This window comes from Sphingomonas tagetis, from assembly GCF_024211275.1.
GTDB lineage: Bacteria > Pseudomonadota > Alphaproteobacteria > Sphingomonadales > Sphingomonadaceae > Sphingomonas > Sphingomonas tagetis.
The window spans coordinates 109,628-224,970 of record NZ_JAMLDX010000002.1 but is presented as its reverse complement, the minus strand read 5'-3'; the positions used below and the strand labels follow the sequence as shown (position 1 = coordinate 224,970).

Here is a 115,343-nt window from a genome sequence, read left to right as displayed (position 1 = left end):
CGCTGGCCGGCCTCTATATCCCGACGCTGATCGTGCAGGCGCGCGCGGACCGTCGCCGGGACCAGATGGTGCGCGACTTCCCCGACACGCTCGATCTCATGCTCGTCTGTGTCGAAGCGGGGCTGGGGCTCGAGGCGGCGTTCGACCGCGTCGGGCGCGAGATGATGCACTCGCACCCGCTGGTCGCCAAGCTGCTCGCCGGCGTGGTGCTCGAATTGCGTGCGGGCCGCAGCCGCGAGGACGCGCTGCACCGCATGGGCGAGCGCGCGCGGGTCGATCAGATCCGCTCGTTCGTCATGCTGATGATCCAGTCCGACCGGCTCGGCTCCAGCATCGGCAAGACGCTGCGCGTCTATGCCGCGGAGATGCGCGAGCAACGCAAGCTGGCGGCGCAGGAAAAGGCGCACCGGCTGCCGGTGCTGCTGTCGATCCCGCTGGTGACGTGCATGTTGCCGGTGATGATCGGCGTACTGATGCTGCCCGCTGCGATCCGCGTGGTGCGTGACATGTTTCCGGCTTTGGCAGGAGGGGGATGATGCGGTCCTTGATCAATCGGTTCGCGGCTGGCCTGAGTGGCCTGTTCATACTCAGCAGTTGCGCGACGACGAACGGCGGCATTTCCGGCATCCGTCCGGTGGGTGGTCTCGCGGTCGGGGAGACCAGCGTGGCGGCCGGCAACGAACTGGTCTCGCGCGGCCAATATGGCCTCGCCATCGCCGCCTATCGCCGTGTGCTGCGGCTGGACCCGGCGAGCAGCGCCGCGCGCGAGGGGCTGGCAATCAGCTATGAGTTGCTCGGGCGGCTCGATCTGTCCGACCGCTATTATCAGGAGGCGCTAGCGCTCGCGCCGCGCAATCCGCGCATCTACGAGAATTTCGCGGCGTCGCTGCGTGCGCAGGGGCGGCAGGGCGATGCCGACCGGCTGATGGCCGACATGCGCATCGCGCTGCCCGGCGAACCGGTCCAGACGGCGGTCGCGGCGGTGCCGGTGCAGGATTCGGCCAAGACCGCGGCGGTAGCTGAGGTCCAGACCGTGCAGGCCGTGCCGTCCGCCGAGCCGGACGTCCGCACGATCCAAATCTCGGACCGCTCGAGCCTCGTCCTGACGATGCCGCGCCAGCCCGTAGCGGCGCCAGTTGTGGCCAAAGCGGCGCGCGCGGTGCGTGTGATCAACGCGGTGGGGCGTCAGGGTATCGCGCGTCAGACCGTGGCGCTGCTGGCGAAGCGCGGGATCGGGGGGCTCGAAGTCGGCGACGCCACGTTCAAGCTCAAGCGCAGCCGTATCCTGGTCCCCCAGCGCCAGCGTGCGCAGGGCGAGCAATTGTCGCGCAACCTGCCGTTCGCCGTGCGGATCGAGGAGAGCGCGGTCGCGGGCCGCGTGCAGTTGCTCGTCGGCGAGGATGCACTGCCGGCGCTGCGGCGCGCACGCCGCGCGTGACGCGGGGCACGGGTCTCAGCATGCCGCTGGCCGCGCTGGTGCTGGCGCTGGCGCTTCCGGCGCAAGCGTCGGGCACCGGCGACTTACCGATCATCACCGCCGCGATCCGCTCGGGCCGCCTGATCCAGGCGGAGCTGATGCTGTCGCGGCTGCCCATGCCGGCCGATGCGGTCGAGGCCGAAGCGATGGACGGCGTGCGCGGCGAGTTCGCGCTCGCCAGCGGCGCGACCGAACAGGCGCTGGGCATCTTCTCGCGGTTGCGCGGGGTCGATCCGGTGCGCTGCGACTATCAGCGCGACTTCGGCATTGCCGCCGCGCGGCTCGGTGACGGACGCGCGCTCGATGCGCTGCGCGGCGCGGCGGCGAGTTGCGCGACGTGGCAGAGCAGCCAGTTGCTCGGCGTGGTGCTCGCCCAGCGCAAGGACTGGGGCGGGAGCGAGGACGCCTTTGCCCAGTCGCTGCGCCTCGATCCGGGCAACGCCGTCACGCTCAACAACCGCGCCTTCGCGCGGATCGAGCAGGGCCGCTATGCCGACGCGCTCGATGATCTGCGTCTCGCGTTGCGGACCGCGCCTGGCGACCGCCGTATCGGAAGCAATATCGACCTTGCCGAAGGTGCGCTGGGCAATCCGCCGCGGCGGCGCCCCGGCGTCGACGACGACCGCGGCTGGGCGTTGCGCCTCACCGTTGCCGCCAAGGGCGCGCTGCGGACGGGGCGGACCGAGCTGGCGGCCACGCTGCTGACTCAGGCGGTGGAGGTCGACCCGCGATATGGCCGCGAGGCGAGCACGCTGCTCGACACGCTGCGCGCTGCGAGAGGCGGCATGCGATGATCGCAACCGGGCTGCTGGCCATCCTGATCCTGCTGCTGCTCGCCGCCGCGCTGCAGGACATCTATCAATTGCGCATCGCCAATTTCTTCGCGGTGGCGATCGTTCTGTTGTTTCCGGTCTATGCGGCCGTCAAGGGTCCCGACTGGTCGCTGTGGCAGAACCTCGTGGTGTTTGCCGGCGTGTTCGCGCTCGGCATGGCGGCGTTCGCCGCACGCTGGCTGGGCGGCGGCGACGTCAAGCTGCTGGCGGCGACGGCCTTGTGGTTCGACATCGCCGGCGCGGGGTGGCTGATCGGCGCGGTCGCGCTCGCCGGCGGTATCGTCGCGCTGCTGTTCATGCTGCTCCGGCGAATCATTCCGGAATCGCTGCTGTTCCGCACGCATATGGTCGCGCTCAAGCCGCGCGGTCCCGTTCCCTATGGCATCGGCATCGCGGCGGGCGCAATCAGCGCCATTGCGCTGGGGCATGTCAGCCCCTGAGGGCGTTGCTGCGGGTCGTGCGCGTGGGCTTTCATTATGATCGGACCGCGCTAGATGCGCTCCAGGCGCGCGTCGCCGCCGGCAAAGGATATCTTCGATGAGTTTCACCCCTGCAGTTTCCGAGCAGCGCTTCGTCCTCGATCATGTGGTGGGGCTTGGCGAGCTGGGCGTGGACGGCGATCTGACCGATGCGGTGCTGGAGGGCGCGGGCGCGTTCGCGGCGGGGGAGTGGGCGCCGCTCGACCGGGCGGGCGATATCGTCGGTGCGAAGTGGACCGCCGACGGCGTGGTGATGCCGCAGGGTTATGCGCAGGCCTACAAGGCCTATGTCGAGGGCGGCTGGGGCACGATCGGCTCGCCCGAGGCCTATGGCGGGCAGGGGCTGCCGGTGAGCCTCGCGACCGCGGTGCTGGAGACGCTGGGCAGTGCCAATACCGGGTTCGCGCTGTGCCCGACGCTGACCGTCGGCGCGATCGAGGCGCTGGTGCATCACGGTACGCCCGAGCAGCAGGCGGCTTATCTGCCGCATCTGTCGTCGGGCGCATGGACCGGCACGATGAACCTGACCGAGCCGCAGGCGGGCTCGGATGTCGGCGCGCTCAAGGCGATGGCGAAGCCGCTTGGCGACGGGAGCTGGTCGATCACCGGCACCAAGATCTTCATCAGCTTCGGCGATCACGACCTGGCTGATAATATCGTCCATCTCGTCCTCGCGCGCACGCCCGATGCGCCAGCCGGGACGCGCGGCATCTCGCTGTTCCTGGTGCCCAAATACCGGCTCAACGCCGACGGCACGCCGGGCGCGTTCAACGATGTCCGCACCGTGTCGATCGAGCACAAGATGGGGCTGCACGCCTCGCCGACCTGCGTGCTCAGCTTTGGCGACAACAACGACTGTATCGGCGAGCTGATCGGCGCCGAGCATGGCGGCATGCGCGCGATGTTCACGATGATGAACAACGCCCGGCTCAATGTCGGGCTGCAGGGCGTTCAGATCGCCGAGCGTGCGACGCAGCGCGCGGTCGCCTATGCCCGCGAGCGCGTGCAGAGCGCGCGTGCCGGATCGCCGAGCCGCGAGAGCGTGGCGATCATCGAGCATCCCGATGTGCGGCGCATGCTCCTGCGGATGAAGGCGCAGACGTTTGCCGCGCGGGCGCTGGTCTATCTGGCGTTCGGCCAGCTCGACCGCGCCAATGCCGGTGACGCCCAGGCCAGGGCGCGGCTCGAGCTGCTGACCCCGCTGGCCAAGGCGCACGGCACCGATCTTGGCAACGAGGTGGCGAGCCTTGGCGTGCAGGTCCATGGCGGGATGGGCTATATCGAGGAGACGGGCGCTGCCCAGCATTTCCGCGACGCGCGCATCACGCCGATCTATGAGGGCACCAATGGCATTCAGGCGGCCGACCTGGTCGGGCGCAAGCTGACCGGCGACGGCGGCGCGGCGCTGTTCGCGCTGACCGGCGAGATCCGTGGGCAGACGCAGGACGCGAACCTGATCGCGCTGACCGACGCGTGCGACGAGGTGGCAAGGCATCTGATCAGCGCTGAAACCGACGACCGGCTGGCGGCGTCCTATCCGTTCCTGACGATGCTGTCGGTCGCGGTATGCGGCTGGTTGATGGAGAAGCAGGGCCGCATTGCCGCGAGCGCCGAGGGCGATCCCGCATTCCTCGCGATGAAGCAGGCCGCCGCCGCCTTCTACACCGCGCAGATCGTCCCCGAAGCGCTCGGCCTCAAGGCCGCCGCAACCGCCAGCGCTGAGGTGCTGTACAGAGTTACGGTGGACGGGTTCGCAAGCTGAACTAGGGCAGGACTCGCTCGATCGGGTCGCCGGGTGCTCGGGCGCCCGGCCGCATCCGAAGGCTTGCGCGATCTGATCGCCGGCAATGTCTGAGTTGAACCCGATCGGGTTGTGCAGCGGCGCCGAAGCACCCCCTGGGGGGATTTTCTAGCCGATCTATTCAAGAAATTGGTGCGGTCGAGAAGACTCGAACTTCCACGGGCTTTCGCCCACAACGACCTCAACGTTGCGCGTCTACCAGTTCCGCCACGACCGCACTGATTTCTCTCCGCCGGTGACCCGGCGGCTGGTAAGGCAGCGGCCCCTAGCAAAGGGTAAGGGGGCTGGCAACACCGATCCGCAGCTTTCTTCTGTCATCGCCCGCCGCTACACCCGCCGGCCCATGACGTTGCCAGCCGATACCCGCGCCGAGATGCGCCGCATCCTCGCGCTGGCGTGGCCGGTGATCCTTACCAGCCTCAACTGGACGATCCTGCATGTCACCGATGTGGTGGTGGTCGGGCTGGTCAGCACGCACGAGGTGGCGGCACTGGGCGCGAGCCGCACGCTGACCTTTATCGGCATCGTCATGGCGCTGGGCTGGCTCACCGGCATCCTCGTCTTCGCCTCGCGCGCCGATGGGGCGGGGGACCTGGGCGCGACCGGCGCGGTGCTGCGGCAAGGGCTGGTGCTCGGCCTGATCCTCGGCCTGGTCAGCGGCGGCGCACTGTTCGTCTTCGCGCTGCCGATGCTGCTCGGCGTCGGCGTCGACCCCGGCATCGCGCCCGATGCGGCCAAGGTCGTGCGCACGATGGCGCTGGCCTATCCGTTTCAGCTGATCATCGTCGCGGCGAGCTTCTTCCTCGAAGGCGTCAGCCGCCCGCGCCGGGTGATGGTGGTCAACCTCGCGATCCTGCCGCTCAACGCGGTGCTTGCCTGGGTGCTTGCTACCGGGCAGTTCGGGCTGCCGCAGATGGGCGCAGTGGGTGCGGCGGCGGCGACGGTGGTTGCGGTGGTGATCGGCGCGGTCGCTATGATCGGCGCGGCGCTCACCCTGCCGCGCGCCGCCGAGCGTAAGGTGCGCGATTGGCGCGATTTCGGTACGCCCGCGATGTGGCGCGGCGTGTGGACTTTGCTGACCTTCGGCCTCGTCCCGGCCATCGCGTCGGGCCTCGAGCTTGCGGGCTTTTCGATCCTGATCGCACTGTCCACGCAATTGGGCGAGACGGTGACTCACGCCTTCCAGATCGTCTTCTCGGTCCACAACGTGACTTTCTCCTTCGCGCTCGGTCTCGGCTCGGCGGCGGGGGTGCGCGCGGGCAATGCGGTGGGCGAGGGGGTGCCGGCCGAGGCGGGCTCGCGCACCGCGATCGCCGCGGGACTGGCGGCGCTGATCCTCGGGCTGCTGGCAATCCCGTTGACCTTCGCGCCGATGCTTGCGGTCGGCGGTTTTCCGGCCAGTCCCGAAGTGGCGGTGATCGCGGCGATGATGCTCGCGGTGTGGGCGCCATTCATCCTGTTCGACGGACTTCAGGTCGTGTTCGTCTATGCGCTGCGCTCGCTCGGCGATCAGGTGATCGCGGGCGTCAACGGGATCGCCTCGTTCTTCGTGCTGACCGGCGCGCTCGGACTATGGACGGTGCATGCCGGCTGGGGGCCGATGGGGCTGGTCTGGGCGTCAGGGGCGGGGATGGTCGCTGCAGCGTTGCTCAACGGCATGCGGTTGTGGTGGGTTACTCGCCGGCTTCGCCCGAAAAGCTGAACTGGATCGACTTGCCGGTCGGCGGCACGTCGAGCTTGCCGCTGTTGAACTCGAGGCTCCCGCCCGGCGGTAGCGAGCGCGGCTCGGGCGTGATCGTCCAGTTGTAGACGATCGAATTATTGCCGTCGCGCAGTTCGGCCAGGATGTTGGGGACGCGCTGGCGTTCCTTGGTCGGATTCATCACCTGCCCGCTCACCACGAACAACTCGCCGCCATTGAGCCTTGGTTTGCGCTCGACCGACTGCGCGGTGAAAATCAGCGGCGTGCGCACGTCGCCGACCGGCAGCCCAAGCTGCGCGGCAAGTCCCGGCGCGCCGCTATAGACGATCGCGCCAGCACCCAGCAGCATCGACACGCCGGCGATGATCGCGGCGGCGGTCCAGCGCCGCTCAGGATTCCTGCGCGGCTTGAACGGCGGCTCATGCGCGAACGGGTCGTAATCGCGCGGCTGCGGCGCTGCGGTGGGCGCCGGCGGCGGTGGTGGCGAATAGGCGTCGGCGCGGATCACGTCGGCCGCCGGCCTTGCGATCATGCCCGCGGGTTCCTGATGCCAGCTGTGCCGGCAGCTCGCGCACCGCACCGTCCGCCCCTCCGCGCCGATCGCGGCGTCGGGGACAAGGTAACGGGTACGGCACTCAGGACATTCGAGGATCATCGCAAACTCGGCACGGGACGATGATGTCGCCGATCCCGAATCTAAACACTTGCCGCGACCACTTGGCAAGCACCGAGTGGCCGCGCTTGAGCCAGCCCGATGGCTGTGCGATGGCTTGGCACTCGGGGGTTGGGTTTTTCAGGAGCGGCCGGGCGCCGGCACATGGCCAATATCGTCCAGTTCGAGAATGTGGGGCTGCGCTACGGCACTGGCGCGGAGACGCTGAGTGACGTCAGCTTCACGCTGAGCGCGGGCAGCTTCTATTTCGTCACCGGCGCATCGGGTGCGGGCAAGACCTCGCTGCTCAAATTGCTCTATCTCGCCCAGCGTCCGACGCGCGGCATCGTGCGGCTGTTCGGCGAGGATGCCGGGGCGCTGCCGCGCAACCGGCTGCCCGGTTTCCGCCGCCGCATCGGCGTGGTGTTCCAGGACTTCCGTCTCGTCCCGCATCTGTCGGCGTTCGACAATATCGCGCTGCCGCTGCGTGTCGCGGGGATGCCCGAAAGCGAGATCGAGGGACCCGTGCGCGAGATGCTGGCCTGGGTGAACCTAAAGGACCGCGGCAACGCCAAGCCGCCGACGCTGTCGGGCGGGGAGCAGCAGCGTATCGCCATCGCCCGCGCGGTGATCAACCGGCCCGAAGTGCTGGTCGCGGACGAGCCGACCGGCAACGTCGATCCCGACATGGCCGAGCGGTTGCTGCATCTGTTCGATTCGCTCAACCGGCTCGGCACCACCGTCGTCGTCGCGACCCATGATTTCCAGCTGATCAACCGCATCCCCGATGCGCGCATGATGCGGATCGAGCGCGGGCGGCTGAGCGATCCAACCGGGGCGCTGCGCCACCCGCCTGGAAGCCCGCAAGGCCAGGCGCCCGCATGAGCTGGCTGACCTCCGACAATCCCGAACACCGCCTGCTCGACGAAAGCCGGAGCACGCGGTCGATGCTGTGGATCATGGCGATCATGCTGTTCCTGACGACGCTGGCGGCGGCGCTGGGCCTGAGCATGGCGAGCGCCAGCGCCGCGCTCGACCGGCAGCTCGCGGGACGGCTGACGATCCAGCTGGTCGAGGCCGATGCCGCCCGCCGCGACGCCGCCGCGCGCACCATCGTCCAGCGTGTAAAGGCGCTGGGCCAGGTGAGCCGGGTCGCGGAAGTTGATCGCACACGCCTGGCCGAACTGCTCCAGCCCTGGCTCGGCGATGCGGGACTCGATGCCGAGCTGCCGATGCCGGCGATGATCGACGTCGATCTCACCTCGGGCGATCCGGCGGCGGTTGCCGCAGTGACTCGCGCGGCACAGGCGGTTGCGCCCGCCGCGCGCGTTGATCGCCATGCGCAATGGCTCTCGCCGGTCGCCGTTTTCCTGACGACGATCACGCTGTTCGCCGCGGCGCTCGTGCTGCTGATGGCGCTGGCGACCACCGCGGTGGTGCTGCTGGCGGCGCGCGCCGGGCTGGACATGCATCGCGATACCATCGCCGTGCTGCACATGCTCGGCTCGACCGACCGGCAGGTCGCGCGGCTGTTCCAGCGGCGTATCGCGCTCGACACCTTTCTCGGCGGCGCGCTGGGCACTGCGGTGGCGCTCGGGATCGTATGGCTGCTGGGGCGGCAGGCCGGCACGCTGGGGTCCGAGCTGTTGAGCGGTGTCGCGCTGGATCGATCGGACTGGTCCATGCTTGGGGCGATTCCGCTCATCTTCGCACTGATGGCGATGATTTCCGCACGCGCCGGGGTGTTGCGCGCCTTGGGACAGACGCTGTGATCCTGCGCATCGTCTCGCTCGTCGCGCTGGCCTGGGCGCTCGGTTTCGCGCTGTTCATGCTCACGCTCGGCAAGCCGCTCGATCCGGGCGTGAAGACCGACGCGATCGTCGTGCCGACCGGCGGCGCGGGGCGGATCGATCGCGGCATCGCGGTGCTGAGCGCCAAGTCGGCCAGGCGCATGCTGATCACCGGCACCGATCCCACCGTGCGTCCGATCGAGCTGGCAGTGCAGTACAAGACGCCGCCGCGCCTGTTCCGCTGCTGCATCGACCTTGGCCATGACGCGGTCGATACGCGCTCGAACGCCGACGAGACTGCCGCCTGGGTGCGTCAGCGCGGCTACAAGTCGGTGCGGCTGGTCACCGCCGACTGGCATATGGCGCGCGCACGGCTCGAACTCAGCAACGCGCTCGGCGGCGAGGTCGAGGTGATGGGCGATGGTGTGCCGACTCAGCCGCGTTTCGCGATGCTGCTGCGGGAATATCACAAATATCTGGTGCGGCGGGTCGTGCTGCTGACGGGAATCGGCAATGGCTGACTGGCTGCGCAACATCGTTTTCGGGCTGGTATTCTACGGGGTGTCGGTGCCGATCGTGCTGGGCGCGCCGGTGGCGGCGCTGTTCGGGACGCCGTTTCTGCGGCGTTATTGCATGGGCTGGACCGGCTATGGCGTGTGGTGCGCCCGCGTGATCCTGGGCATCCACATTCGGGTCGAGGGCGAGATGGTGGCCGGTCCCGCGCTCTACGCCGCCAAGCATGAATCGATGTTCGAGACGATGGCGCTCGCCAACTATCTCGGCACGCCGGCGGTGGTGATGAAACAGGAGCTGGGCCAGATCCCGGCATGGGGCTGGGCTGCGCGCGGTTATGGCGCGGTGATCGTCAATCGCGAAGCTTCGGCCAAGGCGTTGCGGCGAATGATGACCGAAGCGCAGGGCGCGCTGGCCGAGGGGCGTTCGATCCTGATCTTCCCCGAGGGCACGCGGGTGGGCGTGGGCGAGACTCCGCCGCTGCGCTCGGGCTTTGCCGGGCTCTACCGCGTGCTCAAGCTGCCGGTGGTGCCGGTCGCGCTCGACAGCGGCCGGGTGTGGCCGCGCAAGGGGCTGAAACGGCCCGGTGTGGTCACGATGCGTTTCTTTCCACCGATCCCGCCCGGCCTGCCGCGCGAGCAGGTCGAAGACGACACCCACGCCGCGATCAACGCGCTGCAGAACCCCGAAGCTTAGCGCCATCGCCCGCGCTCGCGTCGTCCGCGGCGAGGCTCTCTGCCAGCAGGCCATTGGCTTCGGCGATGAACTGCTGCGTGATCTCCCGCGCGAACGGATTGAGGTTCTGGATCGCGAAGAACAGCTCCTTGCTGTCGTCGCGGATCAGCGCGCACAGCTCGAGTAGATGCTGGTAGCTGCTGGTCTTCAGATCCTCGTCGGGGATGCGGATATTGTCGAGCGTGCGGCCGATCAGGTGGGTGAGCGCCTGGACATAGGCCATTTCGCGGTCATGTTCCTCGGCGGTTGTGACCGAGACCTTGAGCCCCAGGCTGCGGCCGAACGCGGCGACGGCGAGGTGCCGATCGCCGCGCACCGGACACACCACCAGCGGCTGGCCGGCCAGCCCGTTGCGCGCGCTCTGCGGCCCGAACAGCGGGTGGGTGGCGACGATATCGACGCCTTCGGGTAGCGCGTCGGCCATCCAGCGCGCGGGCAGCAGCTTCACCGACGCCACGTCGAGCACCAGCGCGCCGGGCTGCACGATCGGCGCGACCCGTGCAATCACGTCCGCCATTGCCTGCACCGGTACGGCGAGCATGATCACGTCGCACGCCGCGGCCTCGGCCAGCGTGCCGGTGCGGACGCCCAGTTCGTCCGCCGCGGCAGCGATGTCACCGGTGTCGGCGGCGATCACGTCGAAATGCTCGCGCAGATGGCGCGCGGCGAGCTGGCCGAACCGGCCAAAGCCGATGATGCCGAAGCGCCTCATCGCGCGGCGGTCGTCCGCGCGTCGGCGATCAGCCGCTGGAGGATCGCGACCACTGCCTTCGTCTCGTCCTCGGTGCCGATCGTGATGCGCAGTCCGTGCGGCAGACCCTGGCCCGGCAGCCAGCGGACGATGTAACCGGCGTCCATCAGCCCCTTATACGCGGCCTCGGCGGTCAGCTCGCCCTCGAACAGCACCAGCACGAAATTGGCCTGACTAGGCACCGCGCGCAACCCGGCATTGCCGAGTTTCGCGATCTCGTCGTTGAACCAGCGGCGCCAGGCCGCATTATGGGTACGGGTATGCTCGACGAAGTCGGTGTCGTTGAGCGCCGCGATCGCGGCCGCCGTGCCGGCGATGGTGATGCTGAACGGCAGGCGGATGCGGTGCATCGCCTCGATGATCTCGGCCGAGGCATAGCCCCAGCCGATCCGCTCCGCGGCGAGGCCGTAGAGCTTGGAGAAGGTGCGCGTCACGAGCACATTGGGTGCGCTCTTCGCCAGATCCCACCCGCCGTCATCGATCTCGCCCTCGATATATTCGGCATAGGCGTGGTCGAGCACCAGCAGGATGTCGGACCGGAGGCCGGCATGCAGCCGTGCGATCTCCTCGCGCGTGGCATAGGTGCCGGTCGGGTTGTTGGGGTTGGCGATGAAGACCACCTTGGTCTTCTCGGTCACGCAGGCGAGAATAGCGTCCACATCGGTCGCGTAATCGCTGTCCGGCGCCACCACCGGCACCGCGCCGACCCGCCGCGTCGCGATCGGATAGACCGAGAAGCCGTAATTGACATAGATGATCTCGTCGCCCGGTCCGGCGAACGCCCCGGCGGCGAGGTGCAGCACTTCGTCCGATCCGTTGCCATAGATGATCCGCGCCGGATCGAGATCATATTTCGACGCCAGCGCCTCGCGCAGCTCGACCGCGCTGGCATCGGGATAGCGTTCGAGATTGCCGGCGGCGGCGGCGAAGGCCGCGCGTGCGGCCGGCGAGGTGCCGAGCGGATTTTCGTTAGATGACAGCTTCACCGCTTTGCGGCCATCATCGGTCCTGGACTTGCCCGGGATATAGGGGGCGATGTCCATGATCCACGGCTTGGGTACGGGTGCGTTCATGGCCCGCGCCTGTGCCCCGGAAGCGGATAATGTGCAAGGTTTGAGGCCGCGCGGCTTGTGCTAAGCAATGCGCGAAACAGGGGGACTGCAATGCGGGGCAACGAGACGATTTGGCGGGCGCTGCAGCTGGCGCGGCGGCAGGATCTGGCGGCGCGTGGCAAGGCGCCGGCCCGGCCCGGTCCCTCCGGGATCGGCCGGCGCGCGCTGCTTCAGGGCATGGCGGCGGGCGGTGCCGCGGCCGGATTGCCCGCGCTTCCCGCGGCGGCGCTGCCCGCATCAGGTCGGGTCGCGATCGTCGGCGGTGGGATTGCGGGGCTGTCGGCGCTGCATCACCTGAGCCAGGCCGGCGTCGATGCGCGGCTGTACGAGGCGCGCAATCGCCTCGGCGGGCGCATGTACACGCAGCGCACCGCCGAGGGGCAATATTTCGAAGCGGGCGGTCAGCTGGTCAATTCGGACCATGACGACATCCACGCGCTCGCCAAGACGTTCGGCGTGCCGCTGGTCGATCGCAAGGCCGGGCCGCACCACTCGGTGGTGCTGGTCGATGGCCAGCTGGTGCCGCAGGCCGAGCTGGTCAAGCTGCTCACCCCGCTCGCCGCGCGGATCGCCCGCGATTCCGAGGCGGTCGATGCCAGTTCGCGCGCCGCGGCGGTGATCGATAATCTGTCAGTGAAGCAATATCTCGACCGCCATGCCGCGCTGCTGCCCGATCCGCGCATCCGGCGGCTGATCGAAGCGAGCATCCGCACCGAATATGGCGCCGAACCCGATGAGGCGTCGGCGCTCCAGCTGATCTTCAACCTGCCGACCGTGAAGGGCGAGCATATCGAGGTGCTGGCGGGCAGCGACGAGCGCTACGTCATTTCCGGCGGCAGCGGCCACCTCGCCGCCGTCATCGCCGACAAATATCGCAACCGGATCGAGACCGGGCGGCGGCTGCGCTCGATCCGCGAGACGGGCCGGGGCGTTGCGCTGTCGTTCATCGACGGCACCGCGGCTGAGGCCGATATCGTGATCGTCGCCACCCCGGCGCCGATCCTGCGCCAGATCGACTTTGCGGTGTCGCTGCCGGCGCGCTGGCGGGCGTTCATCGCCGAAGCCGATCTTGGCCGCAACGAGAAGGTCCAGACCACCGCCAACGCCACCCCCTGGGCGGGCGTGCTGGGATCGGGCGGCGAGCTGTGGGACGCATCGTCGGGCTATTCGCTCGGCTGGGACGGCACGCTGCAAGGTGTGGAAGCGGGCGGCAAGCCGATCTGGAACTGGTTCCTGGGCGGCGATCAGGTCGCGGCCGCCAGCGCAAAGCCCGATGCGCTCGCCGCGGCGCTGGCGCAGCAGGCCGAACCCGCCGTGCCCGGCCTGTCGCAAGCCATCGCGGGCGGTACGGTCCGCCGCACCAACTGGTGCAACGAGGCGCTGACGCTGGGTGCCTACACCAACAGCGCGCCGGGGCAGCTCACGCGTTTCGGCTCGCTCTTCTGGATCGAATCCGACACGCCCGCCGAGCGCCAGCAGGCGGTGGCAGGCCGCGTGATTTTCGCCGGTGAGCATGTGTCGGACGCCTGGGTCGGCTTCATGAACGGCGGCGCGCAGACCGGGCGGCTCGCGGCGGAAGCGGTCGTCGCCGCGCGGAGGCGGCGCCGCGCCGCTTGAACGCGCCAACGCTCGGCCCTAACAACCCGCCCATGTCAAACGACGAGCGGTTCGGCCTCGCACGCCATGTCACGCTGCCGGGGCCGCTGCGCCTCGACGGCGGCGCGCTGCTGTCGCCGGTCGAGATCGCGTATGAAACCTATGGCACGCTCGCGGAGGATGGCGGCAACGCGATCCTGATCTGCCATGCGCTGACCGGCGACCATCACGTCGCCTCGCCGCATCCGGTGACCGGCAAGCCGGGCTGGTGGACGCGCATGGTCGGACCCGGCAAGCCGATCGACCCCGAGCGCCACTTCATCGTCTGCGCCAATGTGCTGGGCAGCTGCATGGGTACGTCGGGTCCGGCGACGGTCAATCCCGCGACCGGCCAGCCTTGGGGCATGAGTTTCCCGGTCATCACCATCCGCGACATGGTGCGCGCGCAGGCGATGCTGCTCGACCATCTCGGCGTCGGGCGGCTGAAGGCGGTGGTCGGCGGGTCGATGGGCGGGATGCAGGCGCTGAGCTGGCCCGCGACCTTTCCCGATCGGGTCGAGGCGGCGGTCGTCATCGCAGCGACCGCGCGGCATTCGGCGCAGAACATCGCTTTCCATGAGGTCGGGCGGCAGGCGGTAATGGCCGATCCGGCATGGCAGGGCGGCGCCTATTATGGCGGCGAACCGCCCGCCGCCGGCCTCGCCGTCGCGCGCATGGCGGCGCACATCACCTATCTTTCCGAAGCCGGGCTGACCGAGAAGTTCGGTCGGAAGCTGCAGGCGCGTGAGGCCAAGACGTTCGGCTTCGACGCGGACTTTCAGGTGGAGAGCTATCTGCGCCATCAGGGCCTGTCGTTCGTCGACCGGTTCGACGCCAATGCCTATCTCTACATCACGCGCGCGATGGACTATTTCGACCTGGCTGAAGAGCATGGCGGCATTCTCGCCAACGCTTTCCGCGAGACCCGCGCGCGCTTCTGCCTCGTCAGTTTCGACACCGACTGGCTCTATCCGACGCGGGAGTCGCGCGCGATCGTCCACGCGCTCAACGCTGCGGGTGCACCGGTCAGCTTCGTCGAGCTGTCATCGCCTTACGGTCACGACGCCTTCCTGCTCGAAGCACCCGAGTTGAACCGCGTCGTCGATGGCTTCCTCAAGGCGGGCCGATGACAGCGCTCCGCCCCGACCTCGCGATCATCGCCGCCAATGTCCGCCCGGGCAGCCGCGTGCTCGATGTCGGCTGTGGCGATGGTGCGCTGATGGCGGCGCTGCGTGACGAGCGCGGCTGCGACGCGCGCGGGCTGGAGCTCGATCCGGTCGATGTCGCCTCGGCGGTCGGGCGCGGGTTGTCGGTGATTCAGGGGGATGCCGACACCGATCTTGCCGACTATCCCGACGCCAGCTTCGATTACGCGATCCTCAGCCAGACGCTGCAGACGACGATGCGCCCGCACGTCGTGCTCGATCATCTGCTGCGGATCGGCGAGCGCGCAGTCGTGTCCTTCCCCAATTTCGCGCATTGGCGCGTGCGCGTGTCGCTGTTGTGGGGCGGGCGGATGCCGGTGACGCGGCTGTTGCCGGTGGCGTGGTACGAGACGCCCAACATCCACCATGTCACCATCGACGATTTCCGCGCCTATGTCCGCGAACGCGGGATCACGGTCGAGCAGGCGTGGTTCCTCTCCGGCGATCAGCTCACCAGCGCCGCCGCGGCGAATTTCCGCGCCGAGCACGCGGTGTTCCTGCTGCGGCGATAGCTGCGTGACGCGGGCGGTTTCGCCCGTTACGACTTGAGCCATAACAAGGTTCAGGAGACTCAAGGCATGCGTCACTCGGTCGCCGGCGTCCTCGCCGCGCTTTTCGTCATGGGTCAGGCGCAAGCTCAGACGCAGCCCGCCGAAAAGCCGAAATGGGACGTCAACGCGCCGCAGGGGGCCGTGCTCAAGCAGGCGGCGATCGACACCGACGAAGGCACCTGGATGGATGTCGACGTGTCGCCCGACGGCCGCACCGTCGCCTTCACCTTGCTCGGCGACATCTATACCATGCCGATCGCCGGCGGCGCGCCGGTGCGCATCGCCGAGGGGCTGGCATGGGAAGTACATCCGCGCTTCTCGCCCGACGGCCGCCGCATCGCCTTCACCTCGGACCGGGCGGGCGGCGACAATATCTGGATCATGAACGCCGATGGCAGCGACAAGCGCCAGCTGACCAAGGAGGATTTTCGCCTGCTCAACCAGCCGAGCTGGTCGCCGGACGGGCAATATATCGTCGCCAAGAAGCACTTCACCACCGCGCGCTCGCTCGGCACGGGGGAGGTATGGCTCTACCACGTCTCGGGCGGCAGCGGGGTCAAGCTGGTCAAGCGCGCCAACGAGAAATTGCAGAAGGAGCTGGGCGAGCCGGTCTATGCGCCGGACGGCAAGTCGGTGTTCTTCACGCGCAACATCACGCCGGGAAACACCTTCGAATATGCGCAGGATTCGAACACCAACCTGTTCAACATCGAGCGCTACGACATGGAGAGCGGCGAGACGACCACAGCTGTCTCCGGCCTTGGCGGCTCGGTCCGTCCCGCGCCGTCGCGCGACGGGAAGAAGATCGCCTTCGTTCGCCGCGAAGCCACGCGCTCGAAGCTCTACGTCAAGGACCTGACCACCGGCGAGGAGCGCAAGATCTACGACGCGCTCGATCAGGACGTGCAGGAGACCTGGGCGGTCACTGGCGTCTATCCCAATATGGCGTGGACGCCCGACGACAAGTCGGTGGTGTTCTGGGCGGATGGCAAGCTGCGCCGCGTCGACAGCGATGGGTCGAACGCCGCCGTGATCCCGTTCCGCGTCGCCGACACCCGCGCGGTCGCCGCCGCCCCGCACCCGCAGATCGAGGTTGCGCCGGCAAGCTTCGCGACCAAGATGCCCAAATTCGCCGCCGTCTCGCCCGACGGGGCGCGCGTGGTGTTCGAGACGCTGGGCAAATTGTGGGTTCGCCCGGTTTCCGGCGGCGCGCCGAAGCGGCTGACCAGCCTTGCCGAGGATGCCGGGCTCGAGCTGTTCCCGTCCTGGTCGCGCGACGGCAAGTCGATCGTGTTCGTCGAGTGGAACGATGCGAAGCTCGGCCGTGTCCGCATGGTCTCCGCCAGCGGCGGCGCGGCGCGCGACGTGACGAGCCAGCCCGGCAATTATGCCCGCCCGAGCTTCTCGCCGGATGGTCGCACGATCGTGTTCGAGAAGGGCGGCCAGACCGGCCTGACCGCACCCGGCTGGGCCGACAATCCCGGGGTCTATCGCGTCGCGGCAGCCGGCGGCGTGCCGCAGCTGGTGGCGCGGGGCCTCGAACGCCCGCAATTCGCCGCCTCCAATGACCGCGTGTTCATGATGGAGGAGGGCGACGGCAAGAACTCTCTCGTCAGCACCAATCTCTTGGGCGACGACAAGCGCGTCCACGCGACGGGCGAGCTCGCCAACGACTTCATCGTCGCGCCGGATGGCCGCAGCATCGCCTTTCGCCAGAATTATCAGGCCTATGCCATGCCGCTGATGCCGGGCGGGCAGGAGGTCTCGGTCGGGCCGAAGGCCGATGCGCTGCCGGTGGTCAAGGTGAGCAGCGACGGTGCCGACTACATCCACTGGTCAGGTGATGGCGCGCGGCTGCACTGGAGCACCGGGCCGACGTTGTTTACTGCTGACCGCAGCGCCTTCTTCGCCAGCGCGCCGGGCGGCGCGAAACCGACGGTCACTCCGCGCACAGCGTCGCTGTCGATGCAGGTGCAGGCCGCCCGGCCCACCGCCCGCATCGCACTCACAGGCGCGCGTGTCGTCACCATGAGCGGCGCGGACGGCGGGATCATCGACAATGCCACGATCCTGATCGAGGGCGACCGCATCGTGCAGGTCGCGCCGACCGCCGCGATTCAGCTGCCCGCTGGCACCAGGACGATCGACGTCACCGGCAAGACGATCATCCCCGGGCTGGTCGACGCCCATGCCCACGGACCCTATGGCGCCGACGAGCTGGTGCCGCAGCAGAACTGGTCGCTGATCCAGAACCTCGCGCTCGGCACGACGACGATCCACGACCCGTCCTCGTCCGCGCGCACCGTCTTCCCCGCCCAGGACCGCCAGCGCGCGGGCAAGCTGCTGGGCCCGCGCATCTTTTCGACCGGCGAGATCGTCTATGGCGCGAAGAACGCCAACGTCTATGCCGAGATCAACAGCTACGAGGATGCGCTTGCGCATGTCCGCCGGCTGGAGGCGCAGGGCGCGCATTCGGTGAAGAACTACAACCAGCCACGCCGCGAGCAGCGCCAGATGGTCGTCGCCGCCGCGCGCGCCGAGGGGATGCAGGTGGTGGCCGAGGGCGGGTCGCTGTTCGGCATGGACATGAACATCATCGCCGACGGCAATTCGACGCTCGAACACAACATCCCCGCCGACATCTTCTACAAGGATGTCGTGCAGATGTTCGGCCAGTCCGACACCAACTACACGCCGACGCTGGTCGTCAGCTATGGCGGTATGGCCGGCGACCCCTATTGGCGGCAGGCCACCGATGTGTGGAAGAACCCGCTGCTGGTCCACACCCCGCCGGAGCGGCTGCGCGCCGACACCGCGCGCGTGACCAAGGCGCCCGAGGACAATTTCGTCGATGACGACAATGCGCGCGAGGCGATCAAGATCGCCAAAGCGGGCAAGCTGGTCTCGATCGGCGCCCACGGCCAGCAGGCCGGTATCGGGTCGCACTGGGAACTGTGGAGCTTCGTCCGCGGCGGCATGACTCCGATCGAAGCATTGCGCGCGGGGACGATCGATTCGGCGCGTTCGCTGGGGTTCGCAAAGGACATCGGCTCGATCGAGCCGGGCAAGCTCGCCGATCTGGTGGTGCTCGACGCCGACCCGGTGGCGGACATCCGCAATAGCGACAAGGTCAGCCGCGTGATGCTCGGCGGGCGGCTGTACGATGCGAGGACGATGAATGAGGTGGAGACGGGGACGACGAAGCGGGCGGCTTATTGGTGGGAGTGAGGGAGCTCACTCCGCCGCCAGCAAACTCTCCGCCCCGCCCAGATCGACGCTCACCAGCCGGCTCACCCCGCGTTCGACCATCGTCACGCCGAACAGCCGGTGCATGCGGCTCATCGTCGCGGCGTTGTGGGTGACGATCAGATAGCGGGTCGCGGTCTCGCGAGTCATCGCGTCGAGCAGATCGCAGAAGCGCTCGATATTGGCGTCGTCGAGCGGCGCGTCGACCTCGTCCAGCACGCAGATCGGGGCAGGGTTGGTCAGGAACAGGGCGAAGATCAGGGCAACCGCAGTCAGCGCCTGCTCGCCGCCGGACAACAGCGTCAGCGACTGGAGCTTCTTGCCCGGCGGCTGGGCCATGATCTCCAGCCCCGCTTCGAGCGGATCGTCGCTGTCGACCAGTTCGAGATGCGCTTGCCCGCCGTTGAACAGCGTCGTGAACAGCCGCCGAAAATGCTGGTCGACCGCCTCGAACGCGGCAAGCAGGCGCTGGCGGCCCTCGCGGTTGAGCGTGCCGATGCTGCCGCGCAGGCGGTGGACCGCCTGGATCAGCTCGTCGCGCTCCTTCGCGCTATGCTCGGCGCTCGCGGTCAGTTCGGCGAGTTCGGTTTCAGCGACGAGGTTGACCGGCCCGATCCGCTCGCGCTCGGCGATCAGCCGGTCGTGATTGGCGGATTCTTCCTGTGGCCCGCGTACCGTGTCGGCATCGAACCCGGCGCGCTCGGGCAGCAACGGCGGTGGGCATTCGAAACGTTCGCCCGACATTCGGCCCATCTCGACCCGGCGCATCTCCTGATTTTCGAGCCGCGCCACTGCGCCGGCGCGGGTTTCACGCGCTTCGCCCAGCGCATCGCCCGCCGAACGCACAGCGCCTTCGGTGCCACGCAACGCCGCCTCAGCCTGCTGCTCGGCCAGTTGCGCCGCCGAGCTTTCGCCGCGCAGCGTCTCGCTCGCCGCTTCGGCCTGCGCCACGGTCGCGTCCAGCTCGGCCGGCTTGCCCGCCAGCGCCTCGCGAGCCTCGATCAGCTCGGCGGCGCGCGTGTCCATCTCGGCGATGCGCCGCGCCGCCTCGCCCGCGCGCGAGGTCCAGCCGCGGCTCTCGGTCTGCGCCGCCGCCAGCCGCTCGCGTGCCACGGCGATGTCGCGTTCCAGCGAGCCGCGCTCGGCCCGCGCTGACGCCACTGCCGTACGGCGCTGCTCGGCCTCGCTCGATAGCGAAGCGACGCGCGCCCGCGTCTCGCTGCCATCCGGCAACGCCGCCTTCGCCGCCTCGGCCCGCGCCAGCTCGCCTGCCGCCTCGTCCTGTTCCGCCGCCGCCCGCGCGCGCCGCGCCTCGATATCGGCGCGCTGCGCGTCGAGCCGTTCGAGCGCCGCCGCTGCGCGGTCCTCCGCGCGTGCCGCCTCGCGCGCCGCCGTCTCCGCATGGTCGAGCACGCGCTTGCAATCCGCCGCCTGCCGCCGCGCCTCGGCGATATCGTCGTCGATCCGCGCCAGCTCGGCGTCGGCGGCATCGACCGCGCGCACCGCCGCAGGCCGTGCCTTCTCGATCGCATGGAGCCGGTTTACGCGCTCCAACCGCTCCGCCGCCGCTGCGCCGCCCGACTTGGCGACATAGCCGTCCCAGCGCCGCAGCACGCCGGCGAGGGTGACCAGCCGTTGTCCGACCGCGAGCGGCTGGCCATCGTCGCGCTCCGCCACCAGCACCTGCGCCAGCCGCCGGGCAAGGGCCGGAGGCGCCTTGACATGGCGAGCGAGCGGCGTGGTGCTCGCCGCCGCGCCGGGATCCTCCGCCAGCGGTTCGGCGCCCGCCCAATAGCGTTCCTCGCCCGCATTCAGCCCGGCCTCGAGATCGTCGCCCAGCGCCGCCGCCAGCGCGCGTTCGTAACCGGGCGCGACCTTCAGCCGGTCGAGCAGCCGGTCCTTGCCGCTCGGCCGCGTCGCCTTGGCCAGAGCCGCCGCCTCGCTGTCGAGTTGCGCCAGTTCGGCATGTGCCTCCGCCCGCTTCGATTGCGCCCGCGTCCGCGCCTCATGCCCCGAACGTTCGGCAGCATCGGCACGGGCGAGGCCCGTGCGTCCGCTTTCCGCCTGCCGCTCGGCCTGCGCCTTGGCTTCGGCCGCCCGCTTGCGCTCGGCCTTTAACGGGTCTGGATCGCCCAGTGACCGCAGTTCGGCGCCGACCCGCGCGACCTCGCGCTCGGCCCGCTCGACCCGTGCCCGCGCGGCGGTGAACGCCGCCTCAGCCACGCGGATTTCCGCTGCCTCGCTCGCCTGAGCCGACAGCGCCTGCGCCAGCTTCACTTCGGCGTCGCGCGCTTCCTGCTCGGCACCCGCCAGCGCCGCGACCAAAGCGGGCATGCCGCCCTCGGCATCCTTGATCCGGCCTTGCAGCGCCGCCGCTTCGTCGCCGAGTCGTGCAAGCGCCTCCGCCGCGTCGTGCGCCAGCGCGCCCTCGCGGCCCTTGTCCGCTTCCAGCCGCGCGGCGCTGTCAGCCAGCTCGGCGATGCGCCGCTCGACCGAAGCGCGTTCGCCGCGCAGCGCCGCTAGCTTGTGCAGCGCCTCGCTCGCGCGGTCGCGCAGCGTCAGCGAATCCGCGCGCAGCCCGGCCAGCACGGTCGCCGCCGCCTGCTGCGCGGCCAGCGCTGCCTCCTGCGCCTGGGTCCGGTCAGTCACCACCGCCTCGGCGGTCGCAGCCTCCTTCTTCGCCTGATCCGCCGCATTTGCCGCATCGCGCCAGCGCGCGAAGATCATCCGGCCCTCGGCGGTGCGGATGCGGTCGGACAGCTCGCGATAGCGCTCGGCCTGTCGCGCCTGCCGCTTCAGCGCCGCGGCGCGGGCCTCCTGGTCGGTGATCAGCTCGTCGAGCCGCGTCAGGTTGGCCTCGGTCGCGCGCAGCTTCTGCTCGGCATCCTTGCGGCGCACATGCAGGCCGGAGATGCCGGCGGCCTCCTCCAGCATCTGCCGCCGCTCGCCGGGCTTGGCCATGATGATCGCGCCGATCCGGCCCTGGCTGACCAAGGCGGGGGAATGCGCGCCGGTTGCGCTGTCGGCGAACAGCAGCGAGACGTCCTTGGCGCGCACGTCGCGGCCGTTGATGCGATAGGCCGATCCCGCGCCGCGCTCGATCCGGCGGACGACTTCGACTTCGCCGTCATCCTCGCCACCGACCTGTTCGGCGAGGATCGAAACTTCGGCGAAATCGCGCTGCGGCCGCGTCGCGGTGCCCGCGAAGATCACGTCTTCCATGCCCGCGCCGCGCATCGACTTGGCGCTGTTCTCGCCCATCGTCCAGCGCAGCGCTTCGAGCAGGTTGGACTTGCCGCAGCCATTGGGGCCGACGATCCCCGTCAGCCCGGGTTCGATGCGCAAGTCGGCGGGATCGACGAAGCTTTTGAACCCCGTGAGGCGGAGCCGCTTGATCTGCATCTAACGGCCCGCCCCCCGGCTCATGCCATCAGGCCCCGGCGGCCTTCAGCGCCGCTTCGACCTGCGGCCAGGTGCCGGTATTCTCCAGTACCTTGCCGTTGAGGATGAAGGTCGGGGTCCCGGGGATGCTGTACTGCTTGGCCGCATCCTCGTTGCTCTTGACCAGCGCCGCGGTCTTGGCCGGATCGGCGAGACAGGCGCGCGCCTGCGCCTCGGGCACGCCGCGCTCCTGCACGAAGGCGAGATAGCCGAACCGCTCGGCGATCGCGACGGTGCGCTGCTGCGGCGGCATCGCCTCGACCTGCTTGGCGAAGGGATCGTCCTGGCCGGGCGCGTTCTTCAGGATGTTGGCCTGTTCGGCATACATCTGGTCCATGATCGCGAAGAACGGGCCGGGACCGGCGCACTGGCCGAGCAGCGCCGCGCCAAGATCGATCGGGTTAAGCAGGAAGTCGCGGAACTCGAAACTGACCTTGCCGGTCGCGACATATTTCTTCAGCCCCTCGGTGCCGGTATTCGCGAAGGCCGCGCAATGGCCGCAGGTGCGCGAGCCGTACTCGATCAGCTTGATCGGCGCATCGGGGTTGCCCATGCGAAAGCCGCCCTCGGCGGTCTGCTCGACCTTGTCGACCCATTGCGTGCCGGCCGGCGCGGGCGCGCCCGATACCGGCGCCGCGGGCGGCCCGGCGGTGATGTTGTCGCCGCTCTCGCCGCCGCCGCACGCCGCCAGCAGGGTCGCTGCGGCCAGTCCTATCGCTACACGCATCCGGTCACTCTCCGTTCGAAAGGGTCAGCGCGCACCTGCAGCGCGCAATTGGGGTTCGAGGTTGCTCCAGTCGCTCGCAGCGGCCGCCTTGCCGTTGACGGTGAAGCTCGGCGTACCCTGGATCGCCGCCCAGGACGCCTTGGTCATCGCTGTCACGACGTTGAGGTCGGCTGGCGCCGCGAAACACTGGTTGATCGCCGCCGCGGTCATGCCGCGCCCGCGCATCAATTGCGTGAGGCCGGAGCCGTTCGCGGCGGCCTTGAGCTGCGCCAGCTCGGGCTGAGACTGAATCGCTGGCCCATTCGCCTGCCACCATGTCGCGCCCTGCTGGTACCAGCTCGCCTGCGCAGCGAAGATCGCCTCGCTTGCCCCGGAAAAGCTGCGCGGTCCGGCACAGCGCGCGAGCAGCGAGGCCGCCATGTCGAGCGGATCTCGCACCGCATGGCGGAATTCGACGCGCACGACACCGCGGCGGACGAGGTCGTCGTGCAGCGGCGCCTTCGATTCCGCGACGAAGTGCGCGCAATGCGGGCAGGTGTAGCTGAGATATTCGACCAGTTTCACCTTCGCCGCCGGGTTACCGATGGCGTAGGCGCCGGTCGGCAGTTTCACCACGGTCGCGCGCCAGTCCTTGGCGGGCCGTGCGGGCGCGGGGCTCGCGAGCGACATCCCGGCGACCATGGAAAACAACAGGCCGATGAGCCGCATCAATCGATCTTTCCGAGCTTGAGGACGGGCATCGCGACCCCGGCGGCGAGTCCTTCGAGGACGGCGCGCAATTCGGGATCGGCGATGGCGCGCAGGCTCTCGCCCATCTCCGCCGGTACCGGTGCGGGTTCGGGCGGCGCGACCGGGCGGGGCGGCCGGACCACCTCGCCCTGCCGAATCGCGACCTTGGCGACGGCGGGATAGCCGAAGAAGCGGTTGACCCGCTCCATGATCTCCGGCGCGATATGCTGCATCATCGGCGCGTGCGCGCCCTGCACGACCAGGCTCAGCACGCCGTTCGAGCGCTCGCCGCGCGGGAAGCGAATCGATTCGGGCGACGACACCCCGGCATAACGCTCGCCGACGATCTCGCTCCAGCGCCGCACCACCGCGCTCTGCACGAAGCCGAACTTGCGGAACGCCACGCGACCGACATCGGGCACCAGCTCCGCCACTTGGCGAAGGCGGTTGGAGCGCTTGGGTTCGTCCTTGGGGGCGGTCGGCTTACGCATCGGGTTCGTCCATGCCATAGGCGGGGCGTGCCCGACAACGCCTCTCGCGAAATCGCCGAACCCTTGCTCGACTGGTACGACGCCAATGCCCGGGCTTTGCCATGGCGGGCGCCGCCCGGCACGCCGGCGCCCGACCCGTATCGCGTGTGGTTGTCGGAGGTGATGCTCCAGCAGACTCAGGTCGCGACCGTCATCCCCTATTTCGAGAAATTCACCACGCGCTGGCCCGATTTCGCGAGCCTCGCCGCGGTCGAGGATGGCGAACTGATGAGCGCCTGGGCCGGCCTTGGCTATTATGCCCGCGCCCGCAACCTGCTCGCCGCTGCGCGCGCGGTGGCTGTGGAGCATGGTGGACAGTTGCCGGGCACCGAGGCGGAACTGCGCAAGCTGCCCGGTTTCGGCGCTTATACCGCCGCCGCGGTCGCCGCGATCGCGTTCGGCGAGCGCGCGGTGGTGGTCGACGGCAATGTCGAGCGTGTGATCGCACGGCTGTTCGCGGTCGCCGATCCGTTGCCCGGCGCCAAGCCGCGTATCCGTGAGCTGGCCGATTCGGTCACGCCCGACGAACGGGCCGGGGATTTCGCGCAGGCGATGATGGATCTCGGCGCCACGATCTGCACGCCGCGCTCGCCCAAATGCCTGCTCTGCCCGCTGGCGAAGCGTTGCGACGCGCGGGCGGACGGGCGGCCCGACGCCTATCCGGTCAAGGCGAGGAAGAAAGCGCGTCCAACGCGTTACGGCACGATGTTCTGGGTCGAACGCAACGGCGCGGTGCTGCTCGTGCGCCGTCCGGCAAGGGGCCTGCTCGGCGGAATGCGCGCACTGCCCACCGGTCCCTGGGCCGACTCGCCGCCCGGGGTCGAGGGTGCGCCATTCGCCGCCGGCTGGGCGCTGCATAACGCCACGGTAAGCCACGGCTTCACGCATTTCGAACTGGTCAGCGCGCTTGCGAGCGTCACGATCGACGGGCAAGCAGGGGCAATCGAAGGCGAATGGTGGCCGATCGCCGAGCTCGACTCGGCGGGGTTGCCCACCGTGTTCGCCAGAGCGGCTGAAACGATGCGGAGGATGCGATGAGGAAATTCTGGCTGACCGGTGCGGCGTCGATCGTCATTGCCATCGCCGCTGCGCCGGTTGCGATCGGCCAGGCGGTCACGCCGCCGTCCCCGGTCCAGGCGGCGTCCGCCGCCGACCCGGCTGCGCTCGCCAGGAGCTATGTCGCAAGCAGCAAGGTGCCCGGCATCGTCATCGCTTATGCCCGGGGCGATACCGCGCCGACGATCGCCGCGGCCGGCGCGCTCGCGTCCGATGCGGGCGCACGGAAGGCGGACGCCGACTCGCTGTGGCGCGTCTATTCGATGACCAAGCCGATCACCGGCATGGCGGCGATGATGCTGATCGAAGACGGCAAGCTGCGCCTCGACCAGCCGATCAGCGACTTCATTCCGGGGTTCAAGACCAGCAAGGTGCTGACCGATCCGGCCAACAGTCTTGCCTCACGCCCCGCCGCCCGGCCGATCACGGTGCGCCATCTGCTCACCCATACCGCGGGTCTGGGCTATACGATCATTACGAAAGGGCCGCTGCTGGCCGAATATAACCGCCTCGGCATCGTTCCGGCCGCGCTGGCGCCTGCGCTCGAGCCGGAGTTGCGCAAGGTCCGCCCGACCTCGCTCAAGGCGTTCGCCGACCGGGTGGCTACCCTGCCGTTGATCGCCGATCCGGGCACGTTGTTCAGCTATTCGATCAGCCTCGACGTCCTCGCGCGCGTCATCGAGGTCGCCGGGGGCATGCCGTTCGAGCGCTTCCTCGAAACGCGCATGTTCAAGCCGCTCGGCATGAACTCGACCTACTGGACCGTGCCGCAGAGCGAGATCGGCCGGTTCGCGACCAACTATCTGATCGGTGAGAACGGGATGGCCGCGTTCGACCGGCCCGAATCCTCGGCATTCACCTCGCCGCCATCCTTTCCCTATGGCGGCGCCGGGCTCGTGATGTCGGCGCGCGACTATGATCGTTTCCTGCACATGCTGGTCAATGAGGGCGCTCTTGGCGGCAAGCGCGTGATGAAGCGCGAGACGGTGCGGCTGGCGATGTCGAACCTCCTGCCCGAAGGCGTGCCGGCCTTCTCGATCCCCGGACGCAGCGGCGGCGACCTTGCGGCGGTCAAGATGGGGTTCGGCGCCGGCGGATCGGTCTATCTTAGCGATGCACCGGGCGGACCGGCCAAAGGCACCTATGGCTGGGGCGGTGCGGCCGGAACCGCGGCCTGGGTCGATCCGGTCAACAAGGTCCGCGCGACGGTGATGGTCAACTACATGCCGCCAGGCAAATGGCCGTTGCGCGAGGATGCGGTCGACGCGATCTACGGCCCGGCGCGCAAGTGAACGTCGCGGTCGGCTTCACCGGCGCGACGCTCGACCGCGCCGATCATGAGCGCAACGATCCGGCGGCGCTCGAGCGCGCGCTGAGCGACTGGCGCGCACGGCTGCTCAAGCTCGACGGGCTGGACCCACAGCTCGACCAGGAAGGCCAGCTCGTCTGGACCAGTCTCGCCGATCTGCCCGAAGACGCCGAGCCGCTGCTGCTCGGCTATATCGCCGGCAAGCCGCACTTCGCCCCGCTGCGCCAAACCGAGCGCCACGCCGCGGCGCGTTCGCCGTCGCTGTTCCACATGCTCGGGCTGATGCCGCCCGATCAGGCGAGCCTCTACGCCGCGGCGCGCAGCCTGATCGACTGGCACCAGCGGCACGGCTTCTGCGCCAATTGCGGGAGCGCCACGGCAATTTTCCGCGCAGGCTGGGCGCGGCGCTGCACGGGTTGCAACGCCGAGCATTTCCCGCGCACCGATCCGGTGGTGATCATGCTCGCCGAATATGAGGGCAAGGCGCTGGTCGCGCGGCAGGCGAGCTGGCCGCCGGGCCGCTATTCCGCGCTGGCCGGGTTCGTCGAGGTGGGCGAGTCGATGGAGGAAGCCGTCTCTCGCGAGATATTGGAGGAAGCCGGCGTCCACACCCGCAATGTCCGTTACGTCGCCAGCCAGCCCTGGCCGTTTCCATCCTCGCTGATGATCGCCTGCGTCGCCGAGGCGGAGGGCGATACGCTCACGCTCGATGCCAACGAGCTCGAAGACGGCTTCTGGGTCACTCGCGCTGAAGTGCGTGCCGCGCTCGCCGGCGATCCAACCGCCCGTTTCGGTGCCCCACCACCCTATGCCATCGCGCACAGCCTGTTGCGGCACTGGGTGGACGGCGAATAAAAGATCGGCTGCGGCGCCTAAGGGGGCACCGCAGCCGAAGGTTCAAGCCACCCCTTGGGGTCTCGTAAGTCTCAGATTTTGACCATGCGCACCGCGATCCACGGCTTGCCGGGCAGCGCAATGCTCGGCCGCGCCGGGTCATGGACGTCATATTCGTTGAGCTGCTGCATCGTGAACACGCCGTCGACCGGGGTCACGGTCATGTTCCAGGTGTCGATGATGTCGGCGCGAAAGCTGTGCTTGGGATCGCTCTTGCGCCCCGGCAGTTGCACCTTCCACTCGCTTGGGCTGGCCGCGCCGAAATATTTCAGGAAATATTCGTGCGGCTTGCCGCCGATATGATAGTTCCACCAATGCTGGATCGGGTCGATCCCCGGCGCTGGCCCTTCCTCCATGATCTTCTTGAGAAACGCCAGCCGCGGCGCGCTCGTGCCCTTGAGCACGCCGCCCTGGCCCAGCCATGAATAGTCGGCGTTGCGGTTGGGGTCATAGGTCTCGCTGTGACCGACATAGGTCCCGCCGATCAGCCCCCACCAGAAGCGCTCGACCATCTGCTCGGCGGTGAGCTGGCCCCAGCGCTTGTCCGAATTGCCCTCATAGACGACCTCGTCGAAGATCACGGGCTTCAGCGCGAAGTCGCGGTGCATCGCCGCGCGGATATCGTCGAGGACTGCTGCACCGTTCTGGATGCTGGCATGGGTGATCCACGGCTTGCGGTGATCGTAATAGACATTGATCTGGTGGATCGAGCGCAGCCGGTCGTGCGGATCGGCGCCGACCAGCACCTCAAAGAGGTGGTCCCAATCGTCCATGCTCTTGGTCTTGATCGCATCATATTCGTTGCCCATCGACCACCACACATGGCGATAGGCGCCCCAGCGCGCCGCGCAGTAACGGACATAACGCTCGTCATCGGCGCGCTTCATGTCGTTGTAACCGCGCTTCTCGTCATAGGGGTGGAACAGGATGACGTCCGCCTCGATCCCGAGCTGGCCGAGCCGGATGATGCGGTCTTCGTAGCGGCGGAAATAATCGGGATCGAAGCGGGTGGGGTCCCAGTCGCGCGGCCCCTTGCCGGTGCGAACGAACGGATTGGTCGCGACCGCGTCGACGTTCGGGGTGACCAGCATCCGCATCTTGTTGAACGGCGCGGCCTTGAGCGTCTCGATCGTCTGCGCGCATTTGGCGTCGGATTGCAGCGCCCAGGCATAACAGGTCGTGCCGATCTGTCGGAACGGCGTGCCGTCGGCATAGGCGAAGTGATAGCCGTCCTGAGTCACGCGCATCGGGCCATGGTTGCCCGCTGACGCGGCGACGCATTCGAACCCGCCGCGCTTCCCCGCCAGTTCGCTCGCGCTGCTTTCGGTCTCCCACGTCCAGCGCCCGGTGTCGGGCGGGCTGAAGCGGATGCGATAGACGCCCTTGCCGTCGTAGAAGCCCGGCACGCGGATCGTCTTGCCCGCGCCCTTGAACACGGCGGCGACAGCCACATCAACAAAGGGATTGCCGGTCTGCGGCCCGTCGAACACCAGCTCGTGCACGCCCCAGCGCTCGGTCCGTTGCGCACCCTGCGCCAGCACGGGTGTCGCGGCGGCCGCGCCGGCGGCCAGCCCGGTCTTGAGCCCAGTCGTCAAAACCGTCCGCCGCGACATGCTCATACCGCGCGCTCCGCCTCGAGCTGCTCGAGCGACTTGCCCTCGTTGCGCGGCGCCCACACGAAGCCGATCACGCCGCTGATCGCGAGGAAGCCGACCAGGATCCACGCCAGCGTGGTGAAGCCGGTCGCGGTCAGCCAGGGCACGAAGAAGCTGAAGATGCCGAGCGCGATGCGCACCACCGCGAACATCACGCCCTGTGCGGTCGAACGCAGCATCGTCGGGAACATCTCCGAGCTCCACAGCTGGAAGAAGCTCTGCGCGCCGAACCCGCCGCCGACCGCCATCAGCACGACATGGATGATCGCCACCGGCAGCGTCAGCGGGAAGATCGCGAGCAGCGCCATGCCGACGATCTGCGTGATCGCCGACACCCCGAACAGCAGCCGCTGGTTCACCTTGTCGGACAGCTTCATGAAGATGAAGAAGATCGACGCCATGCCGAGCAGGAACGAGAGCGTCAGCAGCGCCACCGACATCGTCTGGCTCTGATCGCCGACGGTGCGCAGGATATAGGGGAAGAAGAAGCCGTTGGTGCCGGCCCACAGATTCCAGAACAGGTACATGCCGGCGAGGAACGCCATCGATCCGATATGCTGGCGCGTGAACAGGTCCTGCCAGCGCCCGCGTTCGGCCTTGTCGGCGCTTTGCTGCGCCTCCACCCAGCGCTGCGATTCATGCATCTTCGATCGCAGGAAGGTCAGCGCGATGGCGAGCACCGCGAGGTGCGCGAACACGATCCGTGCGCCGAGCAGCCCGAGCGGCTCGAGGATCAGGAACAGGACCAGCACGACGACCGGGCCGAGGTACCACAGCACTTGCGCCACGCCGCTATGCTTGCCGCGCTTGTCGTCGGGCGCCATCTCGGCGATCAGCGACCAGCTTGCCGGAATGTCCGCCCCGACCGCGAGACCGACCAGGAAGAAGCCGATCACGATCATCCACGCGTTCATCGCGAAGACCAGCCACAGCATGCCGAACGCGTAGAACAGCATGTCGTACTGGTAGATCTTCTTGCGGCCGAACAGATCGCACAGCCGCCCGCCAATCAGCGCGCCGATGCCCGCCGCGATCGCATTGGGACCGAACGCGCCGATCATGCCGACGAAATCGGTGGAGAGGCCATAGGCCTCGACCCACAGTGCCAGCGCCGCCGCACCCGCGACGATCGAACCTGCGTCGATATAATTGGCAAGGCCCGCGAGGATGGTGTTCTTCCAGTCCTCCCTGTCCGTGGCTGCGGTCATGTCATGCTCTCCGGGATATGGCTTTGTCGTCAGCCGTTATGTTGTCGCCGCGGCCCCGGCGTCGTCCGTCGGAAAAGACGGGGAAGGCGCGAACCTTCCCCGCCTCCGGTCGTCAGAACTTCAGGCGAGCACCGGTGTAGAAGCGGCGGCCGATTACGTCGTACACGCCGTTGACCGGGCCGGGCAGACCGCCCCAGATCCCCGGGCGCTCCACATCGAATAGGTTCTTCACGCCGAGATAGAATTCGAAATGTTCGATCCCGGTGTATCGGACCTGCAGATCGGTGTAGATCTTCGAGCCGATGCGGAAATACTTCTCGTCCGGCACGGCGCCGCTCGCGGTGCGGTACAGCGTCTGGAAGTTCTCGTAATCCAGCACCTGCGGCGCGATATATTCGCCGCTGACATTGAACCCGAAATCGTCATTCTCCCAGCCGATGCCGGCGGTCACGGCGTCGCGTGGCGTCCCGAGCTCGCCCATCGTGTTGTCATAGGGGTCGCCGGTGAGCGCGATGAACCCGTTCTTGAATAGATGAGTCCATGCCGCCGACAGGCTCGCCTTGCCGCCCGCAACCTCGTGGCTGTAGTTCAGCGTGACGTCGATGCCGCGGCTGAAGGAGCCGCCGCTGTTGACCAGGCCGCGCACGACCTGCTCGACCGAGCCGCTGCTGTACGCGCCCGACGATCCGGTGCGGCGCGTGACGAACTGGCAGAATTCCGGCAGCCCCTCGCGATAGCATTTGTTGAGCACGGTCGCCGCCGCCACGCGGTTGATCGCATCTTCGAGTTCGATGTCGAAATAATCGACCGAGATGGTCAGATTGCGGAGCGCGTTGATCGAACGCGGGTTGATCACCGCGCCCAGCGTCAGTGTCTTGCCCGTCTCCTGCTGGATGTTCGGGTTGTTGGCGGTCAGGCTGCCGACGCCCGCCAGATCGGCCTGAGTCAGCGTGAACGAACCGTTCGCGGCGATGTTGGCCGCGATCCCCGGTACCGCGCGGCAATTGGTGGCCAGCGTGCCGGTGGTCGTCGCGGTGATGCCCTGGCACGGATCGGTGATCGAGATGATCCCCGCCGCCGGCGCCGCGTACAGCTCGCCGATGTTCGGCGCACGCACCGCATGCGCATAGACGGCGCGCAGGCGGATGTCCTCGACCGGCGACCATTCGCCGCCGACGTTCCAGGCGTAGAAGGTGCCGACCGTCGAATAATCCGACATGCGGCCGGCCGCGCGCAGCGTCAGCGCGTGGAAGAACGGCGTGTCCGACAGGATCGGCACGACGATCTCGCCATAGGCTTCCTTGACGTCGAACTTGCCAGCGGTGTCGGTCAGCTGGACATAGCCGTTGCGCGCCTGGTTGGTCAGCGGATCGAAGATGTCGCGGCTTTCCTCCTTGCGATACTCGGCGCCGACCGCGACCTGCACCGGCCCGGCGGGCAAAGTGAATAGCGTGCCGGTCAGGTTCGCCGCGGCGACGTGCATCTGCTGCTTGGACGCGCGCGTCAGGCTGGTCTTGAGATACTTGACCGCTTCGGGCGAGATCTTCGACGTGCCGTTGGCGTTGAGGCCATAGACATCGACCGGGACGCAGCCCTGCGCCCGTGCCGAGGCGTTGACGCACACCGCCTCGGTGCGGTTGCCGTCATTGTCATAGTCGAACACGTCGGGGATCGCCTGAACCGCCTCGGCGAGATTGTAGAGGTTGGCGAGGCCGCTCATCGACTGGTTCTGCTTGGTGAAGCCGTACTGGTAGTAAGCGTCGAGCTTCCAGCTGCCGCCGAGGTTGACGTCGCCGCCGATCACCACGCGGAAATTGTCGCGCTCGGTCGGGATGGTGCGCGTGCCGTCGTCGAACATCGTCGTTCGGACGAGGAAGCTCAGATCCTTCGACGCAATCGCGTCGTTGACGTTGCGGTTGGTCGCCGCGGCGAACACTGCCGCTGGCACCAGCGGGTTGGCGAGGCGGCGGACGTCGGCCGGGTTGGTCGGGTTCACCACCGAGAACTCGATCGGGTAGAAGCCGCCATTGCCCGGGAAGGCGCCCAGGGCGCTGTCGGTGCGCATCGGCGAGGCTTCCATCCGCCCCTTGGTCAGCACGTTGGTGTAGGTCGCTTCGGCGAACACATTGGCATTGTCGGTCACGTCGTAATTGACGCGCCCGGCAAAGGTATAGCGCTCCGACGGGGCCGCCAGCAGCTTGTATTCCTCGCGGTTATAGCCGTCGGTCGCGGCGTTGTAGGCGCGGAAGCTGCCGTCCGGATTGATGATGCGGTTGGTCAGCGTGCCGATCACGAACACGCCGCCCGGGCCGACGTTCGACGGGTTGTAGAAGGGCGTGAACAGGTTCTGCGCGGCGGTCAGGTTGGTGTCGCTGTTGCCGGCAACGCGCTGCGTGGTGCCGAGGCTGGTATAGTCGAGCCGCGAGAAGTCGCGGCTGTTGTTGCGCACCACGCCTTCGTTGACGTAGCCGCCATAGAGCATGATGTTGCCGCGGTCGCCGGCGAAGTTGGCGCCATAGGTGACGTTGCCGACGATCTGGCGGTCATCGCCGCGCTCGGAAATGCCGGACTGCAGGTTGAGCTGAAGTCCCTCGAACTTCTTCTTGTAGATGAAGTTGACGACGCCCGCGACCGCGTCCGAGCCATAGACGGCGGAAGCGCCGCCGGTCAGCACATCGACGCGCTCGATGAACGGCGTCGGGATCATCGACAGATCGACCTGCGCCGTGCCGGGCACGCCCGCGACCGAGCGGCGGCCGTCGATCAGCACCAGCGTGCGGTCGGCGCCGAGATTGCGCAGGTTGACGGTGGCGAGGCCCGGGTTGGTGCTCGCGCCGTTGGTGGTGCGGCTCTGACCCGGAACGCCGACCGCCGGGTTCTGCTGCAGCGCGTCCTGGACGTTGACGACGCCCTGATTTTCCAGCGCCTCGGCGGTGACCACCTGCAACGGGCTCGGCGACGTCAGCGCGGGCGACGCAATGCGGCTGCCGGTAACGACGATCTCGGCTTCGGCCTGCGCGGCGGACTGCTCACCGACGGGGGCAGCATCCTGCGCCTGCGCAGCGGCGGCGAACAGCGTGAGCGCGCTCGCGCCGGTCAGCAGCAATGCGTGACGCATGCCGCGTGATGTGTGTGCAACTTTCATTTCCCCACTCCTTCCCATGTTGTTTGCTTTTCCGGGCGTTTGCCGCCTCTTTCGTCGTTGAATTCGAAGGTCAGGCCACGCCGGTCTCCCGCGCCCGCGCGATCACCTGATCGACCGCGAGCCGCCAGTTGCGGCGGATCGACGCGCGCGCATCGGCGGCGAGGGCAGGGGCCACCCGCTCCGCTGCGCCACCGGTGTCATGTCCGTTCAGACCCAGCGCCGCCGCCGCCAGCCGCGCCACGCCGAGCGCGCTCGCCTCGGCGATCTGCGGCACGGCGATGACATGGCCGGTCAGGTCGGCGAGCAGCCGCACCAGCAGCGGATTGCGTGCCGCGCCGCCGTCGATCGACAATTCGGTGAGCTTGATGCCGAGATCGGCCTCGATCGCGTCGAGCACGTCGCCGATCTGCAGCGCGATCGCCTCAAGCGTCGCGCGAGCGACATGCGCCGGCCGCGTCGCCAGCGTCATGCCGCTGATCGTGCCGCGCGCGGCGGTTTCCCAATGCGGCGCGCCGAGCCCGGCAAGTGCGGGGATGAACGCGACGCCCGCGCTGTCCGGCACGCTCTCTGCGAGACTGGTCAGCGCCTGCTCATCGGCCAGCCCCAGCAGCGACGTAGCGAATGCCGCGGCGTGGCCCGAGACCGAGATGTTGCCTTCCAGCGCATGCTGCACGCCGCCATCCGTGCGGCTCCACGCGATCGTGCTGGAGAGGCCGTGCGACGAGCGCACCCGGCCGTCGGTCGCAGCCATTAGCGAGCTGCCGGTGCCGATCGTCGCCTTGACCCGGCCCGGCGCATGAATGCCGTGCGCGAACAGCGCGGCGTGGCTGTCGCCCAGCAGGACCTGCACCGGCGTGCCCGCGGGCAGCGCGGTGATGCCTGCCGCGACCGCGCCAAAGCCGCTGTCCGATGGCGCGATGCGCGGCAGAACGTCGAGCGGCACGTCGAAGATGCGCGCCAGCTCGGCGTCCCAATCGAGCGTGTCGAGGTTGAAAAGCTGCGTGCGTGACGCATTGCTGTGGTCGGTCGCGTGAACCGCGCCGCCGGTCAGGTTCCACAGCAGCCAGCTGTCGATCGTGCCTACCTTGATCTCGCCCCTGGCCGCGCGCTCGCGCACACCGGGCACGGCATCGAGCAGCCAGGCGATCTTCGCCGCCGGAAACAGCGGATCGATGCCGAGGCCGCTGCGCGCCGCGATCTCGTCGCCATGCCCCGCCGTCTTGAGCGCCGCGCAGCGTTCGGCCGAACGCGCGCATTGCCAGATCACCGCGGGCGCGACCGGACGGCCGGTCTCGGCCTCCCACAGCACCACCGTCTCGCGCTGGTTCGAGATCGCCAGCGCGGCGATCTCGGCGTGTGGTTCTGCTGCGACTAGCTCTGCGATCAACGCTGCGACCGCTTCCCAGATGTCCGACGCCGATTGCTCGGCCCAGCCGGGCTGCGGGTAGTTCACCTGCATCGGCCGCGAGCGCGCGGCCAGCACCGATCCGTCAGGCGCGACAAGCAGCGCCTTGGTATTCGTCGTCCCCTGATCGAGCGCGAGGATGACAGGGCCGGACATCAGATGCCCTTTGCGCCCAGCAGATCGCGCGCGGCGCCGGCGATGCCCTCGGCAGTCAGCCCGAACTTCTCCATCAGCCACTTGGCCGATCCGGTCGGCAGGAAGCCGGGGAAGCCGACCATGCGCATCTTCACGGGCGAGTGCTGCGCGCAATATTCGGCGACCGCGCCACCCAGCCCGCCATGCGCCAGGCCCTCCTCGGCGGTGACGATCGCGCCGGTCTTCGCGGCCTGCGCGATGATATCGGTATCGAGCGGCGAGACGGTCGACAGGTTGATCACCCGCGCCGCGATGCCTTCTGCGGCCAGCGCTTCGGCTGCAGCAAGCGCGCGATGCACCAGCGTGCCGTTGGCGACGATCGCGATGTCGCCACCCTCGCGCAACGTCTCGCCCTTGCCGATCGCGAATGCCGCGCCTTCGGGCCGTTCGAGTGCGGGGACCGGCATACGGCTGATCTTGATATAGACCGGGCCGTCATACGCCGCCGCGGCCTTGATCGCTTCCGCGGTCTCCCACGGGTCGGACGGCACGATCACGGTCAGCTTGTCGATCGCGCGCAGCCAGGCCACGTCCTCGATGCTGTGATGCGTCGCGCCGAGTTCGCCATAGGCGACGCCCGAGGAGATGCCGCACAGCTTCACATTCTGCTGGCTGTACGCGCAGTCGGCCTTGATCTGCTCCATCGCGCGTGCGGTCAGGAAGCAGCCCGCGCCACTGACGAACGGGATCTTGCCGCCATTGGCGAGACCCGCGCCGACGCTGACCATATTCTGCTCAGCGATGCCGACATTGATCAGCCGCTCGGGAAAGCGCTCGCGGAACTTGCCGAGCTTCGACGAGCCGACCGAGTCGTTGACCACCGCGACGATGCGGTCGTCATTGGCGGCGAGTTCCTCGACCGTGGCGACATAGGCGTCGCGGCAGTCGAAGGTGCCCGGCGTCGGGATGGTTGCGGCCGCCATTATTTCTTCTCCGCCTTCAATTCGGCGTTCAGCTCGGCGAGCGCCTGAGCCATCTGTTCGGCGTTGGGCACGCCATGATGCCACCCGGCCTGATCGCGCATGAAGCTGACGCCCTGACCCTTGTGGGTATCGGCGATGATCACCAGCGGGCGCTCGCGTGGTTGGCGCGCGGCGTCGAACGCGGTCAGCAGCGCGGCGTGATCATGCCCGTCGAGACCTGCGACGTCCCAGCCGAATGCCCGCCACTTGTCGGCGAGCGGCTCGAGGCTGTTGGTGTCCTCGGTGCCCGCACCCTGCTGAAGCCGGTTGCGGTCGACGATGACGGTGAGGTTGCCCAGCTTGCGGTGCCCGGCGAACATCGCCGCTTCCCACATGCTGCCTTCCTGAAGTTCGCCGTCCCCGGTCAGCACGAACACGTGATAGCCGGCCTTGTCGATCTGCCCCGCCACCGCGATCCCGACGGCGACCGGCATGCCGTGGCCGAGCGGCCCGGTATTGGTCTCGACGCCGGGCAGATAGGTGCGGTTCGGGTGTCCGTTGAGCCGCGATTCCGGCTTGAGATAGGTATCGAGCTCGGCCTCCGGGAAAAATCCTGCCCCGGCCAGCGCCGTGTACAGAGCGCCGGTGCAATGACCTTTGCTCATCACGAAACGGTCGCGGTCCGGGGCAGTAGGGGAGGACCCGTCGATACGAAGAATGTCGAAATAGAGCGAAGCGATGATGTCGGCGGACGAAAGGTCCCCGCCGGGATGTCCCTGGCCGGCATCGACGATCATCTGGAGCAGGCGGCGGCGCATCCAGTTCGCGCGTTCGCGAACGTGCGCGGCACGGTCTTCCAGCGTATGAAGGTGCGCGTCGGCGTGCCGAAGCGTGCCCGGATGTTCCATTGATATCCTCTCCTGGCGGAAGTTGATAGTCGTGAGTCGTAACGAACACAAGAGATTTGCTTACGTTTGCTTTCGTTTTATATGCCGCAACGCAATAAAATTGACAGCAACCGAAACTTCGCACTACGAAAGCCGTAAATCGCACCGGCCGCTGAGCCGGACGCGCTTGGGAGTGGCAATGTGGCAAAGGCATCCGCGGTTCCGGCGGCCCGTGTTGCGCGGGAGCGCGGCGATATGAGCGGCGGTTCGCGAGCGCGCATGCTGGGCGAGGCGCGCCGCGCCAAGATCCTCGAATGGCTTCAGGAAGAGGGCAGCGCGCGCGTCCGCACGCTGGCCGAGGCGTTCGACGTTTCCGAAGTCACGATGCGCCAGGATCTCGAGAAGCTCGAGGCGGACGGCCATATCGTGCGCGAGCATGGCGGTGCGTTCCTGAAGTCGGTGACTCAGCAGGTGCGTGCGATGGCGCTGCAGCATCTCGAGAATATGGACGCCAAGCAACGCATCGGCCGCGCCGCCGCCGCGCTGGCGGGTGACGGCGAGACGATCATCCTCGATTCGGGCTCGACCACGACCGAGGTCGCGGCGCAGCTGATCGGCCGGCGCGACATGACCGTGATCACAAACGCGCTCAACATCGCGCTGATGCTCGGCGCCGAGCCGGGCTTCGACGTCCACATGACCGGCGGCCATTTCAAGGCGCCGACGCTCTCGCTCTCGGGCGAGCGCTCGGCCGATTATTTCCGCGGGCTGTTCGTACAGAAGCTGTTCCTGGCGACCGCCGCAATCGATCTCGATGCCGGGCTGACCTATCCCGCGCTGTCCGACATCCCGGTCAAGCGCGCGATGATCGAGGCGGCGGAGAAGGTCATCCTCGTCGCCGACTCGAGCAAGATCGGGCTGCGCTCCTTCTCCGCGCTGGGCGGGATCGAGCTTGTCCATGTGCTCGTCACCGACGACGCGATCCGGCCCGAAGACCGCGCTGCGATCGAAGCGGCAGGTGTCGAGATATTGATTGCCTGAATTTGAAACCCCCACCTTCCAACGCGATAGGGATCGAGACGTGAGCAACCAGAAATGAGCAATCAGAAATATGGGGCCGGGATCTGGCATTTCGCGACCTTCGTCGATCGCTATGCGACCGACGGCTATGGCCCCGCGCGGTCGCTAATCGAGATGATCGACATTGCCGGCCAGGTCGATGACCTGTCGGTGGTCGACATCAACTATCCCTTCGTCGATCCCAGCCTGTCGCTCGCGAGCGTCGATGAAGCGCTCAAGCGCAACAACCTCTCGGTGATCGGCATCACGCCGGAAATCTACACGCGTCAGTTCGCCAAGGGCGCCTTCACCAATCCCGACGCAGGGGTCCGCCGCCTCGCCAACGAAATGTGCAACGATGCCGCCAAGGTGGTCCGCCATTTCGGCGCGGACTATGTAAAATTGTGGCCCGGGCAGGACGGCTGGGACTATCCGTTCCAGGTCGATCACAAGAAGCTGTGGCAGATGAGCGTCGAGGGAATCGGCGAACTTGCCAGCCAGAATCCCGACCTCAAATTCGTGATCGAATATAAGCCGCGCGAGCCGCGCTGCCATATGTCCTACGACAGCGTGTCGCGCACGCTGCTCGGCATCGAGCGGATGGGGCTTCCGAACGTCGGCATCCTGCTCGACTTCGGCCATGCGCTGTACGGCGGCGAAAGCCCGGCGGATTCGGCGCAGCTCGCGATCGATCATGGCCGGCTGTTCGGCATGGACGTGAACGACAATTTCCGCGGCTGGGACGACGATCTGATGGCCGGATCGGTCCACCCGATCGAGCTGTTCGAATTCTTCTACACGCTGCGCAAGAACAAGTGGGAGGGCGTGTGGCAGCTCGACCAGTTCCCGTTCCGCGAGGACAGCATCGAAGTCGCCAATGGCGCGATCAGCTTCCTCAAGGGTATCGAGCGCGCGCTCGACAAGCTCGACTTCGAAGCGATGCAGGACGCGCAGGACCGGCAGGATGCCGTCACCGCGCTACGGCTTGCGCGTGAAGCCCTGTTCACCTCCTTCTGATGATCCGTTCCGCCCTCCTCCTGCTGACCTGCGCCGCGGCACCCGCCGCCGCGCAGCAGCTCGCCTTTCCCGGTGCGGAGGGGGCGGGGCGCTATTCGGAGGGCGGTCGCGGCGGGCGAGTCATCGCCGTGACCAACCTCGACGATGCCGGCCCCGGCAGCCTGCGCGCCGCGCTCGAGGCCGACCGGCCCCGCACGGTGATTTTCAACGTGTCGGGCACGATCGCCCTCAAGACCGATATCAAGGTGACCAACGGCCGCCTCACCATCGCCGGCCAGACCGCGCCGGGCGACGGCATCACGATCCGCGACCGCTCGCTCGATATCGCCGCCGACGATGTCGTGGTGCGCTACATCCGCGCGCGTTTGGGGGCCGCCTCGGGCACGCAGCAGGATGCGCTGACCGTTACCAAGGGCCGCCGCATCATCCTCGACCATGTCTCGGCGAGCTGGTCGATCGACGAGACGCTGTCGGCCTCCGCGCATTACGACAAGCCCGGCGACGGCGTGTGGGACCTGACCGTGCAATGGTCGATCATCGCCAATTCGCTGCGCAAGTCGAACCACGACAAGGGCGAGCATGGCTTTGGCAGCCTGGTCCGTGCTGCGCGCGGGGCGAAGATCAGCTGGCACCATAATCTGTGGGCCAACCATCTCGACCGCATGCCGCGCCCCGGCAACTATTCGATGCCGAGCGAGGACGATCAGGGCGCGGTGTTCGAGTTCCGCTCCAACGTCTTCTATAATTGGGGCAAGGACCGCGCCGGTTACAATTACGACGTCTCGACTCACGCGCGCTACAATTTCATCGACAATGCCTATTTCGCCGGCCCCGACAGCAAGGGCAATTTCGCGTTCGAGGAGCAGAACCAGCTCGCCCGCGCATATTGGTCGGGCAACAGCATGAACGGTGCGGTTCCGGCCGATCAGCGGACGCTGGTCAAGGGCAACATCCCCACCGGCTATTGGCTCGCCGACCCGCTCTACGTCGGCGCGGTGACCCCTGATCCTGCCCGCCGCGCCTATCACCGCGTGCTGGCAGGCGCCGGCGCGTCGAAAGTCCGGGATGCGGTTGACCTAAAGATCGTCGAAGGCGTGCGCGAGGGCACGGGCCGCATCATCGATAATGAGGCGCAGGACGGTGGCTGGCCCGCGCTCAAGTCCGGCGCCGCACTCGCCGATACCGACAATGACGGCATGCCCGATGCCTGGGAACGCGCCCGCAACCTCGATCCGTCCCGCGCCGACGGGGCAGCCGACCGCGACAGGGACGGCTACAGCAATTTGGAGGAATATCTGAACGAGACCGCCGCCGGAAAGGGCGCCGCATGACCATCGCCTCGTCGCATGATTTCCAGACGGCGGCCAAGCGCCGCCTGCCGCGCTTCCTGTTCGATTATGCCGCGGGCGGCGCCTATGACGAGGTGACGCTCGCCCGCAACGTCAGCGATCTCCAGTCGGTCGCGCTGCGCCAGCGCGTGCTCAAGGACGTCGCCAATGTCGACCTGAGCACCAGCCTTTTCGGCCGCGACGTCGCGCTGCCCATCGCGCTCGGTCCGGTCGGCATCAGCGGCATGTATGCGCGCCGCGGCGAGGTGCAGGCGGCGCGCGCGGCCAAGGCGGCGGGCATTCCGACCTGCCTCTCGACCGTCTCGATCTGCACGATCGAGGATGTCGCCAAGGCGGCCGATCCGTTCTGGTTCCAGCTCTATGTGATCCGCGATCGCGGCTTCATGCGCGACCTGATCGCGCGCGCCAAGGCATGCGGCGCCGAGGCGATGGTGTTCACCGTCGACATGCCGATCCCGGGCGCGCGCTATCGCGACGCGCATTCGGGCATGTCCGGGCGCAGCGGCCCGATCCGCCGCGTGCTTCAGGCGATGGGCAAGCCGGCCTGGGCGTGGGATGTCGGCGTGCACGGCCGCCCGCACACGCTCGGCAATCTGCTTCCGGTGCTGGGTAAGGACAGCGGCCTCAACGACTATATGGGCTGGCTCGGCAAGAATTTCGATCCGTCGATCGTGTGGAAGGATCTCGACTGGATCCGGTCCGAATGGGATCGCCCGCTGATCATCAAGGGCATTCTCGATCCCGAGGATGCGCGGGAGGCCGCCGCGATCGGCGCGAACGGCATCGTCGTGTCCAATCATGGCGGGCGTCAGCTCGACGGCGTGTTGTCCAGCGCGCGTGCGCTGCCACCGATCGCCGAGGCGGTGGGTGACAAGCTCACCGTGCTGGCCGATGGCGGCATCCGCACCGGGCTCGACGTCGTGCGAATGGTCGCGCTCGGCGCGGACGGCGTGCTGTTGGGGCGAGCGTGGCTCTACGCGCTCGCCGCGCAGGGCGAGGCGGGCGTGACCAAGCTGCTCGACCTGATGGCCAGGGAAATGCGGGTCGCGATGACGTTGACCGGCGTCAACTCGATCGGCGCGATCGACCGCTCCATTCTCGCAGAGGAAATCAAGTGAAGCTTCTCGAAGGCAAGACGGTGCTGGTCACCGGCGGCTCGACCGGTATCGGCCGCGCAGCGGCGATCGGCGCGGCGCAGCATGGCGCGAACGTCGCGATCAACTATGCCTCGTCCGACGACAAGGCGGCGTCGTGCGTCGCCGAGATCGAGGCGCTGGGCCAGCGCGGGCTCGCGGTGAAGGGTGACGTGGCGTTGCCTGAGAGCGCCACCGATTTCGTCAACAAGGCGGTCGAGGCGTTCGGCCGCGTCGATGTGATGGTCTCCAACGCCGGCATCTGCCCGTTCCACGCCTTTCTCGACATGCCGGTCGAGACGGTCGACCGCACCTTCCGCGTCAACCTGCATGGCGCCTATTACATGGTGCAGGCCGCAGCCAACCAGATGGTCCGCCAGGGGCAGGGCGGGGCGATCGTCGCGGTCTCGTCGATCTCGGCGCTGGTCGGCGGTGAATTCCAGACCCATTACACCCCGACCAAGGCCGGCGTGCATTCGCTGATGCAATCGGCTGCGATCGCGCTGGGCAAGTACGGCATTCGCTGCAATTCGGTGCTGCCCGGCACGATCCTGACCGAGATCAACAAGGAGGACCTTGCCGATCAGGACAAGCGCGACCGCATGACCGCGCGAATCCCGCTCGGGCGGCTGGGCGAATCCGAGGACCTTGCCGGCCCGATCGTCTTCCTCGCCTCCGACATGGCTGCATACGTCACCGGCGCCGCGCTGCTCGTCGACGGCGGCGCCTTCGTGAACCTGCAATAGCGCCATGTCGCTCGTCATGCCCGCACCCGATCCCGCCACGCTGGCAAAGCGGGCGGAGATCGTCGCGGCGCTGCGGGCGATCGTGCCGGGCGAGGGCGTGATCGACGACATCGAATCGCTGCGCGCCTATGAGAGCGATGGCCTTACCGCCTATCGCCAGCCGCCGATGGTGTGCGTGCTGCCCGAAACCGTCGAGCAAGTCGCCGCGATCCTGCGTTGGTGCCACGGCAATCGCGTGAAGGTGGTGCCGCGCGGTGCAGGCACGTCGCTGTCGGGCGGTGCGTTGCCGCTTGCCGATGGGGTGCTGCTCGGCATGGCGCGCTTCAACCGCGTGCTCGACATCGACTATGCCGATCGCGTCGCGGTTGTGCAGCCGGGCGTCACCAATCTCGCCATCACCTGCGCGGTCGAGGATGCGGGTTTCTACTATGCCCCCGATCCGTCGAGCCAGATCGCCTGCACGATCGGCGGCAATGTCGCGGAAAATTCGGGCGGCGTGCACTGCCTCAAATATGGCCTCACCACCAACAACGTCCTCGGTGTCGAACTGGTGACGATGGAGGGCGACGTGATCCGGCTTGGCGGACGCGGCCTCGAACCCGCGGGTCTCGACTTGCTCGGTGTGATCGTCGGCTCCGAAGGGCTGCTCGGCGTGGTCACCGAAGTCACCGTGCGAATCCTGCCGCGCCCGCAGACCGCACAGGCGCTGCTGATCGGTTTCCCCAGCGTCGAAAGCGCCGGCCAGTGCGTCGCCGACGTCATCGCTGCCGGCATCATCCCGGCGGGCATGGAGATGATGGACCGCGCCGCCGTCCACGCCGCCGAGGATTTCGTCCATGCCGGCTATCCGCTCGACGTCGAGGCGTTGCTGATCGTCGAGCTGGACGGCCCCGTCGCGGAATGCGGGCATCTCTCCGGCGAGGTCGAGCGCATCGCCCTTGCCAATGGCGCCGTCTCGGTCCGTGCCTCGGTGGACGAGGCCGAGCGCATCGCCTTTTGGGCCGGGCGCAAGGCGGCGTTCCCGGCGGCGGGCCGCCTTTCGCCCGATTATTACTGCATGGACGGGACCATTCCGCGTCGCCGCCTTCCGCACGTGCTCAACCGTATGAACGAGCTGTCCGGGCAATATGGCCTCGGCGTGATCAACGTCTTCCACGCCGGCGACGGTAACCTCCATCCGCTGATCCTGTACGACGCCAACCAGCCCGGCCAGCTCGAGGCGGCAGAGGCGTTCGGCGCCGATATCCTGCGGCTGTGCGTCGAGGTGGGCGGGGTGCTGACCGGCGAGCATGGCGTCGGCGTCGAGAAGCGCGACCTGATGCCGGTGATGTTCAGTGAGGCCGATCTGGCGCAGCAGCAGCGCGTCAAATGTGCGTTCGACCCCGAGTTGCTGCTCAACCCCGGCAAGGTCTTTCCGGAGCTTCACCGTTGTGCCGAACTGGGCCGGATGCACATCCATCGGGGCGAAGTGCCATTTCCTGATTTGCCGCGCTTCTGATGCTGCGGCCTGCTTCCATCGGTGACTTGTGCGAGGTGATCGCGGCAGGCGAAAAGCTCCGCCTGCGCGGGGGCGGAACCAAGGACACGGTCGGCGCGCCATGCGAGGCTCAAGTCGTCGACATGCGCAGCTTTGCCGGCGTGATCGACTACGACCCGCCCGAGCTGGTGCTGACGGTCGGTGCCGGAACGCCACTCGCCGAGATCGAGGCGCTGGTGGCAGGCGAAGGCCAGATGCTCGCCTTCGATCCCTTCGACCACGCGCGGATGCTGGGCAGCGAAGGCGCGGCGACGATCGGCGGCATCATTGCCGCAGGCGTGGCCGGCCCGGCCCGCCTTTCGCGTGGCGGCGTGCGCGATCATCTGCTCGGCTTCACGGCGGTCTCGGGCCGCGGCGAGAAGTTCGTCGCGGGCGCGAAGGTGGTCAAGAACGTCACTGGCTACGACCTGCCCAAGCTGATGGCGGGCAGCTGGGGCCGGCTCGCCGCGCTGACCGAAGTCACGCTAAAGGTACTGCCCGCACCGCGCACGCGACGGACGCTGATCCGCCGAGGTCTCGATGCGGCACAGGCGGTCGCGGCAATGGCTTATGCGCTCGGCACCGCAGCCGAAGTCACCGCCGCAGCGCATCTGCCGGATTGGCAGGGCGGGGCGGTCACCGCGATCCGGCTCGACGGTTTCACGGAGTCGATCGCGGCGCGCGCGGCGATGCTGCCTGAGTTCGAGCCGGCCGAGGACGCCGACGCGCTGTGGACTGCTGTCCGCGACGCTGCCCCGCTGCCGCTCGATCGCCCGCTGTGGCGGTTGATCGTCGCGCCCGGCAAGGCGCCGGGCGTGATATCGGCACTACCCCATGCGGCATGGCTGTTCGATTGGGCGGGTGGCCTGATCTGGCTCGCCACCAACGCCGATCCCGCTGTGATCCGAACCGCAGCTGAAGCTGCTGGCGGGCACGCGATGATCTTCCGCGCCGATGCGGCGATGCGCGCGGCCGTTCCCACGCTGCACCCACAGCCACCCGCGCTCGCCGCGCTCGAAGCCCGCGTGCGCCGCGCCTTCGATCCCAATGGCGTGTTCGAAACGGGGCGCTTCTAGATGCAGACCCGCTTCTCGCCCGAACAACTCGCCGATCCCGCAATGGCCGCGTCGGAAGGCGTGATCCGCAAATGCGTGCATTGCGGTTTCTGCACCGCGACTTGCCCGACCTATGTGCTGCTCGGCGATGAGCTCGATAGCCCGCGCGGGCGCCTCTATCTGATCAAGGACATGCTGGAGAACCAGCGCGAGCCGGGGCCTGAGACGGTCAAGCATGTCGACCGCTGCCTCTCCTGCCTGTCGTGCATGACGACCTGCCCGTCGGGTGTGAATTACATGCACCTCGTCGATCATGCGCGGGCGTACATCCATGAGAATTACCGCCGCCCGTGGCATGAGCGTGCGGTGCGGCGGCTGCTGGCGGCCGTGCTGCCCTATCCCGGCCGCTTCCGCGCCGCGCTGACGCTGGCGAAGCTTGGCCGCCCGTTCGCGCCGCTGTTTGCGGGCGTGAAGCCGCTTGCCGCGATGCTGGCGATGGCGCCCCGGCGAATCCCCGCCGCAACGCCCCCCTCGAACGCCGCCGTCCCCGGCGCCAAAGGCCGCGTTGCCCTGCTGCAAGGCTGCGCCGAACCGGTCCTCAAGCCCGAATACCGCGCCGCCGCGATCCGCCTGCTCAACCGCGCCGGCTATGACGTGGTGTTCGCTCCCGGCGAAGGTTGCTGCGGCGCGCTGGTCCATCATATGGGCCGCGAGTCCGACAGCCTCGCCGCCGCGCGCCGCAACGTCGACGCCTGGATGCGGGAGATCGAAGGGCAGGGCCTCGCCGCGATCGTCGTCACCGCCTCGGGCTGCGGCACGATGGTCAAGGACTATGGCTTCATGCTGCGGAACGACCCCGCTTATGCCGAGAAGGCGGCGCGGGTGTCGGCGCTGGCGAAGGACATTTCCGAACTGCTGATCGAAGCCGATCTCCCGCGCGGCGACGGTCGCGGCCTTACCGTCGCCTATCATGCCGCCTGCTCGCTCCAGCACGGCCAGAAAGTCACCGAAGCGCCTAAGCGGCTGCTGGCTGCGGCGGGTTTCGCCGTCCGAACGCCGGTCGAGGCGCATCTTTGCTGCGGTTCGGCGGGCACTTACAATATCCTCCAGCCCGAGATCGCGGGGCAACTCGGCGCGCGGAAAGCGGCGAACATCGCCCAGCTCGGCGCCGATGTCATCGCCACTGGCAATGTCGGCTGCGCGATGCAGATCGCCCGCTATTCGGGTACGCCGGTCGTCCATACGATCGAACTGCTCGACTGGGCGACGGGCGGGCCGCGGCCGGCCGCGCTAGCGCTTGCCAAATAGTATGATCATATTTAGAATATCGCCCGTTCGTCGGCATGAGATTCCGGCAGCATTTCGGGAGTGGAATCGTATGAACGCGCGCAAGCTCATGCTCGCCGTCACCCTGGCGCTGACACCCGTCGCGGCATCGGCGCAGACTCCGCCGCTCACCGTTTCGGCCAACCACCGCTATCTCGAGGCCGGGGGCAAGCCGTTCTTCTGGATGGGCGATACCGCCTGGCTGCTGCTCAGCCGCCTGAACCGCGAAGAAACCGACTTCTACCTCGCGACGCGCCAGCGGCAGGGCTTCAACGTCATCCAGGTGATGGTCCTCCACACCAACAAGATGACGAACCGCTACGACGCCCCCGCTTTGGTCGAGGGCGATCCCGGCCGCCCGCGCACGACGCCCGGAAATGACCCGGCCAAGGCCGGCGAGTATGACTATTGGGACCATCTCGACTGGGTGGTCGAGCGCGCCGCCGCGCACGGCATCTATGTCGCGATGGTCCCCGCCTGGGGCGATCTGGCGATGGAGCGCCAGCTCAACGAGAAGAATGTCGCGACCTATGCCCGCTTCATGGCGGAACGCTATGGCAAGGCGCCCAACATTGTCTGGCTCAACGGCGGCGACACCCGCAGCGAGATGCGCAGCGCGGTGTGGGACGCGCTCGGCACGACGATCAAGAAGATCGCGCCAAGGCAGCTGATGACCTTCCACCCGATCGGCCGCACCGCTTCCTCGTGGCAGTGGCACGAGGCGCCCTGGCTCGACTTCAACATGTTCCAGTCGGGCCACCGCAGCTATGCGCAGGAAGGCCCCAATGCGATCGCCGAGGATAATTGGCGCTATGTCGCACAGGATCTCGCGCGCACCCCGCCCAAGCCGACGATCGACGGCGAGCCGAGCTACGAGAACATCCCGCACGGCCTGCACGAGCAGAACCAGCCGCGCTGGCAGGCCGCCGATGTCCGCCGCTACGGCTGGTGGGCAGTGATGGCCGGCGCCTTTGGCCACAGCTATGGCGAGAACCATATCATGCAGTTCTTCGCGGCCGGATCGAAGGACGCCAATTTCGAACCCAATCTGCACTGGCGACCCGCGATCGAAGCGCCCGGCGCAACCCAGATGCGCCATCTGCGCACTCTGATCGAATCGCGTCCGATGCTCGAACGCGTGCCGGACCAGAGCCTGATCCGCGACAACGGCACCCGCTACGACCGCGTCGCCGCCAGCCGCGGCAAGTCCTACGCCTTCGCCTACAGCTATACCGGCGCCCCGTTCACGATGAAGCTCGGCGCGATCGCCGGCCGTCAGGTCAAGGCGAGCTGGTACTCGCCGCGCGACGGCGCGTTCACGCCGATCGCGACGTTCGCCAACCGCGGCGAGCGCCGCTTCGACCCGCCCGGCGAAACCAAGGCCGGCAACGACTGGGTCCTCGTCCTCGATGGAACCGACAAATGACCAAGGAATCCTTCACGGGTCTTCCCAAGATCAAGCATGTCCGGGCGTACACGGTGCGCGGTGGCGGTGCGGACTATCACGATCAGGGCGAAGGCCACTGGATCGACGATCATATCGCGACGCCGATGTCGCGCTATCCGGAGTATCGGCAGTCGCGGCAGAGCTTCGGCATCAATGTGCTCGGCACTTTGGTGGTCGAGCTTGAGGCCGAGGACGGCACGATCGGCTTTGCGGTGACCACTGGCGGCGAGCCGGCGTGTTTCATCGTCGAGAAGCATTTGTCGCGCTTCCTGATCGGCCGCAGCCCGGCGGAGTATGAGAAGATCTGGGACCAGATGTACTTCTCGTCGCAATATTATGGCCGCAAGGGCCTGGTGGTGAACGCCATCTCGGGCGTCGATCTGGCGATCTGGGATCTGCTCGGCAAGCTGCGCGGCGAGCCGGTCTATCACATGCTCGGCGGCGCGGTGCGCGACGAGCTGCAATTCTATGCCACCGGCGCGCGGCCCGATCTGGCGAAGGAGATGGGGTTTATCGGCGGCAAGCTGCCGCTGCATCACGGCCCGGCCGAGGGGCTGGAGGGCTTGCAGAAGAATATCGAGCAACTCGCCGACATGCGCGCCAGGTGCGGCGACGATTTCTGGCTGATGCTCGATTGCTGGATGAGCCTCGACCTCGATTACGCCACCCGCCTCGCGCATCGCGCGTACAATGAATGCGGCCTCAAATGGATCGAGGAGGCGCTCAGCCCCGACGATTATTGGGGCTATGCCGCGCTCAAGAAGAACGCGCCCAAAGGGCTGCTGGTCACCACTGGCGAGCATGAGGCGACGCGCTGGGGCTTTCGCATGCTGATGGACATGGACTGCTGCGACATTATCCAGCCCGATGTCGGCTGGTGCGGCGGCGTGACCGAGCTGATCAAGATCGCCAACTATGCCGACAGCCGCGGCGTGATGATGGTCCCGCACGGCAGCAGCGTCTACAGCTATCACTTCGTGATCACGCGCCACAACTCGCCCTTCGCCGAGTTCCTGATGATGCACCCGGGACCCACCGAAGTGGTACCGATGTTCGCGCCCCAGCTGCTCGGCGAGCCGGTGCCCGTCAACGGCAAGATCCGCGCGAGCGAGCTCGACAAGCCCGGCTTCGGGGTCGAGCTCAACCGCGAGATCGCGCTCCACCGCCCCTATCCCAACGATTGAACCCAAAGGACTGAACCCATGAAGCTCTGCCGCTATGGCGCCCCGGGTGCCGAGAAGCCCGGCCTGATCGACGCCGATGGCCGCATCCGCGACCTCTCCAACTATGTCGCCGACATCGACGGCAAGACGCTCTCGCCCGAGACGCTCGCCAACCTCACCGGGGTCGATCCGGCGACGCTCAAGCTGGTCGAGGGCGAGGTGCGCTATGGCCCGTGCGTCGCCGGCACGCGGCAGTTCGTGGCGATCGGCCTCAACTATGCCGACCATGCCGCCGAATCGAACCTGCCGATCCCCGAGGAGCCGGTGGTGTTCAACAAATGGGTGAGCTGCATCCAGGGGCCGAACGACCCGGTCACCATCCCCAAGGGCAGCAGGAAGACCGACTGGGAGGTCGAGCTCGGTATCGTGATCGGCACCGCCGCGCACAACATCACCGAAGACCAGGCGCTCGATCATGTCGCCGGCTATTGCGTGATCAACGACGTGTCCGAACGCGAGTGGCAGACCGAGCGCGGCATGACCTGGGACAAGGGCAAGGGGTTCCCGACCTTTGGCCCGATCGGCCCCTGGCTGGTGACGAAGGACGAGGTCGGCGACGTCCACAACCTGTCGATGTGGCTCAGCGTCAACGGCAAGAAGGTACAGAATGGCTCGACCGCGACGATGATCTTCAACGTGCCGCAGATCGTCGCCTATTGCTCGCAGATCATGACGCTGCTGCCGGGGGACGTGATCACCACCGGCACCCCGCCGGGCGTCGGCCTCGGCCAAAAGCCCGAGCCCTGGTATCTGAAAGCCGGCGACGTGGTCGAACTCGGCATCGAGAAGCTCGGGCAACAGCGCCAGGACTTCGTCGCATGGGATGCGGCCAAGTGAGCGGCGCCGTCAGTTCCTGGGCAGGCCGGTTCGCGGGCCGCACCGCCGTGATCACCGGCGGCGCGTCGGGCCTCGGCAAGGCGGTCGCCGCGCGCATCGTCGCCGAGGGCGGCAGCGTCGCTTTGTGGGATCTCAACCCTGAAACGCTGGCTGCGGCGAAGGCCGAGGTCGGCGCGAGCGATGTTCAGGCACTCGACGTGTCCGACCTCGCGGCAGTCGAGGCAGCTGCCAAGGCCAGTGCCGCCGCGCTCGGCAAGGTCGACATTCTGGTCTGCTCGGCGGGCATCACCGGCGCCACCGTGCCGGTGCACGAATTCCCGATCGACAGCTGGCTGCGTGTGTTCGACATCAACGTCAACGGCCTGTTCTATTGCAACCGCGCGATCGTGCCGCTGATGCTGGAACAGGGCTATGGCCGGATCGTCAACATCGCCTCGGTCGCGGGCAAGGAAGGCAACCCCAACGCCAGCGCATACTCCGCGTCGAAGGCGGCGGTGATCGGCCTCACCAAGTCGCTCGGCAAGGAGCTGGCAGGCAAGGGCGTCATCGCCAACACGCTGACACCGGCGACGTTCGAGAGCCCGATCCTCGATCAGCTGCCGCAGAGCCAGGTCGATTATATGCGCTCGAAAATTCCGATGGGCCGCCTTGGCGAAGTCCATGAAAGCGCCGCGATGGTGTGCTTCATGGCGAGCGAGGAATGCAGCTTCACCACCGCCTCGACCTTCGACACGTCGGGCGGCCGGACCACCTTCTGATATGGCAACCCGTCCGCCTCTGGTCGATCCGCACGTCCACCTGTGGGACCTCGCGCACATCCGCTACCCCTGGCTGACGGGGCCGTTCGACAGCGACAATCCCAATGGCAGCGTCGAGCCGATCGCGGTCGACTATCCGCTCGACGCCTATCTCGCCGATGCGGGCAAATGGGATGTGCGCGGGATCGTGCATATCGATGCGGGGGCGGATCCGGCGGATGCGCTCAAGGAGACGGAGTGGCTGCAGGCCATGGCGGATCAGCGGGGCCTGCCGAGCGGCATCGTCGCCTTTGCCGCGCTCGATGATCCGCAGGTCGAGAACCTCCTCGCCGCGCATGTCGAGCATGCCAATGTCCGCGGCATCCGCCACATCATCAACTGGCACCCCGATCCCGCGCGCAGCTATTCGCCGGCCGATGTGACGACGACGAGTGCGTGGATGCGCGGTTTCGGGCTGCTCAAGAAGTTTGGCCTGAGCTTCGACCTGCAAGCTTATCCCGGCCAGTTCGCGCATCTCGCGGCGCTGATCGCCAAGCATCCCGAGACTCAGGTGATTCTCAACCACACCGGCATGGCGATCCCGGGCGATATGGACGGGTGGGAGACATGGCGCCGCGGCATGGCGGCGTTCGCCGGGCTGCCCAATGTCGCGGTGAAGATCTCGGGCATGGGCTTTACCTGGCGGCCCTGGGCGCTGGAGCAGGCGCGGGCCTATGTACTGGAAACGATCGACCTGTTCGGCACCGATCGCTCGATGTTCGCGAGCAACTTCCCGACCGACAAATTGTTCGGCAGCTTCGACCAGCATTTCGACGCCTATGACGCGATCACCGCGGACTTTTCGGGCGAAGAACGCGCCGCGCTGTTCGGCGGCAATGCCAATCGAATCTACCGGTTGGGGATGGAGCTGTAGCCGTGCGTGTCGTTGATCTTCGCGCCGAATATACGGTTGACCTGCTCGGCACCGAGGTGCGGCATCCGCGGCTGTCGTGGCGGATCGAGGGGGCGGCGAAGCAGCTTGCCTGTCGCATCCGCGCCGCCGTCGGCGAAACCGCGCTCGGCGAAGACGATTTGCTGTGGGACAGCGGCACCGTTGCCGGCGATGCGACATTCGACATCGCCTATGGCGGCCCCGCGCTCGCTTCGATGCAGCGGGTCTGGTGGAGTGTCGAAGTCACCAGTGACGACGGCACCGCCCGTTCCGGCGCGTCATGGTTCGAAGCGGGGCTGCTCTCGCCGGACGACTGGCGCGGCGAGTGGATCGAGGCCGAGGACGCGTTCGCCGCCGCCGATCGCGCCGCTGGGGTGAATTGGGTGTGGGGCGAGACCTCGCTCGACGCGCGCCCGCACGCCTTTCGGCTCGATTTCGACGCGCCGGCCGATCTCGTCCGCGCCGAGGTGCTGATCGCGGGCAAGGACCATCTGCGCGGTGTGTGGGTGAACGGCGCCAAATCGCCGCTCGACTGGCATTTCGACTGGGACACCTATCTGCCCTTCTGGGGGACGCTCGGCGCTTATGACGGCGAGGTGACGCCCGGGCGCAACAGCGTCTGCGCGCTGGTCGAGGCGGATACGACGGGCTTCTTCCCGGTCGATGGCGGTGCCTTCGCCGCGTTGATCCGGCTGCATCGCGCGGACGGCAGCGTCGAGCGGATCGTGGGCAAGGCGTTCCGCGTGCTCGCCGATCCGCCTTCGGGCTGGACTGACACCGGTTTCGATGCGGGCGGCTGGGCGCCGGTCGTCGCGAGCACCAGCTGGGCGCAGGGCGATCCCCGCCCGAGCGAGCCCGCGATGCTGCTGCGCACCGGCTTCGAGGTGACCAAGCCCGTCGCCGCCGCGCGGCTCTACGCCACCGCGCTCGGCGCCTATGATGCGAGCATCAACGGGCAGCCGGTGTCCGACGCGATCCTCGCGCCGGAGATCACCGTCGCCCGGAGTCATATCCTCTACCAGAGCTACGACGTCACCGCGCTGATCGCGCAGGGCGGGAACGTCCTGGGCGCGACGGTCGCTGACGGTTTTTACGCTTCGCCATTTGGGTGGCGGATCGAGCGCTATGGCTTCGGTCCTGCGCCGCGCCGTTTTCGCGCGATGCTGCGGGTGGACTACGCCGACGGGACGCAGGACTGGGTGACCACCGGTCCCGACTGGAAGATCGCGACCTCGCCGATCCTCAAGTCGGAGATCTATGACGGCGAGACGTTCGACGCGCGGATGGTGCAGTCCGGCTGGGATGCGCCCGGCTTCGACGACAGCGGATGGAGCGCCGTCACGCTCGGCGTCGCCCCGAACACGCGACTGATTGCCCAGACCTCGCCCGCGCTCGAACGCATGGGCGTCCTCGAACCCCGGTCGATCAGCGAGCCCAAACCGGGCCGCCATGTTCTCGATTTCGGCCAGAATTTCTCCGGCTGGGTCAGGCTCCGCGCCCGTGGTCCCGCCGGTACGACGATCCGCCTCAAATTCGCCGAGCTGCTCAATCCCGACGGCACGGTCGATCAGGCCAACCTCCGCCTTGCCCGCGCGACCGACACTTTCATTCTTGCCGGAACCGGCGAAGACGAGGTGTTCGAGCCTCGCTTCACCTATCACGGATTTCGCTACGTCGAAGTGGAGGGGACCTTCTCCGCGGTCTCGATCGACGATGTCGTCGGCGTGGTCGTGCACAGTGCCTGCGCTGAAACCGGTGCGCTGTCCTTTCCGGATTCGCCGCTGCTCCAGCAGATCGCGAACAATGCCTTGTGGGCGCAGCGCTCGAACTTCTTCGCGGTGCCCACAGATTGCCCGCAGCGCGACGAGCGCATGGGCTGGATGGGCGACATTCAGGTCTTCCTCGACGCCGCCGCGTTCAACATGGCGGTCGATCCGTTCATTCGCCGCTTCCTGCTGGAAGCCCGCGCCGCGCAGCGTGACGACGGTGCTTATCCGATTGTCGTGCCGCAGCCCTTGTCGTTCCCGGATGTGGTGACGGCGGGGTGGAGCGAGGCCGGGATCATCCTCCCCTGGCAGCTGTGGCAGCGCTATGGCGATACCGCGGTGATCGATGAGAACTGGGCCGCGATGGAGGCATGGATGGCCTTTGTCGCACGGTCCAATCCCGACCATATCTGGCGCGAGGACCGCGGCCTGGACCTGGGCGACTGGCTCTCGGTCGATGCCATCAAGCCCGACGACGAGACCACGCCGCGCGTCCTGTGCGCGACCGCTTATTGGGCGTGGAGCGCGCAGTTGATGGCCGAGATGGCGGAGGCGACAGGGCGCGACGCCGCGTGCTGGCGCATGTTACGCGCGGCGATCGGTGAGGCCTATGCGGCTGAGTTCGTGTCCGAAAGTGGCATTTGCGGCAATGGCAGCCAGACGAGCCAGGTGCTCTCGCTCGCTTTTGGTCTCGTTCCCGACGACCGCCGCGCCGCCGCCGCGCAGGTCCTCGCCGACGAGACCCGCGGGCGTGGCATGAAGCTGTCGACGGGCTTCCTCGGCACGCCCTATCTGCTCGACGTGCTGGCCGATGCCGGGCTGTGGGACGAGGTGTCGGGGCTGATGCTCCAGACCGGCTATCCGAGCTGGGGCTATATGCCCGAGCAGGGCGCGACGACGATGTGGGAGCGGTGGAACGGCGACACCGGCGATCTCAGCATGAACAGCTACAATCACTATGCGTTCGGCGCGGTGGTCGGCTTCTTCTGGCGCCGCCTCGCCGGGATCGCGCCAGCCGCGCCCGGCTTTCGCCGTATCGCGGTGCGGCCGGTGTGGCTGCCGCAAGTCGGGCGCGTATCGGCGAGCTACGAGTCGCTGGTCGGCACCATTGCGACCGAGACCGGCGGCGACGCGAACGGCCTAAACCGGCTCAAGCTGACCGTGCCTGCCAACGCCATTGCCGAGGTCGAGCTGCCCGCAGGAAACTGGCGGGGCGTCCCTGAAGATTCAGGCGAAAAGAGCGGCGTGCTGCGCTTCGAAATCGGCGCGGGCACCTACGAATTCATGAGATAACGGAGAGGGAACGCCATGCCGACGCTGGGACTGGTCCATAATTCGCCGATGCTGGCGGCGGTGTTCAACGAGATCGCGGCACGGGTGATGCCCGACGTCCGCATCCTCCACTTCGTCGATGAAAGCACGATCAAGAACACGATCGCCGCCGGACATCTGCAGAAAGCGACGATGCGGCAGGTGATCCGGCTGGTCGGATCGACCTTCGATGCCGGGTGCGACGTGGCGATGGTGACATGCTCGTCGATCGGGCGCGCGGTCGAGATGGCGGCGGAACTGTACGACCAGCCCGTGCTGCGCGTCGACCGCGCGATGGCCGAACAGGCAGTGGCGAGCGCGACGCGGATCGGCGTGGTCGCGACGCTCTCGACCACGCTCGATCCCACCGCCGACCTCGTCCGCCGCGTCGCCGCCGAGCAGGGCAAGGCGATCGAACTGACGCCGCACCTTTGCGAAGGCGCGTTCGAAGCGGTGATGGCCGGCGACGGCGCGACCCATGACCGCATCGTCGGCGAGGCGCTGACCGGCGCGATGGCCAATGTCGATGCGATCGTGCTGGCGCAAGCATCGATGGCGCGCGTCGTCGCGGCGCTGCCCGAGGGCGCGGTCAAGGCGCCGGTGCTGTCCAGCCCCGAACTCGGCATGTTGCGCGCGGCCGAAGTGCTGAAGGGGTTGGGGCAATGAAGAAGCGCCATGTCGTTCTCGGCTTTTTGGCGGGGCTTTCCGTCATCACCTTCATCGACCGGATGGCGATCGCGGTCACCGGGCCGACGATCCAGAAGGACCTTGCGATCACGCCGCAGCAATGGGGCTGGGTGCTGAGCGCCTATGTCATCGCCTATGCGGTGTTCGAGATTCCTTCCGGCGCGATGGGTGACAAGCATGGCTACCGCAAGGAGCTGACGCGCATCACCATCTGGTGGTCGTTCTTCACCGCGATCACCGCGCTGTGCCGCAACTTCTGGCAGCTCGCGACCGCGCGCTTCCTGTTCGGGCTCGGCGCGGCGGGCGCCTATCCGAATATGTCGGGCGTGCTCTACCGCTGGCTGCCGAAGCACGAGCGAGCGCGGGGGCAGGGGGTGATCTGGTCGGCGAGCCGGCTCGGCGGCGCGCTCGCGCCGCTGCTGCTGGTGCCGATGAACGTTTATCTCGGCTGGCAGGCCGTCTTCGCGATCCTGGGCGTGATCGGCATGGTCTGGGCGGTGCTGTGGTGGCGCTGGTATCATGACCGCCCCGCGGACCAGCCCGGCATCACGCCTGAGGAAGTGGCGGAGATCGGCAGCGACGAGGGCGGCGGGCATAGCGGTACGCCGTGGAAGAAGCTGCTCAGCCTGCCGCAGCTGTGGCTGATCAGCCTTGCCTATTGCTTCTACGCGTTCGGCAGCTGGTTCTTCTTCGGCTGGTTCCCGACCTGGCTGGTCAAGGGTGCGGGATTCACCGTGGCGGAGATGGGGCTGTACGGCTCGATCCCGTTCCTGCTCGGCATCGTCAGCAATCTGATCGGCGGCGTGCTGTGCGACCGGCTGGGCGCACGGATCGGGTTCAAAACCGCCTATCGGCTGATCACCAGCATCTGCCTGACGGTCACGGCAGCGCTGATCTTCGCAATGAGCGTGGCGACCGGCAAGCTGGCGATCGTCGTGCTGGCGGGCGCAGCGTTCGCGGTGATGGACCTGATGCTGCCCGCCGCCTGGGCGATGTGCATGTCGATCGGCGGGCGCCACGGCGGCGTCGCGACCGGGTTCATGAACACGGCGGGCAATCTTGGCGGATTCATCTGCACGGTGATCATCGGCTACATCATCGCCGGGACTGGCAGCTATGCGGTGCCGGTGCAGGGTGTGGCAGCGATGGTGCTGATCGCGGCGCTGTTGTTCGCGTTGATCGACAGTTCAAAGGGCTTCGACCAGAAGGCCGCGCCAGCACTCGCCTGACCTCGCCTTCACAACGGGCCGACAGGAGAGATCGGATGCGTTGGATCACATCGGCGCTCGCAGTTGCGATGTTCACGGGGCTGGCTGCGCCCGCGGCCGCGCAGGACCGCACGCCGCCGCTCAAGGTGTCGGCCAATGGCCGATACCTCGAAGCGGGCGGCAGGCCGTTCTTCTGGCTCGGCGACACCGGCTGGCTGCTGCTCGCCAAGCTCGATCGCGAGGCGACCGAACGCTATTTCGCCAAGCGCGCGGCGCAGGGCTACAACGTCATTCAGGTGATGATGCTGCACCGGCCGGAAATGGCGAACCCGGTGGCCGGCGCGGCGCTGATCGAGGGCGATTTGAAGCGTCCGCGCGTCACCCCCGGCAATGACCACGCCAAGCCCGGCGAGTATGATTATTGGGACCATCTCGATTGGGTGTTCGATCGGGCGGCGGCGCATGGTCTCTACATCGCGCTGGTGCCCGTATGGGGCGATTTCGCAGATTTCCGGCTGTTCAACACCGACACCGCGCCGGTCATCGGCCGCTTTGTGGCGGAGCGGTACAAGGGCAGGCGCAACCTGATCTGGGTGAATGGCGGCGACCGCTATGCCGAGCTGTCGCCCAATGCCTGGGATGCGTTGGGCAAGACGATCCGCGCGATCGATCCGGAACACCTGATGACCTACCACCCGGCGGGCCGCGCAAGCTCGTCATGGATGTTTCATCGCGCCGACTGGCTGGACTTCAACATGTATCAGTCGGGTCATCAGACCTATGCGCAGGACCAGCAGCTCAATGCGCGCGGGGAGGACAATTGGGTCTACACCGCCGACGATCTGTCGCGCACGCCGGCCAAGCCGACGATCGATGGCGAACCGAGTTACGAGAATATCCCGCATGGGCTGGATCGCGGACCCGAGCCGCGCTGGCAGGCGGCGGATGTGCGGCGTTATGCGTGGTGGTCGGTGCTCGCCGGGGCGTTCGGCCACAGCTATGGCGAGAACAGCGTCATGCAGTTCTTCATGCGCGGCGGGAAGGCGAACGCTTACTGGCCCAAATTGTCGTGGGACGAGGCGCTGGATGCGCCGGGCGGCACGCAGATGCGACACCTCAAGGACCTGATCCTGTCGCGTCCCTTCCTCGAGCGGGTGCCGGACCAGTCGCTGATCGTCGGCAACGGCAAGCGCTACGAGCGTGTCGCGGCGACGCGCGGGTCGAGCTATGCCATCGCGTACAGCTATACCGGCGCGCCGTTCCGCGTGCAGCTGGGCAAGATCAGCGGCATGCGCGTGCGCGCCGCCTGGTACGATCCGCGCACCGGTAAGACGCAGCTGATCGGCAGCGTCGCCAATCGCGGCCAGCGGCTGTTCACCCCGCCGGGGACGCCGGCGCCGGGCAATGACTGGGCATTGGTGCTCGACGATGAAGCCGCGGGGCGGCCCTTGTGAAGCGTATCCTGTCATGTCTCGCCGCGGCATTGCTGGCCGGTGGGTCGCCAGCGGCCGGGCAGACCGATGCGCCGCCGGGTCAGCAGCAATTCAAGCGGCTGTGGCTCGGCTCGGCCTGGTATCCCGAGCAATGGCCGGAGGCGCGCTGGGAAGAGGATTTGCGGCTGATGAAGGCGCACGGCGCCAACGTCGTGCGGATCGGCGAATATGGCTGGGCGCGGATGGAGCCGGCGGAGGGGCAGTACGACCTCGACTGGCTGGTCCGCGCGGTGCGGCTGGCGGCGAAATACGACATCAACGTCGTGATCGGGACGCCGAGCGACACGCCGCCAGCGTGGATGACCGCGAAATATCCCGATGTGGTTCAGATCAGGAGCGACGGCACGCCGGTCGCGCACGGGATGCGGCGGCATTTCTCGATCTCGTCGCAGCGTTATCGCATGTTTTGCCGCGAGATCGTCGGGCGGATGGCGCAGGCGCTGGGCAAGGAACCCAATGTCATCGGCTGGCAGATCGGCAACGAGCCGATCGACGAGAGCTATGATCCCGAAGCGCGTGCAGCGTGGGTGGCGTGGCTCAAGCAGCGCTATGGCACGCTGGACAAGCTCAACGAGGCGTGGACGACTCAATATTGGTCGCAGGCCTATTCGGCGTGGGAGCAGGTGCCGTTCAGCAGCGACAAGGCCAATCCCGGCTGGATGCTGGAGATGCGGCGCTTCATCACCGCGCAATGGGTGGCGTTCCACCGCAACCAGCTCGATGCGATCCGCGCACATGCGGCGCCAAAGCAGTTCATCACGATCAATTTCGGCGGGTTGGGCTGGGCGAACCGTTTCGACCGCTACGCCGCCAACCGCGACCTCGATTTCACCAGCTGGGACAATTATGTCGGGAGCGGCCACCTCAAGCCGTTTCGCAACGGCGCGACGCACGATCTGGTGCGCGGGTGGAAGCGCAAGAATTTCTGGGTGATGGAGATCCAGCCCGGCTATGTGAACTGGGCCGGGGTCAGCAACATGCTGCACCCGGGCGAGACGCGCGCGATGGCGTGGCAGGCGATCGGCCACGGATCGGACGGCATCCTCTATTGGCAATGGCGCAACGCGCGCAACGGGCAGGAGACGATGCACGGCGCGCTGGTCGGGCAGGACGGCACGCCGCTGCCGGTCTATGCCGAAGTCGCGCAGATCGGCCGCGAAATGGCGAGGGCGACGCCGGTGATCGCCGGGACGCATCCGGTGGCGCAGGTCGCGCTGCTGCAGGATTATGCCAGCCGCTGGGCGATCGATTTCCAGCTGCACCACAAGGATTACGACCAGATCGAGGTGCTGCTCGATTATTACGAGCCGTTGAAGCGCGCGCTGGGTGCGGTCGATATCGTCGAGGCGGAGGGCGCACCGCTGGCCGGCTACAAGCTGGTCGTGGCGCCGAGCCTGAACGTCATCACCGAAGCGACGGCGAAGCGGCTGGCGGACTATGTGCGCGGCGGCGGGCACCTGATTCTGGGGCCGCGCTCGGGGATGAAGGACGAATATAACCGGTTGCAGATGCAGCGGCAGCCGGGGCTGCTGGCCGAGCTGTTGGGCGGGCGGGTCGAGCAATATTATGCGCTGTTGGAGCCGGTCGCGGTCGGTAGCGGAACCGCGTCGGTGTGGGCCGAGCAACTGTCGGTGAGCGCGAAGGATGCCGAGGTCTTGCTGAGCTATGGCAAGGCCAATGGCTGGCTCGACGGTAAGCCGGCGGCGATCAGCCGGAAGGTGGGCAAGGGGCGGATCACCTATATCGGCGCGCTGATCGACGATGCGGTGATGAAGGGGCTGATCGATGTCGCGCTGGCCGGGGCGAAGGTGGAGCGGGACTTCGCGCTGCCCGAGGATGTCGAACTGATGACGCGCGAGGGGCAGGGGCGGCGGGTCGTCATCCTGATCAACCATGGCACGCAGGCACGGACGGTGGCGCTGCCGGCGGCGATGCGCGACGTGCTGGGCGGCGGGTCGGTGCGCTCGGTCGAGCTGAAGGAGGAAGGAGTGGCGGTGCTGCAGCGTTAGCCGCCGCGGCGCACCACCTCGAAGAAATCGTCGCCGCCCATCTGGCCGCCCTTGAGCACCAGTTCGAGTCCGTCGATCGCCGGGTCGGCGGCATGGGCGCGGACGAGTGGCGCGCCGCGCTCGATCGGGGCGGCCCAGGTCAGCGCGTCGATGCCGAGTTGCGCGACGCCGTGGCTGGAGGTGTCACCGCCCGCGAACAGCACGCGAGTGAGGCGCGCGCGGCGGACGATGTCGCTTGTGATGCGGCCGAGCGCTGCCCCGAGCTTTTCGCCGGCAGCGGACGCGTCGGTGTCGAGCGGGCCTTCGGCGGAGGCGATGACGGCGCGATTGCCGGAGGCGAGCGCGGCAAGCGCGGCGTCGGCGAGGCGGACTTCCTCGGCAGATGACCCTTCGACCAGCGCTGAGACGTCGGCACGGGCCACAGCGAAGCCGTCGCTCGTGCTGCGCGCGATCTGGCGTGCGGTGACGGGTGAGCAGCTGCCGCTGACGACGAGCAGGCGATCGGTTTCGGTGGCGGCCGGGAGCATGGGTTCGGACGCGCTCTCGCCGCTGCGCTGCCAGTCGAGGACCAGCGCGCGGGTGACGCCCGAGCTGCCGGCGGCGAAGCGGACGTTGCGGCTGCGCAGGATCGCACCGGTGGCGGCGAGATCGTCGAACGTCGTGCCGTCGAACAGCACCGCATCGGCGTTGGCGACCGCATCGAATGCGGCTTCGGCTTCGCCGGACTGGATGCGGTCGAGCGGGACCAGCGCGATGCGGGCGTCGGTCTGCGCGGCGAGGTGCCGGATCAGGTCGGCTTCGTGCATCGGGGTAACCGGGTGGCGCGACATGGTGGGGTGGCGGTCGATGCGGTGAACCTGCTCGCCCGCCGCGGCGAAGAGATTGCCGAACGCGACGTAGCGGCGCAGGTGCGGCGCGGCGACGACGATCGCGGCGGGGCCGCCGAAGATGCGCAGACCGATGTCGAGCGCGCGGCCGATCGAGCCGGTGTGCGGTGCGCTGTCGAAGGTCGAGCAGGTCTTGTAGTGGACGAGCGCCGCGTCGCTCAGCGCCGCGAACATCGCCGGCAGGTGAGCCTCCATCCATTCGGGTGAACGGCTGCGCGCGTCGCTGGCGATGCCGATGGCGCGGGCTTCGGGGAAGCGGGCGCGGAGTTCCGCGTCGGGCGGGCGCAGGAACAGCACGGCGGGCACGCCGCCTTCCGCCAGCTGCTCGAGCACATCGGTCGAACCGGTGAAATCATCGCCGATAAAGGCGTAGAGCGGCGTCACCCGCCGAACGCGCCGAGCGCCGCCTTGAGCTCGGGGGCGTCGTTCGCGGCCTGCTCGACCGGGACGCCGGCGACCGCGGCCTGCCACGCCTGTTGCAGCGCGCGGACGCCTGCTGCCGGGCCGCCGGGATGCGCCATGATGCCGCCGCCAGCGGCGAACATGCAGTCGACGCTGCCGAGCGCGGCGAAGGTCGGGGCGGCCTGTTTGGCGGACTGGCCAGAGGAGAAGACCGGCATGATCTCGCAGCCCGGATGGGGGGCAGGGAACATCGGCGTCAGGCATTCGCGCGCGGATGCGATCACGCTCTCGTTGCTCTCGCAGAATTTGTTGTCGATGCCGTTGACATGGGTGTGGTCGATGCCGGCGAGGCGCCACAATTTCTGGAAGGCGATGTAGCTCATGCCGATCGCGGGCGAGCGGCCGAGCATGCCCCAGCCATTGCGGTGGCCGTGGATCGGCAGCTGCGAATGTGCGCGCAGAACCTTCATCGCGGGCAGACCGATCGAGTTCATGCTCGCCATGACGCAGGTGCCGCCATTGGCGAGAACATGATCGTGGCGGGCGAGCATCTCGTCGATCTCGCCGGTGAGGTTGGCGGCGAACATCACCTTCTTGCCGGTGCGCTCGGCGTGGTCGTTGATGACGCGCATCACCGCGCTGACGCGTTCGCCGAACGGGCAGTGCGGGCCGTCGGCCTGCAACTCGTCGTCCTTGATGAAATCGACCCCGGCCTCGACCAGCACGCGGACCTGTTCGGCGGTGGCTTGCGGCGAAAGGCCGACGCTGGGCTTGATGATCGTGCCGATGATCGGGCGATCATACACCCCCGCCAGCTCGCGCGTGCCGGCGACCCCGAATTGCGGGCCTTGGTAGCGGGTGAGGAATTCCGGCGGCAGCGTGACGTCGATAAGGCGCAGGCCGGAGAATGCCTTCAGCTCCGACAGGTTGCCGTTGATCGTCGCGAGCAAATTGGGGAGCGAGAGGCCGAAATTGGAAATCGGCCAGGACAGGACGACGCGGGCGCGGCGGCGCTTGCCGTCCCAATTCTTCGGCGTGCCCGCGCCGGGGAGCGAAGGTTCGGCGACGTCGCCCAGCTCGACCAGTTGTTCGACACGCGCGGCGTGGGCCTCGCGCAGTTCGTCGGTCTCGCCGGGCACCCGGACGAAGGTTCCGGTGGATTGCTCGCCGGCCATCGTCGCTGCGGCCTGCGCCAGCGGGAAGGCGGTTTCGATCTCGTAGGTGGCGGTGACCCGGCTCATCTTACGCCGTCTTGAAGTAGGTCGTCGTGCGCTCGGTATCGACCGCATAGTATGGCACGAACACCAGGTTCCGCTCGCCGACCCGGGCGCGATAGGATTCGGGGTGGCCCGGCATCGGCGTGAGCGCGCCGGGGAGCGCGATCGTTTCCTTGTCGATGCCGTCCCACGGGTTGAGGCCGACATACATCACCGCACCACGCATCACCGCCTGCAAATTGGGGTTCTCCGGATCGATCGGAAGCGTGCGCAGCGGCTGCGGGATGGTCAGTTCGACCGTGTCGCCGGCCTTCCACGTCCGCGTGAGCGTGGCGAGCTGGCCGGGTACCGTGGGCATGCGCTTGCCATTGATGGTCAGCGTCGCATCCCTGGTCCAGGCGGGAATGCGCAGCTTGAGGCCGAAGCGGCCATTGCCGGCCTTGCGCACCTTGAGCTTGACCGTGTCGGCGACCGGATAGTCGGTTTCCTGCACGATCTCGACCGCGCCGCCGGGACGGTCCCACTTCACTTCGGACGGGGTGTAGAGGTTGACCAGCAAGTCATTGTCATCGTGGAAATAGGCGTTGAGGACATAGTCGGCGACGCCTTGAACCAGCGTGCCCGAGCAGCATGGCCATTTCTGGTGGTAATAGCGCTTTTCGCCCTTCGCGCCGTAGTCCGAATAATAGGGATAGCCGCCGTCGCTGTCGGGCAGGCGGGTGGCGAGCATCGTGTTGTACAGCGTGCGCTCGAGTCCGTCGCCATATTGCGCGTCGCCGGTGAAGCGGATGAGGTAGCGGGCGAGCTTCAGGTCGGCGAAGGCGCCGCACGGGGTCTCGAAGTGCGCCTTTGAGGTCTTGAGGCTCTTGGCGAGATTGCCCTGGCCGTGGACCACGAATTGCTCCTCCGGCCCCCAGCCGCCGCTGGCGAAGCGCTGCGGCTCCATGAACTTCCACGCGTTGATCAGCGCCTTGCGGTATTTGTCGTCGCCGAGGTGGAGATAGGCCTGCGCGCCCGAAGCGTTGCCGATCGTGTGGCTATAGGCGTGCTTGGTGGGCAAGACGTCCTGGCCGGCGGCCAGCGGATCGAACCACTCCTTGTCCAGCATATAGTGGACGGCCATGTCGTGATACTTCTTGTCGCCGGTGATCTCGGCGACGTGGAACAGGTTTTCCGAGAGGACATAGGTCTCGTCATAGGGCGGCTCGGTCTTGCCGATGCGGTCGCGCGAGACGGGCGAGATGTACGGGCGGCACTTTTCGATGATGATCGGCAGCAGCGACCTGGCCTGCTCGACACCGGACAGGCGATAGGCGTCGATCAGCCCGACGACGTACTTGTCCATGACATAGGCGGCCCACTGCGCCTGCGCCCTGGGGCCGGCATAGGGATTGGTCGCGGCGACCATCGCCTTGCCCCATTCGCTGACCAGCAATTTGACCTTGTCATGTGCCTGCTGGTCGCCGGTCGCCGCGCCATAGCGCGCGAGGCCGGAGATGTACTGGCCCAGCGTCAGCCCGGCGACGAAGCCGTCACGGTCATACCAGCCACCCATGTCGGGGCCGGGGGCGGGGAGGCCGGCATTCTGGCGGAAGACCTTGAGGATGCGGTCATTGTCGAGCGCGAGGAAGTGCGAATGGATGTGATCGAACTGGCGCTTGATGCGGCCGCCGGTGAGCTTGACCGCGCCATAGGGGAATTCGCGCATCGCCTCCTTGCCGCCGGGGCCGGACGCGCGGGTGCCGGTATATTGGGCGGCGAGCGCACTGGCCGGTAGCGCGCCGACGCTGGCGGCAGTGGTGGCACAGGCGGCGCAGTGCATGAAATGGCGCCGCGAAACTGCTTCGGTCATCGCTCGATCCCTCCTGCGGCCGGGCGCGATTCGGGCACCCTTGCCGATAGTCAGAATATAATAGTATTATTATTCGAGCGGCGCAATCGCGCCTCTGAAATCAAGCAAGGCCGCCGCGTGCAAAGCCTTCGCCGATCAGCGTGCGCATGGCGCGGGCAGCGCGGTCGCCGTCCCCGGACTCGATCGCCGCGGCGAGCTCGTCATGGCCGAGCAGGTCCGGATCGCCTTTCGCGGCGGGCTGGCGCATCTGGAACGACGCGGTCAGCGTGGTCTCGATCACGCCAGTGAGCGAGCTCATCAGCGCATTGCCCGACGCGCGTGCGATTGCCTTGCGGAAGTCGAGATCGGCGGCGGCGAAGGCGTCGCGGTTGCCGGCGGCGCGCATGGCGGTGAGGCTGTCGCGGATCGCGGCGAGATCTTCTTCGGTGCGGCGGGTCGCCGCGGCGCGCGCGGCGGCGGCGCCGATCGCGATGCGCACTTCGGCGAGATCGGTGAGGAAGCCGAGATCGAGGCCCTGCTCGACCTTCCACGCCAGCACGTCGGCGTCGAAATAATTCCAGTGCGTGCTGTCGAGCACGGTGGTGCCGACGCGCGGCTTGGCGGCGATGAAGCCCTTGGCCTTGAGCGTCTTGTTCACCTCGCGCAGCACGGTCCGCGAGATTTCGAAACGCGCGAGCATGTCGTCCTCGGCGAGCTTGGTGCCCGGTTCGAGCTCGCCCGACAGGATCTCGGTGCCGAGCACGCGTGCGACCTGGTCGTGGCTGGAGCGCGCAACGCCGCGCATCATGTCGCGCCGGCTGCCCTTGAGTTCGGGGATCTGCTTCAAGCGTCGCGTCCGATCGTGGCTGTTCGCGCTCTTATGCGGGGAAAAATACTACTTTTCCATCCGGCAAATTCGGACGTCCGAAAAAGGAGGCGCCCCGGCACGTGTTGCGGCGTGCCGGGGCGCAGATTTTCGCTCCGGGGAGGGAGCGAAGGGGGGTGCCTTTGTTGGTTCGGCAAGCCGAACCGGTTGCGGTGCCGGCCCGCTCCCTACCCGACCACCCATCAAGGATACTGACGTGGGTGGCCGGGTGGGGGAGCGGGCCGGTGCCGCGCTACATCAGAAGCGCGTTCTGACGCCGGCCGAGATACGTCGGCCGGTGGTGCGGTATTCCTTGGTGCGGTCTTCGCTCACCGAGTAGATGAACTCCTTGGCATTGTTGAGGTTCACCGCATCGGCGAAGACCGTGAAGTTCTTCGTGATGTCGTAGGAAACGCCGACATCGAGCTGGCCATAGGCGTCGAAATATTCCGGCTCGCCGTTACGGCCCGACGCGATCTGCAGGAAGTTGTCGCGATAGGTGTAGGCGACGCGTGCGGTGAGGCCGTATTTCTCGTAGAAGCCGACGAGGCTGTACGAGTTCTTCGACAGCCCCTCGAGCCCGAACGTCACGTTGGCGACCGCGTTGCGATATTCTGCGTTCGAGTCGGTGAAGTTGTAGCTCGCCTGCACGCCGAAGCCGTCGAACGGGGCGGGCAGCCAGTTGTCGAACGACTGGCGATAGCCGATCTCGAAGCCCTTCACGACCGCACCGGCGCCGTTGCTGGGCACGGTGACCTGGAAGGTGACCTGGTCGACGCGCTGGGGTGAGGTCGTCAGCGTCACGAAGGACTGGATGTCCTTGTAGAACGCCGCCGCCGAGATCAGCGAGCCGGGGGCGAAATACCATTCGACGCCGCCCTCGACCTGGTTCGCGCGGAACGGCTGAAGGTCGGGGTTGCCGCGGCGGATCGTCTCGTTGCCGGGGTTGGTCTGGATCGTCTGGCGCGGCGACAGGTCCGACAGCGTCGGGCGCGTCATCACCTTCGACGCGGCGATGCGGACCAGCAGGTCGTCGGTCAGGTTGAGCCGCGCGTTGAGCGAGGGCAGCCAGTCGCGATACTTGCCGCGGAAGCTGACCGGGACGATCGGCGAGACGGTGATGATGTTCTGGCCCTGACCGTTCGGGACGGCGCTGAGGATGGTGCGCGAGGCGCCGGCCGAGGTATAGTCGGTATCCTCGTAACGCAGGCCGACATTCACCGCGAGCGGCAGGCCGCCGACTTCGGTGTCGAGCGACGCCATGAGATAGCCGCCCCAGACCTTCTCGTTGACCTGCGACGAAGCCGAGGCCGACGGCGTGGCCGGGTTGAAGGTGCGGCCGTCGGCGGTCGCGAACTGATCGACCTGAAGCACCAGCGCGCGCGGGTCGTAGATCACCCAGTCGCGCAAGATGTTGCCGCCGCTGCCCTCGAAGAAGTTGCGGTTGGTGGGCGAGAACAGGGCGGCGGGAAGGACGCGGTCCGATCCGCAATAGGCGCATTGCTCACCGAACGGCATTTCGTCGGCGGTGATCGTCTTGATGCGGCTCTGCTTGAACAGGCCGGCATAGAAGGTCAGGTCGCCCTTGCCCGGGTTCCATTCGACGTCTGCCTTATATTCCTCGATCTCGTCGTCGATGTTCGAACCGCCGCCCCAGATGTAATAATGCGCGGTGATGCCCTGCGAGCTGGTCGCCGCGTTGGCATAGTTGGGGCTGGACAGCGTGTAGTCGTAGATCGGGCTGCCGCTGCGCCGATCGTAGGAATAGTCGATATTCTTGCGGCGGATGGTGGTGAAGAGGTTGTTCTCCTTGCCGCGGCGGCGCGCGTCGGAGACCGAGCCGTCGAGGCGGACGCGCAGCGTGTCGGTAGGGTTCCAGTCGATGTTGATGCCGAACTGGTCGGTGGTCACGTTGCGGTCGTCATACTGGATGATCTGATCGACGAAGCCGCCGGTGACGCGCTGGTACAGCGTCTTGCCGCCGGTCTGCACGCCGTTGACGATGCTGCCGCCCGACACGACATGCTCGGCCAGCGTGCCGCCGGAGAAGTCATAGGCGAGGCCGGTCTGCTGCTCGCGGAAGCGCGCGCGCGAATAGAGCGTGTCGACCGTGACGGTCAGCGTCTCGCTCGGGCGCATCTGCACCGAGCCGTTGACGGCCCAGCGCGTCAGGTCGCGTTCGAAGAAGAAGGGCGACAGGTTCGACGGAGCATCGACGCCGGTGAACGGCGTCACGCCCGCGGCGAGTCGGCCGAACCAATATTCGTTGGCGGGGCGGCCGGCGGCGGCGTTGGCGGCGAGGCTGCCGCGCTTCACATGGCCCGCGCCGATGGTGAATTCGTCGTAGCGGCTTTCCTGCTCGGAATAGACGCCGGCGAGCGCGACGCCGAAGCTGCCGGATTCATTCTTCCAGCTGGCGACGCCGGAGAATTCCGGGTTCCAGCTCTTCGCCAGTTCCGAATACATGCCGGTGGCCGAAGCGGCGACCTTGAAGCCTTCCTTCTGGTCGAGCGGACGCAGCGTCTTGACGTTGATCGTCGCGCCGATCGACGAGCCCATGAAGTTCGCCTGCGGCGACTTGTACACGTCGGCGCCCGAGATGACCTCCGACGGGATCACGTCGAACGAGAATTCGCGGCCGTTATTGTCGGTGGCGAGCGTGCGGCCGTTGACGGTGACCGCGTTGAACTTGGGCCCGAAGCCGCGAACGGTGACGAAGCGGCCTTCGCCGCGGTTGCGCTCGATCGTCACGCCGGTGATGCGCTGGAGCGATTCGGCGACATTCTGGTCGGGCAGCTTGCCGAGATCCTCGGCGACGATCGAATCGACCACCGAGACCGAGTTGCGCTTGATGTCGATCGCGGCGCGCTCCGCAGCGCGGATGCCGGTGACGACGATCGCCTCCTCTTCCTCCGCCGGGGCGGCGGCGGGCGTGTCCTGCGCCAGTGCCGGCGCGGTGATCAGCGCGCTGCCAGCAGCAGCGAGAAACAGTGAACGGCGAAATACGAGACGTTGCCGCATGGGAATCCCCTCCAAGAAATATTGATTAGTGTGACTAATGCCAGCGTTGGACGCTGGAGTCAAATGACATAACATGTATTACAAGTTTGCGGATTAGCGCACCGACTTGATCGGAAAGACGCAGATCGCCGAGCCGAACACGAAGATCACCGCCGCCCAGAAGATCGTGCGGTAATCGTTGCCGAACGCGCTGAGCAGCACCGCGGCCATCACCGGGCTGATGATCTGCGGGATGTTGACCGCGGTGGTGAGGATGCCGAGGTCCTTGCCCTCGTCGCCCAGCGCGCTCTTGGGCAGCACCTGAGTCATCAGCGCCATGTCGATCGACATGAACATGCCGTAGCCGACGCCGATGATCGCGGCATAGATCCACATGCCCTGCATGTTGGGCAGCGCCAGCGGGGCGACCATCGCGCAGCCCATGATCAGGCTGCCGAGAATCACGAACGGCTTGCGCGCCTGGAACTTGTCGGAGAGCCAGCCGGAAATGAGCGAGGATGCGACCAGACAGATCAACGTGACGATCGCCATGTTGGCGATGGCGATATTCGACTCGGCGTTCCCGAGACCGATATAGTCGCGCAGGATGTAGAGCAGATACGCCGCGACCGCCTGATAGCCCATATAGATGAAGAAGCGGCTGGCGAAGGCCCAGGCGAAATCGGGATGCTCGCGCGGGCTGATCCAGAAGCCCTTGAGGAACTCACCCCAATGGATCGGGCGGCGGGGCAGGGCGTCGCTCGGCGGCTCGCGGTTGAGCGCGACGAAGGCGAGGCAGGAGGCGGCGATGGCGCCGGCGAACAGGCCATAGGCGAGCACGCGTTCGCCCGCGAGATAGCCGGCGACGACGGTGCCGGCGGTGAGGCCGGCGGTCATGCCCGCGCCGACGATCCCCGATACGCCGCCGCGCGTCTCCGGCGCGAAGCGGTCGGCGATCAGCGTCGTCATCGCGGGCTGCATCGAATTATAGGCGACCGCCGCCATCACCCACAGCACCATCAGCGACCAGAAGCTGGTCATCCACGACACGCCAAACAGCGCGAGCGAACCGATCAGCGAGGCGATTGCGATCCACGGCGAGCGGCGGCCCCAGCGGCTGCGCGTGCGGTCCGACAGCGCGCCGGCGATCGGGGTGGTGAGCGTCGAGAAGATCGAGGTGATGAAGAAGATGAGGGCGAGGTTGTTGGCTTTAGACCCTTCGTCGAGCTCGGCGATCTGGTTGGGCAGGAGCACGCCGAGCACGCCACTGTAGAGCGCCATCAGCAGGAAGAAATTGACCATCAGCGACAGCTGCAGCTTCATGCGCTGCGGGCCGAGCACATAGGACGGGGTGGTCGCTGCGGCCGTGGCCATCATTGCTCTCCAGTGGTCTTGTTCTGCTTTGCGTCTTCTTATTCGGCGGCGAGCGGCCCGTCGGGGACCAGCCTGAGGCCAGCCTTGCGCGAGCGCTTATGCGGGCCGCCATTGCTGTTCCAGCCCCCGGCAGTGGCGTTGGTCAATGCCGCCTCGTCGAGCTCGATGCCGAGCCCCGGGGCGTCGCCGAGGCGGATGCCGCCGTCGCCGATCTGCTGATCGACCGTGAGGCCGGCGGGCCAGTTCACGTCCTGCACCTCGAGCCCGATCATGTTGGGCAGCGCCGCCGCGGCATGCGCGCACGGATTGCAGTCATAGCCGACCGGCGACACGGGCAGGTCGCGCGAATGCGCCGCTGCGGCGACGCGCAGCAAATGCGTGATGCCCCACACGCTGCCGGTCTGGACGACATCGACCGCCTTCGCATCGAACAATGGCGCGAACTGATCGAGGCCAGTCAGATTCTCGCCCGTCGCGACCGCCGCGCGAGATGCGCGCGAGATGCGCGCGAGACCAGCAGCATCCCAGCGCCGCACCGGCTCCTCGATCCAGGTGAGGTCGAGCTGCTTCTCGATCTCGGCGAGGTGGCGGATCGCCTGCTTGGCGTTCCACGCTTCATTGACGTCGAGCATCATCGCCGGACGCGAGGTGTTGGCCGAGAGGATGTCGCGCGCCGCGAGCAGCCGTTCGATATCGCGCGCAACATCCTTGCCGCCCTTGATCTTGGCCGATGCGAAGCCGCGCTCCGCCCAGCCGCGATAATGGGTGGCGAAGGCATCGTCGTCGAGCCCGTAGCACAGGCCCGAGGCATAGCCCGGCACGAAACGGTCGAGCGCGCCGAGCGTGCGCCACAGCGGTTCGTCCGCCATCTTGGCTTTCAGGTCCCACAGCGCCATGTCGACCGCGGCGATCGCGCCATAGGTCGCGCCGGCATGGCCGCTCTTGAAGACATGGGCGAGCATCGAATCGTAGAGCGCGGTGACCGCGCGCGGATCCTTGCCTTCCACAGCGGGGAAGACGCGGTCGACATCCGCATGCTGGCCCAGGCCGATGCCGGTCAGTCCGCCGTCGGTTTCGAGGATCAGGATCGGCACCTCGGTGATCCCGCACGCCACGACGCCGTTCACATCGCCGACCGGGCGGCCCCAGTCGTGCGTCGTCGTCAGGCTGCGATAACCAGTGATCTTCATGCGCGTCGGCATCCCCTCGCCAGGCGCCGTGCCGCCTGTCTGTCCAGTTGTATTATGTATGATCTATCCAAATCCGCAAGCCCCCAGTTGCTGCCGAGACTTGACGCTGCGGCGGTTGCGGTTCCATCCGTGGCGCAAGAAGGCGAGAACGAGAGAAGCGAATGAACGACGAAGCTGCCGCCGCCCCGCAACGCGTCCGCCGACGCCCGCGCCTGTCGACCGCGGTGGTCGAGGATCTGGTGAACGCGATCGTGATGGGCACGTATCCGATCGGCACCGCGCTGCCGCCCGAGAACATGCTGTGCGACATGTACGATGTCAGCCGCACCGTGGTGCGCGAGGCGACGACGGCGCTGACCGAAAAGGGGCTGGTGGTCTCGCAGCAGGGGCGCGGCACGATCGTGCGCGACGGGCGGGCGTGGAACATGCTCGACCCGATGATCCTGTCGGCACTGTTCCAGGGCGAAGAGGGGCTGCGTTATCTCGACAATCTGTCGGAGGTGCGCACGTTGCTGGAATCGGCGATGGCGGCGAAGGCGGCTGCGAATGTGACGCCCGAGTCGGTCGCCGAGCTGACCGCGCAGATCGAGAAGCTGGAGGGGCTGGTGGCGATGCCCTCGGCCTATGTCCATGAGGACCTCAAGTTCCACGACATCATCATGCGCATGTCCGGCGACCGGCTGAGCAAGGCGATCATCGACGGCATCCAGTCCGAAGCGCTGCGCACCCACGGCTATTCGGGCAAGCTGTCGGTCGAGCATGTCCGGGCGACGCAGGAGGCGCATCGCAAGGTGTATGAGGCGATCGCGGCCGGGGATGCGGATGGCGCGTCGGCGGCGATGCGGGAGCATATCGCCGGGTCGTGGGACAAGCGCAGGGCGCAGCCGCGGGGTTGATCGCCCTTGAACTTCCCTCGTCACCCCGGCCTTGTGCCGGGGTCCACCGGGCGGCAGGCATTGCCCGTGGAGGCTCAGCGGGCACGACAAGCGGCTTGGTGGACCCCGGCACAAGGCCGGGGTGACGGGTTGGGTGGGTTTTAGGGCTGCTCGCCCAGCGAATAGATTCTGTCCAGCTCGACCCAGGTCTGATTGGGTGCGAACGGCAATGACTTCTGAAACCCCGCCATCAGCGCGTCCCATGCGGCGACGTCGGGATCGGCGGTGTCGCGGGCACGTTTGGTCTCAGGATCGGGCGCACGGGCGGGGTCCTGCTCCATCACCATGAACAGCCGGTCGCCAGCCCACCAGATTTCGAGCGACTCAACCCCATCCGCGCGGATCGCGGTGTTGACGGCGGCGGGCGGACCGCCGGGTTCGTGCCATTTGCGATAGGCGGCGATCCGCTCGGGATCGTCGTGCAGATCGACGGCGAAGCAGCGGCGGATGAGCGGCATTTCGACAATCTCCAATCGCATCGATTGACGCGGTGCCCCATCCTGCCTTAAACATCATACGTCTTACAACATAAGATGGAGCGGATGGGTGCCTGACCTATATGGCGAACGTATCGCCCGGCGCGAGCTTGCCGCGCGGTCGGGTTCCCTGTCGCAATTTGCCGGCGTGCGGCTCTCGACGCTCGGCGACGGAGTCGAGCGCGGGGTGCGGCAGCTCGAGTTCCGCACCGGATCGGGGCTGCGCTTCACGGTGCTGGTCGACCGCGCGATGGATATCGCCGAGTGCGAGCATAATGGGCGCGCGGTGGGGTGGCACTCGCCGTCGGGGTTCCGGCATCCGGGGTTGCATGATTATGAGGGCGAGGGCGGGCTGGGCTGGTTCCGGTCGATGTCCGGCCTGCTGATTACCTGCGGGCTCGACCATGTGCTGTTCATGCATGACGATCCGGCGGGGCATTATTTCTACGGCCCGCGCGAGAAGGTGTCGTCATCGCTGCATGGGCGCGTGGGGACGATTCCCGCGAAGCTGACCGGCTATGGCGAGACGTGGGACGGCGACGAATGCGTGCTGTGGGCCGAGGGCATCGTTCAGCAATCGACGGTGTTCGGCGAGGATCTTCATCTGATCCGCCGGATCGAGGCGGATGTCGGCGGCAACGAGATCCGGCTGACCGACCGCGTGGTCAATCACGGCTTTTACCGCACGCCGCATATGTATTGCTACCACATCAATGTCAGCCATCCGGTGGTGGCGGAGGGGTCGCGCTATGTCGCGCCGGTCCGCGACGTGATCTGGGCGGCGCATGAGGGCAAGTATCGCGAGCAGGGTGTGGGCTATCGCACGCTGCCGGCGCCGATCGTCAATTTCCACGAGCAGGTGTGGCAGCATGACATGGCCGCCGATGCCGCCGGCAAGGTCAACGTGGCGTTGGTCAATGAGGCGCTCGGTTTCGGGTTCGAGGTCGAGACGCGCAAGGACCAGTTCCCGGCAATGTTCGAGTGGCAAAACCTTCATGCCGGCCATTATGCGGTGGGGATCGAGCCTTCGACCAACCATGTCATGGGCAAGGATTTCGCGCGCGAGCGCGGCGAGCTGATCTGGCTCGAGCATGGCGATGAGCGGCGTTACGACAGCGTGTTTCGCGTGCTGCCGGATGCCGAAGCGGTCGCCGATGCGGTGGCGCGGATCGAGGGCGTCGTGACGCAGCCGGCCGATGAGTATCCCGCCCCGTCGGGTGTGTTTCCGCCGATCGGAGCGGCCAAGTGAAGGGGCGGGTGGTCCTCTACACCGGCGCCGCTGGCGGGCTGGGGCTCGATACCACGCTGCTGCTGCTCGAGCGCGGCGCGAGCGTGGTGGCGATCGACAATGACCTGACCAAGGTTGCGGCGTTGCAGGCGGCGGCGCCAAAAAAAGGCAACGGCGCCAAAGGCGAACTGATCGTCTCGACCGCCGACCTGTCCGATCTCGCCGGCTTCCGCGCGACGCTGGACGGGCTGATCGAGCGTGCCGGCGGGTTCGACGTGGTGATCAACAATGCCGCGATCTATCCGTCCAAGCCGTTCGAGGACTATTTGATCGAGGAGCATCAGGCGGTGCAGCGCGTCAATGTCGACGCCGGCATCGTCGCGGTGCAGGCGGCGCTGCCGGGGATGCGGGCCAAGGGTTTCGGGCGGATCATCAACGTGTCGAGCATCACGCTGTCGGGCGGCTGGGCGAATTTGTCGCCTTACGTGGCGTCGAAGATGGCGCTGGTCGGGCTGACGCGGGCCTGGGCGCGTGAATTCGGCCCCTATGGGGTGACGGTCAACGCAATCGCCCCCGGTGCCTTCCCGACCGACGCCGAGAAAATCCACCCCGACCCTGAGGGCTATAACCGCATGGTGCTCGACGCGCAGTCGATCAAGCGCCGCGGCAATGCCCATGACATCGCCAACGCCATCGCCTTTTTCGCGAGCGACGAGTCCGGTTTCGTCACCGGGCAGACGCTGCACGTAAACGGCGGCTGGACAATGAATTAAAGGACGAAAAGTGCAGAATATCCTGAGCGGCATCCGCGTGCTCGATTGCTCGATCGCGATGGCCGGGCCGTTCGCGGCGCAGCGCATGGGCGACATGGGCGCCGATGTGGTCAAGGTCGAGCCGGTTACCGGCGAGTGGCAGCGCCATGCCCCGGCAGGCGGCGCGGCGGGCAATGAGGTGTGCGTGTCGTTCCTGTCGCTCAACCGCAACAAGCGGTCGCTGGCGATCGACCTCAAGGCGCCCGAAGGCAAGGCGCTGCTGCTCGAGCTGGTCAAGGACGCCGACGTGTTCCTGCAGAACTACCGCCCCGGCGTCGCCGAGCGGCTGGGGGTGGATTATGCGACGCTGTCGGCGATCAACCCGAAGCTGATCTATGTCTCGATGTCGGGCTATGGCGAGGATGGGCCGTATCGTTTTCATCCGGGGCAGGACCTGCTGTTGCAGGGCATGTCGGGGGCGATGATGTCGGCGGGTGTGGATGGCGCCCCGCCCTCGGCCGCGGGGCAGTATCTGGTCGACGCGATCACCGCCTATTCGGCGTTCGAGGGCGCGCTGGCCGCGCTGTTCCATCGCGAACGCACCGGCGAGGGGCAGCTGGTACAGGTCAACATGCTCGACGCGATCACCACGATCCAGATGCAGGAATTGTCGGTGTTCACCGTCGGCGGCGTGCCGCAGGGCCGCTCGGCCGAGCCGCATGCGCACAGCTATATCCGCTCGCCCTATGGCGTGTTCGCGACCGCGGACGGTTATATCACGCTGGCGATGGCGTCCTATGCCAAGCTGGCCGAGCTGTTCGGCGATCCGTTCTTCGAGGGGCTGGAGGACCAGCGCGACGGCTGGCGGCTGCGCGACGAGATTTTCGCCAAGGTGCGCGAGAATCTGGTGAAGCGGACCAGCGCCGAGTGGCTGGAGGCGATGCTGGCGCGCGATATCTGGGCGGGGCCGGTCTATGGCTATGCCGATCTGGTCGATGATGCGCAGATCAAGCACAACGGCACCTTCGTGGAGTATGATCACCGCACCGAGGGGCGGGTGAAGGTGCCGGGCTTCCCGATCCGCTTTTCCAAGACGCCGTCGACGATCGAGCGCGGCGCGCCTTTGGTGGGTGAGCATAGCCGCGAGGTGCTGGAGGAAGCGGGACTGGACGCGGCGGCGATCGACAAGCTGATCGGTGCGGGCGTGGTCAAGCAGCACGGATGAGCGCGCCGAGCTATCGCGGGCTGACCTGGGACCATCCGCGCGGGTACAATGCGCTGGCGGCTGCGGCGGCGCGTGCGGGGGATGTGTTGATCGCGTGGGAGAAGCAGCCGCTGGAGGGGTTCGAATCGCATCCGATCGCGGACCTTTGCGCGCGCTATGATCTGGTCGTGCTGGATCATCCGCATGTCGGTGAAGCGGTGGCGGGCGATTGCCTGATGCCGGTCGAGGATTTGTTCGGCGCGGACGAGATCGCGGCGTGGCGGGCGGCGGTCGCGGGGCCTTCGCTTGCGAGCTATCACTATTCTGGAAGGCACTGGGCGCTGCCGCTCGATGCGGCGACGCAGGTGATGGCGTATCGGCGTGATACGATAGCGAGGCCACCGGCAAACTGGACCGAATTGCCGGACTTTGCTGCGCAGCATAAGGTCGCGCTGTCGCTGGCCGGGCCGCATACGATCCTGAGTTTTCAGTCGATCTGTGGGGCGCTCGGCGCAGGGCGTGCGGGCGACGACTTCGTTGATCGAGCGATTGCGCGCGAAGCCTTTGCGCTGATGGCGGCGCTGACCGGCGACGTGACCGTGCGGGCGCAGGGGTTGAACCCGATCGCGATGCTGGGCGCGATCGAGCGCGGCGAGGGGATCGACCTGTGCCCGCTGATATATGGCTATGTGAATTATGCGACGCGTGGTGTCGGGTTTGCCGATGCGCCGGCCGGGCCGGGCGGGCGGATCGGATCGACGCTCGGCGGCACCGGGATCGCCGTGTCCAGGCGGTGCGAGGTGACGCCGGCACTGCTCGATCATCTGCGCTGGCTGATGTCGGACGCGGTGCAGCGCGGCTTCATTCCGCAGCATGACGGGCAGCCGGCGCTGCGTTCGGCTTGGCAGGATGCGGCGGTGAACGCGGCGACAGGCAATTTCTTCGCCGACACGCTGGCGACGGTCGAGGCCGCTTTACTGCGCCCGCGGCACGACGGCGCCATCGCCTTCCAGACAGCGGCGTCGGCGCGGCTGCGCGCTGCGCTGCTGTCCGGCGAAACCGCGGATCCCGTGCTCGACGATATCGAAGCCCTTTACCGCACCCATCACCCGGCCGGAGCCGAGACATGACCGACGATCTGCTGTTCACCGTGGCCGACCATGTCGCCACCATCACCCTCAACCGCCCGGCCAAGCTCAATGCGTTGACGCCCGAAATGGCGGCGGCGCTGATCGCGGCGGTCAGCGAGTGCAATGGCAGCGACGCGGTGCGCTGCGTGGTGATCACCGGGGCCGGGGAGAAGGCGTTCTCGGCCGGGTCCGACATCACCACGCTCGATGGCTATGCGACGCCATGGGACTTCAGGAATCGCGACGATTATTGCGATGCGCTGCGCGCCTGCCGCAAGCCGGTGATCGCAGCGGTCAACGGTTATGCGCTGGGCGGCGGGCTGGAGACGGCGATGGCGGCGGATATCCGCATCGCCAGCACCAATGCGCGGTTTGCGGCGCCGGAGATCAAGCTGGGCTGGATCGGCGGCGGCGGGATGGCGGCGGGGCTGACCTATGCCGCTGGGCCTTCGAATGCAGCGCTGATGCTGCTGACCGGGGATATGGTTTCGGCCGAGCAGGCGCTGGCCTGGGGGCTGGTGAGCGAGGTGGTGGCGCCCGACGCGCTGCTGTCCCGCGCGCAGGAGATTGCGGCGACGATCGCGTCGCGGGCACCGATTGCAGCGGAAACGGCGAAGCTCAACCTGCGCGCGTCGCATACCATGCCGTGGGACAAGGCGATCGAATATGAGCGGGACTTGCAGGCGATCTGCTTCGCGACCGAGGATGCGAAGGAAGGCCGAGCGGCTTTTGCCGAGAAGCGTGCGCCGGTGTTCCGGCGGCGCTAGGGTAGTCGCGTGACCAAGCCGAAGATCCTGCTCACCCGCCGCTGGCCCGAAGCCGTCGAGGCGCGGCTGGCGGCGAGCTATGACGTGACGTTGAACGAGGCCGACGTGCCGCTGGACGCGGCGGCATTGGCGGTGGCGATGCGCGAACATGACGCGCTGTGCCCAACGGTGACCGACAAGATACCGCGCGAGGTCATCCTGACCGAGGACCGCCGGGCGCGGATCATCGGCAACTATGGCGCGGGCTTCGAGCATATCGATCTCGATGCCGCTCGCGAGGCGGGGGTGGCCATCACCAACACGCCCGACGTGCTGACCGACGCGACCGCCGATATCGCGATGGCGCTGATCCTGATGGCGACGCGGCGCGCGGGCGAGGGCGAGCGCGAGCTGCGCGCCGGCGAATGGAGCGGCTGGCGGCCGACGCATCTGCTCGGGCGGTCGCTGCGCGGCAAGGTGCTGGGGCTGGTCGGCTATGGCCGGATCGCGCGCGCGGTGGCGGAACGCGCGGTGGCGTTCGGGATGACGGTGGTCGTGCACAGCCGCAGCCGTGCGGACGATGTCGCGCCGGATGCCTATCATTCGACGCTAGAGAGCTTGCTGCGCGTGTCCGATGTCGTGTCGCTGCATGCGCCCGGGGGCTCGGCGACGCGGCACATGATCGATGCGGCGGCATTGCAGACGATGAAGCGCGATGCGGTGCTGGTGAATACCGGGCGCGGGACGCTGATCGATGAGGCGGCATTGGCGGTGGCGTTACGCGACGGCGTCATCGCCGCGGCGGGGCTCGACGTGTACGAGCGCGAGCCGGCGGTCGAGGCGGCGTTGACCAGCCTGCCGAACGCCGTGCTGCTCCCGCATCTCGGCTCGGCGACGCTGGAGACGCGCGAGGCGATGGGGATGAAGGTGGCCGACAATCTCGACGCCTTCTTCGCCGGGCGCGAGCCGTTTGACCGCATCGCTTGAGATCGTTGCCGATGCGGTGACGCGCTGGCTGGACGAGGGTCCGTGCCCGCTGATTCTGGGGGTGTGCGGCTCGCAGGGCAGCGGCAAATCGACGCTTGCGAATGCGCTGCTCGAGCGGTTCGCGGGACAGGGTCTGTGCGTTGCTACGCTGTCGCTGGATGACCTTTATCTGGGCAAGGCGGCGCGTGCAGAACTGGCGCGTGCGGTGCATCCATTGCTCGCGACGCGCGGCGTGCCGCTCACGCATGACGTGGAGCGGGGCTGCGCAATTCTCGATGCTGCGAAGGCGGGCTTGTCGTTCGAACTGCCGCGCTTCGACAAGGCCAGCGACGAGCCGCTGGCGCGGGGTGAGCGCGTGGACGGGCCGCTCGACTTGCTGATCTTCGAGGGCTGGTGCGTGGGTGCGGCTGCGGAAGACGGCGTCGAACTCGTGACGCCGGTCAACGATCTCGAACGCGAAGAAGACGAAGACGGCGTCTGGCGCCGCGCCGTCAACGCTGCGCTCGCTGGACCCTATCAATCGCTGTTTGCGCGGATCGACCGGTTGGTGCTGCTCGCCGCGCCGGGCTTCGAGGTCGTGCGCGCATGGCGAACGCAACAGGAGCATGAGTTGCGCGATCGGCTTGCCGCCGATGGCCGCGATCCTGGGCTGGCGATGGACGACCAGGCAATCGGCCGCTTCATCGCACATTATGAGCGGATTACGCGCGCGATCCTGCGCGAAATGCCGGCACGCGCCGATCTGACGGTGCAGCTCGATGAAATGCGAAACGCAAAAACCTGACATACAGGTTGCGCGCCACCGCGACATAATTCATCATACAACAATAAGGATAATGACAGGAGGCGGAATGCTGGAGCGTGCCGAGTTCAGCAGGCGTGCCGCGATGGCCGGGTTCGGTGTGGCGATGGCAGCCGGCGCGATGCCGGTGCGCGCGACAGGATCGCTGACGGGCTTCCACAATGTCCGCGACTATGGCGCGAAGGGCGATGGCAGGGCGGTGGATTCGCCTGCCTTCAACCGCGCGATCGAGGCTGCGAGCGCGAAGGGCGGCGGGACGATCGTGGTGCCTCCGGGGCGGTATCTGTGCTTCTCGATCCGGCTCAAGAGTCACATCACGCTCGTGCTGATGCCGGGTTCGGTGATCGAGGCGGCGAGCCCGGACCGGCACAAGGGCCGGTATGACTTGCCCGAGGGCGTCTATGAGGAGCAGTTCGTCGATTATGGCCTCGCGCATTTTCACAACAGCCTGATCTATGGCGACGGCGTCAGCGACATCGCGATTATCGGACAGGGGTTGCTGCACGGGCTGGGCCTCGACCGCGAGGGGCCGGCACAGGGCTGGCATGGCGTCCCCGGCTGGAAGTCGCCGCGCGAGCGCGGGATGACGCCGGATGAGGCCCGCCGCGCCAATCCTGAAGAGATGAAATATGAGGGGCGCGGCAACAAGGCGATCGGGCTGACGCGCTGCCGCAACATACTGCTCAAGGATTTCTCGATCCTGCAGGGCGGGCATTTCGCCTGCTATGCGATCGGCTGTACCAATTTGCGGATCGACGGGCTGACGGTCGATACCGACCGCGACGGCATCGACGTCGATTGCTGCCGCGACGTGCGCGTGACCAATTGCGTGGTCAACGCGCCCAAGGACGACGCGATCTGCCTCAAGAGCAGCTATGGCCTGCAGGAACCGCGCCTGTGCGAGGACGTGCAGGTGATCGGCTGCAAGACCAGCGGCTATCTGCTGGGGTCGGTTCTCGACGGGACGTACCAGCGCTCGCCCTATGTCTCGACCGACAAGGTCGGCGTGCTCGGGCGGATCAAGCTGGGGACGGACTCGGTCGCGGGATTCCGCAACGTGCTGATTGCCGACTGCATCTGCGAAAACTCGCGCGGGCTGCAATTGGGCGCGATCGACGGCGGGGTGCTGGAGGACGTGACCTTCCGCGACATCAACCTCGTCAATCCGGTCAACCATCCGATCTTCCTGCGCCTGTCCGCGCGCAACCGGGCGCCGAAGGGTGCGGGGGTGGCCAGGGTGCGGCGGGTGCGCTTCACCGATATCCAGGTGTCGGGCGCGCGGATGGAATATCCGTGCGGCGTGGTCGGCATCGCCGACGGGATCATCGAGGATGTGAGCTTTCGCGGCGTCAACGTGACCGCGGCGGGCGGCGGGACGCCGGCAGACGCTGCGCGCGAGGTGCCGGAGCGGCGCAATTCGAGCCTCGAGCCGAGCTTCATGGGAACGCTGCCGGCGCATGGCTTGTACGCGCGGCATGTCCGCAATTTGAGCGTCGTCGATTGCGGGTTCGATACCGCTACGCCTGACGCCCGCCCGGCGGCCGTGCTCGAAAATGTGAATGGCGCGGTCATCGATCGGCTCGCCTCGCCAAAGCCGCGCGCGGGCGCGGTGCGGGCGAGTGCGGGAAGCCGCAACGTGACGGTGGGGTCGGTCGCGACGTCGGCCTGACCGCTATCCCCAGAGCATGCCGCGATAGGCGTCGAAGCAGCGTGCGCCGCAGTACAGGCGGATCAGCGCGCCTTCCGCGATGGCCGTGGCGCGCTTCGGGTCCTCCTCGACCGCGGGCCGGATCGCTTCCTTGTTCCAGGCGGCGCTGTGCTTGACGTCGAGCACGGCATGGACCGAGAAATATCGTCGCTCCTTGCCCGAGAAGCCGAGCCGTTTGAGGCCATCGGCGACCATCGCCGAACGCCCCGGCGCGGTGAGCTCGATCACGCCGAGCGCGCCGACCGAATGCCAGGCATAACGGCGCGTGGACGCCATCGCGGTCATCGCATTGGCGAGGCACAGGCTCTCCCACACCGTGCGCTCGATCGACGGATCGACCTTGAGCGTCTCAACCAGCGCGTCGAGCATCGGGCCGTGCATGCCGATCTGCGTGCCGTGGCCCATTTCGTCCCAGTAATTGCGCGCAAGCTCGAGCTTGGGGCGGGTGGGCAGCTTGACCTGAGTCATCGCGACGAGATCGTCGAACCCGGCTTCGCCCGCGGCTTCCTGTTCGAAGAACCAGCGGAACTGGTCGATATCGGCGGTGTCGCGGAGCCAGGGGAAGAGCGGGTCGCCCTGGCCGGGACCGGTCTCCATCAGGCCTTCGAACCACAGCATGAACCCATCCGGATCGGTCGGCGCGGTGGCGGCTTCGTCGATCACCTGCGCGCGCAATTCCTCAAGGAACGCGCCTTCCAGCCGCTGCATGCGGACGTCGCGGTCGAGGGTCCGCTGCCAGTCGGCGGCGGGAAAGCCGGGTGAAAGCCGCTCGTGATTCCAATGCGCCAGACCGCGCTGGAAGCTCGGGGTGAGAAACTGCGATTCCGCGGGCGCATCGCCGCGAATGAACCGGGTTGCCATGAAAGATATCTCCTATTGGCCTGGAAAACATAGGAGAAGGGGCAAGGGTTCCCGGTCTTGACGTGTGTTAGCGCGATCCGGTCAGGCGGTGTCGAAACGATAATTGCCGGAGCCTGCTTCGATCACGAGGCGACCGTTTCGGATGCCCTGAATGGCGATCCCGGTTCGTCGTGCGAGTGGCTGCCCGCTTTCGCGCACGCGATCGGGAGACGTGGCGGGGAGGTGGAGTTCGGCGATCGTGTTGGCCGGCACATGAAGCTGCGCGGTGAAGCTGCCATCGGGGCGAAGCGCCCACGCGGTCTCGATCCGCCCCATCGCGCTGTCGTAGCGTGCGCCGCCCGTGGGTACGCGCGGATCGAGCACCGGATCGAAGCGCCAGCGGGCGAAGCCGGGCGCGAGCGGGTCGATCCCGGCGATGCGGCGGAAGACGAAGCCGTTCACCGCGCCGAGCGCATAGTGATTGTACGAGTTCATCTCAGCATTGCTGGTGTCGGCGTTCCAGCGCTCCCAGATCGTGGTCGCGCCGGCCTTGATCATATGGCCCCAGGAGGGGAGTTCGGTGCGCAACAGCAAGTCGTAGACGAGGCTGGCGTGGCCAGTGTCGGCGAGCGCGTCGAGGCTGAAGGGGGTGCCGAGGAAACCGGTCGAGATCAGCGTGCCGCGGCGGCGGATATCGGCGGCGAGCCTGGTTGCAGCGGCGCTGCGCAGCTTGTCCGGCACCAGCCCGAAATGCAGCGCGAGAATGTAGCCGCAATGCGAGCCGTTGCCGACGCTGCCGTCGGAGCGGACGAACTCACGCTGGAAGGCGCGGGCGATATCGGCGGCCAGTGCGGCATAGGTCTTCGCGTCGGCGGTGCGGCCGGTGGCGGCCGCCATGTCGGCGAGCTTCGCGGCGGACCGCTGCCACATCGCGGTGGCGATCAGAGCCTTGGGCGTGGTTTCGTCGCCCGCTTCCTTCGCGTCGAACGCGACCCAGTCGCCATAGTCATAGCCGCGCTTGGTCCGCCAGACCAGGTCGGGATTGTTGGCGCGGAGATAGTCGAGATAGCGGGTCATCGACGCCCAATGTTCACCGATGATCGCGGTGTCGCCATAGCGCTGCCACACCGTCCAGGGCAGGATCACCCCGGCATCGGCCCAGCCGGGCGAGGTGCCGTTCGAATAGTCGCGCCAGCCCGAGGGGGCATAGTCGGGATATTCGCCTTTCGGTCCCTGCGCGTCGCGCATGTCGCGCAGATAGCGGCGAGTGAAGGCGGCGACGTCCATGTTGAACGCGGCGGCGTCCCAGAACACCATCGCGTCGCCGGTCCAGCCAAGCCGCTCGTCGCGCTGCGGGCAATCGGTCGGGATACCGAAGAAGTTGCTGCGCTGGCTCCACAGCGTGTTGCGCCACAGGCCGGTGATGATCGGGTCATCGACGCGCAGCAGGCTTGTCTCGCCGAGGTCGCTGGAGACGACGACGCCTTCGAACTCGTCGGCGGTCGGCGCGCGGCCGAGGCCGGTCAGTTCGGCATAGCGGAAGCCGAAATAGGTGAAGCGGGGTTCGTAGCTTTCGGGGGGGGCATCGCCGCGGAAGGTGTAGCTGTTGGTGGCTTCGGCGGTGCGCAGATTCTTGCGGCTGACGCTGCCGTCGGGGTTCAGGATTTCGGCGAAGCGCAGGGTGAGCTTGCGCCCTGCCTCGCCCTTTGCCTTGATGCGGATCCAGCCGGCGAAATTCTGGCCGAAGTCGAGCGTGTAGGCGTCCGGGCCGACCTGCCTGACCGACTTGAGCGGCACGGTGCGGACGCGGCGGAGCGGCGGGCCGGCGTTCGCCTTGACCTCGCATGGCGGGGCGGCGCCGATCTGAGCGGGGCGCCAGCCGCTGGGGTCGAAGCCGGGCGACGACCAGCCGCGTTGCTCGCGGCGGGCGTCATAGTCCTCGCCATAGTAGATTTCGGCCTTCACCACCGGGGCGGCTTCGGACAGGCGCCAATTGTCGTCGGTGGCGACGATCTGGGTGGAGCCGTCGATATAGGTCAGCTCAAGTTGGGCAATGAGCCGCAGCGGCGGCGGGCCGAAGGCGAAGCGGCCGGCGAGGCCGTGGAAGCTGCCATACCAGCCATCGGTGACCATGGCGCCGATCGCGTTCGCGCCGGGACGCAGCAGCGCGGTCACGTCATAGGCGCGGTAGAGGACGGTATCGCGATAGTCGGTGCTCTCCGGCGTCAGCAGCGCGTCGCCGACGCGGCGGCCGTTGATCTCCGCCTCGAACGCGCCGAGCGAGGTGGCATAGAGGCGGGCGCGGGCAATGGGTTTGGACGCGGTGAAGTCGCGCCGGAGGAGGAAGGCGCCGCAGCCGGGAAAGGCCTGGAGCTGGTATTTGCTGGGCTCGGCGAGCGGCCATTGGCTGTCGTTAAATGCGGTGGCCTGCCAGCCTTGGGGCGCATTGAGCGTGGTGCGCGCGCCGCTGGTGGTGATGTGCCGGTCGCCAGCGCGGACCAGCAGCGCCGTCGCGCATTCCTTCAGCTTGCGCTCGTTGAAGCCGCGCGGGTCCTTGACCGCGACGGCGATCACGTGGCGACCGGCGGGCAGGTCGTGCGTGGTGACGGCAGGCGGCTCGGAGCCCGAGCGCGTGTCGCGATTGGGGCCGCGGTGGATTTGTTCGCCATCGATCCAGAGCGTGGCGGGGAAGTTGCAGACCGAGATGAGGGTCACCGGCCCGGCCTTGGGCAGGTCGAAGGCGAGGCGGAAATAGCGGGGGGTCTTGTCCTTTGAGCGGTCGCCGCGGACCCACAGCAAGCCGGCTTCGCGATCGGCTTTCGCGAGCGGTGTCTCGGCGGCGATCCATCGGGCTTGCCAGTCGCCGCGGTCGAGCAGCGCCATTTCCCAGCGCGCGGGCTGGCTGGTGGCGGCGCGGCCGCGCGCGTCGCGGACGGTGACTCGCCAATGGACGATGCGGCGCGAGGTGAGCGGCTTGCCGGCATAGGGGATGTCGAGCGATGCGGCGCTGGCGACTTCGCCGCTGTCCCACAGGTCTGGCTGGCCGGCACGGAGCAATTCGAGGGTGCTGGCGGCCTCGATCCGGTAATGTGTCTGGCAGACATTTCGGTCGCGGCTTTCGAGGCGCCACGACAGATGCGGGGCGCGGTCGTCGATTCCGATCGGATTGGTCAGGCCTTGTGCCTTCAGCCCGGTGACGTCGAGTGCACCGGGGGCGAGCGCGGCGGCGGCGGCGACGAGCGTGGCGCCGGCGACGCCCGCGCCTTGCAGGACGTGCCGCCGGTTGATCCGCTTCATCGTCATCTCCCGCAGCCCCTGGCTTCGCGCCGCACTGCCCAGCGGATCGCGCCGGCGATCAATGTCTGATGCAGCGGCTCGGCATAGGTTTCCGCCTTGTGGCCGAGCGACGAGAAGAACATGCGCCCGCGGCCGATGCACCGAGCCCAGACGATCGGGTGCGGCTTGCCCATGCGCACGCGTTCGGGGAAGGGATCGTAGCTCGTCTCATCGACCGTCGCGAGGATGCGGGTGCCGTGGCCGGTGGGGATACGGTCGAACGAATACCATTCCTCAGTTCGCACCCATTTGGCGGGGAGGCTTCGCGTCGCTGGATGGCTGCGATCCACTTCGATCGTCGCCTGCTGGAACTGTTTGGGGCGGCCGGTATGGCCGATGAACTGCGCGCCGATCAGCGTTTCGGGCCACCAGCGCCAGGCATAGTCGGGATCGCCGCCCGCGCCGTGGAGCAGCACCACGCCACCGCCGCGCTCGACCCACGATCTGAACGCGGCGCGCTGGGCGGGGGTGAAGATGTCGCCGCTCGTCGAGTTGAACACGATCGCCGAAAAGCGGGCGAGGTCTTGCGGATTGACGATCGCAGCGTTCTCGGTCTCGAACACGTCGCGGCTCTGGCTGCGGACGAGCGTCGTCAGGACGGTCTTCGCGGCGGCGATCTGCTGGGGGTCGCGGAAGCCGTTGGTCTTGGAGAGGACCAGCACCGCGCCGGGCCGCAGCCTGGGCAGTGCTGGCGGTACGGAATCCATCACCGGCGTCGGCCAGTTGCGCGGGTCGCGCGGTGGCGGGGTGTAGGGCGTGACTTGCGCAGCCAGCGCGGCGAGGGCGATCAGGTTGCGCAGGATCACCGGGCTACTTCCTCGGCCCTGCGGCCTCGATCACCTTGCGCGCCTCGGCCGGCCAGTTGCGGTCGGGGACCAGGAAATTGCCGCGCGCGTCATTGCCGATCTCGGGCAGCCAGCGTCCGCCGGTCGACATCGAATTGTGCCAGTTGCCGGACGCGCGGTTGTCGGTCGAGATCTTGCGCGCATACATCTTGCCGGCAGTGTTGATGTTGAGCCACTTGCCGCCGGTCTCGACGACGTTGCCGGTCACGGTGAAGTGCTTGCTACCTTCGTCGAGATAGATCGCGATGCGGTTCGAGATGTCGAAGATGTGGTTGTTGCGGATCACCGAATTGGGATTGGCCGACAGATTGTAGATCGCGCCGCCATCCTCGTACCACAGCTTCACGCCATGGATGCGGTTGCCCTCGACCAGCGTGTTGCGCAGCGTGGTGGGCGTCGTGAACTTCGGGTTGTGGACATAGCCCTTGGCGTTCTCGTCGTAATTCGGGTTGCCGCCGGCGTCGTTATAGCCCCAGCCCCAGCCGACCGCGATCGCGTCATAGGGGGCGTCGCTGATGTCGTTGTGCAGGATCTTCGCGCCGTCGATGTACGTCGTGAGGATCGCGGCGTTGTCCTTATAGTCCTGGCTGACGGTGACGACGGTGTTGTCCTCGATCACCAGGTTGCGGTTGATGAGGTTGGGGTCGGCCGGATGATGCGCGTCGGTGCGGACGCCGCCGGCCATGATCGCCCCGCCCGAGAGCGTGCTGAAGCGGTTGCGTGCGACGCGGATGTTGCTGGTGGCGAGGCCGATGCCGGTCAGATGAGCGTGGGGCTCGTTGCCGATGCCGAGCGCGATCTGGCCGAGTTGGGTGAACTCGTTGCCTTCGAACGTCACGTCACGCGCGGCGGAAACCTGCACCGCGGCGGGCATCTGGTGCCATTTGAGGCGCATCGATTCGAACTCGACACAGCCCCAGCCGCACTTTTCCCATGCGTCCTTGGGTCGGATCGGGGAGGCGTCGCTGAGGTAGGAGCCGCTCTGCTGATTGGCATAGCCAGTCGGTTTGCTCGGCCCCATCCAGGAACTGTGCGCGAAGGTCAGGCCGCGGAAGGTGAGGCGCTCGACCGGCGCGGCAGGGGTGCCGCTGATCGAGACCAATGTTTCGAGCGTAGGGACGACGACCTTGAGGTCCCTGATGTCCTCGTCGATGCCGGTGCGAAGGTAGAGCTTGCCCGCCTGCGGATCGATCACCCACTGGTGATAGCGCGCGTGCCAGTCGTTGGTCTTGCCGATGAACTCCAGCGCGTTGACCAGAAACAGGCGCGAATCCTCGGGGAAGATCGGCTTGCTGATCGTGTCATAGCCCCATGTGTTGTTGTCCCAGGCCGGCTGCTGCATCGTGATGCGCGTGCCGTCGATCGACTTCACCGGCGAATAGCGGTCGGTGAAGAAGCCAGTCGCTTCCAGCTCGAGCCGGTCGGGGCGGGCGAGCTTGCCGATATAAGCGTATTTGGGGTTGGTGATCTCGAAGCCGCTGGCGCCGAACTTCACGTCGGAGGATCTGAGCTCGATCCACGGGCGTTCGGCGACGGTGCCGTTGACCCAGATCTGGCGGGTGTCGAGACCCTTGGGGGTGGCGGCGACGTAGATGCGCTCCTTCTCGTCGTGGAGCGTAAAGCCGGCGACTTCGATGCCGGAGGAAATGACCGGCTTGGCGCCATCGGCCGCGCGCCATTCGACCTTCCGGCCATTGAGGCCGCCATCGGCGCGGCGGAAGATCAGCGGGGCGGTCAGCTTGTAGCTGCCGTCGGCGAGGATGACGGTGACGTCGTCCCTGGCGTTCTTCGCGCGGACCAGCGCCTGCGCGCGTTCGAGGCTGCGGACGGGTTTCGCCTGGGTGCCCGGATTGCGGTCGTCGCCGGCGGGCGCGACATGCACCGTCACCTGCGCCATCGCAGTGGAAGCGCTCAGCAGCGCGGCGGCCAGCGCCAGCGTCCGTGCGATCATTTCTACCCTCTCCAGTTCGATCTTGTCAGTTCACCCAGCCGCCGTCGATCACGTTGACGGTGCCGGTGGTGAAGGCGCTCTCGTCCGAGGCGAGATAGACGGCGAGCGCCGCCAGCTCGCTCGGGCGGCCGAAGCGGCCCATCGCCTGGCGCGCGGTGAATTCGGCATAGGCTTTCTCGAAATCGCCGGTGTCGTGCAGCCGCTGGATCAGCGACGGCGTCTCGACCGTGCCGGGGCAGATCGCGTTGCAGCGGATGCCGCTGGTCACATAATCGATCGCGACCGACTTGGTGATCCCGATCACCGCGGCCTTGGTCGCGCCATAGGCGAAGCGGTTGGGCACCGCCTTGATGCTGGAGCAGACCGAGGACATGTTGATGATCGAGCCCCCGCCGCGCGCGATCATGTTGGGCAGCACGGCGCGGATCATGCGATATTGCGCGGTGACGTTAAGCGAATAGGCGAAGTCCCACTGGTCTTCTTCGCAATCGAGGATCGTGCCGGCATGGACGACGCCCGCGCAATTGTAGAGCACGTTGAGCTCGGGATAGTCGGCAGCGATCGTCTTCACCGCGTCCTTGTCGGTCACGTCGAGTTCGCGCGTTTCGGCGCCTTCGAGACCCTCGAGCGCCTCGGCGCGGACGTCGGTGGCGATCACCCGGGCGCCTTCGCGCACGAATGCTTCGGCGGTGGCCCGGCCGATGCCCTGGCCCGCAGCGGTCACCAGTGCGATCTTGCCTTCCAGACGGCCCATCATACTCTCCCAAGGGGTAATGCGGCATGGACATGCTCGCGAACATTCGTATGATGAATTATGTTTGAGCCTCATGCAAGCCTTGATCGGCGCTCCACCCTCGGACTCCTCGCATTGCTGCTCGGCAGTCCGGCGGCTGCGCAATCGGCGCTGACCGGCGGCGGTGTCGAGAATGTTCGTCAGCACGGCGCGCGCGGCGATGGCAAGGCGATCGACAGCCCGGCGATCAATCGCGCGATCAAGGCCGCGGCGAAGCGCGGCGGGGGCGTCGTGCTCGTGCCGCCGGGTCGCTATCTCAGTTTCTCGATTCGGCTGGTCGACAACATCACGCTGGCGCTGTCCGCAGGCGCAGTGATCGAGGCGGCCGACCCCGACACGCATGGCCGCAACTACGATCCGCCCGAAAACTATATGGAAGAGCAGTTCCAGGACTTCGGGATCACGCATGTCCACAACAGCCTGATCTATGCCGATGGCGCGTCGAATATCGGGGTGATCGGCCCGGGCATGCTGCACGGTGTGGGCCTCGATCGCGACGGGCCGAACGACCGCTGGTGGAAGCATGAGAATTTCCAGTCGGCGATGGCGCTGGGGATCAGCCCCAGGGAACTGGTGCTGCGCAATCCCAAGGAGGCGGCGATGGTCGGGCGCGGCAACCGCGCGATCGGCCTGCGCGATTGCCGCAACGTGCAACTGCGCGATTTCACCATCCTGCAGGGCGGGCATTTCGGCATCATCGCGCATGGCTGCACCAATATGGCCATCGACAATGTGGTGATCGACACCGACCGCGACGGGATCGATGTCGATTGCTGCCGTGACGTGCGCGTCACCAACTGCACCGTCAACGCGCCCAAGGATGACGCGATCGTGCTCAAGAGCAGCTATGCGCTCGGCCGGCCGGTGATCTGCGAGGACATATTGGTGCAGGGGTGCAAGACCAGCGGCTATCTGATGGGGTCGCTGCTCGACGGCAGCTATCGCAAGTCCGATTACAATATCGAGGGCGGCGGCGTGCTGGGGCGGATCAAGATGGGAACCGAGACGGTCGGCGGGTTCCGCAATGTCCGCATCAGCGACTGTATCTGCACCAACAGCCGCGGCATCCTTGTCGGCATCGTCGACGGCGGGACGATGGAGGATGTGGTGGTGAGCGGGATCACGCTGCGTGATCCGGTCAACGCGCCGCTGTTCGTCCACCATGGCGCACGGATGCGCGCGCCCAGGGGAACGCCGGTCGGCAAGATCCGCCGCGTGCGGTTCGACGATGTGCAGGCCTCGGGCGTCGATCCGCGCTATCCCTGCGGGGTCGAGGGAATCGCCGACGGACCGGTCGAGGACGTGACCTTCCGTGGCGTCGACGTGACCTCGGCTGGCGGTGGTACGGCGGCGGACGTGGCGCGCGACCCCGAATATCGCCGTGAGACGAGCCTTGAGGTCGGCTATCTCAAGACCCTTCCGGCGCATGGCCTGTGGGCGCGGCATGCAAAGCGGCTGACGGTCAGGGATTGCAGCTTTGCGGTCGAGAAGGCCGATGCGCGGCCGACCATCGCGCTGCGTAATGTGCAGGGCGCGCTGATCGATGGCCTCATGTCGAGCAAGCCGCGCGACGCCGCGGTATCGGCAAAGGACAGCAGCGGAATCGCGATCGGCGACGTGCGGGTGCGGGCATGATGCAACTGGGCGATCTCGCCTTCGGCGCGGCGTCGATCGGCAATCTCTATCGCGAGGTCCCCGACGATCAGGCACGCACGGTGGTCGAGCGGGCATGGGACGCCGGTATCCGCTATTTCGACACTGCGCCGCATTATGGCTTCGGCCTGAGCGAAAAGCGGCTGGGGGCCGCGCTGGCCGAGCTCGACGCCGCGCAGACTGCGATAATCTCGACCAAGGTGGGCCGCCGCCTCGCTCCGCGGCCCGATGCCGATTTGTCGGCTGTGCGCCAGGCATTCGTGTCGCCCGAGCCCTATGAGAGCGTGTTCGATTACAGCTACGATGCCGTGATGCGCTCCTATGAGGGCAGTCTGAAGCGCCTCCGCCGCGACCGCATCGACATTCTCTACGCGCACGATATCGGCAGCTTCGCGCATGGCGACGCGCATCCCGCGCTGTTCCGCGAGTTCCTCGATGGCGGCTACCGGGCGATGCGCGAGCTGCGCGATTCAGGTGCGGTCCGTGCGATCGGGCTTGGCGTCAACGAGACTGCCGTCTGCATCGAGATGCTGAACGCTGGCGACATCGACATCATCATGCTCGCGGGCCGCTACACGTTGCTCGAACAGGATCCGCTCGACGATTTGCTGCCGCGATGTACGGCGCGTGGGGTGCAGCTGGTGATTGCCGGTCCCTACAACTCCGGCATCCTCGCCAAGGGCGTGCGCCACGGCGGGGCGATCCCCAATTTCAACTACGAGCCTGCGTTCCCCGAGATCGTCGAGCGCGTCGGCTCGATCGAGGACATTTGCGCGCGCCATGGCGTCCAGCTGGCGGCGGCGGCGCTGCAATTCCCGCTCGCGCACCCGCAGGTCGCCTCGGTCGTGCCGGGCATGGGCTCGGCCGCACAGGTCGATCAGGCGATTGCGCTGATGGCGCAGCCGATCCCTGCTGCCCTGTGGGCCGAACTCAGACAGGCGGACCTGATCCGAGAGGACGCGCCGGTTCCCGCCTGACGCTTAGGGTCCAAACTCAATTGGAACGAGGATCGATTGCCCATGGAAGGCCGCCGACAAGGAGGGCGGCGCAGCCGCGTAGCTGAAGCTACGCGCAAGCAAGCGACGCAGCTCGGCGGCCTTCCATGGGCAACCGCGCAGCGGCGGGCGGAATTTGGCGCCGGGCGTCGTCGCGCGTCGGTCACGATGCTTCAGCATCGCTCCCTCCTTGCTCCTAGCCCAACACCAAATTCCGCTCCGTCTCGACCTCGTTCCAATTGAGTTTGGACCCTCAGTGATCGGATGCGGCGAAGGCGCCGATCCCCGTCTCCGACTGGATCTGCTGATCGCGGAAGCGGGCGCGTTCTTCCGCCGCATTGGCCGAACGGTCGAGCAGCGACACCAGCCAGATGCCGATGAAACCGAGCGGCACCGAGATGATCGCGGGCGACGAATAAGGGAAGGGCGCGTCGCCCAGCCCGAAGGTCGTCGTCCATACCGTCGGCGACAACAGGGTCAGGATGAAGGCCGAGAGCAGACCGAGCAGCCCGCCGACCATCACGCCGCGTCCGGTGCAATCCTTCCAGTAGAGCGACAGGATCAGCGCGGGCACATTGCCCGAGGCAGCCAGCGCGAAGGCGAGGCTGACCATGAAGGCGACATTCTGCTTCTCGAACAGGATGCCGAGCAGCACCGCGACCACGCCCAGCGTCAGCGTGGTGATCCGCGAGACCCGCAACTCGTCGGCGGAGGTCGCCGTGCCGTGCTTCCACACCGAAGCGTAAAGGTCATGGCTGACCGCCGACGCGCCTGACAGCGTCAGCCCGGCGACGACCGCCAGGATCGTCGCGAACGCCACGGCCGAAATGAAGCCGAGGAACAGGTCGCCGCCGACCGCGTGGCTGAGGTGGATCGCGGCCATGTTGACCCCGCCGAGCAGCGCGCCCGCACCGTCTTGGTAGCGTCCATCGGTCGCGACCATCACGATCGCGCCGAAGCCGATGACGAAGGTCAGGATATAGAAATAGCCGATCCAGGTGGTCGCCCATAGCACCGACTTGCGCGCCTCCTTGGCGTCCGGAACGGTGAAGAAGCGCATCAGGATGTGCGGCAGGCCGGCGGTGCCGAGCAGCAACGCGAGGCCGAACGAAACGGCGGAAATCGGGTCCTTGATGAAGCTGCCCGGACCCATGATCGCGGCGCCCTTCGCCGCCGCCTCGGCTGGCGCCATGCCCTTGTCGAGCGCGAGGCTGGTCTTCACCTCGACCGCGCGCGCGAACAAGGCGTCGAGCGAGAAGCCGAACTGCCACAGCACCGACAATGCGATGAAGCTCGCGCCGGCGAGCAGCATCACCGCCTTGCAGATCTGGATCCAGGTGGTGGCGGTCATGCCGCCGACCAGTACGTAGATGATCATCAGCACGCCGACGAGCACCACCGCGACCGGATAGGGCAGGCCGAACAGCAATTTGATCAGCTGCCCCGCGCCGACCATCTGCGCGATCAGGTAGAAGGCGACGATGAGCAAGGTGCTGATCGCGGCGAAGCTGCGCACCGGCCCCTGCGCGAAGCGGAACGAGGCGACGTCGGCAAAGGTGAAACGGCCGAGGTTGCGCAGCTTTTCCGCGATCAGGAACGAGATGATCGGCCAGCCCATCAGGAAGCCGATCGAGTAGATCAGCCCGTCATAGCCGTCGGTGTAGATCTGCGCCGAAATACCGAGGAACGACGCCGCCGACATGAAGTCGCCGGCGATGGCGAGCCCGTTCTGGAAGCCCGAAATGCCGCCGCCCGCGGTGTAGAAATCCGATGCGGTGCGCGTGCGCCGCGCAGCCCAGCGGGTGATGAAGATGGTCAGCGTCGCGAAGGCCGCGAACATCGCGATCGCGATCCAGTTGAGCGGTTGCTGCTGGGTCTGCCCGGTGAGGGCATCCGCCAGCGCCGGGGTGGCGATCAGCACGAACAGCGCGGTGAGGCCGAAATAGAGGCGGTTCACTTGGCTGCATCCTTCGCGACGGCGTCCGACAGGATGGCGGCCATCACCGGGTCCCAGCGCCGGTTGGCGCGCCGCGTGAACAGCGCGATCGAGGCGATGGCGAGCAGGATGAGACCGAGCCCCACCGGAATGCCCCAGGTCGCGACCAGCCCGCCGACCGGCGTCGCCAGCAGCGCCTTGTCGAGCGCGATGACCAGGATGAACGCCATGAACAGCCCGACCACGACCGCCGACAGCGTCCAGGCAAACCGCGTGCGCTCGCGCACCAGCGGCACGTAGCGCGGATCGCTTGCGACACGCTCCAGCACTTCCTGATCTGCCATCACTCCCCCTTTTATCATATTAATCCGCCTGTTCGGCGGGTGGCTTGGTGCCGCACCTTGGCGCGGCTCGCAAGCAAAGAGAAGGGTAATGGCGCACCCGACAGGATTCGAACCTGTGACCCCTGCCTTCGGAGGGCAGTACTCTATCCAGCTGAGCTACGGGTGCGTGGCGATCGCGACTAGCAAAGGCGAACGCGCCGCGCCAGCGCTAAACGGCGGGGTCTTTCCAGTTCTTCGGCGGCGGCGTTTTGGGCTTGTATGCACACAGGTCGGCAACGATGCAGCGCCAGCATTCGGGCGTGCGCGCCTTGCAGACATAGCGGCCATGCAGGATCAGCCAGTGATGCGCGTGGACGCGGAACGGCTGGGGGACCTTCTTCTCGAGCTGCTTCTCGACCGCGAGCGGGGTCTTGCCCGGGGCGAGGCCGGTACGGTTGCCGATGCGGAAGATGTGCGTGTCGACCGCAAAGGTCTCCGCTCCGAACGCGACGTTCATTACGACATTGGCGGTCTTGCGGCCGACGCCGGGCAGCTTTTCCAGCGCGTCGCGGTCGGCGGGCACCTTGCCGCCATGATCGGCGATCAGCGCCTGCGACAGGGCGATGACGTTCTTCGCCTTGGTATTGAACAGGCCGATCGTCTTGATGTGTTGCTTGAGCTCGTCCTCGCCCAGCGCGACCATTTTCTCGGGGGTATCGACCTCGGCGAACAGGCGGCGGGTGGCCTTGTTGACCCCGGCGTCGGTCGCCTGCGCCGACAGCACCACCGCGACCAGCAAGGTATAGTCGTTGACCGATTCGAGCTCGGTCTCGGGATGCGGATTGGCCGCGGCGAGCCGCTCGAAGAAATGGAAGACGTCTCCCCTCTTCAAAGGCCGAGTACCGCATCCATGGTGTAGCGCCCGGCGGGCTGCTTCGCGAGCCACAGCGCCGCCTTGACCGCGCCGCGCGCGAAGATCGCGCGTTCCTGCGCCAGATGCGCCAGCTCGATCCGCTCGCCGGCGCCGGCGAAGATCACGTGGTGGTCGCCAACGATGCTGCCGCCGCGGATCGAGGCGAAGCCGATCGTGCCTTCTGCGCGTGCGCCGCTCAGGCCCGCGCGGTCGGCCACGCGGACCTCGCCCAGCGCGACCTCGCGGCCCGCCGCAGCCGCTTCGCCGAGCATCAGCGCGGTGCCCGACGGCGCGTCGAGCTTGTGGCGGTGATGCGCCTCGACGATCTCGATGTCCCAGTCCGGCCCGAGCCGTGCCGCCGCTTCGCGCACCAGCCGCGCGAGCAGCACCACGCCGAGCGAGGTATTGCCGGTCTGCAACACGGCGATGTCGCGCGCCGCGTCGTCGATCAGCGCGTGATGCTGCGCGTTGATGCCGGTCGTGCCGATCACGATCGGCGTGCCCGCGGCGCGCGCCGCGGCAAGATGCGATTCGAGCGCGGCGGGCGAGGAGAAGTCGACCAGCGCGTCGGCGGCCTGCGCCACCGGCACAGGATCGTCGCTGGCGTCCGCACCGCCGGCATAGCGCACGCCTTCGCTCGCGAGGATGTCCTGGATCGCGAGGCCCATACGCCCCTGGCTGCCATAGATGCCGATGCTGCTCATCGCCGCTGCTTGGCGCTGGATGTGGGAAACCGCAACAGCCGATTTCGGTCTGCGATATCGTCGGATATAGTGCGAGCCATCATGACCGGTCATCGCATCTATTCGATCAGCGTCGCGAGCGTCTATCCGCACTATATCGCCAAGGCGGAGAAGAAGGGGCGCACGAAGGCGGAGGTCGATGAGATCTTCCGCTGGCTGACCGGGTACAGTCAGGCGGCGCTGGAGGATCATTTCGAGAAGAAGACGACGTTTCAGGATTTCTTCGCGCAGGCCCCGGCGCTCAACCCGGCGCGGTCGCTGATCACTGGCGTCGTTTGCGGCATTCGCGTCGAGAATATCGAGGAGCCGCTGATGCGTGAGCTGCGCTATCTCGACAAGCTGATCGATGAACTCGCCAAGGGCAAGGCGATGGCGAAGATCTTGCGCAAGCCGGCGGAGAGCTAAGCCCCCTCCAGCGCCTTTTGCCGGCGGCGCTGGACCGAGCTGCCGATCCCCATCGCCTCGCGGTATTTCGCCACCGTGCGCCGCGCGATGTCGAAGCCCTTGGCGTTGAGCATGTCGACCAGCGTGTCGTCGGACAGGATCTTCCTGGCGTCCTCGGCCTGGATCAGCGTGCGGATCGCGCTCTTGACCGCTTCGGCCGACACCGCGTCGCCGCCTTCGGACGACTGGATCGCCGAGGTGAAGAAGTATTTCAACTCGAACATCCCGCGCGCGCAGCTGAGATATTTGTTCGAGGTGACGCGGCTGACGGTGGATTCATGCATTTCGATCGCGTCGGCGATCTGCCGCAGGGTCAACGGCTTGAGATGCGACACGCCGTTGCGGAAAAAGGCTTCCTGCTGCTTCACGATCTCGCTCGCGACCTTGATGATCGTGCGCTGGCGCTGGTCGAGTGCTTTGACCAGCCAGTTGGCGCTGGCGAGCATGTCGGACAGCCACGCCTTGCTCGACTTGTCCTGCGGGCCTGCCGACACCTCGGCATAATAAGCGCGGTTGACCAGTACGCGGGGCAGGGTGGCGCTGTTGAGTTCGACCGCCCAGCCCTGGCCGCGCGGCGCGACGAAGATGTCGGGCGTGACCGCGGGCACCGGCTCGCCGCCATAGCGGCAGCCGGGCTTGGGATCGTAGTTGCGCAGCTCGCGGATCATGTCCGCCATATCCTCGTCATCGACGCTGCAGATGCGCTTGAGCCGACCCAGCTCGCCGCGCGCGAGCAGGTCGAGATTGGCGATCAGCGCGGCCATGCACGGGTCGTAGCGGTCGGCCTCCTTCGCTTGCAGCGTCAGGCATTCGGCGAGGTCGCGCGCGCCGACACCGGTCGGGTCGAAGGTCTGGATGATCGCCAGCACCGCCTCGACCCGGGCCAGCGAAACGCCGAGCCGCGTCGCCATGTCGAGCAATGGCGCGGTCACGTAACCCGCTTCGTCGATCTGGTCGATGATGTGCTGCGCGATGAACAGGTCCGGCCCGGCGATGCTCGCTCCGGCCTGTGCGGTCAGGTGATCGGCGAGGCTGAGGTCGGGGGCGGAGAAGCTGTCGAAGTCCGGCCCGTCGTCCGCCGAACTTCCGCCGCCGCCGGTTCCGCCCATGCCGAGACCGCCATCGAGGCCGCCGATCGAATCCGAGGCGCTGTCGTGATGGAAGGTTTCGGTAGAGAAATCGACGTCCAGCGAGGGTTCACCGGTCGTCGCGCCGCCGTCGAGCAGCTCGCTGGAATCGGCTGGCCCGTCGCGCTCGGCTTGCAGTTCGGGTTCCGCGTCGGGCGCGCCGCGCTCATCCTCGCCGCCGCTCGTATCGAGCAGCGGATTGCGCTCGATCTCCTCGGCAATGAAGGTCTCGATTTCGAGGTTCGACAGCGCCAGCAGCTTGATCGCCTGCTGCAACTGCGGCGTCATCACCAGTGATTGCGACTGCCTTAGATCGAGGCGTGGCGCGAGTGACATGGGTTAGAGCGAGAAGCCTTCGCCAAGGTACAGGCGGCGCACATTGGCGTCCGCCACCAGGTCAGCGGGCGAGCCGGCGAACAGCACGCGTCCGTCATAGATGATCGACGCGCGGTCGACGATATCGAGCGTCTCGCGCACATTATGGTCGGTGATCAGCACGCCGATGTTGCGCGTCTTGAGCTCTTTGACGAGGTCGCGGATGTCCGAGATCGAGATCGGGTCGATGCCCGCGAACGGCTCGTCGAGCAGCATGATCGAAGGGTCGGCGGCCAGCGCGCGGGCGATTTCGGCACGTCGCCGCTCGCCGCCCGATAGCGCCATCGCCGGTGCGTCGCGCAGCCGGGTGAGGCCGAACTCGTCGAGCAATTTCTCGAGCCGTCCGGCGCGCGCGGTCTTGTCCGGCTCGGACAGTTCGAGCACGGCGGAGATGTTCTTGGCGACGGTGAGCCCGCGGAAGATCGAGGTTTCCTGCGGCAGATAGCCAAGGCCGAGGATCGCGCGGCGGTACATCGGCAGCGGCGTGATATCGACGCCGTCGAGCATGATGCGGCCCGAATCCGGCTTCACCAGCCCCATCACCGAATAGAAGCAGGTCGTCTTGCCGGCGCCGTTGGGGCCGAGCAGACCGACCACCTCGCCCTTACCGACCGAGAGCGAGACGTCGGACAGCACGACGCGCTTGTCGTAGGATTTGGCGATCGACACCACGGAAAGGCCCGACCCGGACGGGTTGTCCGTTGCCGCCGTTACCGGTTCAAGGGTCTCGATGTCCGCCATATTGCCTTCCCTGCTCGCACGAAGTGGTTAGCGAATCCTTGCATGCGCGTCACTTGGCAAGTTTCATGCATGGCGAAAAACGACGAAGCGAGCGGGGCGCGTGCCGATCAGTCGCGCTTGGGCACGGTGAAGCGGCCGGTCACGCGGCCGCCCGAGCGGATCACGCTGCCATCGGGCGCGCGCGTGGTGCCGACCCCCGAGCCGTCGATCGAGGCGCGGCCCGTGTCGAGATTGATCGTCAGCCGCCCGCCACTCACGGTGTTGGCGCCCTGCGTCAGCGTGACCCCGCCGAGCATGGTGATCACGCGTCGGTTGATGTCGTACACGCCATACTGCGCGCGCGCGGTCTGGTCGGGCCGCGACACGGTGACGCCGCCCGAGGCATCGAAGCGCGAGACCGAAGGCGAGCCGCTGATCACCTGACCGGTATAGCTCACCGTCACGCGCGCGGCGGTCAGCGTCATATTGGCCTGGGTGATGCGGACGCCGCCCGACAGGATGGCGCGATTCGCGCGGTCCTGCAGCTCGATGCTCTGCGCGGCGAAGTCGATCGGCGCACTGGTATCGTGACGCGACTGGCCCATCGCCGAACCGGCAAGCGTGGCGGTGGTGGTGATGGCGGCGAACAGGCCGATTGCGAGCGGGCGGGACATGATCACCTATTTGCGCGCTTGGGATCGATCCGCAAGCGGGCATTGCCGTCGATGCGGACCGTGCGCTTGTCCAGATCGGCGGTCATCTTGTTGCCGCGGAAGTTGCCGAGCGGCGTGCTGCCGTCGATATTGCCCGTGCCGGTGAGCCGGCGGGTCTTGAGGTCGATCGTCGAATCGCGCGTGTCGAGGCGATAGCCGTCGCTGGTGCGGAAGGCGATCGGACCGTCCACGGCGACCTGCTCGCTGTCCATATTGTAGCGGCCGCGTTCGGCGCGGACCTCGGCCGGGCCGTCGGACAAACGGATGCCCGCGGTGAGGTCGCTGAGCTGGACGACCGGCTCGGCCGAACTCTTCTGCACCGCCGACCCGGCTTGCAGCACGAAGGGCTGGCCCTTGGCGTCGGCGCCGCGATAGCGCGCCGACTGGATGCGCAGCCGCTCGCTCGCGACATCGACCTTGTTCTTGTCGAGCACGAACGACACGTCGCCGCCCATAAACAGCGGCGCCATCACCAGGAATGCGCCGAGCACGCCGATTCCGGCCGGCAGCACCATCAGCAGCGTGCGCACGATATGATCGTGGCTGCCGCCCGGCCGCGCCCAGTGCTTGCGGCGCGAACGTTCCTGGACCGCGATCTCAGACATTCTTGTGCTCGCAAGCGAGGAAGCGGCACCGCCCTCCGCTGCCTGTCCACCGATGCTTCGCATCGTCGGAGCCTTTGGCCGCTCCGCCCGCTCCCCCACCCGGCCACCCGTAGGATACTGGCGTTGGGTGGCCGGGTGGGGGAGCGGGCCGGTGCCGGGATTCGAACAACTTACGCATGCGCGAAGATGTCAACCTCCGGCCAGCCGGCGAGATCCAGTTCGGCGCGATGTGGCAGAAAATCGAAACAGGCCTTGGCCAGCGCCGTGCGGCCTTCGCGGGCAAGGCGGCGGTCGAGTTCCTCGCGCATCGCGTGGAGGTAGCGCACGTCCGACGCGGCATAGTCCTTCTGCGCGTCGGAGAGCACCGGGCCGCCCCAGTCGGACGACTGCTGTTGCTTCGAAATTTCCTGCCCCAGCAGTTCGCGCACCAGGTCCTTGAGGCCGTGGCGGTCGGTATAGGTGCGCACCAGCCGCGAGGCGATCTTGGTGCAATAGACCGGCGCGGCAGTAACGCCGAGATAGTGACGGATCGCAGCGAGATCGAAGCGTCCGAAATGATAGAGCTTCACCCGCGATGGGTCGGCGAGCAGCGCCTTGAGGTTCGGCGCGGCATAGTCGCTGCCGGGCGAAAAGCGCACGAGATGCTCGTCCGCGCCGCCGTCCGACAGCTGCACCACGCACAGCCGGTCGCGCGGCGTCAGCAGCCCCATCGTCTCGGTGTCGACGGCGATGTCGGCGCCCGGGGCGAACACGTCGGCGGGCAGGTCTTCTTCGTGCAGGTAAACGGCCATGCGCCCGCCTAGCGGTTTAAGTGTGAACGCTCAATGGCTCGTAGGCGGCGTGCCGCCGTCGCGCTTCGTCTTGGAGCGGCGCGCGATCATGTTGAGCGATTCGACCAGTGCCGAGAACGCCATCGCGGCGTAGATATAGCCCTTGGGCACATGCACGCCGAAGCCGTCAGCGATCAGCACCGCGCCGATCATCAGCAGGAAACCGAGCGCGAGCATCACCACCGTCGGGTTGCGCTTGATGAAATTGGCGAGCGGATCGGCGGCGACGAGCATCACGCCGACGGTGACGATCACGGCGGTGACCATGATCGCGATCTCGTCGGTCATGCCGACCGCGGTCAGGATCGAGTCGACCGAGAACACCATGTCGAGCAGGATGATCTGGAAGATCGCCGAGCCGAAGTTGAGCGTCGCGACCTGCTTCTTGTCGAGTAGTTCGTCGTCGCTCGGCACCGGGTCGATCGTGTGGTGGATTTCCTTGGTCGCCTTCCACACGAGGAACAGCCCGCCTGCGATCAGGATCAGGTCGCGCCATGAAAAGGCCGTCTCGAAGCTCGGTTCGCCATGCGCGCCGGGCGCGCCCTGCAGGCCGAGATCGAACACCGGCGCGGTGAGCGAGACGATCACCCAGATCATCGACAGCAGCAGGATGCGCATCACCAGCGCGAGCCCGATGCCGATGCGGCGGGCCTTTTGCTGCTGATGCTCGGGCAGCTTGTTGGTCAGGATCGAGATGAAGATGAGGTTGTCGATGCCGAGCACCACCTCCATCACGATCAGGGTAAGAAGGGCGGCCCAGGCGGCCGGGTCGGCAAGCAACGTTGTGATGTCCATGTTGCCGAAATGCCGCTACTGCGTGACAGACGCAAGTATCGGCCGGAACGAGCGCAAAATCGCGACGAAAATGTTCGCGCATTGATCTTTTCTCGGTTATGACCTGATTCTGTAGGCGTCCCGTTGGAGCGCCTGAATGCCTGCGCCCTCGTCCAGCGTATGGTTTTCGGAGTGAAGTTGGGCGACCGGGAAGACGAACAGGGCAATGAGTTTTGATCGAGGGCGCCGCGGTGATCGCGGCGGGCGCGGCAGAGACAAGCGCGACGGTTTCGGCGGCGACGAGTTTGGCGGCGGCAGCAGCTTTGGCGGTGGTGATCGCGGCGGCTTTGGCGGCGGCGGTTTCGGTGACCGTGGCGGCTTTGGCGGCGGTGGCGGCTTCGGCGGCGGCGGCGGTGGCGGTGGTTACCGCGGCGGTGGCGGCGGTGGTGGCTTCGGCGGCGGCGGTGGTGGTGGCGGCGGCTTCGGCGGCGGTCGCGGCGGCGGCGGTGGCGGCATGCCCCCACAGGTCGTTGGCGAAGGCACTGGCGTGGTCAAGTTCTTCAACGGTCAGAAGGGCTTCGGCTTCGTCGTTCGCGACGATGGCGGCGAGGACGTGTTCGTTCACATCAGCGCAGTCGAGCAGGCCGGTCTGACCGGTCTGGCCGAAGGTCAGCCGCTGGGCTTCACGCTGGTCGATCGCGGCGGACGCATCTCGGCGACCGACCTCAAGATCGAAGGCGAGCCGTTGCCGGTGCAGGAGCGTGCGCCGCGTGAGGATCGTGGCGATCGCGGCGGCCCGGGTGGCGGCTTCGGCGGCGGCGACCGCGGCGGGCCGCAGCGCCAGCTGACCGGTGAGAAGGCGACCGGTACGGTCAAGTTCTTCAACGCGATGAAGGGCTTCGGCTTCATTCAGCGCGACGACGGACAGCCCGACGCGTTCGTACACATTTCGGCGGTCGAGCGTGCGGGCATGCCGACGCTCAACGAAGGCGACCGGCTCGAGTTCGAGCTGGAGGTCGATCGCCGCGGCAAGTACGCCGCGGTGAACCTGACGCCGTCGCAGTAACGGACCGATCCATGTTCCGGCTTGTTCGAGCCGGGCGCGGGATCGTTGCGGGGGTCGCCCTGGCCATGCTGGCCGGGGCGGCCCCTGTCGTTTCCGGACGCCCCGCAACCCTGCAAACCGCCGCGCCGGCACGCCCTCCGGTCGAGGCGGCGCGAGTGATCGCCAGCCATCCGCACGATGCGGGTGCGTTCACGCAGGGGCTGTTCTTCTCGGACGGGCGGCTGTTCGAGAGCACCGGCCAGCACGGCCGGTCCGCGTTGCGCGAGGTCGATCTGCGCACCGGCAAGGTGAAGCGCCAGGTCAAGCTGCCGCAGCGCTATTTCGGCGAGGGCAGCACCGGCTGGGGCAAGACGATCGTCAGCCTCACCTGGCAGCACGGCACCGGTTTCCGTTGGGACCGCGACACGTTCCGCGAGCTGGGGCAGTTCCGCTATCCGGGCGAGGGCTGGGGACTGACTCAGGACGGCAAGAGCCTGATCCTGAGCGACGGCACTGCCGAGTTGCGTTTCCTCGATCCCGCGACCTTCGCCGAGCGGCGGCGGTTGCGCGTGACCTGGCAGGGGCGCCCGATCAGCGACCTCAACGAGCTTGAATATGTGCGCGGCGAGATCCTCGCCAATATCTGGCACACCGACCTGATCGCGCGGATCGATCCGGTAAGCGGGGCGATCAAGCGGTTCGTCGACCTGAGCGCGGTGACGGCATCGCTGCAGTTGGCCGATCCCGAGGCGGTGCTCAACGGCATCGCCTATGACGCGAAAGCCGGCAAGCTCTACGTCACCGGCAAGGACTGGCCGAAACTGTTCGAGATCGCGCTGCCGTCAGGCTGACAGGCTCGGGAGCGCATCCAGCAACCGGCGAACGTCGCGGACGTCATGATAGAGGCCGAAGCCGATGCGCAGCACCTCGCCGCGCACGTCGGTAACGATTTCCTGTGCGTCCAGCGCCGCCTTCCATGCAGCGGCCTGGGTTGAGCGAAAGGCGAGGAAGCGCGCGCGCGGATCGCCGCCGGGGTTGAGCAACTCGGCATCGGCAAGCGGCGTGCCGGTCAGCCCGGCCAGCAGCTGTTCGCGCAGTGGCGCGATATGCGCGTTGATCGCGGCGGTGGTCAGGCCTTCATCCGCGAGCATGTCGCGCACGGCGACGAAGCGGTAGAGGCCCGAGGGATCGAAGGTCGAACCCATGAAGCGCATCGCGTTGGTGGCGTAGCCGATCTGGCCTGGTGGAGCTTCGAGACCGGCGAACTCGGCATACCAGCCGGTGATCTCCGGACGCTGGCCGAAGCCCGGCGGACAATGGAGGAATGCGGCGCCTTCGCCGGCCATCGCATATTTGTAGCCGCCGGCGAGATAGAAGACCCGATCGGCGACGGCCGACAAGTCGTTCTCCATCGCCGTGAAGCCGTGATAGCCGTCGATCACGATCCATGGACCTTTCGGATCGGCGAGTGCGGCCAGATCGGCGAGTGCGGTGAACACCTCGCCTGAGCCGAACATGACCTGGCTGACGAAGATGAGATCGTGGCGCCCCGATCGCGCGGCGGCGAGGAAGCGTTCGGTGAAGCGTTCGCCGGTGGGGACGGTGTCGAGCGCGATCCGGCCGGATTCGATCCAGCGTTGCGACTGGCGTCGGAAGCTGTGGAACTCGCCGTCGCTGGTGAGGACGCGCAGCGGGTGTTCGACGCGGGCGGAGACGATGCGCAGGATCAGATCGTGCGTGTTGCCGGCGAAGACGACGGTGCTGGGATCGGGCAGGCGGAGTTCGTCGGAGACGTGCCGCTGCGCGACGGGCCAGATCGCCTCCATCACCCGGCCCCATTTATGATCGGCGAGGCGCGCCGCGTCCTGCCACGCCGCCTGATGACCCAGCCAGGACGCATCGGGCCAGAGATGATGGCTGTGCGCCGCGAAGTGCAGCCGGTCCGGGGCGGCGGCGAGCGAGCGCTGGAAGAGGTGTTTGTAGCTCACAGCCCAATCCTCACAGCAGCGTCCGCAGCGTCCACAATTCAGGAAAGGCGCGCTTCGCCAGCGTCGATTCGAGATAGGGCACGCCCGGGGTGCCGCCGGTGCCGGGTTTCATGCCGATCACGCGGCTGACGGTGAGGACATGCTTATGCCGCCAGGTCGCGAGCGCGTCGTCGATATCGACCAGCTTCTCGGCGAGCTGGTAGAGTTCCCACCAGCGATGCGGGTCGCGATAGACCTGTGCCCAGGCGGCCTCGACCGCGGGATCGGGCCGATAGGGTTGGGTCCAGTCGCGCTTCAGCGCCGCATCGGGCAGGTCGAACCCGGCGCGAGCGAGCGCGGCATTGGCTTCGTCCCACAGGCTCGGTTGCGCGGCGAATCGGGTGGTCAGCGGCCCCGGAACCCCGCCGCCGCGCAGGCCGAGCAGCGTCTCGACCGCGCGGAACTGATCGGACTGGAAGCCCGAACTCGTGCCGAGCACGCCGCGGAACAGCGTATAATCGCTCGGCGTCATCGTGGTGAGCACGTCCCACGACAGCGTCATCACCGCCTGGATGCGGCTGACGCGGGCAAGGCCCTTATATGCCTCCACCAGCCGGTCGGTGCGGACGAGGTCGAGCGCGACCTCCAGCTCGGCGATCGCCTGTTTGAGCCACAGTTCCTTGGTCTGGTGGATGACGATGAACAGCAATTCGTCATGCTCGTCCGAGACCGGGTGCTGCGCGGACAGCAGCTGATCGAGCGCGAGATAGCGCGAATAGGTCATCGGTTCGGTCATGATGGTCTCGCAAATCGTCGCATGCGTAACCGATAGCGCGAAGCCGGGCGCAGCGCGACAGCGCTTTGTTGCGGGACGGATGCGACCTTTCACGCGGCTTTCGCGCGCATTCATGGGCTATTCAACGGTTCGCCCCTATGCGAATTCCAATGAAGATGTTTGGCGTACTCGCTCTCGGCGCATGTCTTGCGGCCGCCGCGGCTCCCGCGCACGCTTCGCCGCAGGACCGGCGCAGCGACCAGGAAGCTGCGCGCAAGGGCCGCATGCAGGGGCAGCTGTTGCCATTGCGCGTGATCGAGGCGCGCGTCGTGCCGGTGATGGCGCGCAAGGGCGCGCAATATATCGGCTTCGACTTCGATTCGGCGACGGGCATTTACACGCTCAAGTTCCTGCGCAATGGAAACGTCATCTGGGTCGATGTCGATGGCCGCTCGGGTCAGGTGATGAGCCGCTCGGGCGGCTGAGAAAGGGAAGATCATGCGCGTTCTGATCGTCGAGGACGAACCCAATCTGCGCAATCAGCTGCAGGCCACGCTGGAAGGCGCGGGCTATGCCGTGGACACCGCGTCGGACGGCGAGGAGGGCCATTATATGGGCTCGACCGAAGCGTATGACGCGATCATCCTCGACCTCGGCCTGCCCGAGGTCGACGGGCTGACGGTGCTCGACCGCTGGCGCAAGGAAGGCAAGACCACGCCGGTGCTGGTGCTGACCGCGCGCGACAGCTGGTCGGACAAGGTCGCCGGGCTCGACGCGGGCGCCGACGACTATGTCGCCAAGCCGTTCCAGTCGGAAGAACTGATCGCCCGGCTGCGCGCGCTGATCCGCCGTGCTTCGGGCAATGCCTCGGCCGAGCTGATCGCGGGTGATATCCGGCTCGACACGCGTAGCGGCAAGGTGACCAAGGCCGGCGAGCCGGTGAAGCTGACCGCGCAGGAGTACAAGCTGCTGTCCTACCTGCTCCATCACAAGGGCAAGGTGGTCAGCCGCACCGAACTGATCGAGCATATCTACGACCAGGATTTCGACCGCGATTCGAACACGATCGAGGTGTTCGTGACGCGCATCCGCAAGAAGCTGGGTCCGGACGTGATCACCACGATCCGCGGCCTTGGCTATAGCCTGGACGAGCCGGCGGAGGCCGGTGCCTGATCTGCTTGGCCTGACGCTCGGCCCCCGCTTTCCGTTTCTGCGCCGGGCCGAGCCCGTTGCCGTGCCGCTTCCCCCCGCGCCGGGCGATCCGGCGCCGCGGCCCTATGTCCGCACCACCGGATCGCTAAGCCGGCGCATGATCCTGATCGCGGCGGCGTGGATCTCGCTGCTGCTGGCGGGCGGCGGATTCGCGCTCGACCGGGTGCTGACCAACGCGATCACGCGCAATTTCGACGATGGCCTCGAATATATCCTGACCTCGCTGATCGCGTCGGCCGAGATCGATCCGATGGGCCAGATCGCGTTCAACCGGCAATTGTCGGACCAGCGTTTTCTCGAGCCTTATTCGGGCGCCTATTGGCAGGTCAGCGGCAAGGGATACGAGACCTTTCCCTCGCGATCCTTGTGGGACCGGCAGTTGCGGACGGGCGCCGCGCATGCCGATCAGAACGTCCATATCTATGATTCCGACCAGTTTACCGACCAGCGGCTGCGCGTCGTCGAGCGCGATGCGACGCTGCCGGGGTCGAAGGTGCGCTGGCGGTTCCAGGTGGCGCAGGCGCGCGATGCCCTCGACGCTCAGATCGCGGCGTTGCGAGGAACATTGCTGCGCAGCTTCCTGTTGCTCGCGGCAGGGTTGATCGTGCTGGCGGGGCTGCAGACCTGGTATGGGCTGCTGCCGCTGCGGCGCTTGCGGCTGGCGATTCAGCGGATGCGCACCGGCGCGTCGGGGCGGATCGACGGCGCGATGCCCGCCGAGATCGCGCCGATGGTCGAGGAATTGAACGCGCTGGTCGCACATAACGACAAGCAGGCGGAGGAGGCGCGGCGCCATGCAGGCAACCTCGCCCATGCGCTCAAGACGCCGCTGACCGTGATCATGAACGCCGCCACGGCGCAGGCCGACGATCTGCCCGCGACGGTGGTGCGGGAGGCGCGGACGATGCGGCGGCAGGTCGATCATCACCTCGCGCGAGCGCGTGCCGTCGGCAGGCGCGGATCGGCGCACAGCCGCGCGCCGGTGTGGCCGAGTGTCGAATCGGTCGAGCGCGCGGTGTCGCGCCTCTATCCGCATGTCCGCATCGACACCGACGGGCCGCACGACCTGATCGCGCATATCGAGCGGCAGGACCTCGACGAGATCATGGGCAATCTGGTCGAGAATGCCGCCAAATATGGCGGCGGCAGCGTGTTCGTGACGATGGGGGTCGAAGCCGGGTTTGTCGAGATCCTGGTCGAGGATGACGGGATGGGCATCCCCGAGGCCGACCGCATCCGCATCTTCGACCGCGGCGTGCGGCTCGACACAGGCAAGCCCGGCACGGGGCTGGGCCTCGCGATCGTGCGCGACGTGGCCGAAATTTATGACGGCACGGTCAGCCTCGAGGAGAGCGACGATCTGGGCGGATTGCTGGTGCGGTTGCGCCTGCCGGCGGCTGGCTAACCCAGCACGCCGGAAAAGCGCCATTTCCCCGTCACCGGGCTGACGACGAGGTCGCAGCCGCAGTCACGGCATTTGGCATGGCCGTGGATGATCCGGTCACGCTTGCGCGTGCGGTGTACGCCTTCATGACAGCGCACGGTTGGTTTGGGCGGTGGCATCGCCTGTCTCCTTTCCGTTCCCCTGCTGCAACGACTTTGCTGGCGGCGGAATGGGGCGGCTTTCAGGCTTCTCTTTGTTGAATTGGGGCACCGGCCCGCTCCCCCGCCCGGCCACCCATCAAGATACACTGAAGTGGGTGGCCGGGCGGGGGAGCGGGCCGGTGCCGCGTCTTACTCAACAAGACGCCGCATTGCGTCCGCCGCGATTGAAACGCTGTGTTTCCGCGCGGCGTGGTCATAGATCGAACTGACGAGCATGACTTCGTCCACGCCGCTGCGGGCGATGAACGCCGCGAGGTCATCGCGGACCTTGTCGGGCGTGCCGATCGACGTGACCGACAGGACATGATCTAGCATCGCCCGCGCCTGTGGAGGGATGGTGTCGAGATAGCCGGGGACGGGCGGGGGCATGCGGATGCCGGTGCCGGTGGTGCGCAGCGCGACGAAGGTCTGCTGCATCGAGGTGGCGAGCAGTTCGGCCTCGTCCTGCGTGTCGGCGGCGAAGACGTTGAAGCCGGCCATGGCATAGGGCTTGTCGAGCACTGCCGATGGGCGGAAGTGGCGGCGGTAGAGGTCGAGTGCCTCATCGAGCGAACCCGGCGCGAAATGCGAGGCGAAGGCATAGGGCAGGCCGAGCGCCGCGGCGAGTTGCGCGCCGAACAGGCTGGAGCCGAGAATCCAGAGTTCGGGCTTTGCGCCGCCGCCGGGAACGGCGTGGATGCCGGTCTGACCGTCATCTGCGAAATAGCTTTGCAACTCGACGACTTCCTGCGGGAAGGCTTCACTACTGGTCTGAAGGTCGCGGCGCATCGCGCGGGCGACGCGGCCATCGCTACCGGGCGCACGGCCGAGGCCCAAATCGATGCGGCCTGGGAACAGTGCATCGAGGGTGCCGAACTGCTCGGCGATCACCAATGGCGCGTGGTTGGGCAGCATGATCCCGCCGGCGCCGACGCGGATCGTGGAGGTCGCGGCGCCGACATGCGCGATCACCACTGCAGTCGCTGCGCTGGCGATGCCGGGCATGCCGTGATGCTCGGCCACCCAATAGCGGGTGAAGCCCTCCGCCTCGGCATGGCTCGCAAGGTCGGCGGCGTTGGCGAGCGACTGGCTGGCGCTGCCGCCCTGAGTGATCGGGACGAGGTCGAGCAGGGAATAGGCGGTCATGGCCGGGGAGATGGGGAGGCGAGTTGCGATTTGCTACGGAAGGAAGGCTTGGCGCACGGCAAGGCTTTCCTGTGCGCGCCATCTTCCCCGCGCCTGCATGAACGCCTAGAGGCACGGCCAGCATGCGCCCCGACCTCGCCCATATCGACGCCTGGCTGTTCGACCTCGACAACACGCTCTATCCCGAGAGCGCGAAGCTCTTTGCGCAGATCGACCAGCGCATCGGCGCCTATGTCGCACGGCTGCTGAAGCTCGATCCGGCCGAGGCGCATCGCGTGCAAAAGGGCTGGTTCATCTCGCACGGCACGACGCTCGCCGGGCTGATGGCCGAGCATGGCGTCGATCCGCACCATTATCTGGCGGACGTCCACGATATCGAGATGGACGTGCTCGAGCACAACGCCCCGCTCGCCGCCGCGATCGCCAAGCTGCCGGGGCGCAAGATCGTCTTCACCAACGCCGACGCGCCCTATGCGGAGAAGGTGCTGGGACGGCTGGGGCTGGCCGAGAGCTTCGAAGCGATCCACGACGTTCATGCCAGCAATTATGCGCCCAAGCCCCACCCCGACGCCTATCGCAGCGTGTGCGAGGCGTGGCTGATCGATCCGGCGAAGGCGGCGTTCGTTGAGGACATGGCGCGCAACCTCGCCCCGGCCAAAGCGATCGGCATGACCACGATCTGGGTCGACAATGGCTCCGAACAGGCGCCGGACGCGGACCGCAGCTATATCGATTTCAAGACTCACGACATCTGCCACTGGCTTGAATCCATCCTGGAGGAACAATGACCGACCTCGCCACCACCATCGACGCCGCCTGGGAAGACCGCGCGAACATCTCGATCGCCACGACCGGCGCGACCCGCGAGGCGGTGGCCGAGGCGCTGAATCTGCTCGACAGCGGGCAGGCGCGCGTCGCCGAGCCGACCGCGAGCGGCTGGCAGGTCAATCAGTGGCTGAAGAAGGCGGTGCTGCTCTCGTTCCGGCTGAACGACAACGCCGTGATGGGCACCGAAATGGGTGATTGGGGCTTCGACAAGGTGCCGCTCAAGACCGCCGCGTGGGACGATGCGCGCTTCCGCGCCGCCGGCTTCCGTCAGGTGCCGGGCAGCGTCGTTCGCCACGGCGCGCATATCGGCAAGTCGGTCGTGCTGATGCCGAGCTTCGTCAATATCGGTGCGTTCGTCGATGAGGGCACGATGGTCGATACCTGGGCGACGGTCGGCAGCTGCGCGCAGATCGGCAAGAACGTCCATCTTTCGGGCGGCGTCGGCATCGGCGGCGTGCTCGAGCCGCTGCAGGCCGATCCGGTGATCATCGGCGACGGCGCATTCATCGGTGCGCGCGCCGAGGTCGCCGAAGGCGTTCGCGTCGGCGAGGGCGCGGTACTGTCGATGGGCGTGTATCTGGGTGCATCGACCAAGATCGTCGATCGCGCGACCGGGCAGGTGTATCGCGGCGAAGTGCCGCCCTATGCCGTGGTGGTGCCGGGCACGCTGCCGGCCGAGGACGGCAAGCCGGGCCTGTATTGCGCGGTGATCGTCAAGACGGTGGACGCGCAGACGCGCAGCAAGACCGGGATCAACGAGCTGCTTCGCGACTGATTTCGGTTGCGCAGCCTGCAGCGATGGCTGACATCGCTGCGGCAATGACCGTTCGTTTCAGCGACTTCGTGCTCGACCCGCGGCAGCGCACGCTGACGCGCGATGGCGCGCCGGTCGAGCTAAACGCGCGCTATTTCGATGCGCTGGCGCTGATGGCGCGCGCGCCGGGCGAACTGGTCACCAAGGACCGGTTCATGGACGAGGTGTGGCGCGGCATTCCCGTCACCGACGAGGCGCTCACCCAGTGCATCCGCACGCTGCGGCGGCAGCTGGGCGACGATGCCGCCAGTCCGCGCTTCATCGAGACGGTGCCCAAGCACGGTTATCGCTTCATCGCGGCGGTCGGCGGCGGGCCGGAGACCGTCGCGCAGACACCCGCAATGGTCCCACCCTTGCCGTGGCGACGCTTCTTGCTGCTCGGCGGAATGGGGACGATGGGCGGCGGGGTCGCGGGGCTGTTCGGCGGACTGGTCTATGGCTTCATCGCCACTGCGCAGCCGGGGACCGGGGCGGCTTCGACGTTGTTGGTGCTGCTGTGCCTGACCATCGCCATCGCGCTCGTCGGCGGCGGTGCGGTGTCGTTCGGGCTTGCGGCGGCCGAGTTCGCGCCGGACCGGCGCTGGTACTGGCGCGTGCTGGGCGGCGCGGCGGGCGGGCTTGTCGTCGGCGCGGTGGTCAAGTTGCTCGGCACCGACGCGTTCAACCTGCTGTTCGGTGCGGCGCCGGCAGGGATTACAGGCGGCGGGGAGGGCGCGTTGCTCGGTGCGAGCGTCGGACTTGCGTGCTGGCTGGCGATGCGTGGCGATCCGGTGCGGCCGATCGCGCCGCGCGCGGGCGTGGCGGCGCTGGTCGGGGGTGTGACGGGAGCGGCAATTCCGTTGCTCGGCGGGCGGTTGATGAGCGGCAGCCTCGACAGCCTAGCGCGGCAATTTCCGGACTCGCGGCTGCGGCTCGATCATGTCGGCGCGGTGCTGGGCGAATCCGGGTTCGGCCTCGCCAGCCAGGTCGTGTCAGGGGCGATGGAGGGGGCGTTGTTCGCTGGCTGCATCGCCGCGGCGATGGCGCTCGCGCTGCGGAGCGAGGCGACGGGACGCTAGAAGGCGGTTGCCCCGCCGTGCCTGTCGCCCTACCTGCGCGGGCCTATGGCTGCTCCCGTTCTCGCTTATGAAAATTTAGGGCTCGTCCAGGGCTCGGGCTGGCTGTTCCGCGGCCTCGACATCTATGTCGGCGCGCGCGACCGGCTGGCGCTGATCGGGCGCAACGGCGCGGGCAAGACGACCTTGCTCAAGCTGCTCGCGGGACAGGTCGATGCCGATGAGGGGCGGCGGACGATCCAGCCGGGCACGCGCGTCGTGATGCTGGAGCAGGAGCCGCGCATGACCGGCTGCACGACGCTGATGGACTATGTGCTGTCGGGCGACGATGCGCCGGCGCGGCACGAGGCCGAGGCCATTGCCGACCAGCTCGACATCGATCTGTCGCGCGAGGCGGCGACGGCGAGCGGGGGCGAGCGGCGGCGGGCGGGCATCGCGCGCGCTCTGGCGATGAACCCCGACGTGCTGCTGCTCGACGAGCCGACCAACCATCTCGACATCCATGCGATCGAATGGCTGGAAGAGTGGCTGAACCGCTATCGTGGCGCGTTCGTGGTGATCAGCCACGACCGCACCTTCCTGACGCGGCTGACGCGGCAGACCTTGTGGCTCGACCGCGGATCGATGCGGCGGGCGGAGATCGGGTTCGGCGGGTTCGAGGCGTGGACGGATCAGGTCTATGCCGAGGAGCAGCGTGCGGCGGAGAAGCTGGATGCTCGTCTGAAGCTGGAGGAGCATTGGCTCCAGCGCGGCGTCACCGGGCGGCGCAAGCGCAACCAGGGGCGGCTGACCAAGCTCTATGAGATGCGCGCCGAACGCGCGGCGATGACCGGGCCGGCAGGCGCGGCGAACCTGGCGACGGCGTCGGACGATTCGAAGACCAAGGTCGTGATCGACGCCAAGCATGCGTCGAAAGCCTATGGCGACCGCACGATCATCCGCGACCTGTCGCTGCGGGTGACGCGGGGCGACCGGATCGGCATCGTCGGCAAGAATGGCGCGGGCAAGTCGACCCTGCTCAAGCTGCTGACCGGCGAAATTGCGCCGGATACGGGCAGCGTGCGGCTCGCCAAGACGCTCGATTCCGTCATTATCGACCAGCAGCGCAGCCGGATGCAGCCGGAAAAGACAGTGCGCGAAGTGGTCGCCGATGGCGGCGAATGGATCGACGTGCTCGGCGCGCGCAAGCACATCCATGGCTATTTGAAGGAATTCCTGTTCGAGCCGACGATGGTCGAGGCGAAGGTCGGCACTCTGTCGGGCGGGGAACGCTCGCGGCTGTTGCTGGCGCGCGAGTTTGCGCGGCCGTCGAACCTGATGGTGCTGGATGAGCCGACCAACGATCTCGATCTCGAGACGCTCGATCTGCTGCAGGAAGTGATTGCGGACTATGACGGCACGGTGCTGATCGTCAGCCACGACCGCGACTTTCTCGACCGCACGGTGACGATGACGATCGGGCTCGATGGTTCGGGGACGGTCGACATGGTGGTCGGCGGCTATGCCGACTGGGAAGCCAAAAGGAAGGTGCGGACCGAGGCAAGGAAGGTTGCCGCGAAGGCAGCACCGGTCGCGGAAGCCCCCAAGGCGCGGACCAAGCTGAGCTACAAGGACCAGCGCGACTATGACTTGCTGCCCAAGCGGATCGAGGAACTGGATGCGCTGATCGCGAAGGATGAGGCGGCACTGGCCGATCCCGACCTGTACGCCAGGAACCCGGGGCAGTTCGACAAGCTGATGGCGGCGATCGCCAAGGCGCGCGACGAGAAGGATGCGGCGGAACTGCGCTGGCTGGAGCTGGCGGAGATGGCCGAAGCGCTCGGCTAAGTCGGCACCACCACGTCGATCGCGCGTTCGGCCACCCGCACCGTCACCGGCGTCCGCGCCAGCACTTCGCCGTCGATCGAGATGCGGTGGTGCGGGCGGGTGTCGAGCTTGAGCTGAGGGCCGCGAAATTCGCTCACGGTCTGGTCGCGGCGGCGGATGCGGAAGAAGCGGGCGTACCAGTCCCAGGCGAGCCGCCAGCGGTTGCGGCCGGTGACGATCTGGATCATCATCTCACCGCTCTCGACGCACGCGTCCTCGCTCATCTCGACCCCGCCATGGAAGCGGCCGTTGAGAATGCGCACTTCGCTGCCCCACATGCGATGAGTCTTCTCGCCATCGTCGACGAACACGCGGAACGGGCGGAAGCGCGCGAAGCACCACACCGCCCAGGCGAGATAGCCGATGCGGCCGGCATATTTCTTGAGGTCGTGCGGCACGGTCTCGCCGATCATCGGCGACAGGCCAATCGCGGCGGCATTGGCGAAATAATCGCCGTCAATCATGCCGAGATCGACGCGGCGGCGCTTGCCGGTGGCGATCGTTTCGATCGCGCCGTCGAGGTCGAGCGGAATGCCTAGCGTCCGCGCGAAGCTGTTGGCGGTGCCGAGCGGCAGGATCGCGAACACCACGTCCTTGCCGACGACATCATCGACCACGCCCGACAGCGAGCCGTCGCCGCCGCCGACGATCACCATCGGCGCGCCCGCGCGGATCGCGTCACGGACGGTGTCGTCGAGCAGATCGGGGTCGGTGACCGGATGGGCGGCGATCAGGCGGATGCCCGCCGCCTCGATCTTCCGGCGCGCCTGTTCGAACAGCGCGGCGCCCCGGCGCGAGCGGGCGTTGACGATGAGAACCGCCTCGCGCGGGACGGGGAGGTTGGTCGTCACCGCGCTATAACGGTCGAGAGGCGGGCAGGTTCAGAGTTGCTTGCCCGAGCGGCCGGCGAGGTCGACGACATATTGCCAGGCGACGCGGCCCGAGCGGCTGCCGCGGCGAGTTGCCCAGTTGATCGCCTCGGCTGCGTCGAACGGCAGGCCATGGTCGGCGGCATAGGTCCGCACGATCTCGACATAGGTATCCTGGTCGATCGCGTGGAAGCCGAGACTGAGGCCGAAGCGGTCCGACAGCGCGAGATTGTCGTCGATGCTGTCGCGCGGGTTGATCGCGCTCGATTGCTCCTCGAGGTTGCGCGGGATCAGGTGGCGACGGTTGGAGGTGACGAACAGCCGGGCATTGGCGGGGCGCGCTTCCGCGCCGCCTTCGAGCTGCGAGCGCAGCGCGCGGCCATCCGAGGCGGCGTCGAAGCCGAGATCGTCGAGGAAGATGACGAAGGCGCGGTCGCTGCCGTCGATCAGCGCGAACAGAGCGGGGAGGGTGTCGAGCGCGTCGGCCTGGGCCTCGATCAGGGCGATCTTGCCGCCTTCGGCCTGGATCGCGGCGACTGCGGCCTTAGACAGCGCCGATTTGCCGGTGCCACGCGCGCCCCAAAGCAGCGCGTCGTGCGCGGGCAGGCCATTGGCGAGACGACGGACATTTTCGAGCAGCGTCGCCTTTTGCGCCTCGATCCCGACCAGCTCGGCGAGCGGTAGCGGGGCAAAAGCGCGGGCGGGCTGAAGGAAGCCGCGGTGCCAGACATAGGCCGGGTGCGCTGCAAGGTCGGGCACCGGCGGCGGCGGCGGGGCGAGCCGCTCGAGCGCGGCGGCGATGCGGTCCAGCGGGTCGCTCATGCCCAGCGGGCTATGGTGTGCCCGCGCGCTTGGCAATGGCTGTCTGCTTGGGCTGGCTTCAGGCCAGCTTTGCCAGCAATGCTTCGGCCGCACCGCGATCGGCGAAACCGGGGGTGGCGAGGGCGGCCTGGACCTGCGCCTTGGCCTCTGCCTTGCGGCCCGCCTCGGCATAGGTCTGGGCGAGCTGCCAGCGCAGCAGCGGATGACGCGGGGCCATCGCGACGGCTTTCCTGAGCAGCTCGATACCGCCATCGAGATCGCCACTCTGCGCCAGCGTCCAACCCATCGCACCGGCGACCGCGGGGTTGCCGGGCGCGATCAGATAGGCAGCTTCGGCATATTGTGCGGCGCGTTCGGTTTCGCCCGCGCCGGCATAGGCGAAGGCGAGTTCGGCCAGCAGCGCGGCGTCGCGGTTGCCGGTGCGCAGGCGGACCGCTTCGAGCGAGTCGATCGCGGCGTCGTAGTCCCCCGCCGCCGCCTGCCATTGCGCGGACAGGCGCAGCGCGGCGAGGTTGAGCGGGTTTTGCGACAGGAACAGTGCCAGTGTGTTCGACGCCTGCTGGCGCTGGCCCGAACGGTCGAGCGCTTCGACCAGCCGCAGCATCGCCGGTTCATCGAAGCGGATGCTGGCGGCGGCCTTGTAGGGCGTGACAGCGTCGGCCGGGCGGCCGAGCAGCATTAGCGTGTCGCCGACGATCTGGTGCGATGCGGGCGCGCCGGGATTGCGGCGGGCGATCTCCTGCGCCTTGGCCAGCGCACCGGCCTTGTCGCCGCCGTCGATCAGCCCGCGCAGCAGCGGGATGGTGGCGCGGGGATCGTCGGGGGCGGACTTGGCGACCGCGGTGGCGAGCTGCGGCATGGCGTCGTCGGCGGTGAAACCGTCGGCGTCGGCGCGCGACGGGGTCGCAGCCCGGTCGAAATAGCGGGCGGCGGTGTCGCGCTGGCCGATCCGCTCATAACCACGCGCCGCCAGCATCAAAGCATAGGCATCGGCATCGCCCCGCGCGATCACCGGGCGCAGCACGTCGATGCCGTTCTTCGATGCGTCCGACTGGAGCAGCGCGGTGGCGAGCAGCTTGCGCGCGGTGAGGTTCATCGGCTGGAGGCTGACGAGGTTGCGGAGCTTTTCGATCGCGCGCTCGTATCGGCGTTCAGCCAGGTCGATCGAGCCGCCGAGCAGCAGCGCACCGGGCAACTGGCCGATGCCGCTCCCGGCGCGGTCGAGCAGGTCGCTGGCGAGGTCGAACTCTTCGGCGCGCGCCGCCAGAACCGCT

100 protein-coding genes and 2 tRNA genes (2 of these 102 running past the window's edge) are annotated in these 115,343 nt (G+C 67.3%); 56 read left to right on the top strand and 46 right to left on the bottom strand.

Annotated features, from left to right (window positions below; translation table 11 throughout):
* The 5 genes from M9978_RS03720 to M9978_RS03700 all read left to right on the top strand — a co-directional run.
* Window positions 1-536, top strand: the 3' portion of a protein-coding gene (locus M9978_RS03720; RefSeq protein ID WP_254291514.1) for a type II secretion system F family protein. It extends 436 nt beyond the left edge of the window; only the last 536 of its 972 coding nucleotides appear in the window; its start codon lies off the left edge, out of view; its stop codon occupies window positions 534-536.
* On the top strand, window positions 536-1,438 hold the full coding sequence (locus M9978_RS03715; protein WP_254291513.1) for a LytR C-terminal domain-containing protein: 903 nt from the start codon (window positions 536-538) through the stop codon (window positions 1,436-1,438). The genes M9978_RS03720 and M9978_RS03715 overlap by 1 nt, the downstream gene beginning before the upstream one ends.
* Complete coding sequence (locus M9978_RS03710) at window positions 1,435-2,271, top strand: tetratricopeptide repeat protein (RefSeq protein WP_254291512.1); 837 nt, start codon at window positions 1,435-1,437, stop codon at window positions 2,269-2,271. Before M9978_RS03715 ends, M9978_RS03710 begins: the two co-directional genes overlap by 4 nt.
* Window positions 2,268-2,750 carry an A24 family peptidase gene (locus tag M9978_RS03705; RefSeq protein ID WP_254291511.1) on the top strand — a complete coding sequence of 161 codons (483 nt, stop codon included), beginning with the start codon at window positions 2,268-2,270 and terminating at the stop codon, window positions 2,748-2,750. The genes M9978_RS03710 and M9978_RS03705 overlap by 4 nt, the downstream gene beginning before the upstream one ends.
* Before the next feature lie 97 nt (window positions 2,751-2,847).
* Entirely contained in the window at window positions 2,848-4,551 is a 1,704-nt protein-coding gene (locus M9978_RS03700) for an acyl-CoA dehydrogenase family protein (protein WP_254291510.1), read from the top strand.
* A gap of 169 nt (window positions 4,552-4,720) precedes the next feature.
* Here the strand turns inward: M9978_RS03700 and M9978_RS03695 are convergent.
* A tRNA-Leu gene (locus M9978_RS03695) sits at window positions 4,721-4,807 on the bottom strand.
* A gap of 126 nt (window positions 4,808-4,933) precedes the next feature.
* Here M9978_RS03695 and M9978_RS03690 point away from each other — a divergent pair.
* The gene (locus M9978_RS03690; protein WP_254291509.1) at window positions 4,934-6,292 is read left to right on the top strand and encodes an MATE family efflux transporter; all 1,359 of its coding nucleotides are present in this window, start codon (window positions 4,934-4,936) and stop codon (window positions 6,290-6,292) included.
* On the opposite strand, the gene M9978_RS03685 is transcribed toward M9978_RS03690, so the two are convergent.
* Window positions 6,264-6,947: a zinc-ribbon domain-containing protein gene (locus M9978_RS03685; protein WP_254291508.1), complete on the bottom strand. Its 684-nt coding sequence runs from the start codon at window positions 6,945-6,947 to the stop codon at window positions 6,264-6,266. The two genes, M9978_RS03690 and M9978_RS03685, sit on opposite strands and share 29 nt — an antisense overlap.
* A gap of 162 nt (window positions 6,948-7,109) precedes the next feature.
* Between M9978_RS03685 and ftsE the strand changes: the two genes are divergently transcribed.
* From ftsE to M9978_RS03665, 4 genes are read left to right on the top strand one after another with little or no spacing between them, the layout of a single operon-like run.
* On the top strand, window positions 7,110-7,829 hold the full coding sequence (gene ftsE, locus M9978_RS03680) for a cell division ATP-binding protein FtsE (RefSeq protein WP_254291507.1): 720 nt from the start codon (window positions 7,110-7,112) through the stop codon (window positions 7,827-7,829).
* Window positions 7,826-8,716 (top strand): cell division protein FtsX, encoded by an 891-nt coding sequence (locus M9978_RS03675; protein WP_254291506.1) that lies wholly within the window; start codon window positions 7,826-7,828, stop codon window positions 8,714-8,716. Before ftsE ends, M9978_RS03675 begins: the two co-directional genes overlap by 4 nt.
* Complete coding sequence (locus M9978_RS03670) at window positions 8,713-9,255, top strand: YdcF family protein (RefSeq protein WP_254291505.1); 543 nt, start codon at window positions 8,713-8,715, stop codon at window positions 9,253-9,255. The genes M9978_RS03675 and M9978_RS03670 overlap by 4 nt, the downstream gene beginning before the upstream one ends.
* Window positions 9,248-9,943, top strand: a complete 696-nt coding sequence (locus tag M9978_RS03665; protein WP_254291504.1) for a lysophospholipid acyltransferase family protein — start codon at window positions 9,248-9,250, stop codon at window positions 9,941-9,943. The genes M9978_RS03670 and M9978_RS03665 overlap by 8 nt, the downstream gene beginning before the upstream one ends.
* On the opposite strand, the gene M9978_RS03660 is transcribed toward M9978_RS03665, so the two are convergent.
* Window positions 9,915-10,694: a prephenate dehydrogenase/arogenate dehydrogenase family protein gene (locus M9978_RS03660; RefSeq protein ID WP_254291503.1), complete on the bottom strand. Its 780-nt coding sequence runs from the start codon at window positions 10,692-10,694 to the stop codon at window positions 9,915-9,917. The two genes, M9978_RS03665 and M9978_RS03660, sit on opposite strands and share 29 nt — an antisense overlap.
* Window positions 10,691-11,806, bottom strand: a complete 1,116-nt coding sequence (hisC, locus tag M9978_RS03655) for a histidinol-phosphate transaminase (RefSeq protein WP_254291502.1) — start codon at window positions 11,804-11,806, stop codon at window positions 10,691-10,693. Before hisC ends, M9978_RS03660 begins: the two co-directional genes overlap by 4 nt.
* Before the next feature lie 90 nt (window positions 11,807-11,896).
* Here hisC and M9978_RS03650 point away from each other — a divergent pair, with 90 nt between their 5' ends.
* The 4 genes from M9978_RS03650 to M9978_RS03635 all read left to right on the top strand — a co-directional run bounded on the left by M9978_RS03650 (window position 11,897) and on the right by M9978_RS03635 (window position 18,464).
* A complete protein-coding gene (locus M9978_RS03650) occupies window positions 11,897-13,462 on the top strand; it encodes a flavin monoamine oxidase family protein (protein ID WP_254291501.1) in 1,566 nt (521 codons plus the stop codon).
* A 32-nt stretch (window positions 13,463-13,494) separates the two neighbouring features.
* Window positions 13,495-14,610 (top strand): homoserine O-acetyltransferase MetX, encoded by a 1,116-nt coding sequence (gene metX, locus M9978_RS03645; RefSeq protein ID WP_254291500.1) that lies wholly within the window; start codon window positions 13,495-13,497, stop codon window positions 14,608-14,610.
* Entirely contained in the window at window positions 14,607-15,197 is a 591-nt protein-coding gene (gene metW, locus M9978_RS03640; RefSeq protein ID WP_254291499.1) for a methionine biosynthesis protein MetW, read from the top strand. Before metX ends, metW begins: the two co-directional genes overlap by 4 nt.
* Before the next feature lie 66 nt (window positions 15,198-15,263).
* A complete protein-coding gene (locus M9978_RS03635; protein WP_254291498.1) occupies window positions 15,264-18,464 on the top strand; it encodes an amidohydrolase family protein in 3,201 nt (1,066 codons plus the stop codon).
* Window positions 18,465-18,470: 6 nt separating this feature from the next.
* On the opposite strand, the gene smc is transcribed toward M9978_RS03635, so the two are convergent.
* Genes smc through M9978_RS03615 form a run of 4 tightly spaced genes read right to left on the bottom strand, consistent with a single transcriptional unit; the run spans window position 18,471 to window position 23,870 of the window.
* Window positions 18,471-21,884, bottom strand: coding sequence for a chromosome segregation protein SMC (gene smc, locus M9978_RS03630; RefSeq protein ID WP_254291497.1), 3,414 nt, complete (start codon window positions 21,882-21,884; stop codon window positions 18,471-18,473).
* A gap of 28 nt (window positions 21,885-21,912) precedes the next feature.
* A complete protein-coding gene (locus tag M9978_RS03625) occupies window positions 21,913-22,650 on the bottom strand; it encodes a thioredoxin domain-containing protein (protein ID WP_254291496.1) in 738 nt (245 codons plus the stop codon).
* Between the two features lie 24 nt (window positions 22,651-22,674).
* Window positions 22,675-23,358, bottom strand: a complete 684-nt coding sequence (locus tag M9978_RS03620; RefSeq protein WP_254291495.1) for a thioredoxin domain-containing protein — start codon at window positions 23,356-23,358, stop codon at window positions 22,675-22,677.
* A complete protein-coding gene (locus M9978_RS03615) occupies window positions 23,358-23,870 on the bottom strand; it encodes a DUF721 domain-containing protein (protein WP_254291494.1) in 513 nt (170 codons plus the stop codon). The genes M9978_RS03620 and M9978_RS03615 overlap by 1 nt, the downstream gene beginning before the upstream one ends.
* Window positions 23,871-23,897: 27 nt before the next feature.
* Here M9978_RS03615 and mutY point away from each other — a divergent pair, with 27 nt between their 5' ends.
* From mutY to nudC, 3 genes are read left to right on the top strand one after another with little or no spacing between them, the layout of a single operon-like run.
* A complete protein-coding gene (mutY, locus tag M9978_RS03610; RefSeq protein WP_254291493.1) occupies window positions 23,898-24,947 on the top strand; it encodes an A/G-specific adenine glycosylase in 1,050 nt (349 codons plus the stop codon).
* Entirely contained in the window at window positions 24,944-26,257 is a 1,314-nt protein-coding gene (locus tag M9978_RS03605) for a serine hydrolase domain-containing protein (RefSeq protein WP_254291492.1), read from the top strand. Before mutY ends, M9978_RS03605 begins: the two co-directional genes overlap by 4 nt.
* The gene (gene nudC, locus M9978_RS03600; RefSeq protein WP_254291491.1) at window positions 26,254-27,129 is read left to right on the top strand and encodes an NAD(+) diphosphatase; all 876 of its coding nucleotides are present in this window, start codon (window positions 26,254-26,256) and stop codon (window positions 27,127-27,129) included. Before M9978_RS03605 ends, nudC begins: the two co-directional genes overlap by 4 nt.
* A gap of 71 nt (window positions 27,130-27,200) precedes the next feature.
* Here the strand turns inward: nudC and M9978_RS03595 are convergent, their stop codons facing one another.
* From M9978_RS03595 to M9978_RS03570, 6 genes are all read right to left on the bottom strand, one after another.
* Complete coding sequence (locus M9978_RS03595; protein ID WP_254291490.1) at window positions 27,201-28,763, bottom strand: DUF5060 domain-containing protein; 1,563 nt, start codon at window positions 28,761-28,763, stop codon at window positions 27,201-27,203.
* Window positions 28,764-28,783: 20 nt separating this feature from the next.
* Window positions 28,784-30,031 carry an MFS transporter gene (locus M9978_RS03590; protein WP_254291489.1) on the bottom strand — a complete coding sequence of 416 codons (1,248 nt, stop codon included), beginning with the start codon at window positions 30,029-30,031 and terminating at the stop codon, window positions 28,784-28,786.
* A gap of 112 nt (window positions 30,032-30,143) precedes the next feature.
* Window positions 30,144-33,176 carry a TonB-dependent receptor plug domain-containing protein gene (locus M9978_RS03585; RefSeq protein ID WP_254291488.1) on the bottom strand — a complete coding sequence of 1,011 codons (3,033 nt, stop codon included), beginning with the start codon at window positions 33,174-33,176 and terminating at the stop codon, window positions 30,144-30,146.
* A gap of 70 nt (window positions 33,177-33,246) precedes the next feature.
* Window positions 33,247-34,737 (bottom strand): FGGY family carbohydrate kinase, encoded by a 1,491-nt coding sequence (locus M9978_RS03580; RefSeq protein ID WP_254291487.1) that lies wholly within the window; start codon window positions 34,735-34,737, stop codon window positions 33,247-33,249.
* Window positions 34,737-35,699 carry a transketolase family protein gene (locus M9978_RS03575; RefSeq protein ID WP_254291486.1) on the bottom strand — a complete coding sequence of 321 codons (963 nt, stop codon included), beginning with the start codon at window positions 35,697-35,699 and terminating at the stop codon, window positions 34,737-34,739. The genes M9978_RS03580 and M9978_RS03575 overlap by 1 nt, the downstream gene beginning before the upstream one ends.
* Complete coding sequence (locus M9978_RS03570; protein ID WP_254291485.1) at window positions 35,699-36,586, bottom strand: transketolase; 888 nt, start codon at window positions 36,584-36,586, stop codon at window positions 35,699-35,701. The genes M9978_RS03575 and M9978_RS03570 overlap by 1 nt, the downstream gene beginning before the upstream one ends.
* Window positions 36,587-36,820: 234 nt before the next feature.
* Here M9978_RS03570 and M9978_RS03565 point away from each other — a divergent pair, with 234 nt between their 5' ends.
* From M9978_RS03565 to M9978_RS03480, 18 genes are all read left to right on the top strand, one after another.
* On the top strand, window positions 36,821-37,606 hold the full coding sequence (locus tag M9978_RS03565; RefSeq protein WP_254291484.1) for a DeoR/GlpR family DNA-binding transcription regulator: 786 nt from the start codon (window positions 36,821-36,823) through the stop codon (window positions 37,604-37,606).
* A gap of 54 nt (window positions 37,607-37,660) precedes the next feature.
* On the top strand, window positions 37,661-38,641 hold the full coding sequence (locus M9978_RS03560; RefSeq protein WP_254291483.1) for a sugar phosphate isomerase/epimerase family protein: 981 nt from the start codon (window positions 37,661-37,663) through the stop codon (window positions 38,639-38,641).
* On the top strand, window positions 38,641-39,972 hold the full coding sequence (locus M9978_RS03555; RefSeq protein WP_254291482.1) for a pectate lyase family protein: 1,332 nt from the start codon (window positions 38,641-38,643) through the stop codon (window positions 39,970-39,972). The genes M9978_RS03560 and M9978_RS03555 overlap by 1 nt, the downstream gene beginning before the upstream one ends.
* Complete coding sequence (gene lldD, locus M9978_RS03550; protein ID WP_254291481.1) at window positions 39,969-41,108, top strand: FMN-dependent L-lactate dehydrogenase LldD; 1,140 nt, start codon at window positions 39,969-39,971, stop codon at window positions 41,106-41,108. Before M9978_RS03555 ends, lldD begins: the two co-directional genes overlap by 4 nt.
* Window positions 41,105-41,869: an L-rhamnose 1-dehydrogenase Lra1 gene (gene lra1 / locus M9978_RS03545; RefSeq protein ID WP_254291480.1), complete on the top strand. Its 765-nt coding sequence runs from the start codon at window positions 41,105-41,107 to the stop codon at window positions 41,867-41,869. The genes lldD and lra1 overlap by 4 nt, the downstream gene beginning before the upstream one ends.
* Before the next feature lie 4 nt (window positions 41,870-41,873).
* The gene (locus tag M9978_RS03540) at window positions 41,874-43,367 is read left to right on the top strand and encodes an FAD-linked oxidase C-terminal domain-containing protein (protein WP_254291479.1); all 1,494 of its coding nucleotides are present in this window, start codon (window positions 41,874-41,876) and stop codon (window positions 43,365-43,367) included.
* On the top strand, window positions 43,367-44,461 hold the full coding sequence (gene glcE, locus M9978_RS03535) for a glycolate oxidase subunit GlcE (RefSeq protein ID WP_254291478.1): 1,095 nt from the start codon (window positions 43,367-43,369) through the stop codon (window positions 44,459-44,461). Before M9978_RS03540 ends, glcE begins: the two co-directional genes overlap by 1 nt.
* A complete protein-coding gene (gene glcF / locus M9978_RS03530) occupies window positions 44,462-45,748 on the top strand; it encodes a glycolate oxidase subunit GlcF (RefSeq protein ID WP_254291477.1) in 1,287 nt (428 codons plus the stop codon).
* Window positions 45,749-45,818: 70 nt separating this feature from the next.
* Entirely contained in the window at window positions 45,819-47,192 is a 1,374-nt protein-coding gene (locus tag M9978_RS03525) for a glycoside hydrolase family 140 protein (RefSeq protein ID WP_254291476.1), read from the top strand.
* Complete coding sequence (gene rhmD / locus M9978_RS03520) at window positions 47,189-48,397, top strand: L-rhamnonate dehydratase (RefSeq protein WP_254291475.1); 1,209 nt, start codon at window positions 47,189-47,191, stop codon at window positions 48,395-48,397. The genes M9978_RS03525 and rhmD overlap by 4 nt, the downstream gene beginning before the upstream one ends.
* A gap of 18 nt (window positions 48,398-48,415) precedes the next feature.
* Entirely contained in the window at window positions 48,416-49,273 is an 858-nt protein-coding gene (locus M9978_RS03515) for a fumarylacetoacetate hydrolase family protein (protein WP_254291474.1), read from the top strand.
* Window positions 49,270-50,031, top strand: coding sequence for an SDR family NAD(P)-dependent oxidoreductase (locus M9978_RS03510; protein WP_254291473.1), 762 nt, complete (start codon window positions 49,270-49,272; stop codon window positions 50,029-50,031). The genes M9978_RS03515 and M9978_RS03510 overlap by 4 nt, the downstream gene beginning before the upstream one ends.
* Window position 50,032: 1 nt before the next feature.
* Complete coding sequence (locus M9978_RS03505) at window positions 50,033-50,944, top strand: amidohydrolase family protein (RefSeq protein WP_254291472.1); 912 nt, start codon at window positions 50,033-50,035, stop codon at window positions 50,942-50,944.
* Window positions 50,945-50,946: 2 nt separating this feature from the next.
* Window positions 50,947-54,021: a family 78 glycoside hydrolase catalytic domain gene (locus M9978_RS03500; protein ID WP_254291471.1), complete on the top strand. Its 3,075-nt coding sequence runs from the start codon at window positions 50,947-50,949 to the stop codon at window positions 54,019-54,021.
* 15 nt (window positions 54,022-54,036) lie between these two features.
* The gene (locus M9978_RS03495; protein ID WP_254291470.1) at window positions 54,037-54,705 is read left to right on the top strand and encodes an aspartate/glutamate racemase family protein; all 669 of its coding nucleotides are present in this window, start codon (window positions 54,037-54,039) and stop codon (window positions 54,703-54,705) included.
* Window positions 54,702-55,955, top strand: a complete 1,254-nt coding sequence (locus M9978_RS03490) for an MFS transporter (RefSeq protein WP_254291469.1) — start codon at window positions 54,702-54,704, stop codon at window positions 55,953-55,955. The genes M9978_RS03495 and M9978_RS03490 overlap by 4 nt, the downstream gene beginning before the upstream one ends.
* Window positions 55,956-55,990: 35 nt before the next feature.
* Window positions 55,991-57,388, top strand: coding sequence for a glycoside hydrolase family 140 protein (locus M9978_RS03485; RefSeq protein ID WP_254291468.1), 1,398 nt, complete (start codon window positions 55,991-55,993; stop codon window positions 57,386-57,388).
* Window positions 57,385-59,436, top strand: coding sequence for a beta-galactosidase (locus M9978_RS03480; RefSeq protein WP_254291467.1), 2,052 nt, complete (start codon window positions 57,385-57,387; stop codon window positions 59,434-59,436). Before M9978_RS03485 ends, M9978_RS03480 begins: the two co-directional genes overlap by 4 nt.
* Here M9978_RS03480 and M9978_RS23270 read toward each other — a convergent pair.
* From M9978_RS23270 to M9978_RS03445, 7 genes are all read right to left on the bottom strand, one after another.
* On the bottom strand, window positions 59,433-60,707 hold the full coding sequence (locus M9978_RS23270; RefSeq protein ID WP_254291466.1) for a four-carbon acid sugar kinase family protein: 1,275 nt from the start codon (window positions 60,705-60,707) through the stop codon (window positions 59,433-59,435). The genes M9978_RS03480 and M9978_RS23270 overlap by 4 nt on opposite strands.
* Window positions 60,704-61,966, bottom strand: coding sequence for a ribulose-bisphosphate carboxylase large subunit family protein (locus tag M9978_RS03470; protein ID WP_254291465.1), 1,263 nt, complete (start codon window positions 61,964-61,966; stop codon window positions 60,704-60,706). Before M9978_RS03470 ends, M9978_RS23270 begins: the two co-directional genes overlap by 4 nt.
* 1 nt (window position 61,967) lies before the next feature.
* Window positions 61,968-63,794, bottom strand: coding sequence for a beta-L-arabinofuranosidase domain-containing protein (locus tag M9978_RS03465; protein WP_254291464.1), 1,827 nt, complete (start codon window positions 63,792-63,794; stop codon window positions 61,968-61,970).
* A gap of 100 nt (window positions 63,795-63,894) precedes the next feature.
* Window positions 63,895-64,620: a FadR/GntR family transcriptional regulator gene (locus M9978_RS03460; RefSeq protein WP_254291463.1), complete on the bottom strand. Its 726-nt coding sequence runs from the start codon at window positions 64,618-64,620 to the stop codon at window positions 63,895-63,897.
* Between the two features lie 276 nt (window positions 64,621-64,896).
* The gene (locus M9978_RS03455; protein ID WP_254291462.1) at window positions 64,897-67,659 is read right to left on the bottom strand and encodes a TonB-dependent receptor; all 2,763 of its coding nucleotides are present in this window, start codon (window positions 67,657-67,659) and stop codon (window positions 64,897-64,899) included.
* Window positions 67,660-67,752: 93 nt separating this feature from the next.
* Complete coding sequence (locus tag M9978_RS03450; protein WP_254291461.1) at window positions 67,753-69,012, bottom strand: MFS transporter; 1,260 nt, start codon at window positions 69,010-69,012, stop codon at window positions 67,753-67,755.
* A gap of 38 nt (window positions 69,013-69,050) precedes the next feature.
* Window positions 69,051-70,202: a mandelate racemase/muconate lactonizing enzyme family protein gene (locus M9978_RS03445; protein ID WP_254291460.1), complete on the bottom strand. Its 1,152-nt coding sequence runs from the start codon at window positions 70,200-70,202 to the stop codon at window positions 69,051-69,053.
* A 161-nt stretch (window positions 70,203-70,363) separates the two neighbouring features.
* Between M9978_RS03445 and M9978_RS03440 the strand changes: the two genes are divergently transcribed.
* Window positions 70,364-71,098, top strand: a complete 735-nt coding sequence (locus M9978_RS03440; RefSeq protein ID WP_254291459.1) for a FadR/GntR family transcriptional regulator — start codon at window positions 70,364-70,366, stop codon at window positions 71,096-71,098.
* Window positions 71,099-71,238: 140 nt separating this feature from the next.
* On the opposite strand, the gene M9978_RS03435 is transcribed toward M9978_RS03440, so the two are convergent.
* Window positions 71,239-71,595, bottom strand: coding sequence for an L-rhamnose mutarotase (locus M9978_RS03435; protein WP_254291458.1), 357 nt, complete (start codon window positions 71,593-71,595; stop codon window positions 71,239-71,241).
* Between the two features lie 88 nt (window positions 71,596-71,683).
* Between M9978_RS03435 and M9978_RS03430 the strand changes: the two genes are divergently transcribed.
* The 8 genes from M9978_RS03430 (at window position 71,684) to M9978_RS03395 (ending at window position 80,131) form a co-directional block, all read left to right on the top strand.
* The gene (locus M9978_RS03430) at window positions 71,684-72,862 is read left to right on the top strand and encodes an aldose 1-epimerase family protein (RefSeq protein WP_254291457.1); all 1,179 of its coding nucleotides are present in this window, start codon (window positions 71,684-71,686) and stop codon (window positions 72,860-72,862) included.
* Window positions 72,859-73,614, top strand: a complete 756-nt coding sequence (locus M9978_RS03425) for an SDR family NAD(P)-dependent oxidoreductase (protein WP_254291456.1) — start codon at window positions 72,859-72,861, stop codon at window positions 73,612-73,614. Before M9978_RS03430 ends, M9978_RS03425 begins: the two co-directional genes overlap by 4 nt.
* Window positions 73,615-73,624: 10 nt before the next feature.
* Window positions 73,625-74,818, top strand: coding sequence for a CaiB/BaiF CoA transferase family protein (locus M9978_RS03420; RefSeq protein ID WP_254291455.1), 1,194 nt, complete (start codon window positions 73,625-73,627; stop codon window positions 74,816-74,818).
* Complete coding sequence (locus M9978_RS03415) at window positions 74,815-75,927, top strand: extracellular solute-binding protein (protein ID WP_254291454.1); 1,113 nt, start codon at window positions 74,815-74,817, stop codon at window positions 75,925-75,927. Before M9978_RS03420 ends, M9978_RS03415 begins: the two co-directional genes overlap by 4 nt.
* Window positions 75,924-76,694, top strand: a complete 771-nt coding sequence (locus tag M9978_RS03410; RefSeq protein ID WP_254291453.1) for an enoyl-CoA hydratase/isomerase family protein — start codon at window positions 75,924-75,926, stop codon at window positions 76,692-76,694. The genes M9978_RS03415 and M9978_RS03410 overlap by 4 nt, the downstream gene beginning before the upstream one ends.
* 9 nt (window positions 76,695-76,703) lie before the next feature.
* The gene (locus tag M9978_RS03405; RefSeq protein ID WP_254291452.1) at window positions 76,704-77,660 is read left to right on the top strand and encodes a 2-hydroxyacid dehydrogenase; all 957 of its coding nucleotides are present in this window, start codon (window positions 76,704-76,706) and stop codon (window positions 77,658-77,660) included.
* Window positions 77,644-78,444 carry a kinase gene (locus M9978_RS03400; protein WP_436977163.1) on the top strand — a complete coding sequence of 267 codons (801 nt, stop codon included), beginning with the start codon at window positions 77,644-77,646 and terminating at the stop codon, window positions 78,442-78,444. The genes M9978_RS03405 and M9978_RS03400 overlap by 17 nt, the downstream gene beginning before the upstream one ends.
* 67 nt (window positions 78,445-78,511) lie before the next feature.
* A complete protein-coding gene (locus M9978_RS03395; RefSeq protein ID WP_254291451.1) occupies window positions 78,512-80,131 on the top strand; it encodes a rhamnogalacturonidase in 1,620 nt (539 codons plus the stop codon).
* A 3-nt stretch (window positions 80,132-80,134) separates the two neighbouring features.
* Here M9978_RS03395 and M9978_RS03390 read toward each other — a convergent pair whose 3' ends face one another.
* The 5 genes from M9978_RS03390 to M9978_RS03370 all read right to left on the bottom strand — a co-directional run bounded on the left by M9978_RS03390 (window position 80,135) and on the right by M9978_RS03370 (window position 87,896).
* Window positions 80,135-81,031 (bottom strand): iron-containing redox enzyme family protein, encoded by an 897-nt coding sequence (locus M9978_RS03390; RefSeq protein WP_254291450.1) that lies wholly within the window; start codon window positions 81,029-81,031, stop codon window positions 80,135-80,137.
* A gap of 81 nt (window positions 81,032-81,112) precedes the next feature.
* Window positions 81,113-84,307: an alpha-L-rhamnosidase gene (locus tag M9978_RS03385; RefSeq protein ID WP_254291449.1), complete on the bottom strand. Its 3,195-nt coding sequence runs from the start codon at window positions 84,305-84,307 to the stop codon at window positions 81,113-81,115.
* Window positions 84,308-84,309: 2 nt separating this feature from the next.
* The gene (locus tag M9978_RS03380) at window positions 84,310-85,152 is read right to left on the bottom strand and encodes a ThuA domain-containing protein (protein ID WP_254291448.1); all 843 of its coding nucleotides are present in this window, start codon (window positions 85,150-85,152) and stop codon (window positions 84,310-84,312) included.
* A 4-nt stretch (window positions 85,153-85,156) separates the two neighbouring features.
* Complete coding sequence (locus M9978_RS03375) at window positions 85,157-87,142, bottom strand: right-handed parallel beta-helix repeat-containing protein (protein ID WP_254291447.1); 1,986 nt, start codon at window positions 87,140-87,142, stop codon at window positions 85,157-85,159.
* Window positions 87,143-87,167: 25 nt separating this feature from the next.
* On the bottom strand, window positions 87,168-87,896 hold the full coding sequence (locus M9978_RS03370) for an SDR family oxidoreductase (RefSeq protein ID WP_254291446.1): 729 nt from the start codon (window positions 87,894-87,896) through the stop codon (window positions 87,168-87,170).
* Window positions 87,897-88,010: 114 nt separating this feature from the next.
* On the opposite strand from M9978_RS03370, the gene M9978_RS03365 reads away from it, so the two are divergent.
* Together M9978_RS03365 and M9978_RS03360 are read left to right on the top strand one after the other, a co-directional pair.
* Window positions 88,011-89,570: a rhamnogalacturonidase gene (locus M9978_RS03365; protein ID WP_254291445.1), complete on the top strand. Its 1,560-nt coding sequence runs from the start codon at window positions 88,011-88,013 to the stop codon at window positions 89,568-89,570.
* Entirely contained in the window at window positions 89,567-90,565 is a 999-nt protein-coding gene (locus M9978_RS03360; protein WP_254291444.1) for an aldo/keto reductase, read from the top strand. Before M9978_RS03365 ends, M9978_RS03360 begins: the two co-directional genes overlap by 4 nt.
* 3 nt (window positions 90,566-90,568) lie before the next feature.
* On the opposite strand, the gene M9978_RS03355 is transcribed toward M9978_RS03360, so the two are convergent.
* The 6 genes from M9978_RS03355 to dapB all read right to left on the bottom strand — a co-directional run bounded on the left by M9978_RS03355 (window position 90,569) and on the right by dapB (window position 94,459).
* On the bottom strand, window positions 90,569-90,763 hold the full coding sequence (locus M9978_RS03355) for a hypothetical protein (protein ID WP_254291443.1): 195 nt from the start codon (window positions 90,761-90,763) through the stop codon (window positions 90,569-90,571).
* Window positions 90,764-90,836: 73 nt separating this feature from the next.
* On the bottom strand, window positions 90,837-92,540 hold the full coding sequence (locus tag M9978_RS03350; protein ID WP_254291442.1) for a cation acetate symporter: 1,704 nt from the start codon (window positions 92,538-92,540) through the stop codon (window positions 90,837-90,839).
* Window positions 92,537-92,863 carry a DUF485 domain-containing protein gene (locus tag M9978_RS03345; protein WP_254291441.1) on the bottom strand — a complete coding sequence of 109 codons (327 nt, stop codon included), beginning with the start codon at window positions 92,861-92,863 and terminating at the stop codon, window positions 92,537-92,539. Before M9978_RS03345 ends, M9978_RS03350 begins: the two co-directional genes overlap by 4 nt.
* Window positions 92,864-92,952: 89 nt before the next feature.
* Window positions 92,953-93,029: transfer RNA gene (locus M9978_RS03340), tRNA-Arg, on the bottom strand.
* Window positions 93,030-93,071: 42 nt separating this feature from the next.
* Window positions 93,072-93,734, bottom strand: coding sequence for an endonuclease III (gene nth / locus M9978_RS03335; RefSeq protein ID WP_254291440.1), 663 nt, complete (start codon window positions 93,732-93,734; stop codon window positions 93,072-93,074).
* Complete coding sequence (gene dapB / locus M9978_RS03330; RefSeq protein ID WP_254291439.1) at window positions 93,731-94,459, bottom strand: 4-hydroxy-tetrahydrodipicolinate reductase; 729 nt, start codon at window positions 94,457-94,459, stop codon at window positions 93,731-93,733. The genes nth and dapB overlap by 4 nt, the downstream gene beginning before the upstream one ends.
* Before the next feature lie 81 nt (window positions 94,460-94,540).
* On the opposite strand from dapB, the gene M9978_RS03325 reads away from it, so the two are divergent.
* Window positions 94,541-94,903: a DUF2200 domain-containing protein gene (locus M9978_RS03325; protein ID WP_254291438.1), complete on the top strand. Its 363-nt coding sequence runs from the start codon at window positions 94,541-94,543 to the stop codon at window positions 94,901-94,903.
* Here M9978_RS03325 and rpoN read toward each other — a convergent pair.
* From rpoN to M9978_RS03295, 6 genes are all read right to left on the bottom strand, one after another.
* Complete coding sequence (rpoN, locus tag M9978_RS03320) at window positions 94,900-96,405, bottom strand: RNA polymerase factor sigma-54 (protein ID WP_254291437.1); 1,506 nt, start codon at window positions 96,403-96,405, stop codon at window positions 94,900-94,902. The two genes, M9978_RS03325 and rpoN, sit on opposite strands and share 4 nt — an antisense overlap.
* 3 nt (window positions 96,406-96,408) lie before the next feature.
* Complete coding sequence (gene lptB, locus M9978_RS03315; RefSeq protein ID WP_254291436.1) at window positions 96,409-97,185, bottom strand: LPS export ABC transporter ATP-binding protein; 777 nt, start codon at window positions 97,183-97,185, stop codon at window positions 96,409-96,411.
* Between the two features lie 107 nt (window positions 97,186-97,292).
* Complete coding sequence (locus M9978_RS03310; RefSeq protein WP_254291435.1) at window positions 97,293-97,838, bottom strand: LptA/OstA family protein; 546 nt, start codon at window positions 97,836-97,838, stop codon at window positions 97,293-97,295.
* Window positions 97,839-97,840: 2 nt separating this feature from the next.
* A complete protein-coding gene (gene lptC, locus M9978_RS03305) occupies window positions 97,841-98,482 on the bottom strand; it encodes an LPS export ABC transporter periplasmic protein LptC (RefSeq protein WP_254291434.1) in 642 nt (213 codons plus the stop codon).
* Window positions 98,483-98,652: 170 nt separating this feature from the next.
* Complete coding sequence (locus tag M9978_RS03300; protein WP_254291433.1) at window positions 98,653-99,273, bottom strand: ribonuclease D; 621 nt, start codon at window positions 99,271-99,273, stop codon at window positions 98,653-98,655.
* Window positions 99,274-99,303: 30 nt separating this feature from the next.
* Window positions 99,304-100,107, bottom strand: a complete 804-nt coding sequence (locus tag M9978_RS03295; protein WP_254291432.1) for a TerC family protein — start codon at window positions 100,105-100,107, stop codon at window positions 99,304-99,306.
* Between the two features lie 205 nt (window positions 100,108-100,312).
* On the opposite strand from M9978_RS03295, the gene M9978_RS23010 reads away from it, so the two are divergent.
* Together M9978_RS23010 and M9978_RS03280 are read left to right on the top strand one after the other, a co-directional pair.
* The gene (locus M9978_RS23010; protein WP_302053770.1) at window positions 100,313-101,152 is read left to right on the top strand and encodes a cold-shock protein; all 840 of its coding nucleotides are present in this window, start codon (window positions 100,313-100,315) and stop codon (window positions 101,150-101,152) included.
* A gap of 11 nt (window positions 101,153-101,163) precedes the next feature.
* Entirely contained in the window at window positions 101,164-101,982 is an 819-nt protein-coding gene (locus M9978_RS03280; RefSeq protein WP_254291431.1) for a glutaminyl-peptide cyclotransferase, read from the top strand.
* Here M9978_RS03280 and M9978_RS03275 read toward each other — a convergent pair.
* Together M9978_RS03275 and M9978_RS03270 are read right to left on the bottom strand one after the other, a co-directional pair.
* Window positions 101,974-103,119: a cysteine desulfurase gene (locus tag M9978_RS03275; protein ID WP_254291430.1), complete on the bottom strand. Its 1,146-nt coding sequence runs from the start codon at window positions 103,117-103,119 to the stop codon at window positions 101,974-101,976. The genes M9978_RS03280 and M9978_RS03275 overlap by 9 nt on opposite strands.
* Window positions 103,120-103,129: 10 nt before the next feature.
* The gene (locus M9978_RS03270; RefSeq protein ID WP_254291429.1) at window positions 103,130-103,894 is read right to left on the bottom strand and encodes a tryptophan 2,3-dioxygenase; all 765 of its coding nucleotides are present in this window, start codon (window positions 103,892-103,894) and stop codon (window positions 103,130-103,132) included.
* Window positions 103,895-104,043: 149 nt separating this feature from the next.
* On the opposite strand from M9978_RS03270, the gene M9978_RS03265 reads away from it, so the two are divergent.
* The 3 genes from M9978_RS03265 to M9978_RS03255 all read left to right on the top strand — a co-directional run bounded on the left by M9978_RS03265 (window position 104,044) and on the right by M9978_RS03255 (window position 106,490).
* Window positions 104,044-104,358, top strand: a complete 315-nt coding sequence (locus M9978_RS03265) for a hypothetical protein (RefSeq protein WP_254291428.1) — start codon at window positions 104,044-104,046, stop codon at window positions 104,356-104,358.
* A gap of 13 nt (window positions 104,359-104,371) precedes the next feature.
* On the top strand, window positions 104,372-105,046 hold the full coding sequence (locus tag M9978_RS03260) for a response regulator transcription factor (protein WP_254291427.1): 675 nt from the start codon (window positions 104,372-104,374) through the stop codon (window positions 105,044-105,046).
* Between the two features lie 136 nt (window positions 105,047-105,182).
* Complete coding sequence (locus tag M9978_RS03255; RefSeq protein WP_254291804.1) at window positions 105,183-106,490, top strand: sensor histidine kinase; 1,308 nt, start codon at window positions 105,183-105,185, stop codon at window positions 106,488-106,490.
* Here the strand turns inward: M9978_RS03255 and M9978_RS03250 are convergent.
* On the bottom strand, window positions 106,487-106,648 hold the full coding sequence (locus tag M9978_RS03250) for a hypothetical protein (protein WP_254291426.1): 162 nt from the start codon (window positions 106,646-106,648) through the stop codon (window positions 106,487-106,489). The two genes, M9978_RS03255 and M9978_RS03250, sit on opposite strands and share 4 nt — an antisense overlap.
* A gap of 171 nt (window positions 106,649-106,819) precedes the next feature.
* On the bottom strand, window positions 106,820-107,815 hold the full coding sequence (locus M9978_RS03245; protein ID WP_254291425.1) for an LLM class flavin-dependent oxidoreductase: 996 nt from the start codon (window positions 107,813-107,815) through the stop codon (window positions 106,820-106,822).
* Between the two features lie 122 nt (window positions 107,816-107,937).
* Here M9978_RS03245 and M9978_RS03240 point away from each other — a divergent pair, with 122 nt between their 5' ends.
* From M9978_RS03240 to M9978_RS03225, 4 genes are read left to right on the top strand one after another with little or no spacing between them, the layout of a single operon-like run.
* Window positions 107,938-108,603, top strand: coding sequence for a pyrimidine 5'-nucleotidase (locus M9978_RS03240; RefSeq protein WP_254291424.1), 666 nt, complete (start codon window positions 107,938-107,940; stop codon window positions 108,601-108,603).
* Window positions 108,600-109,418 (top strand): 2,3,4,5-tetrahydropyridine-2,6-dicarboxylate N-succinyltransferase, encoded by an 819-nt coding sequence (gene dapD, locus M9978_RS03235; RefSeq protein ID WP_254291423.1) that lies wholly within the window; start codon window positions 108,600-108,602, stop codon window positions 109,416-109,418. Before M9978_RS03240 ends, dapD begins: the two co-directional genes overlap by 4 nt.
* Window positions 109,419-109,462: 44 nt before the next feature.
* A complete protein-coding gene (locus M9978_RS03230) occupies window positions 109,463-110,515 on the top strand; it encodes a winged helix-turn-helix domain-containing protein (protein WP_254291422.1) in 1,053 nt (350 codons plus the stop codon).
* Window positions 110,516-110,560: 45 nt separating this feature from the next.
* Window positions 110,561-112,339: an ABC-F family ATP-binding cassette domain-containing protein gene (locus tag M9978_RS03225; protein ID WP_254291421.1), complete on the top strand. Its 1,779-nt coding sequence runs from the start codon at window positions 110,561-110,563 to the stop codon at window positions 112,337-112,339.
* On the opposite strand, the gene M9978_RS03220 is transcribed toward M9978_RS03225, so the two are convergent.
* The 3 genes in view from M9978_RS03220 to M9978_RS03210 are tightly spaced (at most 58 nt apart) and all read right to left on the bottom strand, a layout consistent with a single transcriptional unit that may run on beyond the window.
* Window positions 112,336-113,229, bottom strand: coding sequence for a diacylglycerol/lipid kinase family protein (locus tag M9978_RS03220; RefSeq protein ID WP_254291420.1), 894 nt, complete (start codon window positions 113,227-113,229; stop codon window positions 112,336-112,338). The genes M9978_RS03225 and M9978_RS03220 overlap by 4 nt on opposite strands.
* Before the next feature lie 30 nt (window positions 113,230-113,259).
* Window positions 113,260-114,069, bottom strand: coding sequence for an ATP-binding protein (locus M9978_RS03215; protein ID WP_254291419.1), 810 nt, complete (start codon window positions 114,067-114,069; stop codon window positions 113,260-113,262).
* A gap of 58 nt (window positions 114,070-114,127) precedes the next feature.
* A protein-coding gene (locus M9978_RS03210) for a tetratricopeptide repeat protein (RefSeq protein WP_254291418.1) crosses the window boundary here: on the bottom strand, window positions 114,128-115,343 show its 3' portion. Its footprint extends 872 nt past the window's final position; the window shows 1,216 of its 2,088 coding nt (coding positions 873-2,088); its start codon lies off the right edge, out of view — the gene reads right to left on this strand; its stop codon occupies window positions 114,128-114,130.

Coding starts and splice junctions, on each gene's coding strand:
- M9978_RS03715 (WP_254291513.1), top strand. CDS start 536: ATGCGGTCCTTGATCAATCGGTTCGCGGCTGGCCTGAGTGGCCTGTTC.
- M9978_RS03705 (WP_254291511.1), top strand. CDS start 2,268: ATGATCGCAACCGGGCTGCTGGCCATCCTGATCCTGCTGCTGCTCGCC.
- M9978_RS03700 (WP_254291510.1), top strand. CDS start 2,848: ATGAGTTTCACCCCTGCAGTTTCCGAGCAGCGCTTCGTCCTCGATCAT.
- M9978_RS03690 (WP_254291509.1), top strand. CDS start 4,934: ATGACGTTGCCAGCCGATACCCGCGCCGAGATGCGCCGCATCCTCGCG.
- M9978_RS03685 (WP_254291508.1), bottom strand. CDS start 6,947: ATGATCCTCGAATGTCCTGAGTGCCGTACCCGTTACCTTGTCCCCGAC.
- ftsE (WP_254291507.1), top strand. CDS start 7,110: ATGGCCAATATCGTCCAGTTCGAGAATGTGGGGCTGCGCTACGGCACT.
- M9978_RS03675 (WP_254291506.1), top strand. CDS start 7,826: ATGAGCTGGCTGACCTCCGACAATCCCGAACACCGCCTGCTCGACGAA.
- M9978_RS03665 (WP_254291504.1), top strand. CDS start 9,248: ATGGCTGACTGGCTGCGCAACATCGTTTTCGGGCTGGTATTCTACGGG.
- M9978_RS03660 (WP_254291503.1), bottom strand. CDS start 10,694: ATGAGGCGCTTCGGCATCATCGGCTTTGGCCGGTTCGGCCAGCTCGCC.
- hisC (WP_254291502.1), bottom strand. CDS start 11,806: ATGAACGCACCCGTACCCAAGCCGTGGATCATGGACATCGCCCCCTAT.
- M9978_RS03650 (WP_254291501.1), top strand. CDS start 11,897: ATGCGGGGCAACGAGACGATTTGGCGGGCGCTGCAGCTGGCGCGGCGG.
- metX (WP_254291500.1), top strand. CDS start 13,495: ATGTCAAACGACGAGCGGTTCGGCCTCGCACGCCATGTCACGCTGCCG.
- metW (WP_254291499.1), top strand. CDS start 14,607: ATGACAGCGCTCCGCCCCGACCTCGCGATCATCGCCGCCAATGTCCGC.
- M9978_RS03635 (WP_254291498.1), top strand. CDS start 15,264: ATGCGTCACTCGGTCGCCGGCGTCCTCGCCGCGCTTTTCGTCATGGGT.
- smc (WP_254291497.1), bottom strand. CDS start 21,884: ATGCAGATCAAGCGGCTCCGCCTCACGGGGTTCAAAAGCTTCGTCGAT.
- M9978_RS03625 (WP_254291496.1), bottom strand. CDS start 22,650: ATGCGTGTAGCGATAGGACTGGCCGCAGCGACCCTGCTGGCGGCGTGC.
- M9978_RS03620 (WP_254291495.1), bottom strand. CDS start 23,358: ATGCGGCTCATCGGCCTGTTGTTTTCCATGGTCGCCGGGATGTCGCTC.
- M9978_RS03615 (WP_254291494.1), bottom strand. CDS start 23,870: ATGCGTAAGCCGACCGCCCCCAAGGACGAACCCAAGCGCTCCAACCGC.
- M9978_RS03605 (WP_254291492.1), top strand. CDS start 24,944: ATGAGGAAATTCTGGCTGACCGGTGCGGCGTCGATCGTCATTGCCATC.
- M9978_RS03590 (WP_254291489.1), bottom strand. CDS start 30,031: ATGACCGCAGCCACGGACAGGGAGGACTGGAAGAACACCATCCTCGCG.
- M9978_RS03585 (WP_254291488.1), bottom strand. CDS start 33,176: ATGAAAGTTGCACACACATCACGCGGCATGCGTCACGCATTGCTGCTG.
- M9978_RS03580 (WP_254291487.1), bottom strand. CDS start 34,737: ATGTCCGGCCCTGTCATCCTCGCGCTCGATCAGGGGACGACGAATACC.
- M9978_RS03575 (WP_254291486.1), bottom strand. CDS start 35,699: ATGGCGGCCGCAACCATCCCGACGCCGGGCACCTTCGACTGCCGCGAC.
- M9978_RS03570 (WP_254291485.1), bottom strand. CDS start 36,586: ATGGAACATCCGGGCACGCTTCGGCACGCCGACGCGCACCTTCATACG.
- M9978_RS03565 (WP_254291484.1), top strand. CDS start 36,821: ATGAGCGGCGGTTCGCGAGCGCGCATGCTGGGCGAGGCGCGCCGCGCC.
- M9978_RS03560 (WP_254291483.1), top strand. CDS start 37,661: ATGAGCAATCAGAAATATGGGGCCGGGATCTGGCATTTCGCGACCTTC.
- M9978_RS03555 (WP_254291482.1), top strand. CDS start 38,641: ATGATCCGTTCCGCCCTCCTCCTGCTGACCTGCGCCGCGGCACCCGCC.
- lldD (WP_254291481.1), top strand. CDS start 39,969: ATGACCATCGCCTCGTCGCATGATTTCCAGACGGCGGCCAAGCGCCGC.
- M9978_RS03540 (WP_254291479.1), top strand. CDS start 41,874: ATGTCGCTCGTCATGCCCGCACCCGATCCCGCCACGCTGGCAAAGCGG.
- glcE (WP_254291478.1), top strand. CDS start 43,367: ATGCTGCGGCCTGCTTCCATCGGTGACTTGTGCGAGGTGATCGCGGCA.
- glcF (WP_254291477.1), top strand. CDS start 44,462: ATGCAGACCCGCTTCTCGCCCGAACAACTCGCCGATCCCGCAATGGCC.
- M9978_RS03525 (WP_254291476.1), top strand. CDS start 45,819: ATGAACGCGCGCAAGCTCATGCTCGCCGTCACCCTGGCGCTGACACCC.
- rhmD (WP_254291475.1), top strand. CDS start 47,189: ATGACCAAGGAATCCTTCACGGGTCTTCCCAAGATCAAGCATGTCCGG.
- M9978_RS03515 (WP_254291474.1), top strand. CDS start 48,416: ATGAAGCTCTGCCGCTATGGCGCCCCGGGTGCCGAGAAGCCCGGCCTG.
- M9978_RS03505 (WP_254291472.1), top strand. CDS start 50,033: ATGGCAACCCGTCCGCCTCTGGTCGATCCGCACGTCCACCTGTGGGAC.
- M9978_RS03495 (WP_254291470.1), top strand. CDS start 54,037: ATGCCGACGCTGGGACTGGTCCATAATTCGCCGATGCTGGCGGCGGTG.
- M9978_RS03490 (WP_254291469.1), top strand. CDS start 54,702: ATGAAGAAGCGCCATGTCGTTCTCGGCTTTTTGGCGGGGCTTTCCGTC.
- M9978_RS03485 (WP_254291468.1), top strand. CDS start 55,991: ATGCGTTGGATCACATCGGCGCTCGCAGTTGCGATGTTCACGGGGCTG.
- M9978_RS03470 (WP_254291465.1), bottom strand. CDS start 61,966: ATGAGCCGGGTCACCGCCACCTACGAGATCGAAACCGCCTTCCCGCTG.
- M9978_RS03465 (WP_254291464.1), bottom strand. CDS start 63,794: ATGACCGAAGCAGTTTCGCGGCGCCATTTCATGCACTGCGCCGCCTGT.
- M9978_RS03455 (WP_254291462.1), bottom strand. CDS start 67,659: ATGCGGCAACGTCTCGTATTTCGCCGTTCACTGTTTCTCGCTGCTGCT.
- M9978_RS03450 (WP_254291461.1), bottom strand. CDS start 69,012: ATGGCCACGGCCGCAGCGACCACCCCGTCCTATGTGCTCGGCCCGCAG.
- M9978_RS03445 (WP_254291460.1), bottom strand. CDS start 70,202: ATGAAGATCACTGGTTATCGCAGCCTGACGACGACGCACGACTGGGGC.
- M9978_RS03440 (WP_254291459.1), top strand. CDS start 70,364: ATGAACGACGAAGCTGCCGCCGCCCCGCAACGCGTCCGCCGACGCCCG.
- M9978_RS03435 (WP_254291458.1), bottom strand. CDS start 71,595: ATGCCGCTCATCCGCCGCTGCTTCGCCGTCGATCTGCACGACGATCCC.
- M9978_RS03415 (WP_254291454.1), top strand. CDS start 74,815: ATGAGCGCGCCGAGCTATCGCGGGCTGACCTGGGACCATCCGCGCGGG.
- M9978_RS03410 (WP_254291453.1), top strand. CDS start 75,924: ATGACCGACGATCTGCTGTTCACCGTGGCCGACCATGTCGCCACCATC.
- M9978_RS03395 (WP_254291451.1), top strand. CDS start 78,512: ATGCTGGAGCGTGCCGAGTTCAGCAGGCGTGCCGCGATGGCCGGGTTC.
- M9978_RS03390 (WP_254291450.1), bottom strand. CDS start 81,031: ATGGCAACCCGGTTCATTCGCGGCGATGCGCCCGCGGAATCGCAGTTT.
- M9978_RS03385 (WP_254291449.1), bottom strand. CDS start 84,307: ATGAAGCGGATCAACCGGCGGCACGTCCTGCAAGGCGCGGGCGTCGCC.
- M9978_RS03375 (WP_254291447.1), bottom strand. CDS start 87,142: ATGATCGCACGGACGCTGGCGCTGGCCGCCGCGCTGCTGAGCGCTTCC.
- M9978_RS03370 (WP_254291446.1), bottom strand. CDS start 87,896: ATGGGCCGTCTGGAAGGCAAGATCGCACTGGTGACCGCTGCGGGCCAG.
- M9978_RS03360 (WP_254291444.1), top strand. CDS start 89,567: ATGATGCAACTGGGCGATCTCGCCTTCGGCGCGGCGTCGATCGGCAAT.
- M9978_RS03355 (WP_254291443.1), bottom strand. CDS start 90,763: ATGCTGAAGCATCGTGACCGACGCGCGACGACGCCCGGCGCCAAATTC.
- M9978_RS03345 (WP_254291441.1), bottom strand. CDS start 92,863: ATGGCAGATCAGGAAGTGCTGGAGCGTGTCGCAAGCGATCCGCGCTAC.
- dapB (WP_254291439.1), bottom strand. CDS start 94,459: ATGAGCAGCATCGGCATCTATGGCAGCCAGGGGCGTATGGGCCTCGCG.
- M9978_RS03325 (WP_254291438.1), top strand. CDS start 94,541: ATGACCGGTCATCGCATCTATTCGATCAGCGTCGCGAGCGTCTATCCG.
- rpoN (WP_254291437.1), bottom strand. CDS start 96,405: ATGTCACTCGCGCCACGCCTCGATCTAAGGCAGTCGCAATCACTGGTG.
- lptB (WP_254291436.1), bottom strand. CDS start 97,185: ATGGCGGACATCGAGACCCTTGAACCGGTAACGGCGGCAACGGACAAC.
- M9978_RS03310 (WP_254291435.1), bottom strand. CDS start 97,838: ATGTCCCGCCCGCTCGCAATCGGCCTGTTCGCCGCCATCACCACCACC.
- lptC (WP_254291434.1), bottom strand. CDS start 98,482: ATGTCTGAGATCGCGGTCCAGGAACGTTCGCGCCGCAAGCACTGGGCG.
- M9978_RS03300 (WP_254291433.1), bottom strand. CDS start 99,273: ATGGCCGTTTACCTGCACGAAGAAGACCTGCCCGCCGACGTGTTCGCC.
- M9978_RS03295 (WP_254291432.1), bottom strand. CDS start 100,107: ATGGACATCACAACGTTGCTTGCCGACCCGGCCGCCTGGGCCGCCCTT.
- M9978_RS23010 (WP_302053770.1), top strand. CDS start 100,313: ATGAGTTTTGATCGAGGGCGCCGCGGTGATCGCGGCGGGCGCGGCAGA.
- M9978_RS03280 (WP_254291431.1), top strand. CDS start 101,164: ATGTTCCGGCTTGTTCGAGCCGGGCGCGGGATCGTTGCGGGGGTCGCC.
- M9978_RS03270 (WP_254291429.1), bottom strand. CDS start 103,894: ATGACCGAACCGATGACCTATTCGCGCTATCTCGCGCTCGATCAGCTG.
- M9978_RS03265 (WP_254291428.1), top strand. CDS start 104,044: ATGAAGATGTTTGGCGTACTCGCTCTCGGCGCATGTCTTGCGGCCGCC.
- M9978_RS03260 (WP_254291427.1), top strand. CDS start 104,372: ATGCGCGTTCTGATCGTCGAGGACGAACCCAATCTGCGCAATCAGCTG.
- M9978_RS03255 (WP_254291804.1), top strand. CDS start 105,183: ATGATCCTGATCGCGGCGGCGTGGATCTCGCTGCTGCTGGCGGGCGGC.
- M9978_RS03250 (WP_254291426.1), bottom strand. CDS start 106,648: ATGCCACCGCCCAAACCAACCGTGCGCTGTCATGAAGGCGTACACCGC.
- M9978_RS03245 (WP_254291425.1), bottom strand. CDS start 107,815: ATGACCGCCTATTCCCTGCTCGACCTCGTCCCGATCACTCAGGGCGGC.
- M9978_RS03240 (WP_254291424.1), top strand. CDS start 107,938: ATGCGCCCCGACCTCGCCCATATCGACGCCTGGCTGTTCGACCTCGAC.
- dapD (WP_254291423.1), top strand. CDS start 108,600: ATGACCGACCTCGCCACCACCATCGACGCCGCCTGGGAAGACCGCGCG.
- M9978_RS03230 (WP_254291422.1), top strand. CDS start 109,463: ATGACCGTTCGTTTCAGCGACTTCGTGCTCGACCCGCGGCAGCGCACG.
- M9978_RS03225 (WP_254291421.1), top strand. CDS start 110,561: ATGGCTGCTCCCGTTCTCGCTTATGAAAATTTAGGGCTCGTCCAGGGC.
- M9978_RS03215 (WP_254291419.1), bottom strand. CDS start 114,069: ATGAGCGACCCGCTGGACCGCATCGCCGCCGCGCTCGAGCGGCTCGCC.